This window comes from Burkholderia ambifaria AMMD, assembly GCF_000203915.1.
Taxonomy (GTDB): domain Bacteria; phylum Pseudomonadota; class Gammaproteobacteria; order Burkholderiales; family Burkholderiaceae; genus Burkholderia; species Burkholderia ambifaria.
Map to the genome: position 1 here is coordinate 2,286,320 of NC_008391.1, position 110,718 is coordinate 2,397,037.

Annotated in this window: 110 protein-coding genes and 2 pseudogenes (2 of these 112 only partly in view); 61 read left to right on the forward strand and 51 right to left on the reverse strand. The window is 67.6% G+C overall.

The window, feature by feature from the left end; all coding sequences use genetic code 11:
• From BAMB_RS26210 to BAMB_RS26235, 6 genes are all read left to right on the forward strand, one after another.
• Window positions 1–432, forward strand: partial view of a helix-turn-helix transcriptional regulator gene (locus tag BAMB_RS26210; protein WP_011660172.1) — the end only. Its footprint begins 1,113 nt before the window's first position; 432 of the gene's 1,545 nt are visible here — the last part of the coding sequence; the start codon falls outside the window, past its left edge; its stop codon occupies window positions 430–432.
• 165 nt (window positions 433–597) lie between these two features.
• Window positions 598–789 (forward strand): CsbD family protein, encoded by a 192-nt coding sequence (locus tag BAMB_RS26215; protein WP_011660173.1) that lies wholly within the window; start codon window positions 598–600, stop codon window positions 787–789.
• Between the two features lie 411 nt (window positions 790–1,200).
• Entirely contained in the window at window positions 1,201–2,352 is a 1,152-nt protein-coding gene (locus BAMB_RS26220; protein ID WP_011660174.1) for a branched-chain amino acid ABC transporter substrate-binding protein, read from the forward strand.
• A 194-nt stretch (window positions 2,353–2,546) separates the two neighbouring features.
• The gene (locus BAMB_RS26225; protein WP_011660175.1) at window positions 2,547–3,719 is read left to right on the forward strand and encodes an NAD(P)/FAD-dependent oxidoreductase; all 1,173 of its coding nucleotides are present in this window, start codon (window positions 2,547–2,549) and stop codon (window positions 3,717–3,719) included.
• A gap of 338 nt (window positions 3,720–4,057) precedes the next feature.
• The gene (locus BAMB_RS26230; protein ID WP_041491584.1) at window positions 4,058–4,660 is read left to right on the forward strand and encodes a J domain-containing protein; all 603 of its coding nucleotides are present in this window, start codon (window positions 4,058–4,060) and stop codon (window positions 4,658–4,660) included.
• A gap of 204 nt (window positions 4,661–4,864) precedes the next feature.
• Window positions 4,865–5,602, forward strand: a complete 738-nt coding sequence (locus BAMB_RS26235; protein ID WP_041491726.1) for a transporter substrate-binding domain-containing protein — start codon at window positions 4,865–4,867, stop codon at window positions 5,600–5,602.
• 104 nt (window positions 5,603–5,706) lie between these two features.
• Here the strand turns inward: BAMB_RS26235 and BAMB_RS26240 are convergent, their stop codons facing one another.
• The 3 genes from BAMB_RS26240 to BAMB_RS26250 form a co-directional block, all read right to left on the reverse strand.
• Window positions 5,707–6,258, reverse strand: coding sequence for a GNAT family N-acetyltransferase (locus BAMB_RS26240; protein ID WP_041491585.1), 552 nt, complete (start codon window positions 6,256–6,258; stop codon window positions 5,707–5,709).
• A gap of 341 nt (window positions 6,259–6,599) precedes the next feature.
• Window positions 6,600–7,292 (reverse strand): formylglycine-generating enzyme family protein, encoded by a 693-nt coding sequence (locus BAMB_RS34510; protein WP_041491727.1) that lies wholly within the window; start codon window positions 7,290–7,292, stop codon window positions 6,600–6,602.
• Window positions 7,293–7,742: 450 nt separating this feature from the next.
• Window positions 7,743–8,129 (reverse strand): MerR family transcriptional regulator, encoded by a 387-nt coding sequence (locus tag BAMB_RS26250; RefSeq protein WP_011660180.1) that lies wholly within the window; start codon window positions 8,127–8,129, stop codon window positions 7,743–7,745.
• Between the two features lie 86 nt (window positions 8,130–8,215).
• Here BAMB_RS26250 and BAMB_RS26255 point away from each other — a divergent pair, with 86 nt between their 5' ends.
• Window positions 8,216–9,124, forward strand: coding sequence for an alpha/beta fold hydrolase (locus BAMB_RS26255; RefSeq protein WP_011660181.1), 909 nt, complete (start codon window positions 8,216–8,218; stop codon window positions 9,122–9,124).
• A gap of 28 nt (window positions 9,125–9,152) precedes the next feature.
• On the opposite strand, the gene BAMB_RS26260 is transcribed toward BAMB_RS26255, so the two are convergent.
• The 4 genes and pseudogenes from BAMB_RS26260 to BAMB_RS26275 all read right to left on the reverse strand — a co-directional run bounded on the left by BAMB_RS26260 (window position 9,153) and on the right by BAMB_RS26275 (window position 12,714).
• Window positions 9,153–9,725, reverse strand: a complete 573-nt coding sequence (locus BAMB_RS26260) for a PAS and helix-turn-helix domain-containing protein (protein WP_041491586.1) — start codon at window positions 9,723–9,725, stop codon at window positions 9,153–9,155.
• A gap of 82 nt (window positions 9,726–9,807) precedes the next feature.
• Window positions 9,808–10,332 (reverse strand): DUF5943 domain-containing protein, encoded by a 525-nt coding sequence (locus BAMB_RS26265; RefSeq protein ID WP_011660183.1) that lies wholly within the window; start codon window positions 10,330–10,332, stop codon window positions 9,808–9,810.
• Between the two features lie 25 nt (window positions 10,333–10,357).
• Window positions 10,358–11,328: pseudogene (locus BAMB_RS26270) on the reverse strand (dipeptidase).
• 39 nt (window positions 11,329–11,367) lie between these two features.
• On the reverse strand, window positions 11,368–12,714 hold the full coding sequence (locus BAMB_RS26275; RefSeq protein ID WP_011660184.1) for an MFS transporter: 1,347 nt from the start codon (window positions 12,712–12,714) through the stop codon (window positions 11,368–11,370).
• Between the two features lie 370 nt (window positions 12,715–13,084).
• On the opposite strand from BAMB_RS26275, the gene BAMB_RS26280 reads away from it, so the two are divergent.
• The 10 genes from BAMB_RS26280 to BAMB_RS26325 all read left to right on the forward strand — a co-directional run bounded on the left by BAMB_RS26280 (window position 13,085) and on the right by BAMB_RS26325 (window position 22,639).
• Window positions 13,085–14,035: a hypothetical protein gene (locus BAMB_RS26280; RefSeq protein ID WP_011660185.1), complete on the forward strand. Its 951-nt coding sequence runs from the start codon at window positions 13,085–13,087 to the stop codon at window positions 14,033–14,035.
• 159 nt (window positions 14,036–14,194) lie between these two features.
• Window positions 14,195–15,394, forward strand: coding sequence for an aminotransferase-like domain-containing protein (locus BAMB_RS26285; protein WP_011660186.1), 1,200 nt, complete (start codon window positions 14,195–14,197; stop codon window positions 15,392–15,394).
• 10 nt (window positions 15,395–15,404) lie between these two features.
• Entirely contained in the window at window positions 15,405–15,593 is a 189-nt protein-coding gene (locus BAMB_RS26290) for a hypothetical protein (protein WP_041491728.1), read from the forward strand.
• Window positions 15,594–15,699: 106 nt separating this feature from the next.
• A complete protein-coding gene (locus BAMB_RS26295; RefSeq protein WP_011660187.1) occupies window positions 15,700–16,296 on the forward strand; it encodes a pyridoxamine 5'-phosphate oxidase family protein in 597 nt (198 codons plus the stop codon).
• Window positions 16,297–16,469: 173 nt separating this feature from the next.
• Window positions 16,470–17,747 carry an epoxide hydrolase family protein gene (locus tag BAMB_RS26300; RefSeq protein WP_006749613.1) on the forward strand — a complete coding sequence of 426 codons (1,278 nt, stop codon included), beginning with the start codon at window positions 16,470–16,472 and terminating at the stop codon, window positions 17,745–17,747.
• Window positions 17,748–18,059: 312 nt separating this feature from the next.
• Window positions 18,060–19,100 (forward strand): alpha/beta fold hydrolase, encoded by a 1,041-nt coding sequence (locus BAMB_RS26305; RefSeq protein WP_011660188.1) that lies wholly within the window; start codon window positions 18,060–18,062, stop codon window positions 19,098–19,100.
• Complete coding sequence (locus BAMB_RS26310) at window positions 19,100–19,636, forward strand: cytochrome P460 family protein (protein ID WP_011660189.1); 537 nt, start codon at window positions 19,100–19,102, stop codon at window positions 19,634–19,636. The genes BAMB_RS26305 and BAMB_RS26310 overlap by 1 nt, the downstream gene beginning before the upstream one ends.
• A gap of 277 nt (window positions 19,637–19,913) precedes the next feature.
• On the forward strand, window positions 19,914–20,255 hold the full coding sequence (locus BAMB_RS26315; RefSeq protein ID WP_011660190.1) for a DUF4148 domain-containing protein: 342 nt from the start codon (window positions 19,914–19,916) through the stop codon (window positions 20,253–20,255).
• Window positions 20,256–20,337: 82 nt separating this feature from the next.
• Window positions 20,338–21,129 (forward strand): alpha/beta fold hydrolase, encoded by a 792-nt coding sequence (locus BAMB_RS26320; protein ID WP_011660191.1) that lies wholly within the window; start codon window positions 20,338–20,340, stop codon window positions 21,127–21,129.
• A 106-nt stretch (window positions 21,130–21,235) separates the two neighbouring features.
• A complete protein-coding gene (locus tag BAMB_RS26325) occupies window positions 21,236–22,639 on the forward strand; it encodes an amidase family protein (RefSeq protein WP_011660192.1) in 1,404 nt (467 codons plus the stop codon).
• Between the two features lie 164 nt (window positions 22,640–22,803).
• Here the strand turns inward: BAMB_RS26325 and BAMB_RS26330 are convergent, their stop codons facing one another.
• The 3 genes from BAMB_RS26330 to BAMB_RS26340 form a co-directional block, all read right to left on the reverse strand.
• Window positions 22,804–23,418, reverse strand: coding sequence for a LysE family translocator (locus tag BAMB_RS26330; RefSeq protein ID WP_011660193.1), 615 nt, complete (start codon window positions 23,416–23,418; stop codon window positions 22,804–22,806).
• 162 nt (window positions 23,419–23,580) lie between these two features.
• Complete coding sequence (gene groL / locus BAMB_RS26335) at window positions 23,581–25,221, reverse strand: chaperonin GroEL (protein WP_011660194.1); 1,641 nt, start codon at window positions 25,219–25,221, stop codon at window positions 23,581–23,583.
• A gap of 12 nt (window positions 25,222–25,233) precedes the next feature.
• A complete protein-coding gene (locus BAMB_RS26340) occupies window positions 25,234–25,524 on the reverse strand; it encodes a co-chaperone GroES (protein ID WP_011660195.1) in 291 nt (96 codons plus the stop codon).
• Window positions 25,525–25,805: 281 nt separating this feature from the next.
• Here BAMB_RS26340 and BAMB_RS36130 point away from each other — a divergent pair, with 281 nt between their 5' ends.
• From BAMB_RS36130 to BAMB_RS26380, 9 genes and pseudogenes are all read left to right on the forward strand, one after another.
• Window positions 25,806–25,931, forward strand: a complete 126-nt coding sequence (locus BAMB_RS36130; protein ID WP_265332558.1) for a hypothetical protein — start codon at window positions 25,806–25,808, stop codon at window positions 25,929–25,931.
• Complete coding sequence (locus tag BAMB_RS26345) at window positions 25,932–26,213, forward strand: hypothetical protein (protein WP_011660196.1); 282 nt, start codon at window positions 25,932–25,934, stop codon at window positions 26,211–26,213. It begins immediately after the preceding gene.
• 20 nt (window positions 26,214–26,233) lie between these two features.
• Complete coding sequence (locus BAMB_RS26350) at window positions 26,234–26,545, forward strand: hypothetical protein (RefSeq protein ID WP_041491729.1); 312 nt, start codon at window positions 26,234–26,236, stop codon at window positions 26,543–26,545.
• Between the two features lie 280 nt (window positions 26,546–26,825).
• Window positions 26,826–27,545 carry an SDR family oxidoreductase gene (locus BAMB_RS26355; protein WP_011660198.1) on the forward strand — a complete coding sequence of 240 codons (720 nt, stop codon included), beginning with the start codon at window positions 26,826–26,828 and terminating at the stop codon, window positions 27,543–27,545.
• 141 nt (window positions 27,546–27,686) lie between these two features.
• Window positions 27,687–29,636, forward strand: coding sequence for an arylsulfatase (locus BAMB_RS26360; protein WP_011660199.1), 1,950 nt, complete (start codon window positions 27,687–27,689; stop codon window positions 29,634–29,636).
• Between the two features lie 10 nt (window positions 29,637–29,646).
• Window positions 29,647–30,696: a formylglycine-generating enzyme family protein gene (locus BAMB_RS26365; RefSeq protein ID WP_011660200.1), complete on the forward strand. Its 1,050-nt coding sequence runs from the start codon at window positions 29,647–29,649 to the stop codon at window positions 30,694–30,696.
• Window positions 30,693–31,502 carry a MetQ/NlpA family lipoprotein gene (locus tag BAMB_RS26370; RefSeq protein ID WP_011660201.1) on the forward strand — a complete coding sequence of 270 codons (810 nt, stop codon included), beginning with the start codon at window positions 30,693–30,695 and terminating at the stop codon, window positions 31,500–31,502. The genes BAMB_RS26365 and BAMB_RS26370 overlap by 4 nt, the downstream gene beginning before the upstream one ends.
• A pseudogene (locus tag BAMB_RS36005) lies at window positions 31,409–31,615 on the forward strand (flagellin N-methylase); the annotation flags it as partial. The gene BAMB_RS26370 and the pseudogene BAMB_RS36005, both read left to right, overlap by 94 nt.
• A 143-nt stretch (window positions 31,616–31,758) precedes the next feature.
• Complete coding sequence (locus tag BAMB_RS26380) at window positions 31,759–32,085, forward strand: antibiotic biosynthesis monooxygenase family protein (RefSeq protein ID WP_011660203.1); 327 nt, start codon at window positions 31,759–31,761, stop codon at window positions 32,083–32,085.
• Window positions 32,086–32,147: 62 nt separating this feature from the next.
• Here BAMB_RS26380 and BAMB_RS26385 read toward each other — a convergent pair whose 3' ends face one another.
• Complete coding sequence (locus BAMB_RS26385) at window positions 32,148–33,080, reverse strand: LysR family transcriptional regulator (RefSeq protein ID WP_006749637.1); 933 nt, start codon at window positions 33,078–33,080, stop codon at window positions 32,148–32,150.
• 205 nt (window positions 33,081–33,285) lie between these two features.
• Between BAMB_RS26385 and BAMB_RS26390 the strand changes: the two genes are divergently transcribed.
• The 4 genes from BAMB_RS26390 (at window position 33,286) to pdeR (ending at window position 41,985) form a co-directional block, all read left to right on the forward strand.
• Window positions 33,286–34,059, forward strand: a complete 774-nt coding sequence (locus tag BAMB_RS26390; protein WP_011660204.1) for a putative hydro-lyase — start codon at window positions 33,286–33,288, stop codon at window positions 34,057–34,059.
• 186 nt (window positions 34,060–34,245) lie between these two features.
• Window positions 34,246–35,550 (forward strand): MFS transporter, encoded by a 1,305-nt coding sequence (locus BAMB_RS26395; protein ID WP_011660205.1) that lies wholly within the window; start codon window positions 34,246–34,248, stop codon window positions 35,548–35,550.
• 118 nt (window positions 35,551–35,668) lie between these two features.
• Window positions 35,669–39,307, forward strand: a complete 3,639-nt coding sequence (locus BAMB_RS26400; RefSeq protein WP_011660206.1) for a hydantoinase B/oxoprolinase family protein — start codon at window positions 35,669–35,671, stop codon at window positions 39,305–39,307.
• 674 nt (window positions 39,308–39,981) lie between these two features.
• Window positions 39,982–41,985, forward strand: coding sequence for a cyclic di-GMP phosphodiesterase (gene pdeR, locus BAMB_RS26405; protein ID WP_011660207.1), 2,004 nt, complete (start codon window positions 39,982–39,984; stop codon window positions 41,983–41,985).
• 57 nt (window positions 41,986–42,042) lie between these two features.
• On the opposite strand, the gene BAMB_RS26410 is transcribed toward pdeR, so the two are convergent.
• Window positions 42,043–42,906: a crotonase/enoyl-CoA hydratase family protein gene (locus BAMB_RS26410; RefSeq protein WP_011660208.1), complete on the reverse strand. Its 864-nt coding sequence runs from the start codon at window positions 42,904–42,906 to the stop codon at window positions 42,043–42,045.
• A gap of 448 nt (window positions 42,907–43,354) precedes the next feature.
• On the opposite strand from BAMB_RS26410, the gene BAMB_RS26415 reads away from it, so the two are divergent.
• Together BAMB_RS26415 and BAMB_RS26420 are read left to right on the forward strand one after the other, a co-directional pair.
• Window positions 43,355–43,588: a hypothetical protein gene (locus BAMB_RS26415; protein ID WP_063823469.1), complete on the forward strand. Its 234-nt coding sequence runs from the start codon at window positions 43,355–43,357 to the stop codon at window positions 43,586–43,588.
• Between the two features lie 187 nt (window positions 43,589–43,775).
• A complete protein-coding gene (locus BAMB_RS26420; protein ID WP_011660210.1) occupies window positions 43,776–44,096 on the forward strand; it encodes a DUF1840 domain-containing protein in 321 nt (106 codons plus the stop codon).
• Window positions 44,097–44,209: 113 nt separating this feature from the next.
• Here the strand turns inward: BAMB_RS26420 and BAMB_RS35580 are convergent, their stop codons facing one another.
• From BAMB_RS35580 to BAMB_RS26430, 3 genes are all read right to left on the reverse strand, one after another.
• A complete protein-coding gene (locus BAMB_RS35580) occupies window positions 44,210–44,368 on the reverse strand; it encodes a hypothetical protein (RefSeq protein WP_006749645.1) in 159 nt (52 codons plus the stop codon).
• 64 nt (window positions 44,369–44,432) lie between these two features.
• Window positions 44,433–44,711, reverse strand: a complete 279-nt coding sequence (locus BAMB_RS26425; protein ID WP_227739345.1) for a hypothetical protein — start codon at window positions 44,709–44,711, stop codon at window positions 44,433–44,435.
• A 229-nt stretch (window positions 44,712–44,940) separates the two neighbouring features.
• The gene (locus tag BAMB_RS26430) at window positions 44,941–45,126 is read right to left on the reverse strand and encodes a hypothetical protein (protein WP_006749647.1); all 186 of its coding nucleotides are present in this window, start codon (window positions 45,124–45,126) and stop codon (window positions 44,941–44,943) included.
• Window positions 45,127–45,457: 331 nt separating this feature from the next.
• Here BAMB_RS26430 and BAMB_RS26435 point away from each other — a divergent pair, with 331 nt between their 5' ends.
• Window positions 45,458–47,362, forward strand: a complete 1,905-nt coding sequence (locus BAMB_RS26435; RefSeq protein ID WP_011660212.1) for a DUF3857 domain-containing transglutaminase family protein — start codon at window positions 45,458–45,460, stop codon at window positions 47,360–47,362.
• A 76-nt stretch (window positions 47,363–47,438) separates the two neighbouring features.
• Window positions 47,439–47,606, forward strand: a complete 168-nt coding sequence (locus BAMB_RS26440; RefSeq protein ID WP_006749649.1) for a hypothetical protein — start codon at window positions 47,439–47,441, stop codon at window positions 47,604–47,606.
• Between the two features lie 71 nt (window positions 47,607–47,677).
• Here the strand turns inward: BAMB_RS26440 and BAMB_RS26445 are convergent, their stop codons facing one another.
• Window positions 47,678–48,712 carry an AraC family transcriptional regulator gene (locus BAMB_RS26445; RefSeq protein WP_011660213.1) on the reverse strand — a complete coding sequence of 345 codons (1,035 nt, stop codon included), beginning with the start codon at window positions 48,710–48,712 and terminating at the stop codon, window positions 47,678–47,680.
• Between the two features lie 70 nt (window positions 48,713–48,782).
• Here BAMB_RS26445 and BAMB_RS26450 point away from each other — a divergent pair, with 70 nt between their 5' ends.
• Window positions 48,783–49,994: an MFS transporter gene (locus BAMB_RS26450; RefSeq protein WP_041491588.1), complete on the forward strand. Its 1,212-nt coding sequence runs from the start codon at window positions 48,783–48,785 to the stop codon at window positions 49,992–49,994.
• Window positions 49,995–50,147: 153 nt separating this feature from the next.
• On the opposite strand, the gene BAMB_RS26455 is transcribed toward BAMB_RS26450, so the two are convergent.
• Window positions 50,148–50,915 carry an isocitrate lyase/PEP mutase family protein gene (locus tag BAMB_RS26455; RefSeq protein ID WP_011660215.1) on the reverse strand — a complete coding sequence of 256 codons (768 nt, stop codon included), beginning with the start codon at window positions 50,913–50,915 and terminating at the stop codon, window positions 50,148–50,150.
• A complete protein-coding gene (locus BAMB_RS26460) occupies window positions 50,902–51,957 on the reverse strand; it encodes a saccharopine dehydrogenase family protein (RefSeq protein WP_011660216.1) in 1,056 nt (351 codons plus the stop codon). The genes BAMB_RS26455 and BAMB_RS26460 overlap by 14 nt, the downstream gene beginning before the upstream one ends.
• A gap of 119 nt (window positions 51,958–52,076) precedes the next feature.
• Here BAMB_RS26460 and BAMB_RS26465 point away from each other — a divergent pair, with 119 nt between their 5' ends.
• Window positions 52,077–52,670 carry a TetR/AcrR family transcriptional regulator gene (locus tag BAMB_RS26465; RefSeq protein WP_011660217.1) on the forward strand — a complete coding sequence of 198 codons (594 nt, stop codon included), beginning with the start codon at window positions 52,077–52,079 and terminating at the stop codon, window positions 52,668–52,670.
• Window positions 52,671–52,700: 30 nt separating this feature from the next.
• Here BAMB_RS26465 and BAMB_RS26470 read toward each other — a convergent pair whose 3' ends face one another.
• Complete coding sequence (locus tag BAMB_RS26470) at window positions 52,701–53,168, reverse strand: MarR family winged helix-turn-helix transcriptional regulator (RefSeq protein ID WP_011660218.1); 468 nt, start codon at window positions 53,166–53,168, stop codon at window positions 52,701–52,703.
• A gap of 82 nt (window positions 53,169–53,250) precedes the next feature.
• On the opposite strand from BAMB_RS26470, the gene BAMB_RS26475 reads away from it, so the two are divergent.
• On the forward strand, window positions 53,251–53,619 hold the full coding sequence (locus BAMB_RS26475) for a YciI family protein (protein ID WP_011660219.1): 369 nt from the start codon (window positions 53,251–53,253) through the stop codon (window positions 53,617–53,619).
• A gap of 74 nt (window positions 53,620–53,693) precedes the next feature.
• Window positions 53,694–54,311: a glutathione S-transferase family protein gene (locus BAMB_RS26480; RefSeq protein WP_011660220.1), complete on the forward strand. Its 618-nt coding sequence runs from the start codon at window positions 53,694–53,696 to the stop codon at window positions 54,309–54,311.
• Between the two features lie 48 nt (window positions 54,312–54,359).
• On the opposite strand, the gene BAMB_RS26485 is transcribed toward BAMB_RS26480, so the two are convergent.
• The 5 genes from BAMB_RS26485 to BAMB_RS26505 all read right to left on the reverse strand — a co-directional run bounded on the left by BAMB_RS26485 (window position 54,360) and on the right by BAMB_RS26505 (window position 59,402).
• The gene (locus tag BAMB_RS26485; protein WP_041491731.1) at window positions 54,360–55,082 is read right to left on the reverse strand and encodes an HAD family hydrolase; all 723 of its coding nucleotides are present in this window, start codon (window positions 55,080–55,082) and stop codon (window positions 54,360–54,362) included.
• 29 nt (window positions 55,083–55,111) lie between these two features.
• The gene (locus BAMB_RS26490; protein ID WP_011660222.1) at window positions 55,112–56,083 is read right to left on the reverse strand and encodes an ornithine cyclodeaminase family protein; all 972 of its coding nucleotides are present in this window, start codon (window positions 56,081–56,083) and stop codon (window positions 55,112–55,114) included.
• A gap of 134 nt (window positions 56,084–56,217) precedes the next feature.
• Window positions 56,218–57,348: a DSD1 family PLP-dependent enzyme gene (locus BAMB_RS26495; protein WP_011660223.1), complete on the reverse strand. Its 1,131-nt coding sequence runs from the start codon at window positions 57,346–57,348 to the stop codon at window positions 56,218–56,220.
• A 113-nt stretch (window positions 57,349–57,461) separates the two neighbouring features.
• Complete coding sequence (locus tag BAMB_RS26500; RefSeq protein WP_175764252.1) at window positions 57,462–58,388, reverse strand: LysR family transcriptional regulator; 927 nt, start codon at window positions 58,386–58,388, stop codon at window positions 57,462–57,464.
• 99 nt (window positions 58,389–58,487) lie between these two features.
• Window positions 58,488–59,402 carry an NAD(P)/FAD-dependent oxidoreductase gene (locus tag BAMB_RS26505; RefSeq protein ID WP_011660225.1) on the reverse strand — a complete coding sequence of 305 codons (915 nt, stop codon included), beginning with the start codon at window positions 59,400–59,402 and terminating at the stop codon, window positions 58,488–58,490.
• A 142-nt stretch (window positions 59,403–59,544) separates the two neighbouring features.
• Between BAMB_RS26505 and BAMB_RS26510 the strand changes: the two genes are divergently transcribed.
• The 4 genes from BAMB_RS26510 (at window position 59,545) to BAMB_RS26525 (ending at window position 65,435) form a co-directional block, all read left to right on the forward strand.
• A complete protein-coding gene (locus BAMB_RS26510) occupies window positions 59,545–59,985 on the forward strand; it encodes an Rrf2 family transcriptional regulator (protein ID WP_011660226.1) in 441 nt (146 codons plus the stop codon).
• A gap of 259 nt (window positions 59,986–60,244) precedes the next feature.
• Entirely contained in the window at window positions 60,245–60,835 is a 591-nt protein-coding gene (locus BAMB_RS26515) for a DUF2760 domain-containing protein (protein WP_011660227.1), read from the forward strand.
• Window positions 60,832–62,673: an Hsp70 family protein gene (locus BAMB_RS26520; protein WP_011660228.1), complete on the forward strand. Its 1,842-nt coding sequence runs from the start codon at window positions 60,832–60,834 to the stop codon at window positions 62,671–62,673. The genes BAMB_RS26515 and BAMB_RS26520 overlap by 4 nt, the downstream gene beginning before the upstream one ends.
• Before the next feature lie 5 nt (window positions 62,674–62,678).
• A complete protein-coding gene (locus BAMB_RS26525) occupies window positions 62,679–65,435 on the forward strand; it encodes an Hsp70 family protein (protein WP_011660229.1) in 2,757 nt (918 codons plus the stop codon).
• A gap of 93 nt (window positions 65,436–65,528) precedes the next feature.
• Here the strand turns inward: BAMB_RS26525 and ctlX are convergent, their stop codons facing one another.
• Together ctlX and BAMB_RS26535 are read right to left on the reverse strand one after the other, a co-directional pair.
• A complete protein-coding gene (gene ctlX, locus BAMB_RS26530) occupies window positions 65,529–66,530 on the reverse strand; it encodes a citrulline utilization hydrolase CtlX (protein ID WP_041491590.1) in 1,002 nt (333 codons plus the stop codon).
• 59 nt (window positions 66,531–66,589) lie between these two features.
• On the reverse strand, window positions 66,590–67,669 hold the full coding sequence (locus BAMB_RS26535; protein WP_011660231.1) for an ornithine cyclodeaminase: 1,080 nt from the start codon (window positions 67,667–67,669) through the stop codon (window positions 66,590–66,592).
• Between the two features lie 304 nt (window positions 67,670–67,973).
• On the opposite strand from BAMB_RS26535, the gene BAMB_RS26540 reads away from it, so the two are divergent.
• Entirely contained in the window at window positions 67,974–68,405 is a 432-nt protein-coding gene (locus tag BAMB_RS26540; protein WP_006753967.1) for an Lrp/AsnC family transcriptional regulator, read from the forward strand.
• Window positions 68,406–68,459: 54 nt separating this feature from the next.
• Here the strand turns inward: BAMB_RS26540 and BAMB_RS26545 are convergent, their stop codons facing one another.
• The 4 genes from BAMB_RS26545 to BAMB_RS26560 are packed head-to-tail and all read right to left on the reverse strand — an operon-like array spanning window position 68,460 to window position 72,060.
• Window positions 68,460–69,053 (reverse strand): peroxidase-related enzyme, encoded by a 594-nt coding sequence (locus BAMB_RS26545; RefSeq protein WP_011660232.1) that lies wholly within the window; start codon window positions 69,051–69,053, stop codon window positions 68,460–68,462.
• Window positions 69,050–69,580 carry a CMD domain-containing protein gene (locus tag BAMB_RS26550; RefSeq protein ID WP_011660233.1) on the reverse strand — a complete coding sequence of 177 codons (531 nt, stop codon included), beginning with the start codon at window positions 69,578–69,580 and terminating at the stop codon, window positions 69,050–69,052. The genes BAMB_RS26545 and BAMB_RS26550 overlap by 4 nt, the downstream gene beginning before the upstream one ends.
• 45 nt (window positions 69,581–69,625) lie before the next feature.
• Complete coding sequence (locus BAMB_RS26555; protein WP_011660234.1) at window positions 69,626–71,050, reverse strand: NAD(P)-binding domain-containing protein; 1,425 nt, start codon at window positions 71,048–71,050, stop codon at window positions 69,626–69,628.
• On the reverse strand, window positions 71,047–72,060 hold the full coding sequence (locus BAMB_RS26560) for a LysR family transcriptional regulator (protein WP_011660235.1): 1,014 nt from the start codon (window positions 72,058–72,060) through the stop codon (window positions 71,047–71,049). Before BAMB_RS26560 ends, BAMB_RS26555 begins: the two co-directional genes overlap by 4 nt.
• A 355-nt stretch (window positions 72,061–72,415) precedes the next feature.
• Here BAMB_RS26560 and BAMB_RS26565 point away from each other — a divergent pair, with 355 nt between their 5' ends.
• From BAMB_RS26565 to BAMB_RS26580, 4 genes are read left to right on the forward strand one after another with little or no spacing between them, the layout of a single operon-like run.
• A complete protein-coding gene (locus BAMB_RS26565; RefSeq protein ID WP_011660236.1) occupies window positions 72,416–73,609 on the forward strand; it encodes an ABC transporter substrate-binding protein in 1,194 nt (397 codons plus the stop codon).
• Between the two features lie 40 nt (window positions 73,610–73,649).
• Entirely contained in the window at window positions 73,650–75,461 is a 1,812-nt protein-coding gene (locus BAMB_RS26570; RefSeq protein WP_011660237.1) for an ABC transporter permease, read from the forward strand.
• Window positions 75,462–75,472: 11 nt separating this feature from the next.
• The gene (locus tag BAMB_RS26575) at window positions 75,473–76,330 is read left to right on the forward strand and encodes an ABC transporter ATP-binding protein (RefSeq protein ID WP_011660238.1); all 858 of its coding nucleotides are present in this window, start codon (window positions 75,473–75,475) and stop codon (window positions 76,328–76,330) included.
• Window positions 76,327–77,091, forward strand: coding sequence for an ABC transporter ATP-binding protein (locus BAMB_RS26580; RefSeq protein ID WP_011660239.1), 765 nt, complete (start codon window positions 76,327–76,329; stop codon window positions 77,089–77,091). The genes BAMB_RS26575 and BAMB_RS26580 overlap by 4 nt, the downstream gene beginning before the upstream one ends.
• 24 nt (window positions 77,092–77,115) lie before the next feature.
• Here the strand turns inward: BAMB_RS26580 and BAMB_RS26585 are convergent, their stop codons facing one another.
• Entirely contained in the window at window positions 77,116–77,835 is a 720-nt protein-coding gene (locus tag BAMB_RS26585) for a DinB family protein (RefSeq protein ID WP_227739347.1), read from the reverse strand.
• Between BAMB_RS26585 and BAMB_RS26590 the strand changes: the two genes are divergently transcribed.
• Window positions 77,747–78,391: a TetR/AcrR family transcriptional regulator gene (locus BAMB_RS26590; RefSeq protein WP_041491591.1), complete on the forward strand. Its 645-nt coding sequence runs from the start codon at window positions 77,747–77,749 to the stop codon at window positions 78,389–78,391. The two genes, BAMB_RS26585 and BAMB_RS26590, sit on opposite strands and share 89 nt — an antisense overlap.
• Before the next feature lie 85 nt (window positions 78,392–78,476).
• Entirely contained in the window at window positions 78,477–78,923 is a 447-nt protein-coding gene (locus BAMB_RS26595; protein ID WP_011660242.1) for a hypothetical protein, read from the forward strand.
• A gap of 37 nt (window positions 78,924–78,960) precedes the next feature.
• Here the strand turns inward: BAMB_RS26595 and BAMB_RS26600 are convergent, their stop codons facing one another.
• Both BAMB_RS26600 and BAMB_RS26605 read right to left on the reverse strand, forming a co-directional pair.
• Window positions 78,961–80,382, reverse strand: a complete 1,422-nt coding sequence (locus tag BAMB_RS26600) for a sensor histidine kinase (RefSeq protein ID WP_011660243.1) — start codon at window positions 80,380–80,382, stop codon at window positions 78,961–78,963.
• On the reverse strand, window positions 80,369–81,034 hold the full coding sequence (locus BAMB_RS26605) for a response regulator transcription factor (protein WP_011660244.1): 666 nt from the start codon (window positions 81,032–81,034) through the stop codon (window positions 80,369–80,371). Before BAMB_RS26605 ends, BAMB_RS26600 begins: the two co-directional genes overlap by 14 nt.
• A gap of 234 nt (window positions 81,035–81,268) precedes the next feature.
• Here BAMB_RS26605 and BAMB_RS26610 point away from each other — a divergent pair, with 234 nt between their 5' ends.
• From BAMB_RS26610 to BAMB_RS26620, 3 genes are all read left to right on the forward strand, one after another.
• Window positions 81,269–82,285, forward strand: a complete 1,017-nt coding sequence (locus BAMB_RS26610) for an ABC transporter substrate-binding protein (protein ID WP_011660245.1) — start codon at window positions 81,269–81,271, stop codon at window positions 82,283–82,285.
• 101 nt (window positions 82,286–82,386) lie between these two features.
• Window positions 82,387–83,697, forward strand: a complete 1,311-nt coding sequence (locus BAMB_RS26615) for an MFS transporter (RefSeq protein ID WP_011660246.1) — start codon at window positions 82,387–82,389, stop codon at window positions 83,695–83,697.
• Window positions 83,698–83,737: 40 nt separating this feature from the next.
• Window positions 83,738–84,013 (forward strand): YlcI/YnfO family protein, encoded by a 276-nt coding sequence (locus tag BAMB_RS26620; RefSeq protein ID WP_011660247.1) that lies wholly within the window; start codon window positions 83,738–83,740, stop codon window positions 84,011–84,013.
• A 58-nt stretch (window positions 84,014–84,071) separates the two neighbouring features.
• On the opposite strand, the gene BAMB_RS26625 is transcribed toward BAMB_RS26620, so the two are convergent.
• Window positions 84,072–85,859 (reverse strand): sensor histidine kinase, encoded by a 1,788-nt coding sequence (locus BAMB_RS26625; RefSeq protein ID WP_011660248.1) that lies wholly within the window; start codon window positions 85,857–85,859, stop codon window positions 84,072–84,074.
• A complete protein-coding gene (locus tag BAMB_RS26630; RefSeq protein WP_011660249.1) occupies window positions 85,856–86,503 on the reverse strand; it encodes a response regulator in 648 nt (215 codons plus the stop codon). The genes BAMB_RS26625 and BAMB_RS26630 overlap by 4 nt, the downstream gene beginning before the upstream one ends.
• Before the next feature lie 306 nt (window positions 86,504–86,809).
• Between BAMB_RS26630 and BAMB_RS26635 the strand changes: the two genes are divergently transcribed.
• Window positions 86,810–87,262, forward strand: coding sequence for a hypothetical protein (locus tag BAMB_RS26635; protein WP_041491592.1), 453 nt, complete (start codon window positions 86,810–86,812; stop codon window positions 87,260–87,262).
• A 102-nt stretch (window positions 87,263–87,364) separates the two neighbouring features.
• Window positions 87,365–89,383: a VTT domain-containing protein gene (locus BAMB_RS26640; RefSeq protein WP_011660251.1), complete on the forward strand. Its 2,019-nt coding sequence runs from the start codon at window positions 87,365–87,367 to the stop codon at window positions 89,381–89,383.
• A gap of 15 nt (window positions 89,384–89,398) precedes the next feature.
• On the opposite strand, the gene BAMB_RS26645 is transcribed toward BAMB_RS26640, so the two are convergent.
• Both BAMB_RS26645 and BAMB_RS26650 read right to left on the reverse strand, forming a co-directional pair.
• Window positions 89,399–89,728 (reverse strand): addiction module antidote protein, encoded by a 330-nt coding sequence (locus tag BAMB_RS26645; RefSeq protein WP_011660252.1) that lies wholly within the window; start codon window positions 89,726–89,728, stop codon window positions 89,399–89,401.
• The gene (locus BAMB_RS26650) at window positions 89,725–90,057 is read right to left on the reverse strand and encodes a type II toxin-antitoxin system RelE/ParE family toxin (protein WP_011660253.1); all 333 of its coding nucleotides are present in this window, start codon (window positions 90,055–90,057) and stop codon (window positions 89,725–89,727) included. Before BAMB_RS26650 ends, BAMB_RS26645 begins: the two co-directional genes overlap by 4 nt.
• Window positions 90,058–90,313: 256 nt before the next feature.
• On the opposite strand from BAMB_RS26650, the gene BAMB_RS35585 reads away from it, so the two are divergent.
• Complete coding sequence (locus BAMB_RS35585) at window positions 90,314–90,460, forward strand: hypothetical protein (RefSeq protein ID WP_158380550.1); 147 nt, start codon at window positions 90,314–90,316, stop codon at window positions 90,458–90,460.
• A gap of 158 nt (window positions 90,461–90,618) precedes the next feature.
• On the opposite strand, the gene BAMB_RS26655 is transcribed toward BAMB_RS35585, so the two are convergent.
• On the reverse strand, window positions 90,619–93,069 hold the full coding sequence (locus tag BAMB_RS26655; RefSeq protein WP_011660255.1) for an alpha/beta hydrolase fold domain-containing protein: 2,451 nt from the start codon (window positions 93,067–93,069) through the stop codon (window positions 90,619–90,621).
• Complete coding sequence (locus BAMB_RS26660) at window positions 93,056–94,783, reverse strand: GMC family oxidoreductase (RefSeq protein ID WP_041491593.1); 1,728 nt, start codon at window positions 94,781–94,783, stop codon at window positions 93,056–93,058. Before BAMB_RS26660 ends, BAMB_RS26655 begins: the two co-directional genes overlap by 14 nt.
• Before the next feature lie 92 nt (window positions 94,784–94,875).
• Between BAMB_RS26660 and BAMB_RS26665 the strand changes: the two genes are divergently transcribed.
• The gene (locus tag BAMB_RS26665; RefSeq protein ID WP_011660257.1) at window positions 94,876–95,928 is read left to right on the forward strand and encodes an RNA-guided endonuclease InsQ/TnpB family protein; all 1,053 of its coding nucleotides are present in this window, start codon (window positions 94,876–94,878) and stop codon (window positions 95,926–95,928) included.
• 43 nt (window positions 95,929–95,971) lie between these two features.
• On the opposite strand, the gene BAMB_RS35590 is transcribed toward BAMB_RS26665, so the two are convergent.
• Window positions 95,972–96,109, reverse strand: coding sequence for a hypothetical protein (locus BAMB_RS35590; protein ID WP_011660258.1), 138 nt, complete (start codon window positions 96,107–96,109; stop codon window positions 95,972–95,974).
• Between the two features lie 143 nt (window positions 96,110–96,252).
• On the opposite strand from BAMB_RS35590, the gene BAMB_RS26670 reads away from it, so the two are divergent.
• Window positions 96,253–97,311, forward strand: a complete 1,059-nt coding sequence (locus BAMB_RS26670) for an AraC family transcriptional regulator (RefSeq protein ID WP_041491594.1) — start codon at window positions 96,253–96,255, stop codon at window positions 97,309–97,311.
• Window positions 97,312–97,351: 40 nt separating this feature from the next.
• Window positions 97,352–97,861 carry a GNAT family N-acetyltransferase gene (locus BAMB_RS26675; protein WP_011660260.1) on the forward strand — a complete coding sequence of 170 codons (510 nt, stop codon included), beginning with the start codon at window positions 97,352–97,354 and terminating at the stop codon, window positions 97,859–97,861.
• Window positions 97,862–97,869: 8 nt separating this feature from the next.
• Here the strand turns inward: BAMB_RS26675 and BAMB_RS26680 are convergent, their stop codons facing one another.
• Complete coding sequence (locus BAMB_RS26680; protein WP_011660261.1) at window positions 97,870–98,823, reverse strand: CgnE/CgnB domain-containing protein; 954 nt, start codon at window positions 98,821–98,823, stop codon at window positions 97,870–97,872.
• 58 nt (window positions 98,824–98,881) lie between these two features.
• Window positions 98,882–99,004: a hypothetical protein gene (locus BAMB_RS36135; RefSeq protein ID WP_006752127.1), complete on the reverse strand. Its 123-nt coding sequence runs from the start codon at window positions 99,002–99,004 to the stop codon at window positions 98,882–98,884.
• A gap of 627 nt (window positions 99,005–99,631) precedes the next feature.
• Between BAMB_RS36135 and BAMB_RS26690 the strand changes: the two genes are divergently transcribed.
• A complete protein-coding gene (locus BAMB_RS26690) occupies window positions 99,632–100,879 on the forward strand; it encodes a YbfB/YjiJ family MFS transporter (protein ID WP_011660262.1) in 1,248 nt (415 codons plus the stop codon).
• 62 nt (window positions 100,880–100,941) lie between these two features.
• On the opposite strand, the gene hpaC is transcribed toward BAMB_RS26690, so the two are convergent.
• Window positions 100,942–101,487 carry a 4-hydroxyphenylacetate 3-monooxygenase, reductase component gene (gene hpaC, locus BAMB_RS26695; protein WP_011660263.1) on the reverse strand — a complete coding sequence of 182 codons (546 nt, stop codon included), beginning with the start codon at window positions 101,485–101,487 and terminating at the stop codon, window positions 100,942–100,944.
• Between the two features lie 333 nt (window positions 101,488–101,820).
• On the opposite strand from hpaC, the gene BAMB_RS26700 reads away from it, so the two are divergent.
• Window positions 101,821–102,453, forward strand: a complete 633-nt coding sequence (locus BAMB_RS26700; RefSeq protein WP_011660264.1) for a response regulator transcription factor — start codon at window positions 101,821–101,823, stop codon at window positions 102,451–102,453.
• Between the two features lie 52 nt (window positions 102,454–102,505).
• On the opposite strand, the gene BAMB_RS26705 is transcribed toward BAMB_RS26700, so the two are convergent.
• From BAMB_RS26705 to BAMB_RS26725, 5 genes are read right to left on the reverse strand one after another with little or no spacing between them, the layout of a single operon-like run.
• Window positions 102,506–103,249: an SDR family NAD(P)-dependent oxidoreductase gene (locus tag BAMB_RS26705; RefSeq protein WP_011660265.1), complete on the reverse strand. Its 744-nt coding sequence runs from the start codon at window positions 103,247–103,249 to the stop codon at window positions 102,506–102,508.
• A 56-nt stretch (window positions 103,250–103,305) separates the two neighbouring features.
• Window positions 103,306–104,430, reverse strand: a complete 1,125-nt coding sequence (locus BAMB_RS26710) for an amidase (protein WP_011660266.1) — start codon at window positions 104,428–104,430, stop codon at window positions 103,306–103,308.
• Window positions 104,431–104,462: 32 nt separating this feature from the next.
• Window positions 104,463–105,005 carry a nuclear transport factor 2 family protein gene (locus tag BAMB_RS26715; protein WP_011660267.1) on the reverse strand — a complete coding sequence of 181 codons (543 nt, stop codon included), beginning with the start codon at window positions 105,003–105,005 and terminating at the stop codon, window positions 104,463–104,465.
• 8 nt (window positions 105,006–105,013) lie between these two features.
• A complete protein-coding gene (locus BAMB_RS26720) occupies window positions 105,014–105,391 on the reverse strand; it encodes a hypothetical protein (RefSeq protein ID WP_011660268.1) in 378 nt (125 codons plus the stop codon).
• A 53-nt stretch (window positions 105,392–105,444) separates the two neighbouring features.
• Complete coding sequence (locus BAMB_RS26725) at window positions 105,445–106,638, reverse strand: acyl-CoA dehydrogenase family protein (protein WP_011660269.1); 1,194 nt, start codon at window positions 106,636–106,638, stop codon at window positions 105,445–105,447.
• A gap of 141 nt (window positions 106,639–106,779) precedes the next feature.
• Here BAMB_RS26725 and BAMB_RS26730 point away from each other — a divergent pair, with 141 nt between their 5' ends.
• Window positions 106,780–108,333: a sensor histidine kinase gene (locus tag BAMB_RS26730; protein ID WP_011660270.1), complete on the forward strand. Its 1,554-nt coding sequence runs from the start codon at window positions 106,780–106,782 to the stop codon at window positions 108,331–108,333.
• A 63-nt stretch (window positions 108,334–108,396) separates the two neighbouring features.
• On the opposite strand, the gene BAMB_RS26735 is transcribed toward BAMB_RS26730, so the two are convergent.
• The 3 genes from BAMB_RS26735 to BAMB_RS26745 form a co-directional block, all read right to left on the reverse strand.
• Window positions 108,397–108,783 carry a tautomerase family protein gene (locus tag BAMB_RS26735; protein WP_011660271.1) on the reverse strand — a complete coding sequence of 129 codons (387 nt, stop codon included), beginning with the start codon at window positions 108,781–108,783 and terminating at the stop codon, window positions 108,397–108,399.
• A gap of 179 nt (window positions 108,784–108,962) precedes the next feature.
• Window positions 108,963–109,466: an aromatic-ring-hydroxylating dioxygenase subunit beta gene (locus tag BAMB_RS26740; RefSeq protein WP_011660272.1), complete on the reverse strand. Its 504-nt coding sequence runs from the start codon at window positions 109,464–109,466 to the stop codon at window positions 108,963–108,965.
• Window positions 109,463–110,718 carry the 3' portion of an aromatic ring-hydroxylating oxygenase subunit alpha gene (locus tag BAMB_RS26745; protein ID WP_011660273.1) on the reverse strand. 28 nt of this gene lie beyond the right edge of the window, so only the last 1,256 of its 1,284 coding nucleotides appear in the window; the start codon falls outside the window, past its right edge; its stop codon occupies window positions 109,463–109,465. Before BAMB_RS26745 ends, BAMB_RS26740 begins: the two co-directional genes overlap by 4 nt.

Below are 110,718 nucleotides of genomic sequence, written 5' to 3' on the forward strand. Positions count from 1 at the left end.
GATTGCCTGCTGATCGCGTTGCTCGACATCAGCGATCGCAAGCGTACCGAGATGGAGCTCGTCTACGCGATCGAGACCGCGATGCAGGATGCATCGTGGTTCAGCCGCACGCTGATCGAGAAACTGGCGAACGTGCGGCGCGAGAATGCGCCGGACGCAGGCGCGCAGCTGTCGGATCTCACCGCGCGCGAGCGCGACGTGTTCGACCTGCTGTGTCACGGCCTCGCCGACAAGGAGATCGCCGGCCGCCTCGGGCTCGCGCCGAACACGGTCCGCAATCATGTCGCGACGATCTACGCGAAGCTCGACGTGCATAGCCGCGGCGAGGCGATCGTGTGGGCGCGCGAGCGCGGGATCGTCGGCGCGGCCGATGCGAACGGCGCGCGCGGCGACAAGGGCGCCGAGAAGGGCGGTGCGAACGTCAAGGGCTGACGACGCCGAGCGCCCGCCGTCTCCCCATCGGTGCGAATGCACCATGCAGGCTGGTGCATCCGCATCTGCCGCGCGCGGCGCGCGGCTGCCATCCTGTCCACTCGGCGGTGCGACGCGGGCTGCGGCACCGTCGGCTCTCTCCCCAATTCGTTGCAGGAGACGACCATGGACAGGAATCGCATCGAAGGCAAGCTCAAACAACTGAAAGGTTCGGTCAAGGAAGCACTCGGCAAGGTGACGGGCGACCGCGAAACGGAGGCGGAAGGCGTGGCGGAACAGCAGGCCGGCAAGATCCAGGAGAAGGCGGGCGAAGCGGCCGACGAAGTGCGCCGTCATACGGGCAGCGACCGGCACTGAGCGCCGTTGACTCATCGCGCGTTGTGTCCACGTCGTGTGACGTAGCGATGATTCTCCATCGGCATCACCCCGCGCAGTTTTGATTTGAAGGCACTTGCGCGCATTCCGCCCGATCTTTCTCGTTCCCGGCCCGCCAGCGCGCGGGCCGGCGCCGTCCGTGCACACGGAACTTGATGACAATTCCTCACAACGTAGTTCCGATATTTCGTTTGCTGCACGCGTATTGGCTACCCACAATCGGTTCACCTCTTTCGCGCTGACAGGTTCTTCGGAGACGGAACCGCGGTGATCGACCGGCAAGCCATGCGCCTTGGCGCAGCTCCGGCGACAGCAGAATTCACCGGCACGCGGGAGGTCGCCGCCGCGCGATGGTCGTGCGGCGCATCCGACCCATACAAGAAGGATTGGCCGATGACGTTCCGCATTCGTTCGCTTTCCGGCATTGCACTGACCGCCGCGATCCTCGCGTTCCAGACGGGCGCGGCCCACGCGCAGGAGACGGTCGTGAAGGTCGGCGTGGCCGTGCCACTGACCGGCGGTGGCGCTGCCTACGGCAAGGACATCGAGAACGGCGTGCGCATGGCCGTCGACGAGGCGAACGCCGCGCATACGACGATCGGCGGCAAGCCGGTGAAGTTCGTCGTCGCGTCGCAGGACGACCAGAGCGATCCGCGCATCGGCGTACAGGCCGCGCAGCAGCTGACCGACGCGCAAGTAGCCGTCGTGATCGGCCACTTCAATTCGGGCACGACGCTGCCCGCGTCGAAGATCTACGCGAAGGCCGGCATTCCGATGATCACGCCGTCGGCGACCAATCCCGACATCACGCGCGCCGGGCTCGGCACCGTGTACCGCGTGATCGCCACCGACGCGCAGAACGCCGGCAACGCCGGCGCCTATGCGGCGAGCGTGACCAAGGCGAAGCGCATCGCGATCATCGACGATCGCACCGCGTTCGGCCAGGGCGAAGCCGACGAGTTCGAGAAAGCCGCGAAGGCGAACGGCGGCACGATCGTCGCGCGCGAATTCACGAACGACAAGGCCGTCGACTTCAGCGCGCAGCTCACGAAGATCAAGAGCACGAATGCCGACCTGGTGTTCTTCGGCGGCCTCGACGCGCAGTCGGCGATGCTCGTCAAGCGCATGCGCCAGCTCGGCATCCGCGCGCAGTTCCTGGCGGGCGGCGGCGTGATGAACGCGAACTTCATCAAGCTCGCCGGCAACGCGGCCGAAGGCGCGTCCGTGTGGGAGTACGGTCAGCCGCTGTCGCGTCTCGCGAAGGGCAAGCAGTTCGAAACGAAATTCAAGCAGAAGTACGGCGTCGACATGCTCGCGTATGCGCCGTTCGCGTACGACGCGACGTGGATCGCGATCAACGCGATGCAGAAGGCGAACTCGACGAAGCCGACCGATTTCAACGGTGCGCTGAAGGGCACGCGCTACGACGGCATCACCGGCACGATCGCGTTCACGAACACGGGCGACCTGAAGAACCCGAGTTCGACGCTGTATGAAGTGAAGAACGCCGCGTGGCAGCCCGTCACCACGCAAACGGCGGACTGAATACCCGAACGCGCGCGGACTTTCGCGGCGACGCCGGACGTGCTGAAATACCCACGGCGATCAAATGCGATCGCAGCGCATGTCGGGGCGATTCGCCGGGCGGTCCGCACGCACGGCGCCGCGCGCGACGCGGCACGAACAACCTTCGGACGCGGCCCGCTGGCCGCGCCTTTCACGTGCAACTGGAGTCAGTCGTGAGTTCTCAAGTCGTCATCGTCGGCGGTGGTGTGATCGGCAGCTCGATCGCCTATTTCCTGCGCGCTACCGATCCGACGGTGTCCGTGACCGTCATCGAACGCGATCCGACCTATGCGAGGTCGTCGTCGGCGCTGTCGGCCGCATCGATTCGCCAGCAGTTCTCGACGCCGCTGTCGATCGAGATGTCACTGTTCGGGATCGACTTCCTGCGCACGATCGGCGAGCGGCTCGAGGTCGACGGCACGCGGCCGTCGATCGATCTGCATGAAGGCGGCTACCTCTTCCTCGCGACGCCGGCAGGCGATGCGACGCTGCGCGAGAACCATGCGCTGCAGACGAAGCTCGGCGCCGATATCCGCTTGATGGATCGCGATGCGCTGCGCGCGAAATTTCCGTGGCTGAACGTCGACGATCTCGTGTCAGGCGCTTATGGCGCAAGCGGCGAAGGATGGTTTGACGGCTACGGGCTCGTGCAGGCGCTGCGCAAGAAGGCGCAGGCACTGGGCGCGCGCTACGTGCCGGCCGACGTGACCGGCGTCGTTCGCGACGGTCGCAAGGTCACGCATGTGATGACGAGCGACGGCGAGCGCTACGCGTGCGATACGCTCGTCAACGCGGCGGGCGCGTGGACGCGCACACTGTCGTCGATGATGGGCATCGACATTCCCGTGTATGCGCGGCGTCGCAGCATCTTCAACGTTTCATCGCCGGCGCAGCTCGCCGGTTGTCCGCTGCTGATCGATCCGACCGGCGTGTATTTCCGGCCGGAAGGGCGCACGTATATCTGCGGGACGTCGCCGAGCCCGGATCGCGATCCCGATGATCTGCCGCTCGACGAGGTCGATCACGATTTGTTCGATGAGGTGATCTGGCCGACGCTCGCGAATCGCGTGCCGGCGTTCGAAGCGCTGCGCGTGGAGAACTGCTGGTCCGGGTATTACGAGTACAACGTGTTCGATCACAACGCGATCATCGGGTATCACCCCGAGCTCGATAACGTCGTGTTCGCGAACGGCTATAGCGGGCACGGGCTGCAGCAGGGGCCCGCGACCGGGCGTGGGGTGAGTGAACTGATTCTGGGCGGGCGATATGAATCGCTCGACCTGTCGTCGCTCGGCTGGGAGCGCGTGCTCGAAAACCGGCCGATCGTCGAAAAGAACGTCGTGTAGCGCGGCGTGACCGCCCGGTGTGGGGTGGGCGGGATTCTCCTTGTGTCTCAATCTGATTGGCCCGGCTTTGCCGGGCTTTTTTTGTTCTTTGGGGGTTATGGGTGGGGGGCGGCAATCGGCCATGAAGCGCCGTTCGCCTGCATGCACATTCGGACACTCGAGCGACCGCTCCAGTCGGCAAACGGCCGTTCCGATGAGAATGATTCAGATTCCGTCATCTGCCAAAGCGCTCCTGACCTGCACTTAGGGTGTCAGAACCCGGTGAATTCTCGACCCGACGGATGGCGCTGCGGCGACATGCTACGATCAACGCGATCCGACTTTCATCCCGACGCACGATGACGACAATGTATGAATTGCTCGGTGTGTGCGAGAACGCGACCGACGAGGAAATCAAGCGAGGCTACCGAAAGGCGGCGATGAAAGCGCATCCCGACCGCAACGTCGGGTGCGAAGCGGACGCGCATGCGCGATTTCAGGAGATCAAGGAGGCATACGCGATTCTCTCGGACCCGGAGCTGCGCCGCGTCTATGACACCACTTACGCAGAGGAAATGCTGCGTCACGCACGGCTTCGCGAAGAAGAGGAGCGCTTGAACGCGGAGCGCGAAGCGGAATATGCACGGTTCGTGGCATGGGCAATGCGCTTCGCCGAGCAAGGGCACAACCGCGACGTCGTGTTCGGTGTTCTGCTCGGCCGTGATTGCGATGTTCAACTCGCCGAGCGCATTGCCGGCAGCGTGGTCGAGTTGCATGCGTCGCGCCAGCCGGGCGCATCGCCGGACGGGGAGCGTGATGAACAGATGCCGCAATGCGACGAGAGGGCGACACAGGCGGCATCGGCGCAGGCGTCAAAGAGCGACGCGCGAAGGAGTGGCGAACACGCGCATACGGACTTTTTCAGCGCTCTCTGGCACGGCGTGTTCGGGCTGCGCCGGTGAGCCTTGGTGTGTGACCAGTTCTGCAAACGCAGAACTCGACCGCGATCGGTGCCAACTTCGGGGGAGTTTTTTTGATCGACTGCTTCATGAATTGACGGCTAATTGGGCAGTAATCGGCCAGGAAGCGACATTCGTGCATCTGAGTACAATCGTCAACAATCAGCCCCAGACTTGATGGCCGTTTTCGGTTTGCGAGACGAAGCGATGAAGGTAACGATTGCGTACATCGAAGAACCCCCATTCGGCTGGACCGAAGCGGATGGCACCGCTACCGGTGCTGATATCGAGCTTGCGGAGACGATTCTGCGCCAGATCGGCGTCGATAAGATCGAGTATTGCCTGACGACGTTCAGCGAATTGCTACCCGGCGTTCAGGCAGGTCGCTGGGACATGAATGTCCCTCTCTTTGTGACGCCGCAGCGAGCCAATGCGGTTGCGTTCAGCTTACCCGTGTGGGCAAACGAGGACGGTTTTCTGGTTCGACCTGGAAACCCGAGAGCGCTCGTTAGCTATTCGTCAATCGCCAAATGTCCTGATGCGCGCCTCGGCATAATTGCGGGACAGGTGCAGCATGATTCGGCGACGGCGTCAGGTGTAAGCGAAGAGCAAATCGTCATCTTTGAGCACCAAGCCGACGCGATCTCGGCCATTCTCTCTGGCGCGATTGACGCATACGCGAGTACAGCCTTGGGAAATCGAATTATCGCGAGCCGGATGGGAAGTTTGGTGATCGAGGCCGTCGCGCACGAGCGAGATAGAAGTGGCAGCCGGCGGACGCCTCAGCTTGGAGCGTTTTCATTCAACCAAGGGAACGCGGATCTTCTAAAAGCGGTCAATCAGCGACTTCGTTCATATCTCGGCTCGCCGGATCATCGCGCTCGTATGGCGAGATTCGGGCTGACGGACCGCGAGATCGATCCAAGTGTCCTGAATGCAGGATAGGTCGGTGCTCGGCCAACAGGAGACGTTCCGCGCAATGGCATGAATCGTTGACAAACTGCTGACCGTCGGCACAGCATCAAGTCTTGGCGGCAGCCAGTGGCCATCTAGGACCGGCGATTGCTCTTAAGCAGCCCGTACAGCGCGCTATCCGACACCTCATCGCCAACCACCCACCGATCACGCAACAATCCTTCCCGGACAAATCCGAGCCGTTCGAGAAGGCGCGCCGAGGCTACGTTGCGCGGGTCGATATCCGCCTCAATTCGGCGTAAGTTCAGCGTGCCGAATGCGTGCTCGATCAGCGCGGAGGTGGCCTCTGTCATATAGCCGCCTCCCCAATGATTACGTTGCAGACTAAAGCCTATCTCCGCACGTCGGCATTGCTCATCCGCATGAAAGAGAGCGCAGTCCCCGAGCACTTCGCCGGTTGTCCGCAATTCGAGTGCCCAAATGAACTCCTGACCGTTAGCGGAGGTCCTCAACTTACGCGCGACGCGATCCATCGCCTGATCTAAGCAAGTCATCGTCGGAAACGGCAAATAGCGCATCGCGTCCGCGTCCGACCAGATGGCGAAAAGCGCTTGCACGTCTTCATCACGAAGCGGCCGCAGAATGAGGCGAGAGGTAGTCAGCGTGACGGGTCCGAACAACGGCATGACGGCTGGCAGGCGAGAATATAGAGGCCCCATTAAAACATGTGAGCCGCGCACCAACAACCGCATGCGTCGAACCGCATGGCGGCGCAGTGTGAGTGAGTCCGCTTTCGGGATTTGAATCCGTCCCTTCAGGGTCGATCGGCGCCGGTCGCGCGTTGCAGGGCGGCGGCTGGCCGCGTTCGGCCACTTTCGGTCGTTCAACCGCGCGCTCAGGCGGACGTTCGGATGTCCGTTGCGCCTTGGATAACGGTTGTTCCCTCGGTCGCGTCGCTACTTGATGGGCTTCAACAGCCCGCTATCGGGCAAGCTCTGCTGGTCGACCAAGCCGGATGCGCTCGTGATTACCCATCACGAGCGCCAAGCGATCGGGCAACCCGAAAGCCAAGATCATCGATTGCAAACGTCGGATGGCTACGACGTCGATTCGTCGCAAGGCAGCCTCGTTCGGCATCCGCCCATCCGCCGCCACGAAACACGCGATACGAACCATAGACTTCCGGGTCGTATAGATCGGCGCACCACTCCCAAACGTTTCCTAGCGTGTCGAAAAGCCCCCAGTCATTTGCTTGCTTTTGACCCACCTCATGCGTGTGGCCCCCCGAGTTTTCTCTATACCAAGCTATATCGCCGAGTTTGCCGTATCTCGGACCATTTGTTCCGGCGCGGCAAGCGTACTCCCATTCAGCTTCGGTGGGCAGGCGATAGCCGTTACTTTCCGGGACAAGAGAAGCCCCCGTTCCATCGCCATGAAATTCATAACAGTCGAGAAGGCCGGCTGCCTTTGAAAGCATGTTGCAGAACCGGGTGGCATCAATCCAGGATACGTTGACTACTGGACATTGCGCGGCGACATGCGACGATGGCCATTGTCCGGTTACCGCAGCATATTGCGCCTGCGTGATGGGATAGCGGCCGATCAAAAAATGCGGCAGCTCGACAGACCATCTACGGCCAATTCTGTCGTCCCTCAATGCAATCGCTCCTGCGGGAACGCGTATCGTTTGTATATCGAGTGTTTCAGACAGATGTTCCATTTTCCTCATGACAATAGAAACTGCTTACAGCGGCAAAGGCCTCCAACGCAGTATCTAACACGGCTTACCTCGCATTCACGGAAGCAGCATGAGTGGGGAGCGAGGTGCGCCAAAACGAAGGATGCGTTGGATCAAATGCGCGCGCGTTCGATAGCCGGGCGAAGCTGACGTCGCGCGAGCGACTGTTGTATGTTGAAAGCCGTCATTGTCGTCGAGCTGGGGCGACGGGCCGAAGTGGGTCGGAAAGCGCCGTTCGTCTCCCCACAGCTAGCGGACCCTGAACGTCTGCAACTTAGCAGAAAGAAGCCGTTCCGGCGGCGCTCGTGGTCCCCAACTCGGCACGCGGAATACAACAGCCGACGCCTAGACCTTTCCTAGAAGAAGTCAGCGCAGAATGCGACGGTTTGACGATCGACTCGTGTGCCGCGGGTTCATCCATTCGAACGCCCCTCACTCGACCGGCGGAATCGCGCCTTCTGACAAGGTTTTGATGAGCCTCATGCGACGTCGTTCGAGATCCGCGATCTGACGATCGATAGCTTCGAGGCGTTGCCGCTGGATATCCGTGATCTGGTCGCACGAACGCGCGCCTTCGATCAGAAGCATGCAGTCCGGGAAGCCGAGAATGTCTTCGATGGTGAAACCGGTCGCGATCATGCGCCGGATCTGCTTGACCTGCGTGACCGCCCTGTCGGGGAACATCCGATATCCATTGTCCGCGCGCACCGACGCGAGCAAACCGTGTTTGTCGTAGTGACGGATCGATCGCACGCTTACGCCGGTGCGTTGCGAAACTTCTCCGATAGTCAGCAGTTCCTTTGGGAGCATCTTGTCCATGAAAAGCAGACTAGCACAAAGCGCTTGACTCTGACATTAGTGTCAGGGTTCAGACTGAGCGGACGATTCACCTTGAGGCCTTCTTCATGCTCACCCGAATGCTCAGATACCTGCTGGCCGCCGCAGTCTCCGCGGCAACGTTATTTGCGGCGATACCTGCTACGGTCGCTGCTCCGACAAGCTATATGGTTACATCGAAGGATGGTGTAAGGCTTTCGGTTCAGGAAAGCGGCAATCCCAACGGCCCACCGGTCATTTTCATTCACGGTTTGCTTGGCAGTCGCCTGAACTGGGAAGCGCAAGCGCAAAGCCCCGAATTGCGCAAATACCGGATCATCACCTACGATCTGCGCGGCCACGGCCTGTCGGATAAACCATCTGGCGCCACGCCGTATCACGATGGACGTCGTTGGGCCGACGACCTCAAAGCAGTCATCGCCGGCTCGCATGCGAGAAAACCCGTTGTGGTCGGTTGGTCGCTTGGCGGTGCGGTGATATCGAACTACCTGGCAACGTATGGCGACGGCAACATCGCCGGCGCCGTATACGTCGATGGTGTCGTCGAACTCGCCCCGGGTCAGATCATTGACCATCCCGAGGTCTATCGGGACATGAATTCGCCGGACCTGAAAACACATCTCGATGGCGAGCGTACCTTCATTGGGCTGTGCTTCAACCGCCGTCCGGACGCCGACACTTTCAGCCGATTGCTCGCCAACGCCGCGCTGGCGTCGTGGGACATGCAGAAGGAAATTCCGACGATGACGGTGTTTGCCGCCGAGGCGCTCAGCAAGACACGCGTGCCATTGCTGTTCATATACGGCAGCCGCGATGCGCTGGTCGACACGCCCACGACGCTGGCCCGCGCGAAGGCGTTGAATCCTCGCATCCAGAGCAAAGTGTACGTCGATGCGGGTCACGCACCGTTCATCGAGGAACCCGACCGCTTCAATCACGATTTGGCGGAGTTCGTCAGGTCGGTGTCCGGGAAATGAAGCACTGATGCTTTGACCCGCACGCACCTCACGCCAGCAAGCACGCGATCAGATCATGCGTCGTACGCACCTCGTACTTCCGCAGCAAGCTCGCGCGATGGATGTCGACCGTGCGCGGGCTGATGTTCAACTCCTTGCCGATCTCCTTGCTCGTCAGGCCGTGAACCAGGAATGCCGCGACGTCGCGCTCGCGATCGGTCAGCGTGCTCGTGACGTCGGGATGCTTCGCGCTCTCCGACAGGTCAGTGAAGGTCCAGACGGCCAGCTCGAAGGGCCGCTTCGGGTTGTAGCCGAAGCCGCACACGGTGACCCAGAAATGGCTGCCGTCGACACGGCGCATGATGCGATCGTCGCTGAACCCGGCATGTTTCGCGAGCAGCGGCGCGAGGCGCCGGCCGGTCGTCGCGAAGTCCTTCTGCTGCGGATACAGCTTCGCGAACGACTGGTCGATGATGTCGTCACGGGTCGCCCGGAACAGCTGCAGCGCCTTCTCGTTGCACTCGACCATGATGCGCTCCCTGGCCACGATCGCCGCGACGGGCAGATGTCGGAAGAGATCTTCGTAATCGAGACGGGGCGTCGTGTCGGTCATGTTCGGCATCGTGTCGACGGGCCCGAACCGCGTTCGGACCAAGGCTATCGGGCAGGTTCGCTCCTGCCGGATTGTAGCGCTTGCCGAACACTCACCCGACTTGAAAGACGCAGCAATCGTGTCCTTCGCCCGCGCACTGGACTTCGGCCGAGTGCGCGCGCGGGCCCTTGCCCGCCAGGTCGGCCGCGGTGTCGTTGACCCAGTCCATCGCACCGGCGAACCAGCCCGCGAACATGTAGCACAGCTTGCCGTGCCTGTCGGGCTGGGCCAGCACGAACGACGAATGGTGCAGATGGATGCGCGCATGCGACGTCGCCGGATCGGCTTCGGCGAGGGTGAACAAACCCCAGCCGCGCTGCGACAGCCGCTTCAGATAATGCTCGAACACGGCCATGCCGCTGATGCCGTGCTGCTTCGCTTCCTTGTCGCACCAGTGATAGGCGGACTTGTAGCCAGCTGTGTAGAGAATCGACGCATAGGCTTCGCGGCCGAGCGCCTCCTCGATAGCTGCATGATTGTTCGTGAAGAAATGGCGCGGCACGTACAGCATCGGCAGCGCGTCGGTCGTCCAGACACCGGTATCCGGATCGACGTCGATGGGCAATTGCGGGTGCATGGCGGGTGCGTTGATATTGGGCGATTCAACCGTTCCAGACTTCGCCGAATACCCGCAGCCAGTTTTCGCCCATCACCTTCTTGATGCGCGATTCGCTCCAGCCGGCACGCTGCATCGCGGCCGTGAGGTTCGGGAACTCGCCGATCGTTCGGATACCTTGTGGATTGACGACCTTGCCGAAGTCCGTCAGACGACGATAGCGGCCCTTGTCGTGCGTGATCCAGTCGAAGAACTCGGTGCTGTAGCCCTGCGTGAAGTCCGTGCCGATACCGACTTTGTCCTCGCCGATCACGTCGATCACGTATTCGATCGCCTCGAGATAATCGTCGATCGTCGCGTCGGCGCCGCGCCGCAGGAACGCATGAACATCGTGACGCCCACGAAGCCGTTGGCCTCCGCGATCTCGCGCAGTTGATCGTCCGTCTTGTTGCGCGGATGCTCTTTCAGGCCGGACGGACAGCAGTGCGAGTAGGTGACCGGCTTCTTCGAACAGGCGATCGCGTCGGACGACGTCTTCGCGCCGACGTGCGAGAGATCCACCATGATGCCGACCCGGTTCATCTCCTGAATCACTTCGCGGCCATAGCCGGACAACCCGCCGTCCGGTTCGTAGGAGCCCGTGCCGACAAGGTTCTGCGTGTTGTAGCAGAGCTGCACCACGTTCACGCCGAGTTCCTTGAACACTTCGATGTAGCCGAGGTTGTCCTCGAACGCATACGAGTTCTGAAAGCCGAAGATGATGCCCGTCTTGTTCTCTTTCTTCGCGCGCAGGATGTCGTCCGTCGTGCGCACCAGCGTGAGGATTTCACTGTATTCGCGGATGTGCTGCTTCATTTCCGCGATGTTGTCGATCGTCTTCTGGAAGTCGTCCCACACGGAGACCGTGCAGTTGACGGCCGTGACGCCGCCCTTGCGCATGTCTTCGAACACCGAGCGCTCGAACTTGGAAATGTTCAGGCCGTCGATGATGATGCTGGATTCATGAAGGCTGGTCATCGTATCGCTCCGTGCGTTGATGGTTTGCGGGACGACCGCTCAAACGGCGCGTTCGACGCCGCGCTTCGCGGACTGGGCGGCTCTCCCCGTTGCCGGGCCGGCTTCCTCGAGTGCCGTCTTCGACGTTTCCGGCAGCGACAGCCCGCCGATCATCGCGAAGATCGACACGGCGATCAGGTAGTACGCGGGCGACAAGTTGGTGCCGGTCGCGGAAATCAGCCACGTGGCGACGAGCGGGGCGGTGCCGCCGAAGATCGTGTACGCGAGGTTGTACGTGATCGCGGACGCCGTATAGCGGGTTTTCGTCGCGAACACTTCCGACATCAGCGGCGCCGTCACCACGCCCGAGAACACCGCGCCGATCGCGAGCAGCGCGACGCCGAGCAGCGAGTGCGACAACACGCCCGAGCCGCCCAGCGAGAAGGCTGGATACACCGACACGATGATGAAGGTGCCGGTCGTGGCGATCGTCGCGCGGCGGCCGACGAGGTCGGAGAAGAGGCCGGCGACCGGGCACAATGCCGCGGCGAACAGGAGAGCCAGCACCGTGACGAGGAGCGACGTGCCGCGCGACAGGTGCCCGGCCACTTGCAGGTAGGTCGCGAAATACGTCGTGAACGTGTAGAAGGACAGCGCCGTCACGGACACGAACGCACCGAGCTTGAGGATATTCCTTGATTGCGAATGCAACGTTTCCATCAGCGGGGCATGCGCAATGTCGTGCTTGCCTTCGAGCGCCTGGAAGGCGGGCGTTTCATTCAGGTTGACGCGCAGGTAGACGCCGATGAGGCCGACCGGTGCCGCGATCAGGAACGGCACGCGCCAGCCCCATTCGATCATCGCCTGCGACGACAGCGACGACTCGAGCAGATAGGCGACCACCGCCGCGCAAGCGAACGACGAGAAGGTCGATACCGGCACGAAGCTGCCGAAGAATGCGCGGCGGCGGCGCGGCGCATGTTCCATCACGTACGCGCATGCGCCGGCGTATTCGCCGCCGGCGGAAAAGCCCTGTACGCAGCGGATGATCGTGAGCAGCAACGGCGCCCAGTAGCCGATGCTCGCGTAGGTCGGCAGCAGGCCGATCAACGTCGTCGAGCCGGCCATCATCAGGATCGTCAGCGCAAGCGTGCGCTTGCGGCCGATCCGGTCGCCGATGACGCCGAAGATGAGGCCGCCGAGCGGGCGGAATGCGAAGGCCACCGCGAAGACGGCGAATGTCTTCAGGAGTCCGATCGTCGGGTCGCCGCTCGGGAAGAATTCGCGCGTCAGGATGGTGGCGAGAAAGCCGTATGCGGCGAAATCGAACCATTCGACGAAATTGCCAATCGACGCTGCAGCGATCACGCGTCGTAACGTTCTGGTGTCGACGTCCTGGGTGGTCATGGTCGTGTCCTCTTCGTGTGGGGCGCTTTGGGTCGCGTCGAAACCCATGGTAGGGAGGACAATTACCTAGGTCTATACGTGTCAATTACCTAGGTAATCGGGGGCGGGGTGGGGGGGCGTGCGCCATGCGGGGCGCGGTATGTGGCGGGCTCAGGACCGTGATCGACAATCGCAGCGTGCCTGGGCAACGGTGTGTATGGGTTCGGCGGTTTAACGATTGCGCGAGGCGTGAGTCGCCCATGGGCTACAAAAAAACCGGATTTGCCGATTTTTGATGCTTTGGAACGACAGATGACATCGAGGCTACCGGCCGCTACTGATCTGCGCGAGGGTGTCACAATTGAGCCACTTCTAATCCTCGCCACTCGCTATGTTCCGTCCCGTCCTGCGGTTCGCATCGTTGCTTCTGTCGTTGATGATTGCCACCACGGCGCTGGCCGACCCTGCGTACTTCCACAAGACCTTTTCTGGCCGTATCGGCGACCGCTATGCGTTCGTGATGGATCTGAAAAATGTCGACGGAGTGCTGACGGGAAGCTATCGCTATGCCGGCAAGCGCGACGCTATCTACCTGAGCGGCAAGATTGACCCCTCGGGCAGATTCACGATGGACGAGACTGGAAGCGCTGGGCAGCGCACCGGCACGTTTACCGGCAAGGTAGCCAACGACTCGCTCGACGGCACTTGGGCGTCGGCTGATCGCGCGCGGCGCTTGCCCGTCGACGCACATCAGACCTCGGAAATTATCGTTGGCTCGAAACGAGAAATTCTCACGCAGGCGATCGGCACTTATGTGCTGGACGGCATCTCGGGAGCAGCGGGCGCCAACGGCATGTCCGATACGTGGCGAGAAAAGGGCCGGTGGAAAGCACAGGTTTCGTCCATCAGCATGGGGCGTCGCGAGTTCTCCGATGTGGCGCTGACTCGCGAGGACTTGCGCCGACTCAACAGCATGACGATCACGGTAGACGCGTCGCTCGCCACGCGCTTGAATGTCGATGGCAAGGTACTGCTGTCGATTCCTTACCGTGACGCGGGCATGCGGTACGAGATCGGCCAATCCCATAGCACTGTGATCGAGGCGGAGCTGAAGACGATGTCGCCCACCACTACAGTGCATGACGAACATCTCTACCTGCTCGCCAGCGACGCGATCGATCTCAGGGAGCCGATGTCAGGTAGCTATTTACCGGAAGAGAACCTGAACATCGTAACGGTCAGCTATGCCGTCGTGGACAAGACCTTCGATGTCTACCTGAGGGATGGCGACTGCTGCAGCGGTACGATATTCACCTTTCGGCGCAAACCCGCCGCCAATTAATGACCAAACCGCAAGACCTAGTGCATAGATATCGTTTGCGGCAGCGTTAATGACTATCGACAATCGTGGCTCGAATTCCCGCCCGTGCGCCAGAAGCGCCCTGGGCGGGCGGCACCTGTCGGCTATCCCGGCCGTCCGTGCGATCCAGCTCACGACGACATGTACGCGTTTACGCCCTCATTCCAGAATCCCGCCGGTTCGCCGATCCGCGAGCTGTTCAAGTACCTCTCCGAGCCGGGGATGATTTCGTTCGCGGGCGGCTATCCGGCTAGTGACCTGTTCGACGTCGACGGCCTGAACACGGCCGCCGAACGCGCGTACGCGCAGCCGGTGCGCTGCCTGCAATACGGCCCGACCGACGGCCTTGCCGAACTGAAGCAGCAACTGATTGCGTTGATGGCGCGCCGCAACGTCGCGTGCACGCCGGCCGAACTGCTCGTCACGACCGGCTCGCAGCAGGGCCTCGACCTGCTGCTGCGCGTGATGGTCGCGCCGGGCGACGTCGTGCTGACCGAACAGCCGGCTTATCCGGCGACGCTGTCGGCGATGCGTCTGCAACAGGCGCGCATCGTGACGATCCCGGTCGACGGTGAGGGCCTCGACGTCGACCGCCTCGCGTCGCAACTCGCGTCCGGCGCGATCGCGCAGCCGAAACTGCTCTACACCGTCCCGACCTTCGCGAACCCGACCGGTGCGACGCTCACGCGCGAACGCCGGCTGAAGCTGCTGCGTCTCGCGGTGCGATACCGTTTCCTGATCGTCGAGGACGATCCGTACGGCGACCTGCGTTTCGCGGGCGAACCGGTGCCGTCGATGCTTGCGCTCGCGAACGAAGTCGAAGGCGCGCGCGACTGGATCGTGCATTTCGCGAGCCTGTCGAAAATCGTCGCGCCGGGGCTGCGCGTGGGCTGGACGATCGCGCCGGCCGAGATCGCGCGACGCTGCGTGATCGCGAAGCAGACGGTCGACCTGTGCAGCACGCCCTGGACGCAAGCCACCGCCGCCGAGTATCTCGCCGACGGCGCGCTCGAACGCCATCTGCCGCGCATCACGGCGGCCTACCAGCGCAAATGCGACGCGATGTGCGACGCACTGCGCGACGGTTTCGGCGATGCGATCACGTTCCATCGTCCCGAAGGCGGGATGTTCGTGTGGGCGCGGATCGGCGCGGTGTCGTCGGACGTGCTGCTGCAACAGGCGATCGCGAACAAGGTCGTGTTCGTGCCGGGCAAGGCGTTCTTCGCGGACAACGTCGACGCCGCATCGCTGCGGCTGTCGTTCGCCGCGCCCGACGTCGATGCGATCCGGGAAGGCGTGGCGCGCCTGGTGCGCGCATATGGTGCGGCGCTGGCCGCGTGAGGAGACACACATGAACATCGTCATCAACGACACCGCATGGCTGGATGAAGCGCCGGGCATGGCCGATATCCGTCCCGTCGCGCACAAGTCGTCGCAGATCGGCGCGGGGCCGCAATACGTCGCGGACGTGCTCGGCCGCTTCGGCGCGGATTCGACCGACACGAGCGACGCCGCACCGGTCGTGCTCGGCTATAACTGAACCGCGCGGCGGCGGGTTTGCGACGAAAGCCATGCGGGCACCGCGAGCTGCGCCGCCGAAACGGTTAAGCTAGCGCGACCGAATCCCGCAAGATCGCCGCGCCATCATGTCCGATCCCGCTTCCGAATCGCTCACGCAAACCTACGACCGTCTCTGGTCGTGCCTCGAGTCCGGCGTCGGCGCGCAGCGCTCGCCGTTCACGATGGTGCAGGCCGCGACGCTCGGCCTCGACGGCGCGCCGAAGGTGCGCACGATCGTGTTGCGGCAAGTGAGCCGCGCCGATCGTCTGCTGGCGTTCCATACGAATGCGTGGTCGGAGAAGGTGGCGGAGCTGCGCCGCGACCCTCGCATCGCCGTCGTCGCGAACGATCTCGACGCGCTCGTGCAGATTCGCGCGGAAGGCGTCGCGTCGATCTGCGACGACGAAGCGCAACGGCGCGCGATCTGGCAATCGAGCCGTCCGCATACGCTGCTGTTGTATCGCGCACCGTTGCGGCCGGGCACGCCGATCGAGTCGCCTGAAGAGGCGCACGTCACGCCAAGCCCGGGCGAGGCCCCCGCCGACGACGGCTATCGGAACTTCTGCCTCGTCCACGTCACGGTGACGCGCGTCGACTGGCTCGAACTTGCTCGCGCCGGCCATCGGCGCGCGATCTTCGATGTGAACGACGACGGCTACGAAGGCCGCTGGATCGCCCCCTGACGTCGACGTTCGCACGCCCGCTACAAACGGGTACAAATCAGACACATCCCGGATACATCAGACCTTTCAAATGGGTGACCGCCGCGTGACCGGTGCGTGCCCGAATGAAAGCGAAGGCGCGCCCGGGCGCGCGGCATGTTCACTTTCAACCTCACGAAAGGAGATGCCGAGCGATGTCTTCCACACCGTTTTCCCCGATGCGTCGGCACCTGCTGGCCACGTCCGTGGCCGCGGGTGTATCCGCGATGCTGCCCACCGCGCTGCATGCGGCAACCGGCGACACCGGCATACGCCCGTTCACCGCCCACATCCCCGACGACGCACTGGTCGACCTGCGCCGCCGCATCACCGCGACACGCTGGCCGGGCCGCGAGACCGTCGCGGACGAATCGCAGGGCGTGCGGCTCGCGCGCATGCAGGCGCTGCTGCGCTACTGGGGCACCGACTACGACTGGCGCAAGGGCGAGGCGCGCCTGAACGGCTTCCCGATGTTCATCACGGAAATCGACGGGCTCGACATTCACTTCATCCACGTGCGGTCGCGGCACGCGAATGCGATGCCGATGATCATGACGCACGGCTGGCCCGGTTCGGTCTTCGAACTCGTGAAGGCGATCGGCCCGCTGACCGACCCGACCGCGCACGGTGCGAGCGCGGACGATGCGTTCCACGTCGTCGTGCCGTCGCTGCCGGGCTTCGGTTTCTCGGGCCGCCCGACGAAGACGGGCTGGGGCTCGGACCACATCGCGCGTGCATGGGGCGAACTGATGGCGCGCCTCGGCTATACGCGCTTCGTGTCGCAGGGCGGCGACTGCGGCTCGGTGATCTCGCACCGGATGGCGATGCAGCGCGTGCAGGGCCTGGCCGGGATTCACGTGAACATGCCGGCGACGGTGCCGCCGGACATCGCGACGCTGCTCCAGGTCGACGCGCCGGCGCCGGCATCGCTGTCGCCGAAGGAGAAGGCCGCGTACGAGAAGCTCGCGACGTTCTATCGCGACAACTGCGGCTACTCGGCGATGATGGTCACGCGTCCGCAGACGGTCGGCTACGCGCTCGCCGATTCGCCGTCGGGGCAGGCCGCATGGATGTACGACAAGATCTCGCAGTGGACGTACAGCGGCGGCGTACCCGAACGTTCGATTCCGCGTGACGAGATTCTCGACGACATTTCGTTGTACTGGCTGACCAACACGGCGACGTCCTCCGCGCAGATCTACTGGGAGGATCACTCGAACAACTTCAACGCGGTGGACATCTCGCTGCCGGCCGCGATCACGGTGTTCCCCGGCGAGATCTATCAGGCGCCGCGCAGCTGGGCCGAGCGCAGCTATCACAACCTGATCTACTTCAACGAAGTCGACAAGGGCGGCCACTTCGCGGCATGGGAAGAGCCGGAGCTGTTCGCACGCGAAGTGCGTGCCGGGTTCCGGCCGTTGCGTCGCGCGTAAGCGCGGCTCGACGGGCGCGCGCGGGCCGGTTGCGATGCCGGCCCGCGTCCGTTGCCGCATCGGTGCATCGGGGCGCGTGTATTGCGCGGCCCCCGAAACGCACCGCGTCGCGGACGTTTTTTGAATCGCTCTGTGTCGTATCCGAACACAGATACGTTGGGATACAAAGCGTCCGAATGGTTCGGATATAAATCCGGTGAAGCGATTCACACGGCGGCGCCAAGCGATGCGCGGCCGGCGTGAACGGCGATACCGGAGCGCCCGCACCTGCCGCGGGCCCCTTACTTAGCGATCGACAATGGAGAACCAGTCATGCCTGATACCGTGAATAGCCGCCGCCGCCTGATCCTGGGTACGACAATCGCAAGCCTGAGCCTCGCCGATCTCGGCTTCGGCTCGCTGGCGCATGCGCAGTCGGCGCCCGATGTACCGACGAACCGCGCGGCCGGCGCGGCGTCGCTCGGCACCATCCACCAGATCGACGCGGGCGTGCTGAACGTCGGGTATGCGGATCTCGGGCCGAAGAACGGCCCCGTCGTGTTCCTGCTGCACGGCTGGCCGTACGACATCTACAGCTACGCGGACGTCGCGCCGCTGCTCACGGCGGCCGGCTATCGCGTGATCGTGCCGTACCTGCGCGGCTACGGATCGACGACGTTCCGCTCGGCCGACACGCTGCGCAACGGCCAGCAGGCGGTGACGGCCGTCGACATCGTCGCGCTGATGGATGCGCTGAAGATCGACCGTGCGATATTCGGCGGCTACGACTGGGGCGCACGCACGGCCGACGTCATCGCGGCGTTGTGGCCGCAGCGCGTGAAGGCGCTGGTGTCGGTGAGCGGCTACCTCATCGGCAGCCAGCAGGCGAACACCAAGCCGCTGCCGCCGCAGGCCGAACTCCAGTGGTGGTATCAGTTCTACTTCTCGACCGAACGCGGCGCGCTCGGCTACGCGGAGAACCTCGATGCGTTCAACAAGCTGATCTGGCGGCTCGCATCGCCGAAGTGGCAGTTCTCCGACGAAACCTTCGCGCGCAGCGCCGCATCGTTCCAGAATCCCGACCACGTAGCTGTCGTGATCCACAACTATCGCTGGCGCCTCGGTCTCGCGAAGGGCGAAGCGAAATACGACGACATCGAGCGGCGGCTCGCGGCCGGCCCGGTCATCACCGTGCCGACGATCACGATGGAAGGTGACGCAAACGGCGCGCCGCATCCGGCCCCGGCCGCGTATGCGAAGAAGTTCACCGGCAAGTACCAGCACCGCACGATTACAGGCGGCATCGGCCACAACCTGCCGCAGGAAGCGCCGCAGGCGTTCGCAGAGGCGATCCTGCAAGTGGAGCATCTGTGATGCGGGCGCCTATCGGAGTGGTGCGTCACGGCGCGCGCCGTGCGCTCGTCGCGGGCGTGTTGCTGGCCGGTGCGTTGTCGGCGAGCGGCCCGGCCGCGTTCGCGGAGCAGCCGAAGCCGGCCGCGTCGCCGATCTACGGCGTGACGATCCCGCCCGGCTACCGGAAGTGGGAAATGGTCGCGCCGGCCGAGGAAGCGGCGCCGCTCGACGAATTGCGCGTGGTGCTCGGCAATCCCGTTGCGATGCGTGCGCTCGAAAAGTCGACGCTGCCGTTTCCGGACGGCACGATCCTCGTGAAGCTCGCGTACAAGCGCAAGCAGTCGGACGAGTTCCCGTCGGCGACCGTGCCGGGCCAGGCGACCACCGTGCAGGTGATGGTGAAGGATTCGCGTCGCTATGCGTCGACGGGCGGCTGGGGCTTCGGGCGCTTCATCAACGGCGTGCCGGCCGATATCGGTCAGCACCAGACGTGCTTTGCGTGTCACCAGGCGCGCGTGAAGAATCACGACTATGTGTTCACGCGGTTGGCGCCGTGACGTGATTTGACGGGATCGGCTTGACGGAAGGGCGTGCCGCGCGAGGCACGCCTTTTTTGTCGTGCGCGGATGACGGGAGATGGATCGGCCTGCGGGTTTGTATCGCAGTGTGTCTGCGGCCCCTTCTGAAAAACTGGCATGCAGGAAGCACCGGTTTCGGAAACATGCCGGATACGTGAGCGGGTTCTACTGTCGACATGCAGGAAACATTCGATGCCAGCCATCTGGATCGGATGCCGAATGATCGATACACCCACTTCCTTCTAGGAGAATACTCATGAAAGTCGCTCGAATCCTCGCCGTCGCCGTCCTCGCTTCGATCCCCGCCTTGTCGTTCGCCGATACCGGCCACGGCCTCACGCGTGCCGATGTGCGCGCCGACCTCGTCCGGCTCGAGAAGGCCGGCTACAGCCCGGCCAGCGGCGAAGCCAACTACCCGGACGATATCGCTGCCGCGGAGAACGCCGTTGCCGCGGAGCAGGTCGCGCGCTCGGACCAGAACGGTCCGTCGAAGTCGCAGGGCGACAACGTCGCCGCCGCGTCGGTGCCGGCCGCCCGCTACGCCGCGGCCGGCGACGCACGCACGGATGCCGACAACGGCCTGTACGCGCATTCATGATCCGCTGCCGCGCCTGCCGAGCGCCGGCGCGGCCGCAACGTAAACATTTCAGATGTACAACACGACAGGAAGGAGCATGACGATGGTCGGTTTGACGAAACGGGTGCTGGTGTCCGCGGCGGTGCTGGGCGGCTTGTTCGGTGCGGTCGCGGCGCAGGCTGCGCCGAAGGAGGACCTGAAGGGCACGAACGTCGTGCTGGTGCACGGCGCGTTCGCCGACGGGTCGAGCTGGAACCGCGTGATTCCGCTGCTCGAGGCGCGCGGCCTGCATGTCGTAGCGGTGCAGAATCCGCTCAGCTCGCTCGCCGACGATACCGCCGCGACGAAGCGCGCGATCGACGAGCAGAAGGGGCCCGTCGTGCTGGTCGGCCATTCGTGGGCCGGCGTCGTGATCAGCGATGCGGGCAACGACGACAAGGTGAAGTCGCTCGTCTACGTCGCCGCGTTCGCGCCGGACAACGGCCAGTCGATCGCCGACGTCACGCAGGGGCTGCCGGCGCCGGCGTGGGCCGGCGAGCTGCGCAAGGACACGGGCGGTTTCGCGACGCTGTCGGACAAGGCGATCGCGCAGGATTTCGCGCCCGACCTGTCGCCCGCGCAGCAGCGCGTCGTCGCGGCGACGCAAGGGCCGTGGTACGGTGGCTGTATTTCGCAGAAGGTCACGCAGGCCGCGTGGCATGAGAAGCCGTCGACGTTCGTCGTCGCGACGCAGGACCGGATGATCGATCCGAAGCTGCAGGAAACGATGGCGAAGCGGATCGGCGCGACGGTCGCGCGCGTGAACGGCAGCCACGTATCGATGTTGAGCCAGCCGAAGGCCGTGGCCGACGCGATCATCGCGGCCGCGGAGCGTGCGAAGCACGATACGCAGTAAGCGATGCGGCGCCGCGATGCGAATGGCGCGCGGCGCCTCCTTCCGGCCATCCGCCTCGCAGGAAGTCCCGTTGGGGGCATGGCGGAGTTTCTCGGAGCACATTCTGATGACGCAGCAACTCTGGCAACTGTCGGCGACTGAAATCGCGAAGCGGGTGCGGCAACGCGAAGTGTCCGCGCGGGAAGTGGCGGATGCGACGCTGGCCCGTCTCGATGCGGTGAACCCGGCGATCAACGCGGTGGTCGAGCATCGCCCCGACGACGTGCGGCGCCAAGCCGACGAAGTCGATCGCGCGATCGCGCGCGGCGACGATCCGGGGCCGCTCGCCGGCGTGCCCGTGACCGTGAAGATCAACGTCGACGTCGCGGAATTCGCGACGACCAACGGCACGCGCCTGCAGGAAAACCTGATCGCGAGCGCCGACAGTCCGTCGGTCTCGAACCTGAGAAAGGCCGGCGCGGTGCTGCTCGGCCGCACCAATTCGCCGACGTTCGCGCTGCGCTGGTTCACGTCGAATCTCGTGCACGGCCATACGTACAATCCGCGCAACCGGTCGCTGACGCCGGGCGGATCGAGCGGCGGCGCGGCGGCTGCGGTGGCCGCCGGGATCGGCCCGCTCGCGATCGGCACCGACATCGGCGGCTCGGTGCGTTACCCGGCCTATGCATGCGGCGTGCACGGCATCCGGCCGTCGCTCGGACGCGTGCCGGCGTTCAATGCGTCGTCGCCCGAGCGTGCAATCGGCGCGCAGTTGATGTCGACGACGGGGCCGATCGCGCGCACGATCGACGATCTCGCGCTGGCGCTGCGCGCGTTCGCCTCGCAGGACCCGCGCGACCCGTGGTACGTGCCGGTGCCGTTCGAAGGCCGTGTGGTACCGAAGCGAGCGGCGTTGTGCGTGCGGCCGGGCGGCCTGCAGGTCGTGCCCGAAGTCGAGGCCGCGTTGCGCGATGCCGCGCGCCGGCTCGTCGATGCAGGGTGGACCGTCGATGAAATCGACGATACGCCGCCGATGCGCGAGGCCGCGTTGTTGCAGGAGCAGCTCTGGCTTGGCGACGGATTCGACGCGTTGACGAACGCGGTCGAGAGCGACGGTGATCCGGGCGCGGCCGCCGTGATCGCCGCCGTGCGCGGCAAGGTGCGCGATCTGCCGGCCGACGTGATCAGCCGCGCACTCGTGCGGCGTACGACGCTCACGCGGCAATGGCGGCTGTTTCTCGATGAATACGCGGTGCTGCTGCTGCCGGTGTCGTCGGAGCTGCCGTTCCCCGACGATCTCGACAGGCAAGGACCGGAAGGGTTCGAGCGCGTATGGGAGGCGCAGCTCACGCTGCGTGCGCTGCCGGCGATGGGGCTACCCGGGCTGGCGGTGACGACTGGGATCGTCAATGACGTGCCGGTTGGTGTGCAGGTGGTCGCCGCGCATCATCGCGAGGATTTGTGCCTGCTCGCCGGGCGCGCCATCGAGGCGCGCGGCGCGCCGGTTACGGTGGTCGATCCGATCGTTTGAGGCGATGACGGGCGCGGTGCATCGGGGATGCATCGCGTCCGTCGGTTGTCGATCGTCGGGATCGTTATTCAGGAAGCTATGCCTGTGTCCGTATCACGAGCGGGGAAGCGGCGAAAGCAGTTTCCATTCATCGTGTCCGCGGGCTCCCTCCACGACAACGCCGCTCAACGCCCCGTCAGCATCCGCCCGCCAAGCCCCATCAGCAGCAGCCCGGCCGTCGTGTCGAGCACGGCCTTGCGCTTGATCAGCAGCCGGCGCACGAACGGATGCGACGCGAGCAGCGCCATCGTGCAATACCACGCGCCCGAAATCCCGATCGACAGCGCGACGACCGTGAGATCGAACCATGCCGGTGTGTGGGCCGGCACCATCAGCGCGAAGACGCTGCCGTAGAACGCGACGGCTTTCGGGTTCGTCATGCTGACCACATAGCCTTTCTTCGCCGCGTGCCAGCCGGAGGATGAAGCCGGCGCGGCGACGGACAACGGCTTGCGCGCGGTTAGCACCATTTTCAGGCCGAGCCAGATCAGGTAGGTCGCGCCCGCCAGCCGCAGTGCGGTGTGCACCCATGCGACGTGGGTCACGAGCAGGCTCAGGCCGCCGATCGCGATCGCGGCCCAGGTGCCCGATGCGGCAGCGAGGCCCAGCCCGGTCATCACGCCGGCGCGGCGCTGCGCGACCGCGCTCGACGTGACGATCACGAAGTTCGGGCCGGGGCTGGCCACGCTCAGCAGCAGGACGCCGGCGAGCGGCAGCAGGGTGTTGATGGTGGTCGACATGGATTTGGGCCCGTGATGCGGAATGGGCCTTCATCTTACCCCGCTCGACCTGCCGTACCTGCGTGCGATCCAGAAAAAAACGCGTGACGACCGACGTCGCCACGCGTTGCATCACTTCGGAAACACCGCGCATGCCGGCGAACCGGCACACGCGGCACACCGTCAGAAATCGAACCCCGGCCCGCCCGCACCCGGGCCGCCCGGCGCCGTGGCCGGCGCTGCATCCTTCGGCGCCTCGAACACGGTCGCATCGGTCGTCAGCAGCAGCCCGGCCACCGACGCAGCATTCTGCAGCGCGGTGCGCGTGACCTTGGTCGGATCGAGCACGCCCGATTCGACGAGATCGCCGTATTCGCCGGTCTGCGCGTTGTAGCCGAAATTGCCCGAGCCTTCTGCCACCTTCGCGACGACCACGCTCGCTTCCTCGCCCGCGTTCGTGACGATCTGGCGCAGCGGTTCCTCGAGCGCGCGCAGCACGATCTTGATGCCCGCGTCCTGGTCGGCATTCGCACCCTTGAGTTCGCGGATTGCCTGCCGCACGCGGATCAGCGCGACGCCGCCGCCCGGCACGATGCCTTCCTCGACCGCCGCGCGCGTCGCGTGCAGCGCGTCGTCGACGCGGTCCTTCTTCTCCTTCACCTCGATTTCGGTCGCGCCGCCGACCTTGATCACCGCGACGCCGCCCGCCAGCTTGGCCACGCGCTCCTGCAGTTTTTCACGGTCGTAATCGGAGGTCGCCTCGTCGATCTGCACGCGGATCTGCTTCACGCGCGCCTCGATGTTCTTCGCGTCGCCCGCGCCGTCGATCACGGTCGTGTTTTCCTTGCCGACCTCGATGCGCTTCGCCTGGCCGAGTTCGGCGAGCGTCGCCTTCTCGAGCGCGAGTCCCGTTTCCTCCGCGACGACTTGCCCGCCGGTCAGGATCGCGATGTCCTCGAGCAGCGCCTTGCGGCGATCGCCGAAGCCCGGTGCCTTGACCGCGACCGTCTTCAGGATGCCGCGAATGTTGTTCACCACCAGCGTCGCGAGCGCTTCGCCCTCGACGTCTTCCGCGATGATCAGCAGCGGCCGGCCGGATTTCGCGACCTGTTCGAGCACCGGCAGCAGGTCGCGGATGTTCGAGATCTTCTTGTCGTGCAGCAGGATGTACGGGTTCTCGATCTCGGCGATCTGCTTGTCGGGATTGTTGATGAAATACGGCGACAGGTAGCCGCGATCGAACTGCAGCCCTTCGACCACGTCGAGCTCGTCGGCGAGCGACTTGCCGTCCTCGACGGTGATCACGCCTTCCTTGCCGACGCGGTCGATCGCTTCGGCGATGCGCTGGCCGATCGATTCCTCGCCGTTCGCGGAGATCGTCGCGACCTGCGCGATTTCCTTGCTCGTGGTGGTCGGCTTGCTGATCGTCTTCAGCGCGTCGACGGCCGCCGCGACGGCCTTGTCGATCCCGCGCTTCAGGTCGAGTGGATTGAGCCCCGCCGCGACGTACTTCTGGCCTTCGCGCACGATCGCCTGCGCGAGCACGGTGGCCGTCGTCGTGCCGTCGCCGGCGGCATCGCTGGTGCGCGACGCGACTTCCTTCACGAGTTGCGCGCCGATGTTCTGCAGCTTGTCCGCGAGTTCGATTTCCTTCGCGACCGACACGCCGTCCTTCGTGACGACGGGCGCGCCGAAGCTGCGCTCGAGCACGACGTTGCGGCCCTTCGGCCCGAGCGTGACTTTCACCGCGTTCGCGAGAATGTTGACGCCTTCGGTGAGCTTCGTACGCGCGACGTCGCTGAAAATGATTTCCTTTGCTGCCATGATTGCGCTCCGTTATTGATTGACGACCGCGACGATGTCTTCCTCGCGCAGCACCAGGAATTCGTTGCCGTCCACCTTGACGGCCTGGCCTGCGTACTTGCCGAACAGCACGCGCTCGCCGACACGCAGGTCGGGCACGAGGCGCTGGCCGTCGGCGTCCTTGCGGCCGGGGCCGACGGCGATCACTTCGCCCTGGTCGGGCTTTTCCGCGGCGCTGTCGGGGATCACGATGCCCGAGGCGGTGGTGGTTTCCTGGTCGAGTCGCTTCACGATGACCCGGTCGTGCAAGGGGCGTAGGCTCATCTATCCGTCCTGTTCTGTTGCGTCGAGATTGGTTGGCACTCTTTATCGGAGAGTGCTGACGAGTATATGAACGCGTGGTGGCGCGATCCAATAACGGATTCGGAAAAGCATTTGCTTGGAGGCGCTATGGATGCGTAGCGGCGGTGCCGGCACGGCACTCGGGCTGGTTGGTACGCCGCTCAGCGACGCCGCCTCGTTCTTGCCGCGGGACTCGCCTTTGCGTGACGATTCGTTGAATCTGGCCGCGCGTCGGCCGAACGAAGGGGTTGGAGGCTGGCTGCATGGAGAAATACGAAGCGGCTATCGAGTTGTGCAATCGGCTGGCAAAGGTCATGGGCGGCCTTGCTGGTCTCGCACTGTGCAAGCAGAATGCGTTTATGGATTACCAAGAGTGCAGGGGATTCTAAATGGCTAAGCATTCGCCTTATGCCGTCGTGGTGATTTACGACGAAGACCAGCAAAGACTTACGGTAAAAGCGGCCGATCCGGACAAGCTCGCGCCGCAATTACAAGGCGTTCTCGAAATGCCGATCCTGTTGGACGAGTTCGACTATCGGATAGATGACGAGTTTGCGCGTCGCCTGGGTGCCGCAATGCTGAATCTCATCGCTGCCGGTCAGCCCGGCATCGAGAAATACATGAGTGTGACGCTTGAACCTATTCCGAGGCAGGGCGACGGCAGCCGCTGATGCTTGTAGAGGAATGCGACATGAGCAAACCGAGACGCGCAACCATCGTGTTTTATGACGAGGATACCGAACAGGTTACGTTGTGCACTGTGTTTCGCAAGGACGTGCAGGCCGTGCTTGATCGCGAAATGAATGCAGGCGTCGCCATCACGATTCCGCCGCATGCCGAACCGAACGACGGGTGCCCGATTACCGATGAGGACGCGCGGCGATTGGGCGGCATGGCACTGCTGATGCAGGCGGGTGTGCATCCTGAATTGCGCGAGCGGCTTAAATTCGCGGAGGCCGGGTCCGTCGACTGGTCCCCGATTCGGCGTCCGGACGCAGACTGAAGGTTCGGTGCATGAGCCGCTGGATTGCCACGATGATCCTGCTAAAGATGCCGATCATCGACTGCCGTCGGTTCCTAGGGTTTGATAGCCAGTCCTATCGTTCGATTCCCTTCACTAGCTCCGGCGTTGAACGGCCGCGTACCGCACGGGTTGAGCAACGCCCGCGACCACGACCGTACGCTTTTTCCCCGCCTGAAGCACAATCGACCGCGTCATGCATGCGCTGCGCGCGACAGCGCGCACCGCACCGTCTTCGATTCTTTCGTCAGAGGCACGAATCATGTCATCCCGCACCTATCTCGTTACCGGCGCGTCGCGCGGCATCGGCTTCGCAACCAGCACGCTGCTCGCGCGGCGTGGCCATCGCGTCATCGGTCTTGCGCGGCGTACGCAAGGCATCGACTTTCCCGGCGAACTGATCGCGTGCGATCTCGCCGATATCGACCGGACGGCCGCGACGCTCGCCCGCATCGGCGCATCGGAAGAGATCGACGGCATCGTGAACAACGCGGGCATCGCGTTGCCACAGCCGCTCGGCAAGGTCGATTTCGCGTCGCTGCAGGCGGTGTTCGACCTCAACGTGCGCGCGGCGATCCAGGTCACGCAGCATTTCGCCGATGCGATGAAGGCACGCGGATATGGCCGCATCGTCAACGTATGCAGCCGCGCGATCTTCGGCAGCCTCGATCGCACCGCGTATTCAGCCGCGAAAAGCGCGCTCGTCGGTTGCACGCGTACGTGGTCGCTCGAACTCGCCGAGCACGGCGTGACGGTCAACGCGGTCGCGCCGGGCCCGATCGAGACGGAACTGTTTCGCCAGACGCGGCCAGTCGGCAGCGAAGCCGAACGCAAGGTGCTGGCAACGATTCCCGCACGTCGTCTCGGCACACCGCACGATGTGGCCGCGGCGATCGCGTTCCTGCTGTCCGACGATGCAGCCTTCGTCACGGGGCAGGTGCTCGCGGTGGATGGCGGCGGCAGCCTCGGCGGACGCAGCTGACACAACGCACGCGGCGTGCGTCGTAAAACACGTGCCGCGCCGCATATTCCCGCACTCCCTTAGCATGTGACGAATCCGACTTTGGGCGCCGCGCAGGCGACGCTAAGATCGCCGATCCCGTAGATCGTGCGCTCAACAACAATGAAAAAGCCCGCTTCGCCCTTGCTTGCCTTTCGTTTCCGTGTGGTCTGCGCCGCGATCGCGGGTGCGCTGTCGCTCGCGTCGTGCGGCGGCGTCGACAGCGATCCGCCGCCGCAGGCCAATGCGACGCCCGCGGCCAAGCGGCCGAACATCCTCTACATCATGGCCGACGATCTCGGCTACTCCGACATCCATGCATTCGGCGGCGAGATCAACACGCCGAACCTCGATGCGCTCGTCGCGTCGGGCCGCATCCTGTCGAACCATCACACCGGCACCGTGTGCGCGATCACGCGCGCGATGCTGATTTCCGGCACCGATCACCACCTCGTCGGCGAAGGCACGATGGGCGTGCCGACCGACGAGCGGCGCGGCCTGCCGGGCTACGAGGGCTACCTGAACGACCGCGCGCTGTCGTTCGCACAACTACTGAAGGACGCCGGCTATCACACGTACATCGCGGGCAAGTGGCACATCGGCTCGGGGATCGTCGGCAGCGCGACGGGCAGCGGGCAGACGCCGGACCAGTGGGGCTTCGAGCGCAGCTACGTGCTGCTCGCCGGCGCCGCGACGAACCACTTCGCGCACGAGCCGGCCGGCTCGTCGAACTACACGGAGGACGGCCGCTACGTGCAGCCCGGCCAGCCCGGACAGCCGGGCGGCGCGGGCGGCAATCCGGCCGTGTTCTACTCGACGGACTTCTATACGCAGAAGCTGATCGCGTACATCGATTCGAACAAGCGGGACGGCAAGCCGTTCTTCGCGTACGCGGCCTACACGTCGCCGCACTGGCCGCTGCAGGTGCCGGAGCCGTGGCTGCACAAGTACGCGGGCGTGTACGACGCCGGCTACGACGCGATCCGCAACGCGCGCATCGCACGGCAGAAGGCGCTCGGTCTGATTCCGGCCGACTTCAGGCCGTTCGACGGCCTGCCCGAAACGACGTCGGCGTCGCCGGCAACGGCGAACAACGGCACCGCGAACGCGAAGTACATCAGCGCCGTGCATTCGGCCGCCGACGGCTATACCGACTACGGCACCGGCAAGGTCGACAAGCTGTGGGCGAGCCTGAGCCCGGCCGAGCGCCGTGCCCAGGCGCGCTACATGGAGATCTACGCGGGGATGGTCGAGAACCTCGACTACAACATCGGCCTGCTGATCCAGCACCTGAAGGACATCGGCGAATACGACAACACGTTCATCATGTTCCAGTCGGACAACGGCGCGGAAGGCTGGCCGATCGACTCGGGCGCGGACCCGACGGCGACCGACACCGCGAACGGCCAGGAGCCGATCTACTCGACCCTCGGCACCGACAACGGCAAGCAGAACGCGCAGCGGCTGCAATACGGGCTGCGCTGGGCCGAAGTGAGCGCGGCGCCGTTCCGGCTCACGAAGGGCTATTCGGGCGAAGGCGGCGTGTCGACGCCGACGATCGTGCGCCTGCCCGGACAGACGCAGCAGTTGCCGACGCTGCGCGCGTTCACGCACGTGACCGACAACACGGCGACGTTCCTCGCGCTCGCGGGCGTCACGCCGCCGTCGCAGCCGGCGCCGCCGCTCGTGAACACGCTCACCGGCATCGACCAGAACAAGGGCAAGGTCGTCTACAACAACCGCTACGTGTATCCGGTGACGGGCCAGTCGCTGCTGCCGGTGCTGACCGGCTCGGCGACGGGTGACGTGCATACGGCGCCGTTCGGCGACGAAGCCTACGGCCGCGCGTACCTGCGCAGCGCCGACGGTCGCTGGAAGGCGTTGTGGACCGAGCCGCCGCTCGGCCCGCTCGATGGTCACTGGCAGCTGTACGACCTCGCTACGGATCGCGGCGAGACGACCGACGTATCCGCGCAGAACCCGTCGGTGATCGGCACGCTGGTCGACCAGTGGAAGACCTACATGAGCAACGTCGGCGGCGTCGAGCCGTTGCGTCCGCGCGGCTACTACTGAGGACGACACGATGCGGTTGCGCTTCTGGACGCTCGGCGCGGCGCTCGCGGCCACGCTGTTCGCGGCTGCGTTCGCAGCCGGCTATGCGAGCCCGTCGACGTCGCCCGCCGGCGCCTTCGACGACGCTAATCGCGGCCGCCCGCTCGCGCCGCTCGGCTCGGAGCGGCAGTGCGAGCGCTACTCGGGCCTGCCCGCGGCGTGGCGCGACGACCCGAAGGCCGGGATGGTGCACCTGAGCGGCGGCGCGTTCGTGTTCGGCAGCACGCGCGGTTATGCGGACGAGCGTCCGGTCGGCGACGGCAGGACGCGCGTCGGCGGCTTCTGGATCGACCAGACCGACGTGACGATCGCGCAGTTCGCCGCCTTCGTGAAGGCGACCGGTTACGTGACCGAAGCCGAGCAGCAGGGCGGCGCGGCGGTGTTTCACGTGCCGACGCGCGACGAGTTGAATGCACGTGACCTCGCGTGGTGGAGCTGGGTGAAGGGCGCGTCGTGGCGGCAGCCGCGCGGCCCGGGCAGCAGCGTCGATGGGCTCGGCAACCTGCCCGTCACGCTCGTCACGCAGCGCGACGCGCTCGCGTATGCGCACTGGCTCGGCCGCGATCTGCCGACCGAAGCCGAATGGGAATACGCGGGCAAGGCTGGCCGCGACGACGCGTCGCTCGATGCCGCGCCGCGCGACGCGCAGGGCAAGCCGGCCGCGAACTACTGGCAGGGTGCGTTCCCGGTGCTCGATACGGCCGAGGACGGCCATGCGGGCCTGGCGCCGGTCGGCTGCTACGCGGCGAACGGCTTTCACCTGTACGACATGATCGGCAACGCGTGGGAATGGACGAAGGACGCGTACACGGGCCCGCATCAGTCGCACACGAACGGCGACACGGCGGCCGTGGCGCCGCCGACACGACGGCACGACACGCCGATGGTGATCAAGGGCGGCTCGTTCCTGTGCTCGCGCGATTACTGCGTGCGCTATCGCGCGTCGTCGCGCGAGCAGCAGGAAGCCGATCTTGGCGCGTCGCATATCGGATTCCGCACGATTCTGAGGGATGCATCGTGAAACGCGTCGCGCATTGCATTGCCGTGTGGCTGGCCGTTGTATGCGGCGCCGCTCATCCAGGTTGGGCTGTTGCCGCGGAAACCATCACGCGCACGGTGCGCGTCGGCGTGACGCACGGCGTGCATGCGGAGATCCTCGACGCGGTGAAGCGCGTCGCCGCCACGCGCGGGCTCGATGTCGACGTCGTCGAATTCGACGACGCGTCGCGCATCGATGCCGCGCTTGCGGACGGCAAGATCGACGCGGCGAGCTTCGAGGATGCACAGCGCCTCGCCGCCACCTGCACGGCGAAAGGCTACGCGCTGAGCGCCGTCGCGCCGACCGTCACGCTGCCGATGGCGCTTTATTCTCGCAAGCTGAGGAGTCTGAACGAACTGCTGCCCGGCGCGACGGTCGCGATCCCGGCCGATCCGCGCGGGATGGCGCGCGCGCTCGTGCTGCTGCAGAACGACACCCTGGTGACGCTGCGCGCGAAGGCCGGCCTGCATGCGACGCTGCGCGACGTGACCGGCAACCGGCTCGCGCTGAAATTCGTTGCGCTGCGTCGCGACCGGCTCCATGCGGCGCTCGACTCGGCCGCGTTCGTCGCGATCGACAGCGACGACGCCACGCGCATGGGCCTGCAACCGGCGCGCGACAGCATCAACCTCGAGGACGCGCGCTCGCCGTATGCGAACGTGCTGACCGTGCGCGACGCCGATCGCACGAAGCCGTGGGTCGCGCAACTCGTCGCGGCGTATCACTCGGACGACGTCGCGCATTTCATCCTGACGCGCTACCAGGACTCGGTGCGGCGGCCGTGGTAGACGACTACCGTCTCGCGTGCAATGCGTGCGGCCGCTACTGCAACAGCGCGCCGACGCTGTCGTTGCGCGAACGGTTCCGACATCGGCATCGCTTCGTCGGCGCACTGACGGTGCCGACCGCCACGTCTGCCACCCGCACGAATGCGCCATGCACCAACGCGTGGCTCGACGCCGTCACGCTCACCGCGTGAGGAAAGCGGCACGCGATGCGTGCCTTACACTTGACGCTCTTTCAATCGTCTCCGACGGAGCGCGCATGTACGCATCGACCTTCATTTTCCGCGCCGGGCAATACGACGACGAATTCCATCGGCTCGACCGGCAGATCGCCGACATGGCGCGTGCGACACCCGGCTATCTCGGCGAGGAAACCTGGGAGAACGCGGAAGCCGGGCTGATCCAGAACGTCTACTACTGGGAATCCGAGGCGGCGCTGCAGCAGCTGATCCAGCACCCCGCGCATCGGGAAGCGAAGGCGAAGCAGGCGCGCTGGCTGGACGGTTATCGCGTGGTGATCTCGCAGGTGCTGCGCGAGTACGGCGACGGCAAGCTCGCGCAACCGCATGCGGGGCAGCCCGCGTGAGTTGAGCGCCGCATCGGCGCGTCGGGCGTTATGCGCGAACCGCAGCGCATCGGCGCACCGCGTCAAAGCGCCTCGACCAGCAACCGGTTGCTCTTTTCGCAGTACTCGTGACACGCGGCGCGCGCGGCGATCGATGCGCCGTGCACGAACTTCGGCGCGTCGGCGCGGCGCGACATCGACACGACGATCGACGGCGGCGACGGCTGCAGCGGCAGCTCGACGACCTCGCCGCTCGCGATCAGCGCATCGACGAACAGCACCGGAATCGCGGCGACGCCGAAGCCGTCGCGCACGAGCTGCACGATCACCGATATCGACGGCGAGCCGGTGATGCGCGTCTCCGACAGCGGCACGCCATGCGCGTGCGCGAGCGTGCGCACGATGTCCTCGAGCGCGCGGTGCGGCGCGGTACCGCGCCCGTAGGTGAGGATCGGCTGGCGCAGCACCTGGCGCGCGAGGCCCGTGCGCGTGGTCGGCAGCAGCCCCGCGCGCGCGATCCAGCGCACCGGATAATTCGCGAGCGCGTCGCAGACGACCGACGCCTCGTCGCTGCCCTCCACCCGAATGATCAGATCGAGCTCGCCGGCCATCAGCCGGCGCTGCAGCACGACGCTGACGTCGACGGTCAGGTCGACCTCCAGTTGCGGATAGTCGGCGGCGAGGCGGCGCAGATAGTGCGGCAGCCAGCTGTGCACGACCGTCTCGATCACGCCGAGCCGCAGCTTGCCGCGCAGCGCGCTTTCGCCGGCCGCGGCGGCCTGCAGCTCGTGCGTCGCCTCGACGACGGCCTTCGCATAGCCGAGCAGATACTCGCCGTTCGGCGTGAGCCGGAACTCGCGGCTGTCGCGATCGACGAGCACGGTCTGCAATTCATCCTCGAGCGCCTTCAGGCGCTGCGAGATCGCTGCCGGCGTCGCGTGCAGCGCGGTGGCCGTCGTGCGGAAGTTGCGCAGCTTCGCGAGCGTGACGAAGGTTTCGAGAAAACGCGTGTTCATGGCGGTCGGCGGGACGGTGGACGCGCAGCATGCCGGTGAAGAAAAATGAACGGGACCGGGGAAAACCCGGAGATGCGTTAAGAAATTCTATACACCGGGCGCAAAAAAACTCGTTGGCAGCCAATTTTTTTCTTTTCTATTCTTCGCCGTAACCGCTGACGCAACTGCGTGAGCCCGACAACATCCCCGATCGCCGACCACCATCATGACGCCTTCCGAATTCCGCCAGTCCGTACGCAGCGGCGCGTTCCGCCAGCCGACCGCCGGCCAGTGCGGCCCGTTCGCGCAAGCGAATCTCGCGATCCTGCCCAACGCGTATGCGCACGATTTCCTGCGCTTTTGTCAGGCGAACCCGAAGGCGTGCCCGCTGCTGGGCGTCGGCGAGCCGGGCGCGTTCCGGCTGGACGTGCTCGGCGAGGATCTCGACATCCGCACCGACGTGCCGAGCTACAACGTCTACCGCGACGGCCGCCTGACCGAGCGGGTCGAATCGCTCGAGGCGCTGTGGCGCGACGATTTCGTCGTATTCGCGATCGGCTGCTCGTTCTCGTTCGAGGACATGCTCGCGCGTGAAGGCATCGCGCTGCGCCATATCGAAGAGGGTCGCAACGTGCCGATGTACCGCACGTCGATCCCGAACCGCCGCGCGGGAATCTTCGGCGGCCAGCTGGTCGTGTCGATGCGGCCGCTGCGCGGCGCGGACGCGATCCGCGCGGTGCAGATCACGAGCCGGTTCCCGGGCGTGCACGGTGCGCCGGTCCATATCGGCCATCCGCTTGAGTTGGGCATCGCCGATCTCGGCACGCCCGATTTCGGCGACGCGGTGACGGTGCGCGACGGCGAGCTGCCGGTGTTCTGGGCGTGCGGCGTGACGCCGCAAACCGCGCTGATGGAAGCGAAGCTGCCGCTCGCGATCGCGCATACGCCCGGCTACATGCTGATGACCGACATCACGAACGCGTCGCTGGCCGTGTTCTGACCGGTCGGCACCCGCGGCCTGTACGGCCGCCGGTCCGGCCCCGCCGCGGCGGCAGACGATTCGCCCGCCCGGCCTCAGCGCGCAGCCGCGGCTGATGAATCGCGACGCACACACGACACGCGCACCACACGCACCACACGCACCACAAGCCCGGCATTGACCGCACATTTCGACAGGAGCTTCACCATGGAAAGCAAGATCCTCGCGGCGCCCGCCGCCGACCCCGCGGGCCCCGCGCGCAACGGCCTGTTCGGATGGTATGCGGACGCGCAGCCGCGCGAGCGCCGCGCGTTCTGGAGCTGCAAGGTCGGCTACATGCTCGACGGGATGGACACGCAGATGCTGTCGTTCGTGATCCCGACGCTCGTCGCGACGTGGGGCATCTCGCTCGCGGATGCCGGCTTCATCGGCACGATGACGCTGCTCGCGTCGGCGCTCGGCGGCTGGCTCGCCGGCATCCTGTCCGACCGGATCGGTCGCGTGCGCACGCTGCAGCTGACCGTGCTGTGGTTCGCGGTGTTCACCGCTTTGTGCGGGCTCGCGCAGAACTACCACCAGCTGCTCGCGGCGCGCGCGCTGATGGGCTTCGGCTTCGGCGGCGAATGGACGGCCGGCGCGGTGCTGATCGGCGAGGTGATCCGCGCGCGCGATCGCGGCAAGGCGGTCGGCCTCGTGCAGTCGGGCTGGGCGATCGGCTGGGGGCTGTCGGCGCTGCTGTATGCGCTGCTGTTCTCGGTGCTGCCGGCCGAACAGGCATGGCGCGCGCTGTTCCTCATCGGCCTCGCGCCGGCGCTGCTGGTGGTCGTGATCCGCCGCTACGTGAAGGAACCGGACGTCTACGAGAAGGAGAAGGCCGCGCAGGCGCAGGTGGCCGGCAGGCCGCGCCTCACGGAAATCTTCGCACCGAAGCTGCTGTCGACGACGCTGCGCGCGGCGCTGCTGACGACCGGCGCACAAGGCGGCTACTACGCGATCACGACCTGGCTGCCGACGTTCCTGAAGACGGAGCGGCACCTGACCGTGATGGGCACGGGCGGCTATCTCGCGACGATCATCGTCGGCTCGTGGGTCGGCTACCTGACGAGCGCCTACCTGACCGACCGCCTCGGCCGCAAGCCGAACTTCATCCTGTTCGCGCTCGGCTCGATGGTGATCGCGTTCGCCTATACGTCGCCGGTGCTGAACCTCACGAACGCGTCGATGCTGTGGCTCGGCTTCCCGCTCGGGTTCTTCGCGTCGGGCATCTTCTCCGGGATGGGCGCGTTCCTCACCGAGCTGTTCCCGACGCGGGTGCGCGGCTCGGGGCAGGGCTTCTGCTACAACGTGGGCCGCGCGGTCGGCGCACTGTTCCCGTTCCTGATCGGCGCGCTGTCGAAGCACTACGGGCTCGGCGCGAGCATCGGCATCTTCGCGGTCGCCGCGTACGGCGTGATGATCGTCGCCGCGCTGACGCTGCCCGAAACCCGCGGCCGCGAACTCGACGCCGCGTAAGCGGGCGCCGGCCCGCCGCCTTACCTCTTCCCTTTGATCGAAGCCCTCACGCGGCGCGCGACGCGCGCCGTGCGGCGGCGCTCGTCCTTCGCCTCAACGACGCATCGAGTTCATCGCCATGACTGACCGACACACTTTCCCCGTTTCCTCCGACGCCGCACGCTGGCAATTCTGGATCGACCGCGGCGGCACCTTCACCGACATCGTCGCGCGCCGGCCCGACGGCTCGCTCGTCACGCACAAGCTGCTGTCGGAGAATCCCGAGCAGTATCGCGATGCGGCCGTGGCCGGCATCCGCCACCTGCTCGGCCTGGCCGACGGCGAGCCGATCACGCCGGAACGCGTCGACATGGTGAAGATGGGCACGACGGTCGCGACCAACGCGCTGCTCGAACGCAAGGGCGAACGCACCGCGCTCGCGACGACGCGCGGCTTTCGCGACGTGCTGCGCATCGCGTACCAGAACCGGCCGCGCCTGTTCGATCTCGACATCGTGTTGCCCGATGCGCTGTACGAGACCGTCGTCGAGGTCGACGAGCGGGTCGGTGCGCACGGCGACGTCGTCGTGCCGCTCGACGTGCAACGCGCGGAAGCCGAGCTGCGCCGAGTGTTCGACTCGGGCGTGCAGGCGCTGGCCATCGTGCTGATCCACGGCTATCGCTACACCGCGCACGAGCGCGCGCTGGCCGAGCTTGCACGCCGGATCGGCTTCACGCAGGTGTCCGTGTCGCACGAGGTGTCGCCGCTGATGAAGATGGTGTCGCGCGGCGACACGACCGTGGTCGACGCGTACCTGTCGCCGATCCTGCGCCGCTACGTCGAGCAGGTCGCGCACGAGATGCCCGGCGTGAACCTGCAGTTCATGCAGAGCAGCGGCGGCCTGACGCGCGCCGATGCGTTCCAGGGCAAGGACGCGATCCTGTCCGGCCCGGCCGGCGGCATCGTCGGGATGGTGCGCGCCGCGCGCGCGGCCGGCTTCGACCGCGTGATCGGCTTCGACATGGGCGGCACGTCGACCGACGTGTCGCACTACAACGGCGAATTCGAGCGCGTGTTCGAGACGCAGGTGGCCGGCGTGCGGATGCGTGCGCCGATGATGAGCATCCACACGGTCGCGGCCGGCGGCGGCTCGGTGCTCGGCTTCGACGGCGCGCGGCTGCGCGTCGGGCCCGAATCGGCCGGCGCGAATCCGGGGCCGGCCGCGTACCGGCGCGGCGGCCCGCTGACCGTGACCGACTGCAACGTGATGCTCGGCAAGATCCAGCCCGATCATTTCCCGCGCGTGTTCGGCCCGCACGCGGACGAACCGCTCGAGCGCGACGGCGTCGCCGCGAAATTCGCGGCGCTCGCCGACGAGATCCACGCCGCGACCGGGCGGCGCGAGACGCCCGAGGCGCTGGCCGAAGGCTTCCTCGAGATCGCGATCGGCAGCATGGCGAACGCGATCAAGAAGATTTCGGTGCAGCGCGGCCACGACGTGTCGCGCTACGTGCTGACGACCTTCGGCGGCGCGGGCGGCCAGCACGCATGCGGCGTGGCCGACGCGCTCGGGATGACGCAGGTGTTCGCGCATCCGCTCGCCGGCGTGCTGTCCGCGTACGGGATGGGCCTCGCCGACCAGACCGCGATGCGCGAGCGCGCGGTGGAGGCGGTGCTGTCCGACGCGTCGCTGCCGGCGCTGAACGCGACGCTCGACCGGCTGACCGACGACGCGGTCGGCGCGCTGCTCGAACAGGGCGTGCCGCCGGAACGCATCGCGACCGAACGGCGCGTGCACCTGCGCTACCAGGGCACCGATTCCGCGCTCGACGTGCCGGCCGGCAGCGTCGCCGCGATGCAGCAGGCGTTCGAAGCCGCGTACCGGCAGCGTTACGCGTTCCTGATGCCCGGCACGCCGCTGGTCGCCGAACTGGCCTCGGTCGAGGCGATCGGCCGCTCCGATGCGCCCGTCGAGATCGCGCCGCTCGCGCCGCGCGACGAGGGCGCGGCGCCGCAGGCCCACAGCGCCGTGCGGTTCCATTCCGGCGGCCAATGGCACGACGCGGCGCTGTACGTGCGCGACACGCTGCTCGCCGGCGACACGATCGACGGCCCGGCGATCGTCGCGGAGCAGAACGGCACGACCGTCGTCGAACCCGGCTGGCGCGCGCGGATGACCGCGCAGGGCAACCTCGTGCTGACGCGCACGACGCCGCTGCCGACGCGCCGCTCGCTCGGCACCGACGCCGATCCGGTGCGGCTCGAGATCTTCAACAACCTGTTCATGTCGATCGCCGAGCAGATGGGGCTGCGGCTGCAGAACACCGCGTACTCGGTGAACATCAAGGAGCGGCTCGACTTCTCGTGCGCGGTCTTCGACGGCGACGGCAACCTGATCGCGAATGCGCCGCACATGCCGGTGCATCTGGGATCGATGGGCGAGAGCATTCGCACGGTGATCGAGCGCAACCGCGGCCGCATGCGCGACGGCGACGTGTTCATGCTGAACGACCCGTATCACGGCGGCACGCACCTGCCCGACGTCACCGTCATCACGCCGGTGTTCGCGGACGGCTCGGACACGCCGCTGTTCTACGTCGGTTCGCGCGGCCATCACGCGGACATCGGCGGCACGACGCCGGGCTCGATGCCGCCCGATTCAAAGCACATCGACGAAGAGGGTGTGCTGATCGACAACTGGCAGCTCGTGTCGGCCGGCGTGCTGCGCGATGCGGACACGCGCGCGCTGCTCGCGTCAGGCCGCTACCCGGCGCGCAACGTCGAGCAGAACATGGCCGACCTGCGCGCGCAGGTCGCCGCGAACCAGAAGGGCGTCGACGAGCTGCGGCGGATGGTCGCCCAGTTCGGCCGCGACGTCGTGCTCGCGTTCATGGGGCACGTGCAGGACAACGCGGAAGAAGCGGTGCGGCGGGTGATCGGCGCGCTGCAGGACGGCGCGTACCGCTATCCGCTCGACAACGGCGCGGAGATTCGCGTCGCGATCCGCGTCGACCGCGCGGCGCGGCGTGCCGAGATCGATTTCACCGGTACGTCCGCGCAGCTCGACAACAACTTCAACGCGCCGAAGGCCGTCTGCATGGCCGCGGTGCTGTACGTGTTCCGTACGCTGGTCGGCGACGACATCCCGTTGAACGCCGGCTGCCTGAAGCCGCTCACCGTGATCGTGCCGGCCCGCTCGATGCTGAACCCCGAGTATCCGGCGGCGGTCGTGTCGGGCAACGTCGAGACGTCGTCGGCGGTCACCAACGCGCTGTACGGCGCGCTCGGCTGCGTCGCGTCGAGCCAGGGGACGATGAATAACTTCACATTCGGTAACGCTCAGTACCAGTACTACGAGACGATCGCGGGCGGCAGCGGCGCGGGTGACGGCTTCGCGGGCGTCGGCGCGGTGCAGACGCACATGACGAACTCGCGGCTGACCGACCCGGAAGTGCTCGAATGGCGCTACCCGGTGCGGGTCGACTCGCACCGGCTGCGCGCGGGCTCCGGCGGCGGCGGGCGCTGGCGCGGCGGCGACGGCGCGGTGCGGCGGATCCGCTTCCTCGAGCCGATGACCGCGTCGATCCTGTCGAACAACCGGATCCATGCGCCGTTCGGTGCGGCGGGCGGCGAGGCCGGCGCGCTCGGCCGCAACACGATCGAGCGGGCCGACGGCACGGTCGAGACGCTCGCGCATATCGGCCGCGCGCAGATGGCGCAGGGCGACGTGTTCGTCGTCGAAACGCCGGGCGGCGGCGGTTACGGCGCGGCGGGCTGAGCGGGCGCCCCGCAACCCGTGCGGAAGCGGTGCGGCGGCGTGCACGCCGCACGGTTTTCGCGCGTGGCGGCGGGGCCGTCGTACCGGTTCCATTCAGGGCGGTGAAACGTCGGTGTGCGCGCCGGCGATATATTCACTTGCATTGATCCGCGCGCTATTGCCACGCGTATGGGAATAAAGACGGGCATTCCCGTCGTAAACGGAAATGGAAATTCCCCGCTTCCGCGCTCGACTCGAGGCGACGCGACCCCTGCGGAACGCCTTGGGGCCGAGCGGTACGGGGCGGCCGGGATTCCCCGCAAACGCCCGTCCGGCGGGGCACTCCGCCGATCCTGCCGCCCCGCTTCGGGACCCTGCGCGCGCCCGCGCCCACCCCGCCAATCACGAAAAAGCCGCCGTGCCAATCGAGTTCCGATTCCTTGACACGCTCTGCCGAATGTGAGTGCCATTCTTGATCGTCATTTGATAAGATGGCTTACACATTCGTTTGGAAAACCTTGCGCGCGAATGCGCAACCGCCGGGTCGCATTGGTTGGAAACAAATACGGAACGAGGGCCGCTGTCACGGCCATCACGACTGCCCCGCCGGATCCGCGCGCTGCGCGTCCGGGAATTGGGGTCAGCCAACTCGCCTCCGTCTACACTGTGCGTTTTTTCTGGATCGGGGCGTGTCCATGGATGACGAAAACGATAGCGCGGTGCTTGAAGCGCACGTCGGTACGCGCAGCCCCTGCTGGCGTCTCGGCAGCGACAGCAATGCGCTCGAGCTGGCGGCCGTCCGCGGCTTGACCAACGTCGCGGTGGCGCTGACCGGCGAGCAGGCCGCGCGAATTCGCGCGCTCACCGGTGTCACGTCGCACCTCGTGCTCGACCTTGCGCTGTTCGGCGACACGGTCACCCTCCATCTGGTCGGCCGCAAGGTCGACACGTCGAACTGGGCCGGCACGGCGTCCGCCTATTCCGATACCGCGTCGGTCGCGACCGACCTCTCGCACGGGCTCGCGTTCGCCGAGCAGGTCGTGTCCGAAGTGAATTCGCTCGTCGTGATCCTCGACCGCAACGGCATGGTGCAGCGCTTCAACCGCCTGTGCGAGGAAGTGACGGGCAAGCGCGAGGTCGACGTGATCGGCCGCAGCGCGTTCGAGCTGTTCATGAGCCCCGAGCAGGGCGCGCAGTCGCGCAGCAACATCACCGGCTTTTTCGCGAGCAACCGTTCGTTCGCGGTCGAGCGCTACATCAACACGGTCAACGGGCCGCGCCTGTTCCAGTTCCGCAACAAGTTCGTGCAGAGCGGCAGCGGCGCCGACGAGCAGTACCTGATCTGCTCGGGCATCGACGTCACCGAGGAGCGCAACGCGCAGCAGCGGCTCACCGAACTCGCGAACACCGACATGCTGACCGGCCTGCCGAACCGCCACGCGATCAGCGAGCGCATCGGCGCCGCGCTGGCCGCGGATCGCACCGACATGCGCGGCCAGGTCGGCATCCTGTTCCTCGATCTCGACAACTTCAAGCGCGTCAACGATCACTACGGGCACATCACCGGCGATCGCCTGCTGCAGGACGTGTCCACGATCATCAGCGGCTGCCTGCCGTCCGGTGCGACGCTCGCGCGGCTCGGCGGCGACGAATTCCTGGTGCTGTTCGAGCACGGCACGCGGCCGCTGCTCGAAGCGACCTCGCAGATCATCCTCGAACGGCTGCGCACGCCGATCCACCTCGGGCTGATGGAGATCTACACGAGCTGCTCGATCGGCATCGCGATGTATCCGCAGCACGGCGATTCGCTCGAAACGCTGATCCGCAGCGCCGACACCGCGATGTACGTCGCGAAGGAAGAGGGCAAGCATACGTACCGCGTGTTCTCGCTGGAGATGAACCAGAAGGTCGCGAAGTACATGTGGCTCGACACGAACCTGCGCAAGGCGCTCGAGGAAGAGCAGTTCGTGCTGCACTACCAGCCGGTCGTCGACCTCGCGAGCGGCGACGTGCGCAGCGTCGAGGCGCTGATCCGCTGGCAGTCGCCCGATCGCGGGCTCGTCGCGCCGATCGAGTTCATCCACTTCGCCGAGGAGTCGGGGCTGATCGCGCCGCTCGGACGCTGGGTGATGCGCACCGCGGCAGCGCAGGCCGCCGCATGGAAGGCGAAGGGGCTCGGCGTGCGGGTCGCGGTGAACGTGTCCGCGCGGCAACTGCAGGACATGAACATCGTCCATCAGTTCGCATCGATTCTCGCCAGCGCGGGGCTGAAGCCGAGCCTCGTCGACATCGAGCTGACGGAAAGCAGCTTCATCGAGGATGAGGAAACGGCGCACGAGCTGATGAAGGAATTCCGCCAGCTCGGCGCGAAGATTCACCTCGACGATTTCGGCACCGGCTATTCGTCGCTGTCGCAACTGTCGCGGCTGCCGCTCGATTCGATCAAGCTCGATCGCAGCTTCATCACGGGCATCGATCGCAATCCGCGCTCGCAGGCGCTGGTGCGCTCGGTCGTGTCGCTCGCGAAGGCGCTGAGTTTCGCGGTCGTCGCCGAAGGCGTCGAGACGCCGGGGGAGGCGGAATTCCTGAAGCAGGTCGACGTCGACCACGCGCAGGGTTTCTACTTCGCGCGGCCGATGCCGGCCCAGGCGTTCGAGGGCTGGCTCGCGGAAACGAGAAAGCTCAGGCTGATCGCCTGAGCCTGCCCCGCATCACGGAGCGCGCCGCCCGCGACGCGGCGGCGCGCTCCATTCACGTCACACCGTGCGCAGCTTCGACACGCGCCGGTTCTGCAGCATCACCAGACGTTCCATGTACGCGAGATCCTTCGGCTCGATCGTGAACGCCGCGTGAACCCATTCCTCGGTGATGTCCATCAGCTCGGAACGCGTGATCTGGAATACGCGGTCGCGTGCGCGCAGCATCGCGCGGATGCCGTTCAGCTTCGGCTTCGTCACGTCGATGAAGGTGCGCGTCGCGAGATACGCGTCGCCCGCGTCGAACGTCTGATCGACCAGCCCGCGATCCTCGTACCACTCGGCCGCATGCGCCTCGCCGGACGAGATCAGCGATTCCGCGAGCCCGCGGTCCGCCTTGCGCGCGACCAGCGAATAGCCGCCCATGCCCGGGAACAGGTTGAACGCGATCTCGGGAAAGCCGAGCTTCGCACCCTTCTGCGCAAGCATGTAGTGGTGCGCGAGGGCGGCCTCGAAGCCGCCGCCCAGCGCGCTGCCCTCGATCATCGCGATCGAGATCGCACCGGTGCCGAAGCCCGTGTAGATCTCGTACACGCCATCGATGCACGAGCGGGCATAGGCCATCAACTGATCGCGGCGGCCGCTGCGGATCGCGTCGACGAAGAAGCTCAGGTCGCCGCCGACGTTGAACAGCTCGGGCACGAGCGAACCCGTCACCCAGAAGTCGAACGGCAGGCCGGAGTCGCGTGCGACGCGCGCGAGATGGATGATGTCGGTGACGAGTTGCTGGTTGAAGCACGGTCGCGGCTCCGATCGCAGCATCATCCACATGATGTTGCGGCCTTCTTCGTAGAACGCGGTGAGTTGCGTGAGTTCACCTGCTTCGTAAAACGGACGGCACGCCGGATGAGATTGGAGTTGCATGGTATGTCCTCGTGAGATGTGGTTTTGCAAAGAGCGCCGCGACCGGCGTCGTGGACAACTGCCCCCGCACGGCGCCGGCCGCGAGGCACCGCCATTGTTGCGCGCACACAAAAGCCGAAATGCGGGGAAAAACGCACGACGGGGACGAGGAGGGGTATCGCGGTCGGTGTGAGGCGTGTGGACTGTGCGAATAGCGGGAGCGATGCGATCGATGCGATCGCTTGGCGGGAGGACGTGGGGGAGGTGAGGCACGGAAGTGTGACGATGCGGCGACAATGAGCGCGCGCATGCCGTTCCGGAGACGTGTGGCGTGTCGGTCGTTTACGCGATGAAAGCGATGCCGCGCCGTCGATCACATCTCATGGAATGTGCGGACTGGTGCCGCGACTGTGCGTCGGTTAGTGTTGGAGGATGACGCTGCCGCTACCGCATGGCGTTGACCCGATGCATGACCGACACGGACGCGAACAATCTGCGGAAGAGGATGGAGTTGCGGCTGCGACGCGACAACGTCGACTGCACGATCACGAACTACGTGGGTACAGCGCTGAAGTTCGCGCTGGCCTACGCGAACGAACAGGAGCGTGACAAGCGCGTCGGCGATCGCATGCTGATGCATCGATCTCGCGACACACACATACGCCCATTCCTGTGCCGGAAACTTGAATGCGTCACAACGTGACATAAAATAAAAGCAGGCATTCGTGCCATCCGGTTTCTACGCCGCAAACGAACCCGGCCGCGCGATACGCGCAGCGTGCCGGACGAATCTTCTATTGAGAAGAACGGAGGATGGCCACAGACCTCGCCGCGACCGACGGCGGGCTATCGCCGCACGATCTCGCGACAATGACGAGGGAAACACGACGATGATGGTTACGTTTCGATCCTCCGCCGCCCCGGACATCGTGATGTTGCGCGATCTTGCAGAGTACCTGCTGGGGCTCGTCGGCAAGGGGCTCGACGTTCGCGGGGTGATTTCCACTGACGAATTGCCGGGCGCGATCGCGCGGCTCGAGCAGGCGATCAAAGATGATGTGGCGCGGGAAAGCGCGCACGAGCGTTCAACGCAGGCGCTGCGCACCGAACTGTCGCCGCATGCACGTGGGCTCGCGCAACGCGCGTGGCCGCTGCTGGACATGATGCGTGCGGCCCACAAACAGGGCCGTCACGTGATGTGGAGTGTGTAGGCGCGCGACGCGCGCCGGCTGCCCGGGAACCAGACCTCCGCTGCAAGGCCGACGGCCTGGCGTCGCAAGACGCCATACCGTCGGCCGATTTTTTTGCGCGGAGCGCTTTCCGCTTACGAATGGTGGTGCGTATGCGAGCGTGCCGAGCGCCGCGATGGGCGGTGCAAGAGCCGGTCGCGTATGCGCTCGCGGCTGCGCTGTTCCGCGAAGAACAGCACCGCGAACATCAGGACCGCGAGCAGCAGGATGGTCGCGACGATACCGTTTTCCATGTCGCCTCCGGTGGGTGGGGAGCGAGAGATGCCACGGCCCGGTGTCAGCCGACCGGCATGGGCATCAAGAGGCCGGCGAGCAGAGGCGCGTCGCGCCGGCCGCGGCCGGCATCGCGCCAGCGTTGAAGCGCTGGGCCAGTGCAATCGCGACCCCGCACGCATCCGCGTCGTTGCGGAACACGTGGTGCGTGGGATCGAGCAGATGCGCGTCGCTCCGGCCGCCGCCGCCATCGCGCCAGCACATCATGACGCGCGGCGGGTACTTCACGCCGAGCGCGAAGCCTTCGCCGGCCACCGGATCGACCCGCACTTCCGCGCGGCTCTCATCTTGATGGTAGGTCACGGAAAGCGGCGACTCCATCCCGATTCCCTTCACGGCACCACCCGTTCCGACCCCGCGCCGCAAACCAGCACGTACGCGTGCCACGTCTCTCGATGAGGGCAGGGCCTCGCACGTACCGCGTGCCGGAGGTCGGGACCTGTAGCCGCCTAGGCTGCAGGTAGCGACCCGGAGCACCGAGTACTACGAGGGCTGGCAAGCACGCGGCGCACGAAGGAGTGCCGCGCCGCGTTCACGTCAGCATCGGCATCGCTTCGATCAGCGCGATCCCGAGCAGCGCGCCGATCGCGGCGCCGACCAGCTTCGGATGCCACCGCTCGAGATGCAACGCGGTGAGCAGCGCGCCAATCAGGATCACGCCCAGCAGCGCGAACGCGATCACGAGATAACCGATTTCGAAATCGTTGTTGATCAGCATGATGTCTCCTTCCCCATGTAGGCGTGTCGAACGTACCGGATCGTCATTCGTTTCGGCGACGTCGCACGCACGCTTTCATTGCCTGGATTATATATCACAACGTGACATAAAAAGCCGCCACACGCGGGGCAGACCGTGAAAGTGCCCCCACGCCCCTGCATCCCACTTGCGGCGCTTCCTCGCGCGCATGTTGCGCCGCGGCGTGGCCGGCCGCCCAGCGGCTTGACGCTCGCGGGCACGTCACCCACACTGAATTGAACGACCGGGCGCGGCGCGCGGATGCGTGCCCGTCGCGTCCCGACATGAACACGAACGCACGGAGAGCTTCGACGTGGTGCGTTTTCCGTTCCGATCGACCGGCCGCCTGCCGGGCCGCGCCGCCGCGCTCGCGGTGGCCGTCGCCGTTGCCGCGCTCGTGCGTCCCGCGTTGGCCGATTCGGGCGACGAAGCGCCCGTCACGCTCGTCAGCGATGTGCACCTATTCGTGATCCAGCACGACGGCTCGCTCGACGAGGAAGACGATTCGACGCTGCGCGCGAACGATGCGAACGGGATCGACGCGATCGCGCAGCGCTACGTCTGGTTCGACAAGAACCTGGAGAAGGTCGACCTGGTCGCGGCGGAAACGATCGATCGCGGCGGCGTCGCGCATCCGGTCGGGCCCGACGGCATCCGCGATGTCCAGGAGCCGCGTTCGGCCGGCGCGCCGACGTTCCAGGACGGCCTGCTGCGCACCGTCGTGTTTCCGGGCGTCGAAGCCGGTTCGAGCACGCGCATCGCGTTCCGCAAGGCGCGCACGAAGCCCGTCAACGCCGGTTACTTCGGCTACTACGTCGAACCGTCGCGCGAGCCGGTGGAGAACCAGCGGCTGATCTTCGACGTGCCGGCGGACATGCCGCTGCGTGCGGACGCGCGCGGCTACGTCGCGCTGCCGCCCGTCACGGCGAACGGCCGCACGCGCTACGAGTTCGCATACCGGCACGGCCCGTACGACCGGATCGAGAGCGGCTCGGTCGGCTATCCGACCTACGGCGACCGGCTCGTGGTGTCCACGCTGCCCGACTATGCGGCGTTCGCCGCGCGCTACCGCAACGCTGCCGTCGATCCGGGCTTGAACGATCCGGCCGTCGTGCAGCTGGCGCGCGCGCTCACCGCCGACGTCGCCGATCCGCACGACAAGGCGCGTCGCCTGTACGACTGGGTGCAGGCGAACGTGCGTTACGTCGCGATTTTTCTCGGCGAGACGGCCGCCGCGCCGCATCGCGTGACGGATATCCTGCGCAACCGCTACGGCGACTGCAAGGACCACGTCGCGCTGTTCGGCGCGTTGCTCGCGGCGGTCGGCATCCGCAGCGAACCGGTGCTGATCAACCTCGGCTCCGTGTACGCGCTGCCCTCCGTGCCCGGCTACGGCGCGGGCGCGATCAACCACGCAATCACGTGGCTGCCCGGTCTCGGCCTCTACGCGGACACCACGACGAGCGGCATCGCGTTCGGCTACCTGCCGCCGATCGTGATGGACCGGCCGGCGCTGCTCGTCGACACCGGCGTGCTGTCGCGTACGCCGGCCACGCAGCCGAAGCGCCGCACCGCGCGCGTCGAGATCGATGCGGCGCAACCGGGCGCCGCGCGGTTTCACGCGCTCGTCGTGGACGACGGCTGGACCGCGGAGCTCGAACGCACGCTGTTTCGCCGCGCGCCGCCCGAGCGCGTGCGGCAGCTCGCAAACGAACGGCTGAGGCAAAGCGGCTTGCGGGGCCGCGCACGGATCTCGACCGGCGATCGCCGCGCGACGGACGGGCCGTTCGACGTGACGTACGACGGCACGCTCGATCACGTCGTGTGGCCGGACGGCACGACCGCCGTGCCCGCGCTGTCGAGCATCACGGGCGGTATCGCGACGCAGGTCGAGGGGTGGCTGGCCGAACCGGTGCGCACGCAGCCGTGGGTATGTCTCGGCGGCACGTTCGACGAGACCGGCGAAATCGCGCTGCCGGCCGGCGTCGCGGTGACCGACCTGCCGACCGATACGGCCGTGCACGACCGCTTCGTCGACTTCACGTCGCATTACGTATTCGATGCGGCCGCGCACGTCATTCAAGTCACGCGCCGGCTGACGGCGACGTTCGGCCGGCAGGTCTGCACGCCTGAAGAGTTCACGGCGCTGCGCGCATCGCTTGAACGTATCGAGCGCGACACGCAGGCGCAGATCGTCGTGCGGGCAAGGCAACGTTGAACGCCGGGCGCGGCGCATGCGGCGCTCGGCACGATCGGACGCGCGGCCGAACTCGGCCGACGCGCGGGAGACGGACATGACGAAGCGGGAAGACGAGATCGCCGACCTGTCGAAGGAATTGCTGGGCCGGATCGTGCAGGGCGCGATGATGAGCGGCGCGCCGGTGGATGCGCAACAGTGCGCGGCGCTGGCCGTGCGCTGCGCGACAGCGCTGGTCGATCGGCTGGAAGCACGCAGCGGCTGAGCGGAGTCGTCGCAGGTGAAGCCGGGGCGACTCGACAGGCGTTCGCCCGGGCCCGCGTTGTGCGTGACGCGTTACACGTCGGCGTGCGTGTCGCCTTCCGCGCGCACCGCGCCCGGCGGCCGCCCGACCACGCGCTTGAACGCGCGGCTGAACGCGGCGAGCGACCCGTAGCCGAGCCGGTACGCCACGGCCTCGATCGTCTCGCGGTCGCGTGCGATCCATTGCGCGGCGAGCCGCATCCGCAGCTCGGTCAGGTAGCGCACGGGCGTCATCCCGGTGGCCGCGAGAAAGCGCTCCGCGAACACCGAGCGCGATACGCCCGCTTCGGCGGCCAGTTCCGACACGCTCCAGTTGCGCCCCGGATCGCGATGCAGCGCGACGATCGCGCGGCCGAGCTTCGGCTCGCGCAGCGCCTGCACCCAGCCCGTCGCATCGCCGCATCCGCACTCGACCCAGCCGCGCACGATGAACGCGGCGACCACGTCCGCGAGCCGCGCGAGGATGCCCGCGAAGCCCGCGCGTTCGGCGCACGATTCGCGCTCCATCGCGTCGAGCATCGGGCGGATTTCCGGATAGCGCGCGAGCAGCGTGCCGACGTGCATGAACTCCGGCATCGTCCCGACGAGCGGCTGCATGCCGCCGAGATCGAGCTCCATGCACGCGCTGAAGATCAGCGCGTCGCCGGCGGCCGGCTCCGCCGCGGCGCACGACGTCGCTGCCACCGACGCGACCGTGTCGCAGATCTTCGCGACTTCGAACCCGCCGATCTCGCGGCACGGCGCATCCGGATCGGACACCAGCGCATGCGTGCCGCCGTGCGGCAGCAGGATCGCGTCGCCGGCCTCGAGCCGCACCGTCGTGCCGCCCGCATCGCGCAGCAGCACGGGCCCGCGCCCGACGAAATGGAACTGCGCGCGGCCCGGCGCATGGCCGAAGCTCAGCCCGAACGGCCGCGGCACCTGGATCCGGCGGTACTGCACGCCGCTCAGGCGCATGCCCAGCAGCAACTCGCTGACGAGGTCGTGCACGTCGGGCACGTCGGGAAGCAGGGGCTCGGCCATTTTGAGATTCGGACGATCGATCAATAAGAACGGATTGTATGTCATAGACCGTCCTGCCGTGGTTCCCTACGATAGGCCGTCATCAGTATTTTCCCTATCCCACTCGGAACGACGCATGAATCCCGGAATCTCCTCTGCCGCCGCCTCGGCGGCTCCCCGCGCCCCGGCCTGGGGTGCCGTCTTCGCGATGACGCTCGGCGTGTTCGGCCTCGTCACCGCCGAATTCCTGCCCGCGAGTCTGCTCACGCCGATGGCCGACAGCCTCGGCGTGACCGAAGGCGTGGCCGGCCAGGCCGTCACGGCCACCGCGACCGTCGCGCTCGTCACGAGCCTGCTGATCTCCGCGCTGACGCGCACGATCGACCGCCGGCGTGTGCTGCTCGCGTTCTCCGTGCTGCTCGTCGCCTCGAATCTCGCGGTCGCGTTCGCGCCCGACCTGACGACGTTGCTGATCGGCCGCGTCGTGCTCGGCGTCGCGCTCGGCGGCTTCTGGACGATGGCGACGGCCACCGCGATGCGGCTCGTGCCGACCGCGATGGTGCCGCGCGCGCTGTCGATCATCTTCAGCGGCGTGGCGGTCGCGACGATCGCGTCGGCGCCGATGGGCAGCTACTTCGGGCACCTGATCGGCTGGCGCAACGTGTTCCTGATCGCGGCCGGGCTCGGCGGCGTCGCGTTCGTGTCGCAGGTGATGACGCTGCCGTCGATGCCGCCGAGCGGCACGACGCGGCTGCGCACGCTCGTCGACGTGCTGCGCCGGCCGACCGTCGGCCTCGGGATGTTCGCGACGATCCTCGTGTTCACCGGCCATTTCGCGTTCTTCACGTATCTGCGGCCGTTCCTCGAACAGGTCGCCGGCGTCGGCGTGAACGGGCTGTCGGCGATCCTGCTCGGCTACGGGATCGCGAACTTCGTCGGCACGTCGCTCGCGGGCCGCGTGCTCGAACACCGGCTGCGGCCGATGCTGATCGGGATGCCGGCGCTGATGGTCGTGCTCGGCATCGCGCTCGTCGCGCTCGGCCGCGCGCCGATGATCGACGCGGTGCTCGTCGCGTTGTGGGGGATGGCGTTCGGCGGCGTGCCGGTTGCCTGGTCGACGTGGGTCACGCGCACCGTGCCCGATGAAGCCGAGAGCGCGGGCGGGCTGATCGTCGCGGCGATCCAGCTCGCGATCGCGACGGGCGCGGCGGCCGGCGGCGTCGTGTTCGACGCGAACGGCGCGGGCGGTGTGTTCCTGAGCGCGGCCGCGGTGCTGGCCGTCGCGGTCGCGACAATCGTGACCGGCGTGCCGAAGCGGGTTGGCGTCGCACGGGCGCTGGCCGAGTGACGGATCGCAGCGGGCCGCCGCGCGCGATCGCGCGCCGGCCCGCTGCTAGTTGCAATGCGCGCCGCGGGAATGGCGGCGCGGCACCTGAAGCGTGGGGACGGCGATTGCGTCGGATGTAATCGTCCGCAGTCCGCTGTTCGCCCCATGCACCGGCTAGCCGCCTTGCTTCACCACTGCCGCAAGCGCCTTCATCGCCTGCAGGTAAGGGTAGGGCCCGTGACTGATGCGCGCGACGCCGTATTCCGCGAGTTCGGCGAGCGTCGGCGTTTCGGCCACGCGCATGATGTTCACGGGCAGCGGCGACGCGGCGGTCAGCGCGCGAATCAGCGCCGGCGAGCGCAGGCCCGGCACGAACAGGCCGTCGGCGCCCGCCGCCGCGTACGCGCGTGCGCGGGTCAGCACGTCGTCCAGAAGCCGTTCGTCGTGCGTGTCGGCCGCGGCCGTGAAGAACACGTCGGTGCGCGCGTTGAGGAAGTAGCCGATGTCCGCGCGATCGGCCGCCTGCCGGGCCGCCGCAAGACGCGCGGCCGCGTCGTCGACGGTGCGCAGTTCGCCCGTCGCCGGAAAGCTGTCCTCCAGATTGCAGCCGATCGCGCCGGCCTCGATGCTGCGTGCGATCGTGTCGGCCACGTCCTCCAGCCGCTCGCCGTACCCGCTTTCCAGATCGACGGTGACGGGCAGGTCGGTCGCTTGCGCGATCCGCGCGAGCACTTCCATCACGTGCGCTTTCGGCATCTGCTCGCCGTCGGCGAACCCGTTGGCGACCGCGACCGACCAGCTGCCCGTCGCCAGCGCGAGCCCACCCGCGTCGGCCACCGTGCGCGCGCTGCCGGCGTCCCACACGTTGAACAGCGCGAGCGGCTCGCCCGCGCGATGAAGCGAACGGAAATACGCGGCTTTTTCCTTGTTATTGCGACTCATGCTCGTCCCTCCGGTTGAAATGCCGATCGGTGATCGTATCGAACGATACGTCGATGGTGTCGAGCGCCGCGAGAAAATCGCGCGCGTCGAACAGTTCGCCCAGGCTGCGTACGCCGCCCGACGTCAGTGTACGGCCGCTCAGCAGGCGAACTGTCGCCTCGACGATGATCGGGGCGCTCACCGCATAGATGTCGCGTCCCGACGCGCTCGCGCGATGCGTGATGCCGTTCTGGACGACGATGGCGTCCATCACGAATTGCTGCGCCGAGCGGCCGAGCGCGTCGACCGGTTCAGGCGGCGGCGTGCCGGCATCGCGGATATCGCGCAGCGCGAGCGTCGCGAGCCAGGACTCGATCGTATCGATGCGCAGATGACGCGCGAGCGTCATCACTTCCGAGAACGGCAGCAGCGTCACGTCGACGTCGCCGAGCGGCGATGGAAACGGCCAGCGGCGCTCGCGTGCCGTCGTCGGCACCGCGGTCGGCTTGCCGTCCTTCTGCATCAGCCGGGTCGCGTGATTGCGCTCGCCGGTCACGCGCGTGCCGCGCGTCGGATGCCAGCTGTCGAGGCCCGTCGCGACGTCGACGCGCTCGATCGGCCGCTGCGGGTCGACCACGGCCGTCACGAGCAGGTCGGCGAGGCCGCCGTAGAACGCGGCGGCCGGCACCAGCGTCACGCCGACGGCGCGGGCACGGGCGTCGCGCTGCTCGGTCAGCGTCTGAACGGACGGCTGCTCGGCCGTCAGATCGAGATACGGGATACCGGCGCGCAACGCCGCGTCGGCGAGCGGCAGCGCGGTATCGAGGTAGGGGCCCGCGCAGTTGATCACCGCGTGCGCGCCGCGCAAGGCGGCGTCGAGCGCGGCCGGCTCGTCTGCCGACGCGACGCGCCACGGCGCCGCGTCGTTGCCGCCTTGCGCGAGCCGCGCGGCATCGCGCCCGATGCGCATTGCGCCGAGGCCGCGCCGTTCCAGTTCGGCGACGACAAACCGCCCGGTGTGACCCGTGGCGCCATACACTGCAACCGTCATTCGGCTATTCATGATCCACTCCGATACAGACCGGTTTGTTTTATAGTACAGACCTGTAGCGTCGTCAACCCCGCGGTGCTATCATCGGATGCACTTTTGCGGGACAGGCGGCCGTCGGCGGCCGGGCTTCGATGAAACAGGAAACACAGACGAAGGGGAGCGCGCCCGATACGCGCGAGCGCATTCTGCAAACCGCCAGCGCGCTGTTCTATCGGGAAGGGACGCGTGCGGTGGGCGTGGATCTGATCGTCGCGCAGGCGGGCGTCGCGAAGACGAGCCTGTATCGGCATTTCGCGACGAAGGACGACCTGATCGAGGCGTTTCTGCTGCGCGAGGATGCGGATTTCTGGGCGCACTGGGACGCGGTGGCCGCGCGCTACCGGCGCACGCCGCGCGAGGAACTGGATGCGCAATTGCAGTGGATCGGCGAGCGCATCGAGCGGCCCGGTTATCGCGGCTGTCCGCAGATCAACATCGCCGCGGAGTATGCGGACGGCAATCATCCGGCCCGCAAGGTCGCCGTCGCGCACAAGCAGGAATTGCGGCGCCGGCTGACGGAACTGGCGAGCGCGATCGGGATCGACGAACCGCAGACTTACGCGCTGCGGCTCGCGACCGTCATCGACGGTGCGCTCAGCAGCGGGCACGCACTGCACGCGCACGGCCCCGTGCGCTTCCTGCAGGAATTCGCGCAACTGCTGATGCCGACGAAGGGCACGAAGTGAAGCACGGGCCGTGCCGTGCCGCGCGCGGCTTCACCCACGCGTAGCCGGATCCTCCGACAGCGTGCGCAACTGATCGCGCAACACATCGACTTCTCCCGCCGCGAACGGCTGTTCGATCTCGGCGTGCGTCTGCTGCCACAGCGGGAACGCGTCGGCCAGCAGCCGATGGCCGGCCGGCGTGAGTTCGAGCAGACGACTGCGCTTGTCGTCCGGATCCTGCACGATCGTGACCAGCCCGCGCCGCTCGAGCGGTTTCAACGCGGCGGTCAGCGTGGTGCGATCCATCGCGAGCAGCGACGCGACCGATTTCATCGCGGCCGGTTTCGGCCGGTTCAGCGACATCAATAGCGAAAACTGGCCGTTGGTGAGATCCAGCGGACGCAGCACATCGTCGAAGATGCGCGCGAGATTGCGCGCCGCGCGCTGCATGTGCAGGCACAGGCAGCAATCGCGCACCATCAGCGTCGTTTCGAAAGGAAGCTTTTCATTGCGTGCCATGTTGCAATTGTGTTGATATCAACCTATCTTGTCAAGGGCGAGGAGCGGCAGCCCGCCGTTCCCGCGATCGGACGGAGGAAGCATGAGTGCTCAACAGCAGTTGTATCTCGCGGTTTTCCTCGGCAGCAAGGAGAGCCCGGCCATGAAGGCGTGGATGGCGCTACCGGAGGAGGAGCGGCGCACGCGGGAGAAGGAAGGGATCGCCGCGTGGCATGCGTGGGTCGACCGGCATCGCGACGCGATCGTCGAGCTCGGCGGGCCGCTCGGCAAGACCAAGTCCATCGGCAAGGGCGGCATCACCGACACCGCCAATGCGCTGAGCGGCTTTACCGTCGTGCGCGCCGCATCGCACGATGCTGCTGCCGCGCTGTTCGAAGGCCATCCGCATTTCACGCTGTTCCCCGGCGACACGATCGAGGTGATGCCGGTGCTCGCGGTGCCCGGTATGTAAACGATGAATTGATGAACCATGCGCCGCAGCCTGCATGGAGACCAATTCCCGACAATCTGGATGGAGACACTGCAATGAAGCTTTACGGATTTGCCGGCACCCGCACGCAACGCGCGCTGTGGGGGCTGAAGGAACTGGACGCGGATTTCGAATTCGTGTCGGTCAACCTGCTCGCGGGCGAGCACAAGCGGCCCGAATTCCTGCACCTCAATCCGGCCGGGAAGGTGCCCGTGCTGGTGGACGGCGACCTCGTGATTCCCGAGTCGGCCGCGATCGTGCTGTATCTCGCGGACAAGTATCCTGAGAAGGCGTTGCTGCCGGTCGATCTCGCGCGGCGTGCCGAGGCCTATCGGTGGATCATGTTCGCGGTGACGGAACTCGAGCAGCCGCTGTGGCGCATCGCGCGGCATACGTTCATCTATCCGCCCGAGAAGCGCTCGCCGGCCGACATCGAACTGGCGCGCGAGGATTTCAACGCGATGGCCGTGATCCTCGACAAGCATCTCGAAGGGCGTGAATTCATCGTCGGCGATACGCTGACGGTGGCCGATTGCGTGACGGCGTATCTGATCGACTGGGCGAGCGAATGCAACCTGATCGAACCGTTCCCGCAACTGCGCGCGTATCTGGACCGGTTGTATGCGCGGCCGAAGGCGCCGCAGCGGATTGCGGAGGCGCGGAAGGCGGCGTGAAGACGGCGCTCGGTGATGTCGACGGGCGCGTGATTCGCGGGCCTGCGGTCAGGCCAGCCCGACGGGGGCGCCGAGTGCGTGACACAGCATCGACAAGTCGCGAATGGTCAGATGAGGGGGCGGGGCACCATGCGCGGCGTGCGCTGTTTCCGCCCCTTCGTCGCGCACCACCCACGCCGCCTGAAGCCCCGCATTCAACGCGCCGACGACATCGAGGTGGTAATCATCCCCGACATGAAGCAGTTCCCCCGCAGGCACGCCAAGCGTCGCGGCGGCCGCATGAAAGATCTCCGGCTCGGGTTTCGCGAAGCCGAACGCACGCGCGCTGAGCGTTTCGCGGAAGAACTCGCCGCCGCCGGTCAGCCGAAGGTCCGCATTGCCGTTCGTCACCGCGACCAGCGGAAAGCGCGCGCTCAGCCACGCGAGCGCCGGCAATGCATCGTCGAAGAACTCGACCTGGTTCCGCGCGGCATAAAACACGTCGTATGCGCGGTCGGTCAGCGTGACGTCTTCGTTCGCGCGTTCCAGCGCAAGCCGGATCGAGCCGATGCGCAACGCACGATAGTCGCCGACCAGATCCGGCCGCAAGCGTTCGTATTCGTCGCGCAACTGGTTCAGCGCCTGCGACGTGGGCAGCACGCGCGCGGTTTCGGGCGCGTGCGCGAGCAGCCACGCATGCAGCGACGCTTCGGCCCGTTCGACGGACGGTCCGAACGGCCACAGCGTGTCGTCGAGATCGAACGAGATGGCGGAAACGTTGGTCAGGTGCATGGCGACGGAAGATACCACGCAGTCGCCGTTCACCACGGCCACGGGATGGCGCGTCCCGCGCCGCGCTCGACCGCGTGCCGATACAGGAAACGCGCAACGGTCAGGTCCTGCAGCGCGAGCCCCGTCATGTCGAACACGGTGATCTCGCTCGCCGCGCGATCGACCGACACAGCCCCGGAGAGCACGTCGCCGATTTCAGTGCGCGGCAAATCCGGCGCCCACTGACACTCGCCGATGCTGCGCGCCTGCTCGTGATCGTCCACGAAAATCCGCGCACGCTCCAATACGCGTTCGGGAAGTTCGCGCTTGCCGGCGGTATCCGCGCCCACGCACGTCAGATGCGTGCCTGGCTGAACCGCATCCGCATCGAACAGCGGGCCGCCGCCCGGTGTCGCCGTGATGACCACGTCGCTGTCGGCCACCGCATCGTTGCGGTCTCGTGCGACGCGGATGTCGCAGCGTTCGCGAAATGCCGATTCGAACTCCGGATCGACTTCGCCGCTGACTGTCACGTACTGCACCGAGCACCGTTGCGGCAGCAGCCTGATCGCATAGTCGAGCTGGACGCGCGCCTGCACGCCGGTGCCGAACACGCAGATGCGCGTGCTGTCGCGGCGGGCGAGCGCCTGCAGCCCGAGGCCGCCTGCCGCACCGGTCCGGGCCGTGGTGATCGCGTTGCCGTCCATGATGCAGAGCGGGCGGCCGGTGGCCGGATCGAACAGCGCGATCGTCGCCTGATGCGGTTCGCCACCGCGGCCCCGATTGCCGGGCCAGAACCCGGCCGCCTTGAAACCGAGCAGATCCTGGCTCGCGACGTCGCCCGACTTGATTCCGAATACCCCGCCGGTATGCAGCTTCTCGCGGACGACCGGGAACACGCGTCCGGCGCGTCGGCTATGCAGCACGAAGGCCTCGCGGACCGCCGCCGTCACTTGTTCGGCTTGAAGGGCCGGTTCGACCACGTCGCGGTCGAGAAGAAGGAGTTGAGCGTCTGTCGGCATGGTGGGCGAGCCTATGGGGCAATGCGAATCGCTATGTTTATAGTTTGTACAAATATAGACAAACTGTCAATTCGGTAGGGATGAGGTGTCGGCGGGGCATTGGATCGCCGCACCGACCGCCATGCTCGCAGCACTCACCACCCGTAGAAGCGCGGCCAGGTCTGTACCGCGCCGTCGCCGCTCAGCGCGTGGTATTCCGGATGTTGCGCAGCGGTCGCGCACGCGTGGTTCGGGAGGATCCGCAAACGGGTACCGATCGGAAACCGCTGCGCGATGCGCGTGTCGGGCGTATCGATGCGCGACACGATGCCGTGCTCCTGATTGGCCGAACTCATCACATACTCGCCGAGCACGTCGCCGTCTTCGGTACACACCTGCCCGTAGCCGAAATCCCGCGCCTGCCGCTGGGTGCCGCGATCGCGGCTCATCGCCATCCAGCCCGCGTCGACGATGGCCCAGCCTTTTTCTTCCTGGTGTCCGATGACGGTGGTCAGCACCGACAGCGCGATGTCGGCCTGCGCGCACACGCCGATGTTGTGCATCACGAGGTCGAACAGCACGTAGACGCCTGCGCGGACTTCCGTCACCCCGTCGAGGTTCGCGGCGGACAGCGCGGTCGGCGTCGAACCGATGCTCACCACCGGGCAGGGCAGGCCGGCCGCCCGGAGGCGCTCGGCGGCGCGCACGGTGCGGCTGCGCTCCTGTTCGGCGATCGCGACCAGTGCGCCGCGCGTGTCGTATTCGTAACTGGAGCCGGCGTGAGCGAGCACGCCGCCGAGCGCCATGCCGCCATCTACCAGCGCGCGGCCGACGTCGATCAGCAGGGCATCGTCGGGCCGAATCCCCGAGCGGTGGCCGTCGACGTCGACCTCGATCCACACGTCGAAGCGCTCGCCGTGCTCGCGCCCGAATTCGGCGATCGCGTTCGCGGTCTCCAGGCTGTCGGCGACGATCTTCAGGTCGCAGCCCTGGCGGCGCAGCGCCAGCGCCTGGCCCAGCTTGGCCGGAATCATCCCGACCGCGTAGACGATGTCGCGCACGCCGGCCGCGAAGAACTGTTCGGCTTCCTTCAGCGTCGACACTGTGATGCCCTGCGCGCCGGCCGCGATCTGCGCGTCGACGACCTGCTGGCACTTGGTGGTCTTCACGTGCGGCCGGAACTTGACGCCCAGCGCGTCGAGATGCGCCTGCATGCGCGCGATGTTGTTGCGCATGCGATCGACGTCGATCAATGCGGCGGGTGTATTGAGGGGTGGGATGCCCATGATGCGTTGCCTCGGTGGGTTGCCGACAGCGAACACTGTAGGGCGATTGCCAAGCCGCGTGTTTAACGCGTGCCAAATCGATCATTAAGCAGCATTTAATCGTGGAAAGCCGCTCAGGCCTTGCCGCGCCATGGCGGCGGATCGAGAAATTGCTTCGCGGCGTCGAGAAAAACCCGTTGCCGCGCGGAGCGGCCGGTGCGCGACGGCAGCAGCGCGGTTACTGGTGCGGGCGGCAGATGCCAGTCGGGGAGTAGCCGCACCAGCTTGCCGTTCGCCAGCAGCGGCGCGACGTCCCATTCCGAGCGCTCGACGATGCCGAGCCCGGCCAGTGCCCAGTCGGTGATGACGGTGCCGTCGTTCGATGAAAGCGCGCCCGAGACGCGGATTACCGCGGATCGCCTGGCTTCACCCTTGTTGTCGCCGGGTTGCGAGAAGTGCCAGCGCGGGACGTCCTCGTCGTTCTCGCGCAGGCACAGGCAGTCGTAGCGCGCGAGGTCGGACGGATGGTTCAGTTCGCCGATGCGACGCGCGTAACCGGGGCTCGCGCACAGGAAGCGCTCGTTGGGTGCGAGCGGATAGCCGATCCACGACGACGACTTCAGGGTGCCGACATGCACGACCACGTCGGCGCCCGACGCACTGCCCAGCGGGCTCTCCGACAGATGCAGCGAGATCTCGAGCTTCGGATGCGCGCGCTGCACGTCGCGCACGATCCGCGCGACGTACTTGCGTCCGAAGCCGAACGGCGCGACGACGCGCAGCGTGCCCTGCACGTCGCCGTGATCGCCCGAGATGTTGACCGGCAGCGCCTCGACGCGCTCGAGAATCTCGACGGCTTCCTGATACAGCCGCTGGCCTTCGTCGGTCAATGCGATGCCTTTCGGCTGTCGCACGGCCAGGCGTACGTCCAGCCGCGCCTCCATCCGCTGCAGGCGGATCGTGACTGCGGGCGGGGTGAGGTCGAGCAATCGAGCGGCGGATGCCAATGAGCGCGACGCGCCGATCGCGCGGACGAGTCGAAGGTCTTCGAGATCGAGCATTGCATGTCTCTTAATGCTGGCATTGCGAAGCATTAAACAACACATCGCGCGAAGACGGTAGCGTTACACCGCGTCAACCAACATGCGGTTTCATATCCGTCACGCGTCCAGCCCGAAAATCAACGAACGATGCGCGCCCACGCCGGCTGCGACGCCCGATGCCGACGCGAACGTCGCATTCGTCATCAGGCTCGACGCATCGCCGGCCGCGAACACGCCGGGAACGCTCGTCTGCTTCCACGTCTCGACGCGGACTGCCACGCCGAGCGGCCCTTCGTCGAACGCACAGCCGAGCTGTTGCGCGAGATCGCTCGCCATCTCCGTACGCGCGCCGATGAACAGCGCATCGATCGGCACGACCTGCCCGTCGGCGAGCCGTAACGCTTCGATACGCGGTGCGTCGCCGAGGATCTCGACGACCGGCGACCGCTCGATACGCACGCCACGTGCGTCCAGCAACGCGGCTTCCTCTTCATTCGGTTCGACCAGGCCTTGCGTGAACCACGTCGTTGGCCCCCAGTCCGGAATCAGGATCGCCTGATGCACGGACAGCGGATGCGTGGCCAGCACGCCGAGTTGCCGATCCGACACCTCGTACCCATGGCAATACGGACAATGCAGCACGCTGACACCCCAGCGCTCCGCAAGACCCGGCAGCGCGGGCAACGCGTCGCGGATGCCGGTCGCGAGGATCAGCCGGTCGGCGCTGGCGCGGCTGCCGTCTGCCAGCGTCACGTGAAAGCGGCCGCGCGCATCGCGTTCGGCGGTGCGCGCTTCGCCGGCGATCCGCTGCACGGTCGGATAGGCCGCGAGTTGCGCGGCGGCGTCGGCGACGATCCGCGCGGGCGGCTTGCCGTCCTGCCCGAAAAAGCCGTGCGCATGCTCCGCGAAACGATTACGCGGCCGCCCGGCATCGATCACGAGCACGCGGCGTCGCGCGCGCGCCAGTTGCATCGCGGCCGACAGCCCGGCAAAGCTGCCGCCGATCACGATCACTTCGTGATGGTTCTGCATGTGTTCACCCCTTTCCGGAATCCGTGCCAGCGAAGAAGGTGCTTCGATGGCGGTCAACTCATGAAACACGAGAAGTTGCATGATAGGTCGATGGTATCATTCATGCAACTTCAGGAGTTTCGAGAGTGGGAGCCGTCCGGCGATGAGAACCGATAGTCGTTTGTCGCGCATGCTGCATGCGCTGATCCACATGGACCAGGCCGACGGCCCGCTGACGTCGGAGGCGATCGCGGCGATGCTGGGCACGAATCCGGTCGTCGTGCGGCGCTTGCTCGGCGGCTTGCGCGATAGCGGCTACGTGCAGTCGGAAAAAGGCCACGGTGGCGGCTGGGCGCTCGCCGTCGCGCTCGACGACATCACGCTGCTCGATGTCTATCGCGCGGTGGGCGAGCCGCCGGTGTTTTCGGATCTGGTGTCCGAGGATGCCCCCGAATGCCTGGTCGAACAGGCGGTCAACGCGCATCTGTCGGCCACGCTGAAAGAGGCCGAGGCGGTGCTGCTCGCGCGCTTTGGCGAGGTCACGCTGGGCATGCTGTCACGCGATTTCGAAGCGAAGGCGCCGCGCCGCCGCAAGCCGCGCTGACGCGCTGCAACATCGCGGCCAGCTGCCGATAGCCGGCAGTCCGACGTAATCCGGCGCGGCACAAAACCGCGGTGCCGCCGTGTTCTGTCCCCCGACTTCTGCCCGATTCGCCCGCCACAGGGCAAAATACGGGTTTTCCGCACCCGAGAGGGCGCGTCCGAATCACGCGCCGGGCGGCGGCAGTGCGCAACCGCACGCCGTCGCCGGGCGCCCAGGCAAGATGCTCGCCGCGTCGCGAGCCCACAGGAGTCCAGACCCCATGCCCGAAACCAACCTGTCCTTCTTCGGCCGGCTGTCGCTGGCCGTCGGCACGTTCTTCTCCGTGCTCGGCAACCGCGAGTTCGCGGCCGGCGTGCTGCGCCTGCGCGACGGCGCGCCGGCACCGGTCGCCCCGGCGCCGGTCGCGCCGACCCCCGCCGCGGCTCCGGCACCCGCGCCCGTGAAGGCGCCGGCGCCCGAGCTGCGCGAAGCGAGCCCGCAAGCCGCACTGCAACTGCTCGGCCTGCTGCAGCGCGATGCGCGCTTCATCGACTTCGTCGAGGAAGACATCGCCGGCTACGCGGACGCCGACATCGGCGCCGCCGCACGCCTCGTGCACGACGGCTGCCGTGCCGCGCTGCGCGAACACTTCACGATCGTGCCGGTGCGCGATGAAGCCGAGGGCAGCCGCGTGACGCTGCCGGCCGGCTTCGACGCGACGGCCGTGCGCGTGACGGGGAAAGTGGTCGGCGCGGCACCCTTCACGGGCACGGTCAGCCATCGCGGCTGGCGCGTGGCCGACGTGCGCCTGCCGAAGCTGACGGGCAGCCACGACGCATCGGTGGTCGCACCGGCGGAGGTGGAACTGTGAGCGATCCACGCTATTCGATCGGTATCGACCTCGGTACGACCCATTGCGCGCTGTCGTACGTCGACAGCGCCGCGAGCGACGGCGAAAAAATCACGCAGCAGGTGCTGCCGATCGCGCAGCTGACCGCGCCCGGTGCGCTGGAGTCGCGCGACCTGCTGCCGTCGTTCCTCTATCTTCCGCATGAAAGCGAGCTGACGCAGGGCGACCTGACGCTGCCGTGGACGGACTCGCGCGGCTTCGCGGTGGGCGAGATGGCGCGCACCCGCGGCGCGGGCACGCCGATCCGCCTCGTGTCGAGCGCGAAGAGCTGGCTGTGTCACCCGGGCGTCGACCGCCGCGCGGCGATCCTGCCGAGCGATGCGCCGCCCGAAGTGGCGCGCGTGTCGCCGCTGGAAAGCTCGATCCGCTACCTGACGCACCTGCGCGAAGCGTGGGACCACGCGCATCCCGATGCCCCGTTCGCCGACCAGGACGTCACCGTCACGATCCCCGCGTCGTTCGACCCGGCCGCGCGCGAACTGACGGCGGAAGCCGCGCGTGCCGCCGGCTACACGCGGATGACGCTGCTCGAGGAGCCGCAAGCGGCGCTCTACAGCTGGATCCAGAAGAGCGAAGGCGGCTGGCGCAAGCAGGTGCAGGTCGGCGACCTGATCCTGTGCGTGGACGTCGGCGGCGGCACGACCGACCTGTCGCTGATCGCGGTGGTCGAGCGCGACGGCAACCTGGAGCTGCATCGCGTGGCAGTCGGCGAGCACATCCTGCTCGGCGGCGACAACATGGATCTCGCGCTCGCGCACGTGGTCGCGCGCAAGCTCGCGCAGCAGGGCACGCAGGCCGATCCGTGGCAACTGCGCGCGCTGACCTACGCGTGCCGCGCCGCGAAGGAAACGCTGCTGTCCGACCCGACGACCGACGCGGTGCCGCTCGTCGTGCCGAGCCGCGGCTCGAAGCTGATCGGCGGGTCGATCCGCACGGAACTGACGCGCGCGGAACTCACGCAGACGATCCTCGAAGGCTTCTTCCCGCAAGTCGATGCGGCAGCGCGGCCGGTGAGCCGCGCGCGCGTCGGCCTGACGCAGCTCGGCCTGCCGTATGCGCAGGACGCGGGCATCACGCGCCATCTCGCGGCGTTCCTCGGCCGCCAGGTCGCGGCGCTCGACGCGCTCGAAGGCGTGCAGCGCACGCTGCCGCAGGGCGCGACGTTCCTGCATCCGACCGCCGTGCTGTTCAACGGCGGCGTGTTCAAGTCGGCGCTGCTCACGCAGCGCGTGCTCGATACGCTCAACGGCTGGCTGGCCGCCGAAGGTGCGCCGGCCGCGCGCCTGCTCGAAGGCGCGGACCTCGATCTCGCGGTCGCGCGCGGCGCCGCGTACTACGGCTTCGTGAAGCGCGGCCGTGGCGTGCGCATTCGCGGCGGCACGGCGCGTGCGTACTACGTCGCGATCGAATCGGCGATGCCCGCGGTGCCGGGGCTCGAACCGCCGGTGCAGGCGCTGTGCGTCGCACCGTTCGGGATGGAGGAAGGCTCGGATGCGGCGCTGCCGCCGCAGGAGTTCGGGCTCGTCGTCGGCGAACCGGTGCAGTTCCGCTTCTTCGGGTCGTCGGTGCGCCGTCAGGACGAGGTCGGCACGCTGCTCGACTACTGGTCGGCGGAAGAGCTGCAGGAGCTCGAGGAAATCCAGGCCACGCTGCCCGCCGAAGGGCGCACGGTCGGCGAGATCGTGCCGGTGAAGCTGCATGCGCGCGTGACCGAAGCCGGCACGCTCGAGCTCGAGGCGATCCCGAGCGGGACGGACGAGCGCTGGAAGGTCGAGTTCGACGTGCGCGGCGCCGCCTGAGCGCGATGAAGCGCTATACCGTCGGCATCGACCTCGGCACGAGCAACACGGTCGTCGCATACGTCGAGGCCGGCTCCGACGCGATCCGCGTGTTCGACGTCGACCAGCTGGTCGGCCCCGGCGCGGTGGCCGCGCAGCCGCTGCTGCCGTCGGTGCGCTATCACCCGGCGGCGGGCGAGCTGCCGCCGGACGCGCTGCGCCTGCCGTGGGCGGCCGCTCCGAAGGCCGGCGCGGCCGCCGCCGACGCGCCGCCGGCCGTGATCGGCCGTTATGCGCGCACGCTCGGCGCCCAGGTGCCGGGCCGGCTCGTCACCAGCGCGAAGAGCTGGCTGTCGCACGCATCGGTCGACCGACTCGCGGCGATCCTGCCGTGGGGCGCGGCCGACGGTGTCGACAAGGTGTCGCCGGTCGACGCGAGCGCGAGCTATCTCGCGCACGTGCGTGCCGCGTGGGATGCCCGCTTTCCCGATGCGCCGCTCGCGAAGCAGGACATCATCCTGACGGTGCCGGCCTCGTTCGACGACGGCGCACGCGCGTTGACGGTCGAGGCCGCGAGGCGCGCGAAACTGCCGGCGCTGCGCTTGCTCGAAGAACCGCAGGCCGCGTTCTACGACTGGTTGTACGGCCAGCGCGCGACGTTGCGCGACACGTTCGCCGCGCCGCGCCGCGTGCTGATCTGCGATGTCGGCGGCGGCACGACCGATCTCACGCTCGTCGATGTCGCGCCCGGCGACGACGGCGAACCGACCTTCACGCGCGTCGGCGTCGGCAATCACCTGATGCTCGGCGGCGACAACATGGACCTCGCGCTCGCGCGGCTGGTCGAGACGCGGCTGACCGAGCCCGGCACGCGGCTGTCCGCCGCGAGCCTGTCGCAGCTCGTCGAACGCTGCCGCGCCGCGAAGGAGCGGCTGCTCGGCGACGACGCGCCGGCGTCCGTCACCGTGACGCTGCTCGGCGCGGGCAGCAAGCTCGTCGGCGGCGCGCGCTCGGCCGAGCTGACGCGGCAGGAAGTCGAGCAGGTCGTCGTCGACGGTTTCTTTCCGCAGGTCGAGGCGGGCGAGCTGCCGCGTCGTGCGCGGGCCGCGATCGTCGAATTCGGCTTGCCGTATGCGAGCGACCCGGGCGTCACGCGCCACGTCGCCGCGTTCCTGAACCGTCATGCGGAACGCCCGCTGCCCGACACGCTGCTGCTCAACGGTGGCGTGTTCCGCGCGGGTGCACTCGCCGGCCGCCTCGCGCAGACGCTCGGCGCATGGCGCGGCGCACCGCTCGACGTGCTGCACAACGCGCATCCGGATGTGGCCGTCGCGCGCGGCGCGGTGGCGTACGGCCTGGCGCGCGCCGGGCATGCGCCGCGCATCGGCGGCGGCTCCGCGCGCAGCTATTTCCTCGTGCTCGACGACGGTGAGGGTGAGAGCGACGCCGCGCCGCGCGGCGTCTGCCTGCTGCCGCGCGGTGCCGAGGAAGGCCGCGAGATCCGGCTCGAGGAGCGCACGTTCGCGCTGCAGCTCGGGCAGCCGGTACGTTTCCACCTCGTATCGACGGTGGCCGACACCGCGTACCGGCCCGGCGATCTCGTCGAGCTGGACGGCGGCGATTTCGTGCGGCTGCCGCCGATCGCGACGGTCGTCGACCGGCAGGCCGGCGGCGACGCCCGCGAAACGCCGGTGAAACTCACCGCGTCGCTGACCGAGGTCGGCACGCTCGAGATGCACTGCATCGCGACCGACGATGCATCGCGGCGCTGGCGGCTCGAATTCCAGTTGCGCGGCGATGCGCCCGCGCAGGGCGACGGCGCCGCGCCGGCGCGCCATCCGCGTGTCGACCACGCGATCGAGCTGATCGACCGCTCGTTCGGTAGCAAGGCCGCGGGCGTCACGCCGAAGGACACGCGACGGTTGCGCGCGCAACTTGAACAGGTGCTCGGCCCGCGCGACGAGTGGGACGTCGCGCTCGCGCGCGAACTGTTCGACGCGTTGCTCGCACGGGCGCGTCGTCGGCGGCGCTCGGCCGATCACGAGCGCGCATGGCTGAACCTGGCCGGCTATTGCCTGCGCCCCGGCTTCGGCCATCCGCTCGATGCATGGCGCATCGAGCAGCTGTGGCCGCTGTTCGACGACGGGATTCAGTACGTGAACGACGCGCAGGTGTGGTCGGAGTGGTGGACGCTGTGGCGGCGCGTGGCCGGCGGCCTCGACGACGATGCGCAGACCCAGGTGCGCGACGCGATCGCATTCCTCGAACCGTCCGACGACAAGCGCCGCAAGCTGCCATTCGACCCGGCCAAGGTCGGCCCGACCGACATGACGCGCTTGTCCGCGTCGCTCGAGCGATTGCCGGTCGAGCGCAAGGTGGAACTGGCCGAGCGACTGATCGTGCAATTGCAGAAGCCGGCCGAGCGCACGCTGTGCGCGTGGGCGCTCGGGCGGATCGGTGCGCGCCGGCCGTTCTACGGCAGCGCGCACAGTGTCGTGCCGGCCGGGATCGCGAACCGCTGGCTCGACGCGCTGTTCGCGCTGGACTGGAAGCAGGTGGAACCGGCGGCCTTCGCGGCCGCGCAAATCGCGCGGATGACGGGCGACCGCGAACGCGATCTGCCGGACGACACGCGCGAAGCGGTGATCAAGCGGCTGTCGGCCGCGAATGCGTCGGCGGCGTGGATCGACATGGTGCGCGAGGCGATCGCGTTCGACGAAGCCGACACGGCGCGCGTGTTCGGCGAAACGCTGCCGGCCGGGTTGAAGCTGCTGGCCAGTTGACGCAAGGGCGTGGTGCTTCGATCCGGTTCGCAGATCGAAGCATCATCCTGTCGAGTCGGGCCGTGCGTCGCGGCCCGTCCCTCTCTCGGTTTATTAGGTATGCGGCACGAGCTCGCGTTGCCGTTCCACCGATTCGATTGCTTTCACGTCACGAGTTGCCGCGCGCCGCGCGAGGTGAATGCCCGCGAGCATGCAGCGCACCGAGCCGCCGGCCAGCTCGATCGTCGGCACGTCGAGCGGCAGCAGCCGCGCGGAGCGTGCGATCGTCTCGCGTTGCGCGCCGGTGAGGCAGTCGAACGCACGCCGCGACAACGCGAGCACGCGCCCGTCCTTGCCCGACAGTTCCAGCGTATTGCCCGCGAAGTTCGCGATCTGCGCGTGATCGAGCGCGATCACCGTGCGGCCCGTCTCGGTCAGACGTTGCGCGATCTCGTCGCGGCGCCGCCGATCCGCGATCAGGTCGAGGCCGACCATCGCGAATTCGGTCGCGACGCTCATCATCACGTTCGTGTGATAGATCGGCTTTCCGTTCGCGTCGGCCGTGTCGAAGCAGATCGGCTCGAAGTTGAAATTCGTGCAGAAGCGCTCGAGCGCGACCGGATCGGCACGGCGCGAGCGCGCGGTGTACGCGATCCGCGCGACGTGATCGAGCACCATCGCGCCCGTGCCTTCCAGGAATACGTCGTCGTATTCGAGCCCCGAGTAGTCGATCACGTCCTGCACGCGGTACTCGGCCTTCAGCATCTCGATCACGCCCGCGCGCCGTTCGCGGCGGCGGTTCGCGCTGTACATCGGATACAGCGCGACGTGCCCGCCCGGATGCGTCGAGAACCAGTTGTTCGGAAACACGGAGTCGGGCGTGTCGCGCTCGCCGTGGTCGTCGAACACGTGCACGCGTACGCCCGCATCGGCGAGCATCCGCGCGGCGGCCGTGACCTCGTCGCGCGCGGCGGCCGACACCGACGGCGGGCTGCCCGCGCCGTTGCCGGCCGTGCGCTGAAAGGCGTTGTCGGCCGCGGTCTGCGGGTTCGGCACGAAGCGGTGCGGCCGGATCATCACGACGGCGGACGGCGCCTGGATCGATACGAGATTCATGAAAGGCGGGAGCGAAGGGCAGGAGAGCGGGCGGCGCACCGGCCGCCCGCGGAGGTCGATCAGCGCGCGAACGCGGCGACGGCTTCGGTCACTAACGCCGCGTGACCCTGTGCGATCGCGGCCGGATCGTCGATCAGCGCGAACAGATTCTTCGGATCGACGGCCGGCGGAATCAGCGCGATCTCGACGCCCGCGTTGTGCTGCTGCGCGAGCGCGTACAAGTAGCGCAGCGCCGAGTAGTCCTCCAGCGCGAAGCCGACCGAGTCGAACACCGTGACTTCGTCCGCGCGTTCGCGGCCGCTCGTCTCGCCCTGCAGCACGCGCCACAGTTCGGTCACCGGGAAGTCGGCCCGCATCTGCTGGATCTCGCCTTCGATGCGCGACTGCGGCTCGAATTCGACGAACACGCGGCCCGCTTGCAGCACGCCGGCTTCGAGCTCGGTCTTGCCCGGGCAATCGCCGCCCACCGCGTTCAGGTGCATGCCGGGCTCGATCATGTCGGCCGTGACGATCGTCGCATAGGCCTTGTCCGCGGTGACGGTCGTCACGATGTCGGCGCCGCGCACGGCATCGGCGGTCGACGCGGCGCGCACGATGCGCAGCGCCGGATACGCGGCGAGGTTCTGAACGAGCTTGTCGGTCGCGAGCGGATCGACGTCGAAGACGCGGATCTCGTCGATACCGAGCAGCGTGTGGAACGCGATCGCCTGGAATTCGCTCTGCGCGCCGTTGCCGATCAGCGCCATCGTGCGGGAGTCGGGACGGGCGACGGCCTGCGCGGCCAGCACTGACGTCGCGGCCGTGCGCAGCGCGGTGGTCAGCGTCAGTTCGGCGAGCAGCAGCGGGTAGCCGGTGTCGACTTCGGCGAGCGCGCCGAACGCCATCACCGTGTGCATGCCGCGCGCGGCGTTTACGGGATGGCCGTTCACGTACTTGAACGCAAACAGCGACGCGTTCGCGACGGGCATCAGCTCGATCACGCCGTCGCGCGAGTGGCATGCGACGCGCGGCGACTTGTCGAAGTCGGCCCAGTGCAGATAGTCGGCGCGCAGCGTGTCGACGAGCTCTCGCAGGAACGGCGTGACGCCGGTTTTGGCGATCAGTCGGGCGGTGGCGGGAACGTCGAGGAAGCGAGTCATCGGTCTGTCTCCATTGTGTTGCCGGTACGCGTGTCCGGCGTTCTGGTCGACCGGGGCGGGCGCGTCGGCCCGGGCCCCGGCTCCATCAAATGCGGCGTGGCAGCGTGGGCTGCCGGTCGATGAAGTCATTATTTCCGGGAGTCGAGCCAACAAAAAGACGGCAAAAGTGGCAGATTTATCGATAGACTTGGCAAATTGCTATGCCGATTCGGCAATTTGTTCGATTCGCGTGGGTCGGAATGCGCGCTTTGCGGCACGCTGGCGGCCGGCTCGCGTTCGTTACGTTCAACAGGAAGGTTCGTTCATGATTACGCTCGACGACGTCGACCGGCAGCTCATCGCGCTGCTGCGCGACAACGCGCGACTGCCCGTCGTCGCCCTCGCGAAGGAACTGCGCGTCGCGCGCGCGACCGTGCAGAACCGGCTGACGAGGCTGGAGAAGAACGGCGTGATCGTCGGCTATACGGTGCGGCTCAAGCCGGCGGCCGAGCGGCACCGGATCCGCGCGCTGATGTCGATCGCGGTGCAGGGCAATCGCGGCGCGGAAGTGGTGAAGGTGCTGCGCGGGCATCCGAACGTCGCGTCGATCCACAGTACCAACGGGCGCTGGGATCTGGTGGCCGAGCTGCATGCCGATTCGCTCGAGCATTTCGATCGCGTGCTTGGCGCGATCCGGTTGATCGACGGGATCGCGAGCACGGAGACGAGTATTTTGTTGTCGACGCACAAGGCGTGACGCGGGCGGGTGGCACCCGCGTCAGCCTGCGTACAGGTTCGGGTTGCCCAGGCTTCAGGCGTGGGCCGCCGGCTCCGGAAACACTGGCTCGCCCAGCGTCAACATCAACCGGTTCGCCCACGCGAAGATCGCGACCGCGTGCGACAGGTCGAGAATGTCCTCATGCGTCAGCCCTTCGGCTTCCAGCTCGGCGATATCGCTCGCGTCGACCGTATCGGGCCGTTCCGTCAGCGCGATCGCATAGCGGACGATCGCGCGTTCGCGCGCCGTCGTGCCGGCCGTCGCCGGATCGTCGAACACCTGCTCGATCGCGTCGGTGCGTTTCGCGAGCTGCGTGAAGCGCTGCGCATGCACGGATGCGCAATACACGCAGCCGTTCACGCGCGACACGGCCGTGCTGGCCAGTTCGCGCTCCGCGCGCGACAGTCCGCCGGGGCCGTACATGATCGCGTTGAATACACCCGAGCGTTGCCGCAGGATCTCGGGAAGATGGACGAGCAGCAGGTAATAGTCGGACGTCTTCGCGTGCGGGTGGCTGGCTTCGAGCACGGCAAGCTGATCGGGTGTTGCGGCGTCGAGCGCAACGGTGTCGAGCCAGGCACGCCAGCCGAGCGTGTCGGACGTGAAGCCGTGGGCGGTCGTCGTCATGCGGCCTCCTTGGCGGCACGTGCCTGAAGCGCTTGCGCGGCAACGGCGACGCGCAGCTGATACGCGACGAACGCAACGAGCTGCGACAGCGCGACGATTGCGGGTGTCGTGAGTCCGGCGGACTTCAGCGCATCGAGATCGGACGGGCGTGCATCGACAGGGGAAAGCGTCAGCAGGCGCGCATGCGCAAGGATCGCGCCGGTGCGTCGAGGCAGTGCGTCGAACGCATCGGCGTCTGCGTGTGCGATATCGTCGAGCGTGCCGCCTGCCTCGACCAGTCGTGCGCGATAAGTCTCGGCCAATGCCCGTGCATTCGATTTTTGTGCGACATACCGTGCCACGTGCAATCGTTCGGTCAGCGAAAGATCGGGCAGCGCGGGATCGAACAGCGCAGCCTCGCTTAGCCGAGTATGAAGCAGCACCTTTCCGCGCGCGCGGCGCAGCGCGGCGACCGCATCGCCGTCGCGCAGGCCGGCTACCGCATCGATCGTGTCCGGCGCGCCGGCCGGCGTGATGGATTCAGTCATCGTTTCAGGTTCCCTTCGTCGTCAATGTGATCGATGGACGCGCGCTCACGCATCGGCGTCGCGCCATTCATCGCCTTGCAGTTCCGCGTTCGCGTACGCGACGAGCGCGTCGTAGTGGCGATCGCGATCGGCGTCGAACAGCCGGCTCGCAATGCCGCGCGCGAGCCGCTCGGCGCCCGCGCTGATGGCCGGGATATCGCCGGACAGCTTGCCGTGGCTCAGGCTCGCCGCATGGTTGAAGCAGTGGATCCGCGTGATGGCCGCGCACGCGCCGGGCTCGCGCTCCTGGAACGCGAACGCGGGGCCGAGATCGGGCGACTCGGCGAGCTCGTCGAGCCACGCGCCCGCCTCCGGTCGATAGCGATCCTTCCAGCGCCGCACCTGCGCGCCGAACGACGCGAATTCCGCGCGGGTCGTCCAGTCCGAATGAAAGCCGGTCGCGAAGATCAGGAAGTCGACGGTGTAGCGCCCGCGCGGCGTCGTCACGTCGAGTCCGTCCGCTTGTTCGGCAAGCGTCTCGATCGGGCTGCCCGCATGGAAATGCGCATGCCCGTGACGCGACACGCGCAGCACGCTGTCGCGCGGCGGCGGCGTCTGCGACGTCAGCGCGTAATGCATGAAGCGCCATTTCGTCGCGTCGTCGAGATCGGCGTAGCCGTGCACGAGGCCCGGGCTGCCGATGCCCGTCAGCTTGTTGATGCGCGGAATGTCCGCGCGGCGGAAGAACAGGTCGACGCGTGCGGCGCCGGCTTCGAGCGCGGTGCCCGCATTGTCGAACGCGGACGCGCCCGCGCCGACCACGCCGATGCGCTTGCCCGCGAGCGCCGCGAAATCGATCGGCTCGGACGAATGGGCCCAGCGCGTGCGCGGCGCGCGCTGCGCGACGGGCGGCACGTACGGGCCGCCGAGCCCGTCGCGGCCGGTTGCGAGTACCACGTGCCGCGCGAGCAGCGTCTGCGCTTCGCCGTTGCCGCGCACATCGAGTGCGAGCAGGCCGTCGTCGCGCGGACGCAGCGCGACGAGCGTGGTGTCGTTGCGCACCTGCAGGTCGAGCACGCGCCGATACCAGCGCAGGTAGTCCATCCATTGCGTGCGCGGAATCTTGTAGAGCGCGTCCCACGCGTCGCGGCCGTATTGCGCTTCGAACCATGCGCGGAACGTCAGCGCAGGCAGCCCGAGCGCGGGGCCCGCGAGCTGTTTCGGCGAGCGCAGCGTGTCCATCCGCGCGAACGTGACCCACGGGCCTTCGTAGCCGGCCGGCGCGCGGTCGATCACGCACTGGTTGTCGATGCCGAGCAGGCGCAGTTCGGCGGAAGCCGCGAGCCCGGCCATGCCGCCGCCGACGATCGCGACGTCGAGCACGCGTGTGCCGTCTGCCTCTCGCGGCGGCACCCACGACGGCGCGGGCAGGTCGAGCCAGCGCAGGTCTTGCGCGAGCCGGGCTTCGAGTGCGTCGAGCGAAGTCGTCATGCGGCCTCCTTGCGCGAACGGCGGGGGCGGGTCGGGCGAGGCGCGGGCGGCGTGCGGCCGCCGCGCAGCCGATCGCCACGCAACAGCGCGTCGTGCGCGGCCGCTTCATGAAAGATCACGTCGTCGAGCAGCGCGCGCGTCGTGCGGCGCAGCGCGTCGAGCAGCGCATCGACGGCCGCCGTGCGCGTCTTGCCGGCCGGTGTCGCAACGCCGAACGCGAACGGGATGTCGACGTCGAGCGCTCGCGCGACGACGCCGTCCACCGGCAGCGCGATACCCGTGGCCGGATCGACGATGCCGATCCCGATGCCCGCGCGCGCGGCCATGACCGCATTCAGCGATGCATTGGTTTCGATGAACACGCGCGCGTCGACCCGCGCGGCCGCGAATGCCGCATCGATCCGCTGGCGCAGCCGGTGCCGGTTCGCGACCGTCACGATGCGGCGTTGCGCGAGATCGCGCAGCGCGATGCGTGGCTGCGCCGCGAGCGGGTCGCCGGCGGGCAGCACGGCGACGCACGGCGTCTGCGCGATCCAGTGCACGTCGAGCCCGGCGTGCGCCATCGGCAGCGTGACGACGCCGACATCGGCCGTGCCGGCCAGCACCTCGTGGACGACATGTTCGGCCGATTCGCTGCGCAACTGGTAGTGCGGCGCGTGCGCGTGGTCAGGCAGCGCGGCGAGCGCGGCCGGTACGAGCGTGGCCGCGAGCGAAGGTGTCGCCGCGATGCGGACGGGTTCGGCGGTTTCATCGCCGAGCGCCCGTGCGCGTGCCTCGATCGCACGCAGGCCGACTAGCGAGCGTTCGACTTCCTCGTAAAGCAGGAAGGCGCGCCGCGTCGGCGCGACGCGCGGGCCGTGCCGGTCGAACAGCGCGTAGCCGAGATCGGCTTCGAGTTCCTGGATCTGCCGCGTGACGGCCGGCTGCGAGCGGCCGAGCTGTTCGCCCGCGCCGGTTACGCTGCCGGCCGACATGACTGCGGAAAAGGCTTCGAGTTGATGCAGCTCCATGACGCGTTCCGATGATGCGATTTTCGCATTGTAGGAGCGCGAGCATGCGTGATTCATATAATGATTCTTGCTATCGACAGCGCAAAAACTTCGAAGCGCCCGATCGTCGCGATGGCCGGTGGTGCGCGCGTGAGCATCGGTAGCGACCGGTGACGTGAACGAAACGCCAATCGAATCAACGCGATGCGATGCATGCCGATGCATCGTGCGACACGCGGTGCGCGGATGGCCGTTCGCGAGCATCACGCGCTTCGCGCCGCGCACGATATCGATATGCGCAAAACTTCGTTGGATCGTCCTGAACCGGATGGTTACATGCCCTCACTCTTTTCGACTGACTGAAGCTGGGGGACGCATGAACGTTTCGGGGAACGACGCACGCGGCGCATGGCGGCGCGTGCTGGGCACGGTGGCGGCGCTCGCTGCCGCATGGGGCTTGTCGACGGGCGGTGCGCTCGCGGCCGGTGTGTCGGGCGAGCCGGTGGTGATCGGCGTGAGCGGGCCGCTCACGGGCCAGGACGCGCAGTACGGCGAGCAATGGAAGCGCGGCTTCGATCTCGCGCTCGACGAGATCAACGGCAGCGGCGGCATTCACGGCCGGCCGCTCGCAGTCGACTTCCAGGACAGCCGCAGCGACCCGCGTCAGGCCGTCGCGATCGCGCAGAAGTTCGTCGCCGATCCGCGCATCGCGATCGAGCTGGGCGATTTCTCCAGCGCGACGTCGATGGCCGCGTCGCCGATCTACCAGCGCGGGCAGCTGACCCAGTTCGGCTTCACGAACTCGCATCCGGACTTCACGAAGGGCGGAGACTATCTGTGGAGCACCGCGCTGAGCCAGGCCGAGGAGCAGCCGCTGCTCGCACGCTACGCGGTGAAGGAACTCGGCTTCAAGCGGATCGCGGTGCTGTACCTGAACACCGACTGGGGCCGCACCAGCAAGGACATCTTCGCGAAGGCGGTGGCCGGGCTCGGCGCGCAGGTCGTCGCGGCCGAAGGCTACCAGCCGACGGAGAAGGATTTCCGTTCGACGCTCGTGCGGATCGGTGAATCGAAGCCCGATTCGATCGTGCTGATCTCGTACTACGCGGACGGCGCGCAAATCGTGCGGCAGGCGCGCACGTCGGGCGTCACGCTGCCGATCGCGGCGGTTGGCTCCGTGTATTCGCCGAAATTCCTCGAGCTGGGCGGCGCGGCCGTCGATGGCGTCTATACGGAATCGAACTTCTTCCCGGCGGAACCGCGCCCCGAGGTGCAGGCGTTCGTGCAGCGCTATCGCGCGAAATTCCATGCCGATCCCGATTCGTTCGTCGCGCGTGCGTACGACGCGCTGATCCTGTCGGCCGAGGTGCTGCGCCGCTACGGCACGACACGCCAGGCCGCGCACGACGGCTTCGCGAAAATCAGCGACGTGCCGAGCGTGATCTTCGGCAAGGTGCGCTTCGATCCGCGGACGCGCCGTGTCGCGGGCGCACGCACCGTGTATCTGGTCGTGAAGCAGGGGCAGTGGGCGCTATGGGATGGCGCGAAGCCGCAGCTCGCCGCGCGTTGACCTCAGCCCTGAACAGCATGCACATAACGGACGCATCGTGATGGCTTCCTGGCTCGACTACACGCTCAACGGCCTCATCGTCGGCAACATCTACGCGCTGCTCGCGGTCGGGCTCGCGCTGATCTTCGGCGTGTCGCACCTGATCAACTTCGCGCACGGCTCGGTCTACATGGTCGGCGCGTTCATCGGCTGGCTGTGCCTGACGCGCTTCGGGCTGCCGCTGCCGGTCGCGCTTGCCGCGGTCGTCATCGGTTGCGGCGCGCTCGGCGTCGCGATCGAACGGATCGGGCTGCGGCCGCTGCGCCACGCGGCACGCATCGCACCGCTGCTCGCGACGATCGGCATCAGCTTCATCCTCGACCAGCTCGCGCAGCTCGCATTCGGCGCGGACCCGCGCGCGGTGCCGACGCCGCTGCCCGACTGGCATCTGCGAATTGCCGGCGCAACGCTCGGCTCGCTCGACCTGCTGATCGCGGGCATCGGCATCGCGGCGGCCGCGCTGCTGTACGGCTTCCTGCGATTCACGCGGCTCGGCTGGGCCGTGCGCGCGACCGCGCAGGATCGCGACGCGGCGCTGCAGATGGGTGTCGACGTCGATCGCGTGAACCAGACCGTGTTCGCGATCGCATGCGCGCTCGGCGGCGTGAGCGGGCTGCTGGTCGGCATGTACTACAACAGCATCGATCCGGCGATGGGCTTCCAGGCAACGCTGAAGGGCGTGGTCGCGCTGCTGATCGGCGGGCTCGGCAACGTGCCGGGCGCGATTGCCGGGAGCCTGCTGCTCGGCCTCGTCGAAAGCTATGGCGTCGCGCTGTTCGGCACCAGCTATCGCGACCTGTTCGCGTTCGGATTGCTGATCGTGTTCCTCGTGTGGCGGCCGAACGGCTTGTTCAGTGCGAACCGCGCATTGCCGCCCGAGCCGATGACGGGGACCTTCCTCGCGGCCGCGAAGGCCGTGCGCGCGCCGCGCCCCGTACTTGTCGTACTGATCGTGGCGGCCGCCGTACTGCCGTGGCTCGGTGCATCGTCGTACGTGCTGCAGACGCTGACCAACGCGTGGCTGTACGGGCTGCTCGCGCTGAGCCTCACGCTCGTCGCGGGCACGGTCGGGCAGATCTCGCTCGGCCACGCGGCGCTGCTCGTGATCGGTGCGTATGCGTCGGCGCTGCTGTCGTCGGATCTCGGCTGGTCGGCGGCCGTGACGATCCCGTGCGCGGGCGTCATCACCGCCGTGCTCGGCACGTTGCTCGTCTATCCGGCGTTCCGGCTGCGCGGGCATTACGTGTCGATCGCGACGCTCGGCATCGGCGAAGTGGTGAGCCTCGTGATCCTGAACTGGGACGGCCTCACGCGTGGCCCGCTCGGCATCACCGGCATCGCGCCGCTGCCGTGGGCGGCGACCGCGCGTGCCGCGTACTGGTTCACGTTCGCGGTGCTCATCGTGTTCGCGCTCGTGCAGGTGCGGCTGCTGCGTTCGCATCTCGGCCGCACGCTGCGCGCGGTGCGCGAGGATGATGTCGCCGCCCGTGCGCACGGCATTGCGCCGAACCGCTACAAGGCGATCGCGTTCGCGGTCGGCGGCGTCGCGGCCGGCGTGAGCGGCGGGATCGCCGCGCACCTGTACAGCTACATCAATCACCAGACCTTCGATTCGCAGGTGTCGATCCTCGCGCTGACGATGGTGATCCTGGGCGGCCTCGGCAACGTGCTCGGCGGCATCGTCGGCGCGATCGCGCTGATCGGCCTGCCCGAGCTGTTCCGCTGGGCGGCCGACTACCGGATGCTGATCTACGGCCTCGTGCTGCTGCTGCTCGTCCGGTTCCGGCCGCAGGGCCTGCTCGGCACGGTGTGAGGAGATACGCGATGACCACGACCCGACCCCTGCTCGACGTGCAGGGCCTGACGCGCCGCTTCGACGGCGTGACCGCGCTCGACGGCGCGAGCCTGACGCTCGCCGACGGCGAGCTGCTGAGCGTGATCGGCCCGAACGGTGCGGGCAAGTCGACGCTGTTCAACCTGATCGCGGGCGCCGACCGGCCCGACGCCGGCCGCGTGACGTTCGACGGCCGCGACATCACGGGCACCGCGCCCGAACGGCTCGCGGCGCTCGGCATCGCGCGCACGTTCCAGCACGGCCGCGTGTTCGGCAACCTGAGCGTGCTCGACAACGTGCTGATCGGCGCGCATGCGCGGCTGCGTGCGGCGCGGCCGGGCTGGCCCGCGCTCGGCGCGGCCGCCGAAGTGCTGCGCGCGCTGGTGCGGCCCGCGTCGGTGCGGCGCGAGGAAGCCGAACTGCGCGAAGAAGCCCGCGCGATCGTCGCCGGCTTCGGCGAACGGCTGACGCCGCGCATCGATCATCCGGCGCACAGCCTGTCGTATGCGAACCGGCGGCGCGTGGAGATCGGCCGTGCGCTCGCGCTCCATCCGCGCCTGCTGCTGCTCGACGAACCGACGGCCGGGATGAACGAGACGGAAACGGCCGAGATGCTGCAACTGATCCAGTCGCTGAAGGCGCGCGGCCTGACGATCCTGCTGATCGAGCACAAGCTCGAACTCGTGATGCGCGTGTCCGATCGCGTGATGGTGCTCGACAACGGCGTGAAGATCGCCGAAGGCGCGCCGCGCGACGTGCGGCACGACCCGCGCGTGATCGAGGCGTACCTCGGCCGCCGCCATGCGGGCGACGCGCCGGCCGACCGCACTACGCAGGCGGCCGCATGAGCGCACTTTCTTCGGAACCCGATACGACCATGACCGACGCGCTGCTGAAACTCGAACACCTCGACACGTTCTACGGGCCGGTGCAGGTGCACTTCGACGTGAACTTCGAGGTCGGCCGCGGGCAGATCGTCAGCCTGCTCGGCGGCAACGCAAGCGGCAAGTCGACGACGATGAAGCTGATCCTCGGGCTGATGCGCCCACGCCGCGGCGTCGTGCGTTTCGACGGCGACGACGTGACCGCGCTCGCGACGCCGCAGCGCGTGCGGCGCGGGATTGCGGCCGTGCCGGAGGCGCGGCGGCTGTTCGGCGACATGAGCGTGCGCGAGAACCTGCTGATGGGCGCGTACACGCGCGGCGATCGTGCTGCGGTGGCCGACGACTACGAGCGTGTGCTCGACCTGTTTCCGCGTGTGCGCGAACGGCTGACGCAGCGCGCGGGCACGCTGTCGGGCGGCGAGCAGCAGATGCTTGCGATGGCGCGTGCGCTGATGGCGCGGCCGAAGCTGATCTGCATGGACGAGCCGACGATGGGGCTGTCGCCGCTCTACGTCGACAAGGTGCTGGAACTGATCGACGCGATTAACAAGCAGGGCGTGACGGTGTTCATGGTCGAGCAGAACGCGAGCCTCGCGCTGGAGATCGCGCACTATGGGTACGTGCTGCAGACGGGGCGCGTCGTGCTCGAAGGGCCCGCGAAAACGCTGCTCGACGATGAGCGCGTGCGCGATGCGTATCTCGGTGGGGAGGCGGTGGCGGCGTAGACGGTGTAGGCGGCATAGCGCGTTTCATCGCCCGGCATTCGCCGAGTTCGCACCGCCGATCTTGCGTTGCAGCCTGCGCTCGGGCTCTGTCCGATGCAAGTGAACGGCGTAGGTATCCCAAGGGAGCTCGATATCCTGTGCCGAGAGCGCGGCCGCCTGAATCATCAGTCCGCCCGCTTCGCCGCGATGATAGCCGCCGTGCGTGACGACATGGGTCAGCATCTCTTCGCGCGTCATGTATCCGTTGTCGCCATCGGTAAACACAAAGGGAATCGATTCCGACAGCATGTCGGGTGTGGCGGCCTCCACATAGTCGAGATACCAGCGATCGAGCGTGGCGATTGCCGCGCGCAGCGCTTCCGGCTCCGGCGTGTCAGGCGTGTTGTCGGACACGAAGCCGTGACGCTCGCCGCTCAGGTGCGCGGCGAATATCCGGTTCACCACGAGGCAATGGTTCATCAGCCGCAGCGCGAGATGACGCGCCGGCGCATGCCGTACCGCGTCGAGCCCCGACATCGCTTTCAGCATTTCGTCATTGGCCCATGCCTGGTAGCGCAGCATGCGGGACAGGAGTGCGTTCGCGCTCATGATCGTTTCCTCGTCGGGTTCACCTAATATGTGAGTTTCGCCACCATTATTTTCAGTGGGAGCCCGCATGTCCACTCGCGTTTCCAGTGCAGCCGCCGTGATGCGCAAAGCCCCACGCCAGGCCCGTTCGCGTGCGACGGTGGACGTGATCGTCACGGCCGGGGCTCGCGTTCTGGACAAGCACGGGTGGGCCGGATTCACGACGAACGAGGTCGCGCAGGTCGCCGGTGTGAGCATCGGCTCCGTGTATCAGTATTTCCCGAACAAGCTCGCGTTGGTCGATGCGATCCGGCGTCGCCATTTCGACGACGTGCTTGCCGTGCTGCAGCGCGCGCATGATCGTCGGGCGAGCGCCGGGCGTCGGCTCGAAGGCCTGATCGGCGACCTGATCGCCGCGCATCGCGATTACCCTGCGCTGCACCGGGCGCTGCTCGATCTTCCCGATCCGGGCGGTGCGAAAGAAGCGTATGACGCGTTTCAGAAGGAATATCTGTGCAGGTATGCGCTGATCGTTGCCGCGTGTCGCGGGCGTGCGCCGGTCAAGGCCGATACGTTGACCGCACAGGTGCTGTCGTCCGCGCTCGAAGGCGTCGTGCACAACGCGGCCCGGCGCGGGTTGCTGGGGGATCCGAAACTGAAGCGCGAGCTCGTCAGGCTGGCCGGTGCTTACCTCGAAGATCACCGCGCGGCGACGGCGAATGCGCGTTCATGAGCCGCCCGGAAAAATCGTTACGGATACCGGAATTCACGGTAGATTGACGCTCTCCTGATTTCGAACACCACGGGGTTGCCGCGCCATGTTGACCTATTCCATCCAGAAAGTCGGCTACGACTTCAATCAGCTCGATCAGCAGGGCGCGACCGACTATGCGTCGTTCGTTCATGCGTTCGACGCGTTCCCTTGGGTGGCGCAGCACGTCGAATGGAACGAGACGCAGGACGGCCCGCTACCGGCGCTCGTGCTGCAGCATGCCGACGATCAGCGCGAGCTGTGGGTGACTGCGTTGACGGATGCGCATTCGGACGGCTTCCAGCTGAATGCCGTTGCCATGCGGATGAAGAAGGGGCTGTTCGGGATCGGCAAGGGGAAGCTGGAGCAGCAGGTCGACACGATCGACGTCGACTCGCGCGCGGACGTCGACACGTTGTGTCGTCTTTTCTGCGATCGTCAGTATGACGAGCTGGACCGGCTGGTCGCGCGGCACGCCGAGCGCAATCGCTTCGACGACGACCGCGACGATTGATCGCCTGCCGCGCATGAACCGGCGCAGGTTCGCCTGTTCATGCCTTTTCTGCTTCAGCCCCCGCCGCCCGCGGAAACGTCAACACCACCGCAAACCCGCCCGCCTCGGGAAACGCGAACCCCACGCGCCCGCCGTGCGCCTTCATCACTTCCTGCACGATCGCGAGCCCGAGCCCCGACCCGGTGCGGCGTTCGGTGCCGTCCGGCGCGATCCGCACGAACGGCTGCAGCGCTGCGTCCCAATGCTCGCGCGGGATCCCGCGCCCGTTGTCGGTGACGGTCAGCGTCACCGCATCGTCGCTGTTGCCCGCGGTAGCGACCGACACGACGATATCGTCCGCATGCCCATGCAGCAGCGCGTTGTGCAGCACGTTCGACAATGCCTCCTGCAGACTGATTGCATCGCCGTCGATCCACGCATGCGGCGCATCGCTCGCGAACGCGACGGCCACGTCGCGCTCGTCCGCGAGCGGAATCGTGCGGCCGAGCACGTCCTTCGCGAGCGCGACGAGTTCGACGGGTTGCAGCGGCACGACCTCGGTACGATGAATCACCATCGCATGATTGAGCAACTGCCCGGTGAGCCGCCCGACATCCGCGCTGGTCGCACGCAACGCATCGAGCCGCGCCGCATGACGCGCGGGATCGGCCTCGCCATCGAGCAGTTCGATCTGCGCGTCGAGCCGCGCGAGCGGCGTGCGCATCTGGTGCGCGGCGTCGGCGATGAAGCGCTGCATCGCGTTGATCCGCTCGGCGAGGCGGTGCATCAATCCGTTGATCGATCCGATGATCGCGTCGATCTCGCTCGGCGTATCGACGGCCACCGGCCGCAAGTCGGCCGGGTCGCGCGCGGCGATGATCGTGCCGATCTGCGCGAGCGGGCGCAGCCCGCGCCGGATCGCGAGGCCGCTCGCACCGATCGCGAGCACGCTCATCAGCAGGATCAGCGTCCACACCTTGATGCTCATGTCGTTGGTCAACTGCTGCCGCGCGTTGGTGGTTTGCGCAACCGTCACGAGCGCCCAGCCCGGCGTGCTTTCCTCGGGCATGTAGCGCGCGATGGTCGCGGTGCGAATCTGGTGCCCCTGATAGACGGCGTTGGCGAACGCGGGGCCCTGCTTCGCGGCGGCGAGCGTCGCGGAGCTCGCGAGATCGTTGTAGCCGGCCACCACGACGCCGCGCGAATCGACGACCTTGTAGTAGACGAGGTCGTAGCGGGACAGTGTCGACAGCGCGGCAACCGGCGGATTCAGCGCGAGCACACCGCCTTGCACGTACAGGTTCTCCGCGACCTGGATCGATGCGCCCGCAAGCAATTGGTCGTATGCGCGTTCGGCCGCGACGCCCGCGTAGTAGCGCGCGATCACCGCGAGGGCGAGCGCGCCGGTCGCGACGACGAGCGCGATGAACAGCAGCGTGCGCCCGAACAGCGTCTTGGGGAACCAGTCAATGCGCGGCAATCTGATACCCCATCCCGCGCGCGGTGCGGATCTCGACCGAGCTGCCTTGCAGCTTCCTGCGCACGCGCGTCACGTATTGCTCGACCGCGTTCGCGCTCGGCTCGTTGCCGAAGCTGAACAGCTGGTTCAGCAGTTCGTCCTTCGAGAAGATCCGCTGCGGACGGCTCGCGAGAATCTCGAGCAACGCGAACTCCTGGCGCGACAGCGACAGCGGCTGACCGTCGAGTTCCGCGAGGCGGCTGCTGCGGTCGATCACGAGGCCGCCGAGCGTCAGCACGTCGTTCGCGTGACCGCTGTTGCGGCGCAGCAGCGCCTGCACGCGCGCTTCGAGCTCGCGGTAGTCGAACGGCTTCACGAGATAGTCGTCGGCGCCGAAGCCGAGGCCGCTCACGCGATCGTCGATCGCCGAGCGCGCGGTGACGAGCAGCACCGGCGTCGTGCTGCCCGACGCGCGCAGGTTGCGCAGCACCGTGAAGCCGTCGAGTCCGGGCAGGTTCGCATCGAGCACGACGAGGTCGAAGCGCTCGACGCGCAGCAGGCTGTTCGCGGTCGAGCCGTCGGTTTCGAGATCGACGGCATGGCCGAGCCGCGTGAGGCGGCTGCGGATCGCCGCGCCGATTTCGGCATCGTCCTCCACGACGAGAATGCGCATGGTGCCGTTTGCAGGTAGAGGTTAGGGGTTTTCCCGGGGCCGGGATGTCAGCATTTTCTCAGACTCGCTCGATAACCTGTGTACAGCCGGAACAAGCGATGACGGCATTAATACCAGAGGAGACGGCAACATGCAGCATGTCACGGGCACGACGAAGGCGCGGCGCAATGCTCGGCGAGGTGTGACGCCGGCTGCCGCGTGGCCGCTTGTCGTGCGCCGCACGCAGGCGTGCGCATGACGACGTCGCCACGCCGCCGCGCGTTGCTCGCCGCTGGCCTCGGCGCGTTCGCCGCGCCGTCGCTGGTGCGCTCGAAGCCGCGCACGGTGCGGATCTCGAAAGGCTATGGCGTGCTGTACCTGCCGCTGCTCGTGATGGAGAAGCAGCGCCTGTTCGAGCGGCACGCGGCGCGCCGTGGCCTGCGCGACCTCGCGCTCGACTGGGTGCTGCTCGACGGCGGCAATTCCGTCAACGACGCGATGATGGCCGGCACGCTCGACTTCGCGGGCGCCGGCGCGCCGGGCTTCATCGAGCTGTGGGCGCGGGCGCGCGGGATTCCGAATGTCGAGGTGATCGGCATCAGCGGCTTGTCGACGACGTCGCTGTCGCTCAATGCGAACCGTCCGGGCCTCGCGTCGCTGCGCGACTTCACGCCGTCCGACCGGATCGCGGTGCCGGGCATTCGCACATCGCTGTCGGCGGTCGTGCTGCAGATGGTCGCGAGCCGGCAGCTCGGTGCGAAGCATTTCGCGCAACTCGATTCGATCACCGTGAACCTGCCGCATCCGCAGGCGATGCAGGCGCTGATCCGCCGCGAGAACGGCGTGACGGCGCACTTCACGTCGCCGCCGTTCTCGACGCTCGAATTGCGGCAGCCGGGCATTCATCGCGTCGTGAATTCGGTCGACGTGCTCGGCCCGATGACGCTCGACGTCGTGTTCGCGCCGAAGCGGCTCGTCGATGCGGAGCCTGCGCTGGCCGCGGCGTTTCTCGGCGCGCTCGACGAAGCGAACCGCCTGATCGTGCAGGATCCGCGCGCGGCGGCCGCGCTGTATGCGGCGTCGTCGGGTGTCGGCGTGTCGCACGACGACGTGATACGGATGCTCGCCGCGCCGGACACGCGGTTCTCGGTGTGGCCGAACCAGCTGATGGACTACGTCGAGTTCCTGTACCTCGCCGGCACGATCAAGGCAAAACCGCGCGCGTGGCACGAGATGTTCGCGCCGATGCTCGACGACTACCAGCCACGCTGAGCGCCGCCGGCCCACGATTTCATCGACCTGCACCGCGCCCGCGCGTTCGTCGCGCGGCGCCGATTCAACCGACAAGCAACCGATTCATGGAGGAGCCCTTAATGAATGCCACCGAAACCCTGGACCCCGCGTCCGCCGACGAGCAGCGCGTCATGTCGAAGATCGCGCGGCGCCTGCTGCCCATCCTCGTCGTGATGTTCCTGATCGCGTTCATCGACCGGCAGAACGTCGGCTTCGCGAAGCTGCAGATGGTGCACAGCCTCGGGATGACGGAAGCCGCGTTCGGGCTCGCGTCGTCGCTGTTCTTCATCGGCTACCTGCTGTTCGAGGTGCCGAGCACGCTCGCGCTGCATCGCTACGGCGCCCGCGTGTGGCTCGCGCGGATCATGCTGACGTGGGGCCTCATCACCGTGCTGATGGGCTTCACGACGTCGATGCCGGCGTTCTGCTCGCTGCGCTTCCTGCTCGGCATCGCCGAGGCCGGCTTCTATCCGGGCGTGATCTACTACCTGACGCTGTGGTTTCCGCAGAGCTACCGCGCGAAGGTGCTCGGCATCTTCACGCTCGGCAGCGCGCTCGCGAACATGCTTGGGTCGCTCGTCGGCGGCGTGCTGCTGAGCCTGAACGGCGTGTGGGGCCTCGCGGGCTGGCAGTGGGTGTTCGTGGCGACGGGCATCCCGGCCGTGATCGTCGCAATCGTGGTGTTCCGCGTGTTGCCGGCCTCGTTCCGCGAGGCGTCGTTCCTCGACGAACGCGAGAAGCAGATCGTCGCGGCCGCGCTCGAGCGCGAGAAGCCGGCGCAGGCCGAGCACGGCCAGCCGTGGAAGGCGCTGCTCGATCCGCGCGTGATGCTGTTCGCGGCGACTTACATGCTGATGTCGACGTCGCTGTACGGCGTCACGTACTGGTTGCCGACGCTCGTGAAATCGTTCGGCGTGTCGAGCAGCATGAACGGCTTCCTGAGCATGCTGCCGTGGGCGCTCGCGGTGGTGCTGCTGGTGTGGCTGCCGTCGAAGCTGCGCCGCGCGAAGAGCATCCTGCGCACGATCGCGATCGTCGCGGCGCTCGGCGCGCTCGGCTTTCTGCTGAGCCTCGTGCTGCCGTCGACGCCGCTGCGCTTCGTCGCGCTCGTGCTCGGCGGCGCGTGCATTCCGCTGCTGTATCCGTGTTTCTGGTCGATGCCGCCGCGCTACTTCACCGGCGCGCGCGCGGCGGCGAGTGTCGCGGCGATCAACTCGATCGGCAACCTCGGCGGCTTCTTCAGCCAGAACCTGATGCCGTTCGCGGGCAAGGTGACGGGCACCGCATTCGGGCCGATGATCGTGCCGATTGTGTGTCTCGCGCTGCTCGGAATCGGCGCGCTGGTCGCGTGGACGCGCTCGGAGCGGGGGATGGTGGCGGTGCGGGCGTGATGTGCTACCGTGCATGCGGTTTGAATGCACGGAGATAGCAATGAAGACTGCGGCGATGTGCGCGCTTCGAGTCGATCAGACATTACTCGAGGAAGCGCAAACCGTGTTGGCGGAAAACGAGACGCTGTCTGCGTTCGTCGAATCGACGCTGCGCGCCGCGATTGCACGCCGGCGCTCGCAGCGCGAGTTTGTCGCGCGCGGCGTATTGTCGGCGGAGGAGGCGCGGCGCACCGGTGAATACGTCGACGCCGCAGAAGTCCAGGTCGAACTTGGGACGATGCTGAAAGCCGCGCGTGCAGCGAAGATAACGGGTTAGACGATTGGCGGCGATCGACGCACACGGTCGAACCCGTCACGATCATTGCCGGTCGGCATCAGCGCGACGCCCCCCGTCCATCATGCGCGATCGCCACATGCGCGGACGCCACCGGAATATCCACTTCCACCGTCGTCCCAACGCCCAGCGTCGTATCGATCCGCAGCGTGCCGCCGACCAGATACGCGCGCTCGCGCAGGCCGACCAGCCCGAACGATCCCGATTTGCGCCGCGCACCGGGATCGAAGCCTGCACCGTCGTCGCGAATCGTCAGCGCGATCGTTTCGTCCCGGTACACGAGTTCCACGGTCGCGCTCGACGCGGCCGCGTGCCGCGCGACGTTCGCGAGCGCTTCCTGCGCGATGCGGAACACGGCCGTCGCATACGGTTCGTCGAGCTGCAGCTCGCCCGGCTCGACGCGCAGTGTGCACGCCATGCCGTGACGGTGCCGGAAATCCTCTACGAGCCATTGCATCGCGGCCGCGAACCCGAGGTCGTCGAGCATCAGCGGGCGCAGGTCCGACGCAATGCGCCGCGTGGCCGTCACCGCGCCGCGCGCGAGCGCATGCATCGCCGCGATCTTGCGCGCCAGCGGCGCATCGTCCTGCGGCACGTGGTCGAGCAGCCATTCGAGATCGTTCTTCAGCGTCGCGAGCGTCTGCGCGAGTTCGTCGTGCAGTTCGCGCGCGATGCGGCGCTGCTCGGCCTCGCGTGCGCTCGCGCTGATCGCCGCGATCTCGCGCAGCTCCTCGCGTGACGCCTGCAGCGCCCGCTCCGCACGCACGCGTTCCTCGACTTCGCGCCGCAAGTCGCGGTTCGATGCGCTCAACTGCGCGGTGCGGGCCGCGACGCGCTGCTCGAGCCGTTCGTTCGCGTCGTTGAGCTGCGCGCTCTTCTGCACGACGAGCAGGTGCTGATAGCGCGCGCCGGCGAGCGCACGCACCGTCTGCGCATGCAGCCGGCCGTTCTCGAACAGCAGCGCGAACAGCACGACGCCCGACGCGACGAGGCCGTAGGTGCGGCCCGCATAGAAGCCCAGATCGAAGCGCCCGTGGTTCAGCATCGACGACAACGCAATGTCGAACAGCCACGCGACGAGCACGATCATCACCCACAGGTCGAGCACGGAATGGCGCCGACGCTGCCGCCACATCAGCACGAGCGCGGCCAGGTTCAACGCCCAGACGATCGTGATCGCGGTCGTCATCGTCGCGGCCATCCGGTTGCCCTGCATGATGCGCGGCAGCAGGTCATGGCCGGCGGTAGCGAGCAGCGCGAGCGCGCCGGTCGCGGCGGCCGTCAGGACGATGCAGAGCAGCACCGGAAGCGTCGCGCGGCGCCGCTCGAGCGACGGCGGGCGGGCGCGCGGCGTCGCGCGCAGCAGCACGTACGCGGCGACCGCCAGCGGAAAGCCGCCGTGCCAGAACAGATAAAGCCACGCGGTGGTCTGCTCGCGCGCGCCGAGCAGGCCGGTCGGCGTGAACAGCCCCGGAAAGGTCAGCATGTGCGTGCCGGCCATGAAGCCCGTGAACAGGTAGCCGGCCGCGAGCGCGAGCAGCGATTTCTCGCGCAGGATCGCGAACTGGCCGAGCAGCAGGCCGGCCGTCACCATGTCGTTGATGACGCTCGCCGACTGGTACACGGGAATGAAGCCCCACACGCGAGCCAGCGGCACGCCCGCGAACGGCGCGAGCGCGACGAAGATCACGGCCGACACGATCACCATCGCGATCGCGAGACGCCGCTCCTGCCGGCCCGGCGGCAGCGACGACATGAACAGATGCGACGGATCCGGCGCGTCGTCGTCGTCGGTGGCCGCGGCGCGTAAGCGGAATGCGGGCATCATGCGTCGTCGACGCCGAGGTCGAGATCGTGGCGCACCGCGTAGCGCACCAGCGCGGCTTCGTGCGGCAGCTCCATCTTCTCGAGGATGCGCGTCTTGTAGGTGCTGACCGTCTTCGTGCTCAGCGTGAGTTCCGACGCGATCCGCGTGACCGTCTGGCCCGCGACGATGCGGCGCATCACGTCGAGTTCGCGCGCGGACAACCGTTCGTGCGGCAGCATTTCGACGGGCGCGCGCAGCGTGCGCGCGAGGCTTTCGGCCGCCTGCGGGCTCACGTAGACGCCGCCCGCCGCGACCTTCGTGACGGCCTGGACGAGCTCGGCGGTCGCGCTGTCCTTCGTGAGGTAGCCGGTCGCGCCGGCCTTGAACGCGCGCGCGGCGTACTGCGCCTCCGCATGCATCGTCAGCACCAGCATGCGCAGCGCCGGCGCGCGCGTCTTGACGAGCCGGATCAGCTCGATGCCGGTCGGCCCGGGCATCGACAGGTCGAGCAGCAGCACGTCGGCGTCGCCACGCTCGGCCAGCGCGAGTGCGGCCGTGCCGTCGCTCGCCTCGCCGACGATCTCGAAACCGCCGGCCGTTTCCAGGATGTGACGCAGTCCGTCCCGCATGACTGCGTGATCGTCAGCCAGAATTATCCTGATCACTAGCGTTCCTCTTCGGGATGCCGCCGCGGGCCGTTCCGCCGGTTGCCGCCGCGGCCGTTCTTCTGACCAATATATTCCGCCGAAGCCGGAAAAGGTGCACCTTCGGGAAATTTTTGAGACATTGAAGTGTGGAGTGTGTCTCGAAACGAAATAATCAGCGAGAAATGGTACAGGCGATAGGGCCAGATGGGGCGGGTATTCCCGAGGCGTCGCCGCCGCGCGGCGAGCCGTGTGTGTCGCGGACCGCCCTGATTCAGAGATAAACTGGTGCCTGATTGCCCTGTCGCGACCCGAGGAGCCTCCACGATGATCGATCTCGCCGACATCCTGCCGTCCGCGCTGCCCGACGCCGTCGCGTGGGCCGACGCGCAGGCGGCGCACGGGCTCGCGCTGGGCGTGCCGCTCACGCCCGCGCAGGCCGACGACGCGCGTACCGTAGGCGTCGCGCAACCGGAGCGGATCCGCATCGTGGTCGGCGACGAGCTGCCGTTTCCCGACACGCCGGCGCTGGCCGCGATCGCGCGCGACACCGGGCTGCTGCGGCCGGGGGCGATCGGCCTCACGCTCGGCCATGCGGTGTTCGTGCTGCGCGGCCACGACACGCGGCGTCTGCTCACGCATGAGTTCCGCCATGTGCATCAGTACGAGGAAGCCGGGTCGATCGGCGCGTTTCTCGCGCGCTACCTGAACGAGATCGCGACCGTCGGCTACCACGATGCGCCGCTCGAGGCCGATGCGCGGCAGCACGAGTTCGACTGATGCCGCCGGCCCGCACGAACATACACACCCGCCGATGAACCTTCCCCACGCCATGGCCGGCCCGGTGCGGACACGCCGCGCCGCCACGCCGCGCAACCCGCGATGAGCGACACGATCCACGCATGGCTGGGCGCGATCAGCGCGCATCCGCTACTCGTGCTGGCGATCGTGTTCGTCACCGCCTGCGCAGAGGCGATCGCGCTGATCGGCACGGTCGTGCCGGCCGGCGCCGTGATGTTCGCGGCCGGCACGCTGATCGGTGCGGGCGCGCTCGACGGCTGGACGACGATCGGCGTCGCGGCCGCCGGCGCAGTCGTCGGCGACGGCATCAGCTATGAGATCGGCCGCCGCTATGGCGGCGCGATTCGCAACGGCTGGGTGCGGCTCGGCTACGCGGACGCCTATGCGCGCGGCGAGCAGTTCGTGCTGCGCCACGGAATGAAGAGCATCGTGCTCGCGCGCTTCCTGGCACCGCTGCGCGCGGTCGTGCCGGTCGTGGTCGGTTGCGCGATGCTGCCGCGCCGGTCGTTCTATCCGGTCAACGCCGTGTCGGCGCTGATCTGGGCACCCGTGCACATCGCGCCGGGCATCGTGTTCGGCGCGTCGGCGGCGCTGGCCGCGGCAATCAGCGTGCGGGTCGCCGCGATCCTGCTGGTGGTCGCCGCGCTGGTCGCGCTCGTGTGGTTCGGCGTGCGCCTGGCGCTGCGGCGCGGCTGGCCGTTGCTGTGCCAGGCGACCGGCGCGGCCGTGCATGCATCCGCGCGCCGCTGGCCGCGCTTCGGCGCGTGGCTGCACGACGCGATCGGCAAGGTGCGCCGCCTGCCGGGCGCGGTGCCCGTGTTCGCGCTGCTGTTCCTCGGTTGCGTGTGGCTGTTCGCCGGCATCGTGCAGGACGTCGTCGCGAACGATCCGCTGACGCACGCGGACATCGCGCTGTATGCGTTCCTGCAGAACCTGCGCACGCCGCCCGTGGACGCCACGATGCGCGCGCTCGCGGTGCTGCACGGACACGATACGGGGCTGATCGTCGCGGCCGCGTTTCTCGTCTGGCTGATGATCCATCGCTGCTGGGTGACGTCCGCGTGGTGGCTCGCGACGCTCGGCATCGCGGTCGTGCTCGTGCCGGCGTTCGGCGCCGGCGTGCCCGGCATGTCGCCCGCGAGCCTGCCGCCCGGCGCGCTGCACGTGGCGCTGCCCGACGCCGACGCGGCGTTCGCGATGCTCGCGAGCAGCGGCATCGGCTGGGTGCTGACGCGCGAGCGGCCCGCGTCGTGGCGGATCCCGGTCGTGACGGCGGTCGTGCTGTGGATCGTGCTCGGCGGCTTCGCGCGGCTCTATGTCGGCGATACGTGGCTGTCGGGCCTGCTCGGCGGCTGGTGCCTCGGGCTCGCGTGGTTCGCGGTGCTGGCGGGCGCCCATGCGTACTGGCGGGTGCACGAACACGTGCAGCCGCGCGGCGCGCTCGTCGCGGTGCTCGTCGTGCTCGCCACCGCCGGCGTGTGGACCGTGCCCGCGCAGTGGCAGCTCGATCGCGCGGCGCGTCCGCATGTCGGCGACGTCGTCGCGATGACCGTCGACCAGTGGATGCGCGGCGGGTGGCAGCGCGTGCCGACGCGGCGCACCGAGATCGGCGGCGATCGCGAGGAATATCTGCCGCTGCAATGGTGCGCGACGTCGGACACGCTCGACCGCCATCTGTCGCTGGCCGGCTGGCAGCGCGCGACGCCGTGGTCGCCCGCCACCGCGCTGCACTGGCTGTCGCCGCAGGCGCCGGCCGAGACGCTGCCCGTGCTGCCGCGCTACACGCACGGCGAGAGCACGCGCCGCGTGTTCGTGCGCGTCGACGCGGCCCATCCGGACAGCCGCCTCGTGCTGCGGCTATGGCGTTATCCGTACGTGCTGCAGGATGCGCTCGGCATGCGGCCGCTGTGGTACGGCGCGCTGTATCGCGAGACGCTGCATCGGCCCGCGCGGGTGATGACGGTCGTGCGCACGACGCCGCTCGACGACGCGGCGACGATCGCGCAGGCGCTGAAGGTCGAGCCGACGATCGAGCGGCCGCCGGCGGGGATGAGCGCGGCGCCGCCCGCGATGACGCTCGTGTGGATGGTGCAGCCTTGAAGCGCGCGCAACGCGTCAGGCGTGCGCCGGTTGCGCGGGGACGACGGACAGGCGCAGGCCGACCGTCTTGAGCACCGCGAGCAGGGTTTTCAGCGTCGGGTTGCCGTTGGGCGACAGCGTGCGATACAGCGATTCGCGGCTGATCCCGGCTTCGGCCGCGACCGCGCCGAGCCCGCCGTACGCCTCCGCGACCGTGCGCAGCGCGAGCAGCGCGGCCGCGCGGTTGTCGGGATCGTCGAGCGATTCCATCGCGACGCGCAGATAGGCCACCGCGAGCTCGCGGTCGGCAGCGAGTTCGGCGACTTCCGCGTCGTGGTGCGAGACCGCGCCTTTGAGCTTGTTCACATTTGCCTCCGTTTCCAGTTCAACCAGTGTTCGTGCGCACGCCTGATGTCGTCGGACTGGCTGCGCTTGTCGCCGCCGGACAACAGCAGGATCAGCGCGCTGCCGTACCGGCCGAAGTACACGCGATAGCCGGCACCGACGTGGATGCGCAGTTCGATCACGCCTTCGCCGACAGGCTCGCAATCGCCGAAATTGCCGGTCTCAACGCGGCGCAGGCGCTCGCGAATCCGTGCCTGGATGACTTTGTCGCGGACGGTGTTCAGCCATTCGGTGAAAGGCTCGCGACCGTCGTCGCGCTGATAGCGAAGCAGTTCGAACTTGGAGAGCATTGTAACTTATAAGCTACATGAAGGAAAGGGGTATTGCCGGGATGGCGTGAAGTGACGCATACGCGGGCCGACTGCCGAATCGAGACGAAGCACGACGCAAGGGCGCTGCGCAGGAATGCCTGCAGAGCGCTTTCGCGACGTAGGGTTTCGGGCGATGAGGCTGGCTTCCCGAACGACGATCATTCTTTCATTCGGGGCCCGCGATGACGATTCGGCCGAATGGCCGATCTCGTCGGGGCGTGAGGACACACACCGTATGGAGGAGGGATTGCGCGTCGCGTCGAGCTATGCGGTCACCGATTCGTGGAAGTCGGCCGGCTTGCTTCACGCGTCGGGCACGTCCTTGTGCTCGCCGGTCGCGTATCCGGCGAGCGTGAACAATTTGCCGTCGGCCGACGGATAGCGCGCGGCCAGAGCGCGAGCACCTTCTCCGTGTGCTTGTCGCTCGTCGTCACGATCACATCGGCATGCTTGATATCGTTCGCGTTCCGTCGCATCGAACGACGCGCGGAGACGGCATGGCGCCAAAGCCGCGCCCCACCGCCTCGATCACCGGCCTCACTACGCTGTCGCCGTCACCCGCTGCGCGGCAAACCCCGCCAGCGTCCGCAACGCGTCCCGCGCCGAGCGCAGATAGAACGCCTGCAGATGAAACACATGCCAGCGCGCGGCATGAATCTCCAGCCGGCACGGCACGCCGCACGCGAGCGCATGCGCCGCCAGTCGCTGCGCATCCGACAGCAGCACTTCCTGGTCGCCGGCCTGCACCAGTATCGGCGGCAGCCCGCGCAAGTCGGTGTCGAGCGGGCCGCGCGCGGCCACCGAGCTGCTACCGTGATACCAGCGCAACCCCTGCTCGAGCCAGCCGCGACGGATCATCGGATCGTCGTGGCGGCGCGACGCGAGCGTGTCGCCGCCCAGCGCCGGGTCGGTCACGGGCGAAATCAGCAGCAGCGCGGCGGCAGCGGGTTCGCCACGCTCGCGCAGTGCGGTGGCGAGCGCCAGCGCGAGCGCGCCGCCGGCCGAATCGCCGGCAATCGCGATCCGGTGCGGCGCGTGGCCCAGCGCGCGCAACGCATCGTATGCGGCCAGCGCGTCGTCGAGGGCCGCCGGGCTCGGATGCTCGGGCGCGAGCCGGTAGTCGGGCACCCACACCGGCAGGCCGGCTTCGGTCGCGAGCCGCGTCGTCACGCCGCGATGCGTGTGCGGGCCGCCGAGACAGAACGCGCCGCCGTGCAGGTAGAGGATCGCACCGCCCGCGTCGCCGCGCTTCGGCGCGATCACTTCGACCGGCACGCCGGCGGCCGACGTCCGGTAACGCAGCGTGCCGCCCGCGCCCGGCATCAGCGGCGCCAGCCACGCGACGACGCGGCGCTGCAGGCGCGCGCCGAACGGCGGCCCGATCAGCGGCCGGAACGCGACGCGCAGAAAGCCGCGCAGCGAGGCGGCGGCGAGCGCTTCCACGCGACCGGCGGGCGGCGCGACGACGGTGCCGTGCGTCGGCGTGGCCGTGCCCGGCAGCGGCTGCGTGAAGCGATACGCGGACAGCCCCGTGAAGCGCGTGATCCATCGATAGGTCAGCGTGAAGCCGGGCCAGTTCGTGCTGTTGTGGCCCGATGCGTCGACGTACCAGCTCTTGCAGCCGCTCCACACCGAACCCTCGAGCCGCTGCTGCACGTGCGCGTTGAAGCGCCGGTAGCGGCGCGGGTCGACGTCGATCGCCGTCGCGCCGTTGCGCCGCATCGCGCGTACGCAGCGCATCACGTGCGCGATCTGGCTCTCGAGCATGTAGACGATCGAGTTGTGGCCGAGGTTGGTGTTCGGGCCGTACAGCATGAAGAAGTTCGGGAAGCCCGGCACGGTGAGCCCGAGATACGCCTGCGCGCCGCGCCGCCATGCATCGTTCAGGTCGAGCCCGTCGCGGCCGGTGATGCGCATCGGCGACAGGAACGCGGTCGCCGCGAAACCGGTGCCGTAGACGATCGCGTCGACCGGATGGTGCACGCCGTCGTCGGTTTCGATGCCGGTCTCGGTCACGCGCCGGATGCGCTGCGTGACGAGCTCGACGTTGTCGCGGTCGAGCGCGGCGAGGTAGTCGCTCGACAGCAGGACCCGCTTGCAGCCGATCGGATAGTCGGGCGTGAGCCGTGCGCGCAGCGCCGGGTCGCGCACGTCGCGCGCGAGCAGCTTGCGGAACGGCCGGCCGATCGCGACATCCATCAGCCCGTGCAGCCGCGTGAAGGCGATCGCACGCGACTCGTAGCGCACGTAGATCGACGCGCGATGCAGCTTCATCGCCCACGGCAGCCGGCGAAACAGCGCCTGCTCCCACGGGCGATACGCGCGATCCGGACGCGGCATCACGTAGGCCGGCGAGCGCTGGAACACGACGAGGCGCTCGACGTCGGCGGCGATCGCGGGCACGAACTGGATCGCCGATGCGCCGGTGCCGACCACCGCCACGCGCTTGCCGGCGAGCGGATAGTCGCGATCCCAGTGCGCGGAGTGGAATGCGCGGCCGCGGAACGTGTCGATGCCGGGCAGGTCGGGCATCGCGGGGCGGCTCAATTGGCCGGTGCCGCTGACGAGCACGGCGGCGCTGAGCGTCGTGCCGTCGGCGAGCGTGACGTGCCACAGCGCACGGGCCTCGTCGTACTGCGCGCGCTCGACCTCGGCGCCGAAACGCAGATGGCGTGCAAGACCGTACTTGCGCGCGCAGTGCCGCAGGTATGCATGGATTTCCGGTTGCGGCGCGAATACGCGCGACCAGTTCGGGTTGGGTTCGAACGAGAACGAGTACAGATGCGAGGGCACGTCGCACGCGGCGCCCGGGTAGCGGTTGTCGCGCCACACGCCGCCGACGTCGTGCGAGCGTTCGACGATCACGAAGTCGTGAATGCCGGCGCGTTGCAGCGCGATGGCCATGCCGATGCCGGCGAAGCCGGCGCCGATGATGATCGCCGACAGCGGTGCGGCCGATTCGGCGGGACGTGACGTTTCAGGCGACGACATGGCGAATCTCCTCGGGCTGGATCGCCTCGTGCGACGCGCACGATGCATAAGCGGGATTGCGGTGCACCGGCGCGGCGGCCGGTTCGCGCGCCGTGTCGGCCGATGAGCATGCCGGCACGCGCCGCGCGCCGCGGATCAGGTCGACGGCCTTCTCGGCGATCATGATCGTCGGCGCGTTGGTGTTGCCGCCGATCAGCGTCGGCATGATCGACGCATCGACGATGCGCAGCCCCTGCAGGCCGTGCACGCGCAATTGCGGATCGACGACCGCGAGCGCGTCGCGCCCCATCCGGCAGGTGCCGACCGGGTGATACACGGTGTCGGTGCGCCGGCGCAGCACGTCGCGGATTTCGTCGTCGGTCGTGACGTTCGCGGTAAACAGGTCGTGCGTGATCCATTCGGCAAGCGCCGGTGCCGCCATCAGCCGGCGCGTGAGCCGGAAGCCGGCGACCATGTCGTCGAGGTCGCGCGGGTCGTCGAAGAACGCGGGGTCGATGCGCGGCGCGGCGAGCGGATCGGTGCCATGCAGCGTGACCGAGCCGCGGCTGCGCGGTCGCAGGAGGCACACGTGGCACGACAGCCCGTGGCCGACGTGCAGCCGGCGTGCGTGATCGTCGACGAGCGCGACGACGAAGTGCAGCTGGATGTCGGGCGCATCGAGACCGGCCCGCGTTTTCAGGAAGCCGCCGCCTTCCGCGAAATTCGACGTCAGCATCCCGCGCCGTTCGCGGCGAAAGCGCGCGAACTCGCGCAGCATGCGCAGGCCGCCGCGCACGGACACGCCCATCGCGTCGACGCTGCGTGTGCGGTAGCCGAGGATGAAGTCCGGATGATCCTGCAGGTTGCGGCCGACGCCGGGCAGGTCGGCGCGCACCGGAATGCCGAGCCGCTGCAGTTCGCCGGCCGGACCGACACCCGACAGCATCAGCAACTGGGGCGTCTGCAGCGCGCCGGCCGCGAGCACGACTTCGCGCCGGGCGCGCAGCGTGCGCACTTCGCCGTGTTGCCGCACCTCGACACCCGTCGCACGCATGCCGTCGAACAGGATGCGCAACACCTGCGCGTGCGTTTCGACCGTCAGGTTGTCGCGCCGGCCGACGTGCGGCAGCAAATACGCGCGCGCCGCGCTCCACCGCTCGCCGTGCTTCTGCGTGACCTGATAGAGGCCGACACCTTCCTGCTGCGCGCCGTTGAAGTCGTCGGTGAGCGGCAGGCCGGCCTGGCGCGCCGCTTCCAGGTAGCGCGCATGGAACGGGTTGCCGGTGCGCAGGTCGCTGACCCACAGCGGGCCGTCGCGGCCGTGAAAGGCGTCGTCGAAGCGCTCGTTGTGCTCGCTCAGGCGGAAGTACGGCAGCACGTCGTCGTAGGACCAGCCTTCGTTGCCGAGTGCGGCCCAGCCGTCGTAATCGACGCGATGGCCGCGAATGTAGACCATCGCGTTGATCGCGGACGAACCGCCGAGCGCCTTGCCGCGCGGCTGATAGCCGATGCGCCCGCCGAGTCCGGGCTGCGGCACGGTGTCGAACGCCCAGTTGTTCACGCGGGTCGGCAGCATGGCGACCGAGCCGGTCGGTACGTTGACGACCGCGGTGTCGCCGCGGCCGCCGGCCTCGAGCACGCAGACGGTCACGGCCGGGTCCTCGGTCAGTCGCCCTGCGACGACGCATCCGCCCGAACCGCCGCCGACGACGATGTAGTCGAAAGTCTTGCTCATCAGAATTTGCTCCGAGAAACCCCGCCGTTGATGGCGGGAAGGAAAGGCGTGCTGTTGACAGGCAGCTTCTTCCACGGGTTAGGATCACCGGCATGATTCTTGTCTACCGCTACCGGGTGAAGTCGCTCAACGGACTGCTCAACAAGCAGAGCCGTGCGGTGAACTACGTCTGGAACTTCTGCAATGACACGCAGAAGCACGCGCTCAAGTGGAGCAAGAAATGGCCGACGGGTTTTGAACTGAACGTGTTGACCACCGGCAGTAGCAAGGAACTCGGTATCCACTCCGGCACGATCAACGCGACGTGCGAGCAATACGCGAAGTCGCGCAGTCAGCACCGTCGGCCCTACCTGCGCTATCGCGGCAGGAAATCGCTGGGCTGGGTGCCGCTGAAGGGCCGTGACCTGAAGCGCGAGGGTGACGCGTTCCGTTTCGCCGGCAACACGTTTCGCGTGTTCAACAGCCGCCCGCTTCCCGAAGGCAAGATCAAGGACGGGACCAACTTTGCGCAGGATGCACGCGGCAACTGGTTTCTCAACATCGTGATCGAGGTGGCTGATATTCAGGCTCGCCCGATCCGTTCCGGTGTCGGCATTGATCTCGGCCTGAAAGACTTCGCCACACTTTCGACGGGCGAGAAGCTGCCCAATGACCGATTCGGCCGACGCGCGGCGGAGAAACTGGCGAAAGCTCAACGGGCGCGAAAGCACAAGCGGCATATCGCGAAGTTGCACGCCAAGGTCGCGAATGCCCGTGCCGATTTTCAGCACAAGCTCGCGCTCGATCTGGTGCGGCGCTTCGATTACATCGCGGTTGGCAATGTATCTGCCGTCAAACTTGCCAGAACCAGGATGGCGAAAAGCGTCTACGACGCATCCTGGTCGTCCTTCCGAAACAAGCTCCGTTACAAGGCGATCGCGCACGGGGCCACGTTCGAGGAAGTCGACGAAAGCGGTTCTACCCAGTCCTGTTCGGCGTGCGGATCGAAAGACAGCACGACGCGGCCGAAAGGTATCGCGGGACTGCGAATAAGAGAGTGGGCCTGCAGTGACTGTGGTGTCGTGCATGATCGTGATATCAACGCTGCGCTGAACATTCTCCGATGCGGACGTGCATCGCCAGGTGTGGGAATCACCTGCCTTTAGGCGGGTGAGGACGTCAAGGAGTCGTCTCCCGATGGTCGATGGATCATGCGATGCGCGTCAGCGCGCGCAGGCGATCGAGCCGCGACAGGCGGATCGCGAGCGGCGGGGCGGGGTCGCGGGCGAACGCTTCGCGCTGGCGTTCGAAGCGGGCCGCGAGATCGGGCGGGCGACTCGGTCGCATGGTGTCTCCTCCGGGGGCGTGGGTGTCGTTCAGGCGACGACTGATGACGCCGATGGTGCGGGCCGCATGGGAAAACACCAATGCTGCTTCGGGACAATTGTTTTAGTATTTGGGCCAAATCGGCGCTTCGAGGGTTTCTCCGCATGAGCTTCTGGGACTTCACCCGGAGTCCGGCCAGTGCCCGGCTGCTGGCCGATTTCGGCGACGAGCGCGGCGTGTCGCGCACGAAGCTGCTGTCCGGCACGGGCCTCGCGGACGCGCAGCTCGACGATCCGAACGTCGAGGTGACGGCCGCGCAGGAACTGCGGCTGACCGGCAATCTGCTGCGCGCGCTCGGGCGTGCGCCGGGCCTCGGGTTCGAGGTCGGGCAGCGCTATCACTTCTCCGCATACGGCGTGTGGGGCTACGGACTGATCGCGAGCGCGACCGCGCGCGACGCGCTGGCGCTCGCGATGCGCTTCCTGCCGCTCACGTATGCGTTCACGGTGATCACGTACCGCGAGGAAGCGCACACGTGCGTGCTCAATTTCGGCGCGCCGGAGCTCGATGCCGACCTGAGCCGGTTCCTCGTCGAACGCGACATGACGGCCGCCGTCGTGCTGCTGCAGGAAATCGGCGGCGACGATTTCGCGTTGTCGCGCTTCACGATGCAGGCCGCGAGCGCGGCGAGCGTAGCCACGTCCACACGCGCGCCCGCACCGCGCATCGCCGGTGTCGAACCCGCGTTCGGCGCGCGTGCGAACAGCGTCGCGTTCGACCGCGGCTTTCTCGACCGGCCGCTGCCGCATGCGAACCCGCTGACGGTTTCGATGTGCGAGCAGATGTGCGTGCAGCTGGTCGAAGCGCGACGCGCGCGGGTCGGCACGTCGGAGATGGTGCGGCAATACCTGACGGCGACGCCCGGCAACGTGCCGTTCTCGCTCGACGACATCGCGCGGCTGATGAACACGAGCCCGCGCACGCTGAAGCGCCGGCTGCAGGAGGAAGGCACGACATTCCGCACGCTGCTCGCGCAGGCGCGCGGTGCGATGGCCGAGACGCTGCTCGGCGATGCGCACCTGTCGCTGACGGAAGTCGCCGAGCGGCTCGGCTTCAGCGACCTGTCGAGTTTCTCGCAGGCGTTCAAGCGCTGGTATGGTGTGCCGCCGGGCACCTACCGCAGCGGCCTGCTGCGCGACGGCGCCCGCACCGACGCGGCGTAGCGCCACGCGCCTCCCCCAACCCTTTCGCGAGAGAACCCGCATGATCACGCTTCGCCCGATGACCGAAGACGACTTCGCCCGCTTCTGGCCCACCTACCACGCGATCGTCGCCGCGCAGGAGACCTACGCATTCGATCCGGCGCCGACGCGCGAAGCCGCCCGCGCGCAGTGGCTCGACGCGCCGCTGTGCACGTGGGTTGCCGAGGAGGACGGCGTGCTGCTCGGCTCGTACTACCTGAAGGCGAATGCGGCTGGGCCCGGCAATCACGTGTGCAACTGCGGCTATATGGTCGCCGACGCGGCGCGCGGCAAGGGCGTCGCGCGCCTGATGTGCGAGCACTCGCAGCAGGTGGCGCGCGAACGCGGCTTCCTCGCGATGCAGTTCAACTCGGTGGTCGCGACGAACGAAGTGGCGGTCGCGTTGTGGCAGAAGCTCGGCTTCGAGATCGTCGGCCGCTTGCCGCGCGCGTATCGTCATGCGCGGCTCGGCTTCGTCGATTGCCTCGTGATGTTCAAGTGGCTCGGCGACGCGGCGGCCGCCGAAGCCTGATTCCACGTTTAGACGGCGAACGCGCCGTCGAACACGACCTGCCCGTCGAACGCGAGCGTGCCGCGCGCGAAGATCAGGTCGAGGTGATGACTGCCGTTCGCGCCGCCGCCGAGGCCGAGATGCAGGCCCGGATGGCGTTCCTCGAACCCGGCGTTGCGACCGTACAGCCCACGGATGCCCAGGTTCGTGCCGATGCCGAATTCCTCGATGCGCCGGTGATTGTCGTGCCGGTCGAGATACGACGCGAAGTCGCGCCGGAAACCCGCGTCGTCGCTGTCGAAATCGACGATCAGGCTGTCTTCGACATGCAGCGTCGCGAGCCGCTCCGCCACACGGTACTTGATCGCGAACGGCACGGTGCCGAGGAACGTGCCGCTGAACACGATCGAGCCGTGCAGGTCGGTGACGTGCGTCGCGATTTCGCCGGGCACGACGTCGAGATTGCCCATCCCGTCCACGCTCGTCCATTTCTGGTCCGGCGCGAGCGAGCCGGTCAGCGTGTTGCCGGCTTCGTCGATGAAGCGGATCTCTGACGCGCGCGCGGCCGCGTCGATCAGCCGGCCGTTGCGTGCGGCGATGTCGTCGAGCGATTCGGCGAACGCCTCGTCGAGATGCGGGCCGTAATCCTTGAACAGTACCGACTTGCTCCAGTGCTCGACGATCGCGGGACGGATCGCGGCGAGGAACGGCGGGCCGCTCGGTGACGGCGTCGGCAGACACGACGAGTCGTACAGCAGCACGAACAGGTCGGCGTGCGAGAGCGCGGCGGTGATCTCGGCGGGCGGGGTGCTTTCGAGGCAGAGGGTGGTCGCGTCGAGCGAGCCGGGCAGGGCGGAAAACGCGCGCAATGCGGTGTCGCGGTTGCGGGTGTCGTAGCCGACCAGCAGTTGTCCCGTCTCGCCGCGTGCGAGTTTGTCGCGCAGCGCGGGGTGAAAGCCCAGCGCGCGATGCAGGTTCAGCATGCGTGTCTCCGGAAGCGGCGGAAGGGCCGCAGCCCTTCCGCGAGAACGGGCTGGCCGCTCAGACCGGCCAGAGCGCGGTGCCGAACGGCACCACGGCATCCTCCACCATCATGTCGACGGCTTCGGGGTGCGTGTCTTCCTGCATCCAGTCAAGCAATTCGATTTGCCGGGTTTCCTGCATGTCAATTCTCCTGTGGTGAACATGAGTGATTCAACATGAAAGCGCGGTAAAGGGATTACCGCCCTCATCCGGAATTTTTTGAATACCGGGCGAGTGGCGTCGATATTAGTCTGACGATTTACCGAATGCAATGCGTTGCAAGGTTTTTAGCCAAAGCGTGCTAAACAAGCGAGTTCGCTGAACTTCGTGCGATCGACGCGAATGAATCGAATTTCGACGGCCGCGATTTTTTATTGAATATCGGGGCATGATCGATAAATCAATTCGCGTGATTTTTTAAATCCGGAGTCCAATTGCGCAGATCGTTTCGTTTTTTGTCGTTCGCTAACGATGCATGCGTCGCCGGGCCGTTACCGGTTTCAACCCAGCAGCGCCTTGCCGAGCGGCTTGACGGGCTAGTTTGCGGGCGACGTGCGGTATCGCTGCTGACGGTGCAGGCAGCGCTCGCGGCCGGTCAAGTATCATCGGTCGAGCGGCGCACCGGGTCCGGCAGTCGGAACCGGCGCCCGCCACAACACGGAATCCGCAGCGACGACGCCACGGCGGGCGGCCCACGGCAGTCAAAGCCGCGTCGACGTTGCGGGACCCAGGCCCCGACCGGCCTCGAACTACGATGGAGACACCGCGATGCGCGCAGCACCGCAACCGGAGCACGCCGGCCGAGCACGGCCGGATGCGAGCGCCACCGAACCCGACCGCATGGCCGCATGGCGGCTCGCGATCTGCCTGTCGCTCGGCAGCGCGATCGCGCTCGGCCTCGCACGCTTCTCGTATGCACTGCTGTTGCCGCCGATGAAGGCCGATCTCGGCTGGACTTTCGCGCAGGCCGGCGCGCTGAACACGGCGAACGCGGCCGGCTACCTGATCGGCGCGCTCATTTTCCCGTTCCTGTCGCGGCGCTGGCGCACGGGCACGCTGCTCGCGGCCGGCTGCGCGCTGACCGTGGTGCTGATGGCCGCATGCGGGCTCACGTCCGACATGAACGCGCTGCTCGTCGAGCGGCTCGCGACGGGCGTCGGCAGCGCGCTGATCTTCATCAGCGGCGGCGTGCTGGCCGCGCGGCTCGCGTCCGCGGCGCCGCGCGATGCGGGGCTCCTGCTCGGGCTCTATTACGGCGGCACGGGGTGGGGCGTCGTTGCGTCGTCGCTGCTCGTGCCGGCGACGCTCGTGCAACGCGCGCATGGCTGGCAACCCGCGTGGTTCGCGCTCGCGTTCGCGTGCGTGCTGTTCTCCGCTGTAGCCGTATCGGCGGCACGCCGCATCGAGCGCGCGCACGCGGCACCGGCCGTGCCGCGCGACGGCACCGCGCCGGCCGCCACCGCGCACCCGGCGCGCTTCGCACTCGCGCTCGCGGGCTACGCACTGTTCGGCGTCGGCTATATCGGGTACATGACGTTCATCGTCGCGCTGCTGCGCGGCGCGGGGATGAGCGGGACGGTCGTGTCCGCGTTCTACGTGACGCTCGGCGCGGCGACCGTCGTGTCGGCGCGGCTGTGGTCGGGGCTGCTCGACCGGATGCGCGGCGGCCAGGCGCTGGCCGTGCTCAACGCGCTGCTCGGCGTCGCGACGCTGATGCCGGCGCTGTTCGTGCATCCGGCTGCCGCGTTCGCGTCGGGCGTGCTGTTCGGCGCGACGTTCCTGTCGGCGGTTGCGGCGACCACCGCGTTCGTGCGCCACAACCTGCCGCCGGAAGGCTGGGCGAAAGGCATCAGCGCGTTCACGACGGTCTTCGCGTTCGGGCAGATCGCCGGCCCCGTCGCGATCGGCTGGGTGTCGGACAGCGCGGGGCTCGCGCGCGGGCTCGTGTATTCGGCGCTGATGCTGTTCGCGGGTGCGGCGCTCGCGGCCGGACAGCGCGCGCTGCGGGCGTCCTAGGGTTTGTTCACGCCAATCAATGACGGGCTTGCGAACGTGCGTTACCGCTCGTCACGCGCCGATCACCGCACGCACGCCGTGCGCGCCACGCGATGAAACGCGCGGCTGAAGTAGATGAGGCTGTCGCCGTCGTGGCGCACGCGGATCGACGTCGCCTCGATGAACATCACCGAATGCGAGCCGACTTCCTTCATCTCGGCGATCGTCCCCTGCAGGCTCGCGAGCGCGTCGCGCAGCACGGGCACGTCCTGCTCGCCGCGATCCCACACCGGCAACTCGAAGCGGCGCTCCATCGGCAGCTCGGTGAGGCCCGCGAAATGCCGCGCGAGCAGTTCGTGCTCGGCCGGCAGCACGTTGATGCACACGTGCCGATTGCGCTCGAAGATCGCGTGCATCGCGCTCGACCGGTTCAGGCACACGAGCAGCGTCGGCGGCGCATCGGTGACGGAACAGACGGCGCTCGCAGTGATCCCGCAACGGCCGTGCGGCCCCGCGGTGGTGATCACGTTGACGGCCGCGCCGAGGTGGGCCATCGCTTGCCGGAAGGCCTTTTGCGCGTCGGTCGGTTCGGCGCGCGCCGGTTGCGGGGTGTCGGTCGTGGCGGACATGGGCGCTCCTGATTGGATGAGTGCGGCGATCGTGCATGGTATCGATGCGGCATCGGATCGTCGACGATGATCCAAGCGTACGTCACGAAAAAGCCGGCGAACATTCGCACGATTGATGCCGAAGCTGGCGTTCCCGCCAACGCGTCTAAAGGTTCTACCTAGATGCGCGGCGCGGCGCGCGAAAAAAACTGCGATCGGGCGTTCGCGCGGCACGTGAAGGGGTATTCAGCGCATTTTCGGCTCGTTATGATGTGCCGCATACCCCCGACGAACGACGCTTGCGTGACATGCGGCGCGTGCGATACCGATACCGATATTTTGCGAGACACCCCGATGACGTCACCCGCTCCGATCGTATACATCGTCGACGACGACAGCGGCATGCGGACGTCGCTTGCGTGGTTGCTCGAATCGGTCGGCATCGCGTCCGAAGGATTCGCGAATGCCGCCGACTTTCTCGCGCGCTTCGACGTGAACCTGCCTGCGTGCCTGGTGCTCGACGTGAGGATGCCGGAGAAAAGCGGGTTCGACGTGCAGGCGGAGCTGAATGCGCGCGGCGCGACGCTGCCGGTGATCTTCGTCAGCGGGCACGGCGACATTCCGATGTCGGTGCGCGCGCTGCAGAACGGCGCGATCGACTTCGTCGAGAAGCCGTACAACTCGCAGCAGATGCTCGAGCGCGTGCAACGCGCGCTGCGGCTCGCGCAGCAGCGGCACGCGGTCGACCGGCATCACCGCGAGCTGCGCCAGCGGCTCGATGCGCTGACCGCGCGCGAGAAGGAAGTCCTGCGCGGCGTCGTCGACGGCAAGGGCAGCAAGCAGATCGCGTCGGACCTGTCGATCAGCGTGAAGACCGTCGACGTGCATCGCGCGAGCATCAAGGAGAAGCTCGGCGCGACGTCGATCGCCGCGCTCGTGCGCGACGTGATGGTCGTGTGGGGCGGCGACAACGAAACGCCGCGCTAGCTGCTGGCAGCTAGCTGCGAGAATGCGCGCCGAAGCGCGCCACGCTCAGCGCTCACCGCATGTACAACCCGCCGTTGATGTCCCAGCATGCGCCGTTCGCGAAATGCGCGTCGCCCGACGCGAGCAGCACCGCCGCATCCGCGACGAAACCGGCCGAGCCGAGCTTGCCGCCCGGCAGGCTCGCGAGCACCTGCCGCAGCTTCTCCGGCGCGACGCTCTCGTACACGATCGGCAAGTCGAGCGGGCCCGGCGAGATCGCGTTGACGGTCACGCCGTGCGCGGCGAGATCGCGCGCGAATACCTTGGTCAGCGTCAGCGTGCCGCCCTTCGCGGCCGCGTAGTGTGCGCCCGTCGCCGAGCCGCCGTTCTGCCCGGCGAGCGACGCGATGTTGACGATGCGGCCCGCGCCGCGCGTCGCGAAGTACTGGCCGAATACCTGGCAACCGAACAGCACGCTGCGCAGGTTCACGTCGATCACCTGATCGAACTGCTCGGCCGTGATCTCCATCGCGGGCACGACCTTCGACGCGCCGGCATTGTTGACGAGCACGTCGATCGTGCCCCAGCGTGCGACGAGCGCATCGCGCGCGGCTTCGAAGTCGTGCTTCGACGTGACGTCGAGCGGCAGCGCGATCGCGCGTTCACCGCTCGGGTCGAGTTCGCGCGCATGCGCTTGAATGGCGTCGGCGGCGATGTCGGCCAGCGCGACGCGATAGCCGGCCGCGTGAAAGCGTTCGGCGATGACGGCGCCGAGCCCGCGCGCGGCGCCGGTGACGAGGACGACTCGATCTGACATGGTGCGTGATTCCCTGGTTCGCGGGCGCGTGGCCGAAGCGGCGCCCGCATCGTGGTTCATGCGGCGAGCGCCGCCTCGAAGTGCGCGGCGACGGCGCACACGTGTTCGTCCGCGCCCTTGCGTCCGACGATCTGCAAGCCGGCCTTCAGCGGCGTTCCCGCGAGCGGCAGCGGCAGGCTGAGCGCCGGGTGACCGCTCAGGTTGAACGGCCGGATCAGCGACGACATCGCAATCACCGACACGCCGTCGCGTGCCTGCTGAAGCGTGATCGGCAATGCGGGCAGCGTCGGCAGCACCAGCACGTCCGCATGTTCGAGCGCGGCATCGACCTGCGCGGTGAAACGTGCGCGCACGGCTTCGGCTTCCTCGAGTGCGGCCGGTGTCGTCGTCGCGGCCGTGCGCAGCCGCGCATCGAGATCGGCGCCGAGCTTGCCGGTCGCGACGAGATGACCGAATGCGCGCGACGTTTCCGCGTTGATGACGGCGAGCCCGGCCGCGAACGCGGCAGGCAGCTCGTCGAGCACGGCTTCGCGCACGCGCAGGCCGGACGCGCGCAGCGCCGTGTCGAGCGCGGCGACGATGGCCGCGTCGGCATCGACGATCACGCGCGCGATCGTGCAGCCGGCAACGGGCGCTGCCGCACGCGCACGGTCGAAGCCCGGTGCGATGGCGGCCGTCACGGCCGCGAGCGTATCGACGTCGCGCGCGAACGGTCCGACGCAATCGAGCGTGGTGTCGGCGGGCGCGACGCCGCGCCGCGACACGCGGCCGAACGTCGGCTTGAGCCCGGCCACGCCGCAGCAGGCGGCCGGCCCGCGAATCGAGCCGCCGGTGTCGGTGCCGAGCGCGGCGTCGACCAAGCCGAGCCCGACGAGCGACGCCGAGCCGCTCGACGAGCCGCCCGGAATGCGCATCGGGTCTTGCGGATTGACCGGCGTGCCGGTGAAGTCGTTGATGCCGGTCATGCCGAACGCGAGCTCGTGCATGTTCGCCTTGCCGGCGATCTGCCAGCCGGCGTCGAGCAGCAGGCCGACTACGTCAGCGTGCCGCGCGGCGGGCGGCGCGTCGGCGAGCGCGCGGCTGGCCGCGCGGGTCGGATGGCCGGCGATGTCGATCGTGTCCTTGATCGCGATCGTCGGGCCCGGGCCGCCCAGCGTGAAGGTGTCGATGAAGCCTGTCATGGTGCGATGGCGTGCGAGCGGAGTGAAAGGGTTCAGGACCGCGGCGCGGCGGCGAGCGGCCACGGGCCGTCGAGCACGCGCTCGGTGCGGAAATGGCGGATCAGCCACGCGGCGGCGCCCTCGGCCGGCGCGAAATCGACGGTCAGCCGTGCGGCGATCAGCTCGGCCGTGCCGTCCACGTGGCGCGACGCCTGCAGCATGATCCAGCGGCCGCGCGCGGTCGCGAGATCGGCGCCGACGTCGATCGACTCCGACGTCAGGAAGTGCAGGTTCGCCACGAAATGCGGCTCGGGCGGCAGATAGCGGCGCAGCATCGCGACGATCGCGTCCGTGCCTTCGAGGCGGCCGAACTTGCGCGCGTACTGCGGGCCGATGCCTTCCCACACCGCATCGGCCGTGAACAGCGCGGCGAGCGCCGGGCCGTCGCCGACATCCTCGGGCACGTCGCACAGCGCCATGTAGCGCGTGATCGTCGCACGCACCGCGCGTTCGGCGTCGAGCGTCGCCACGCGCCGCTCAAGCGCTCCGAGCACTTCAAGCACGTCGATCGAGCGGGCCGAATCGGAGCCGGTCATCGCGCGCCTCACGACGCGGGGCGCGCGGCCGGCGGCACGGTCAGCGCGCGGCCGACCCGCGCCTCGATCTTGCCGTAGCGCCACAGGTTGTATTCGCCGACGGGCGTCGTGCGATACAGGTTGCAGACCGCGACCGTCGTGTCGAAGTCGGCGACGTCGGCCATGATGTAGAAGGTCCATGGCGCGCCGTCGGCCTGACCGACGACGAGGCGGTCGTCATCCATCACGCCGAGCACGCGCACGCCGGGCATTGCCTCGACGGCGGCGAGCATCGCGCCGTACGCTTGCCACACTTCGCCGATCTTCTCGCGCGGCAGGTCGAAGAAGTTTTGCGACACGCCGCAGCAGAACAGCACGCGCAGCGGCAGCGGATTCGAATCGGACATGACAGGTTCTCCTGAAGAATGCGTTGAGCGGCGTCGCGGCGAAGCGACGCGAATTACAGATAGCCGGGAAACGGCGTGACGCCGGTGAACACCGCGCCCGCGCCGTCGAAGTTGCCTTCGCCGAGAAACGCGTGCTGCGTGACGACCATCGCGTCGCGCAGCAGGCGCTGCAGCGGATGCGTGCGATAGATCGCGGCCGTGCCGCCGAGGCGATACGCGCGCTCGACGACGCTCGCGCCTTCGCGGGCGATGTGCGTGGCGGCGAGCCTCAGCAGGCTGACCTGCTCGGGTGTGACGGGGTTCCCCGCGAGGATCGATTGCCAGACCGAGTCGGTCGCGTCGTAGAAGAACGCGCGCGCCGAGCGCAACTGCGCTTCGGCCTTCGCGAGTTCGATGCGGAAATACGCGCGATCGGCGAGGCGCGGCGCGCCGGTGGTCGTCTGGCGGCCGCCCGACATCCGGTTCGCGACGTCGAGCGCCGCGCGGGCCAGCCCGAGGTTGACCACGGCGAGCACCTGCGCCGCATACGCGACGGTCGGATAGCGGTACAGCGGCTCGTCGACGGTTGCCTCGCCGCCGCGCACGAAGGTCCACGCTTCCGGCACGAAGCGATCGTCGACGCGCAGGTCGTGGCTGCCGGTGCCCTGCATGCCGACCACGCTCCAGTTCTCGACGATCTCGACGTCGGCGGCACGGAACACGGCCGTGCGCGGCTTGTTCGGCGCGGCATCCTGCGCGCCGGGCACCGCGATGCCGACGCCGAGCCAGTCGGCGCCCTTGCAGCCGCTCGCGAATTTCCACGTGCCGTTCACGCGCCAGCCGCCGGGGGCCGCCTGCGCCGGCTGCACCGGGAACAGCCCGCCCGCGAACACCTGGTCGGGGCCGCTCGCGTACAGCTCGGCCTGCGTGGCGAGCGGCAGCGCGGCGAGATAGACGTTGGCCGAGCCGAAGCTCGCGACCCACGCGGCCGACCCGTCGGCGGTCGCGATCCGCTCGATCATGTCGAGGAACGCGCCCGGCGCGAGCGCGTCGCCGCCGAAGCGGCGCGGCGTGCCCGCGCGATAGATGCCGGCTTTCTTGAACAGCGCGATCACGTCGCGCGGCACGTGCGACAGGCGGTCGAATTCGTCGCGGCGCGCGGCGACGGTCTCGATCACGGCGTCGAGCGGCGACACCCGCGCGGCCGCTTCACGGACCGCGTGCGGCGAGGGGGACGCGGCGTCGATGGCGAGGGCGGCGTTGGGCATGGCGGTCTCCTGGGGATGGGGTTCGGTTGCGGGGGCAAGACGATGCATGGGCCTAGTCTAGAAACGTCGAAAACCCGCAGCAATTGGTGCGTAGGGCCGCGTGACTGGTGTCGCTCCGTGCCGGACTAAAGAAATCTTCAGATGCGGGCCGCGCACGCCGGTGCTATGTTGGACATCCGGCCGCGCGACGCCGCGCGCCTTCATCCGAATCCGATCATGAGTTTTCCCGACGAAGACGATTTCCACCGGCTGCTCGACGCATTGACCACCTGCGTGCTGCTGCACGACGCGCAGACCCGCGCGATCGTGTGGGCGAACCGCGCCGCGTGCATCGCGCTCGGTTTTTCCGTCGAGGAGCTGCTGCCGCTGAAGGCGCAGGACATGACGCGTCCCGAACCGAAATACCGCCGCGAGATCGCCGTGAGCGCGTGGGATCGCGCGCTCGTCGACGGCCCGCAGGTGTACGAGTGGTGCTACCGGTCCCGCACCGGCGTCGACATGCTGTCGGAGGCGACCGCCACCTACGTGCCGCTGCGCGGGCGCGACGTCGTGATGGTGCAGTTCCGCGACATCAGTGCGGAAGAGGCGGTGCGCCAGCAACTGCGCCGCTATGAGGCGCGGCTGCGCGAGTTCATGCAGGATCTCGACGAAGGGATCGCGGTCGTCACGCCACAGGGCCGCGTGCAGTTCATCAGCGAGTCGGGCCGGCGCGTGCTCGGGCTCGCGCCGGACGAAGCGCTCGGCGAGGTGCTCGACTACTGCAGCGCGGCCGACCGCGACCGGCTCGTCGCGCAACTGCGCGATGCGCCGTCGGCGTGCCCGTCCGAGCCGCAGCGCTACCGGATAGTGCGGCGCGACGGTTCGACGTGCTGGCTGCGCATCCTGTGCCGGCAGGTCGAGATCGAAGGCGATCTCGACGGGCTGCTCGTGCAGTTTCGCGACGTGAGCGACGAAGTCGCGATCGAGGACGCACGGCGCGCGGAAGCGCGCATGCTCGAATACGCGGGCCGCTACAACGCGATGGGCGAGATGGCGAGCGTGATCGCGCACGAGCTGAGCCAGCCGCTCGCGGCCGTGCGCAATTTCATCGAGGGCGCGGTGCGGCGGCTGAATGCGCGCGGCGCCGTCGACGATGCGATCTGGGGGCTGCGCAGCGCGGACCGGCAGGCCGAGCATGCGGCGCTGATCATCAAGAGCGTGCGCGAGTTCATCGTGAAGCGCGAGCCGGCTGTCGCGCTCGCCGATCTGCGCGAGATCCTCGCCGACGTCGCGTATTTCATCGAGTTGCGGGCGAAGGAAGCGGGCGTGACGGTCGCGATCGTGCAGGCCGATGCGCCGCTGCCGATCCGCTGCGAGCGTGTGCTGATCGGGCAGGTGGTGCTCAACCTCGCGTTCAACGCGATCGAGGCGTTCGCCGGCTGCGAGCGCATGCCGCGCATGCTGATGCTCGGCACCGCGAACGTCGGCGGGCACGCGGAGCTGCGCGCGATCGACAACGGCCCCGGTGTCGCCGAAGGGGCGCACGACCGGCTGTTCGACGGTTTCTCGTCGTCGAAGGCTGGCGGCAACGGGATCGGGCTGTCGCTGTGCAAGAGCATCGTCACGCGCCACGGCGGCCGCATCGTCGCGAGTCCGGCCGAAGGCGGCGGGCTCGACTGCCGCGTGACGCTGCCGTTTGCCGACGCGCAGGCGTAGCCGCCGCGATGCTTCACGTGCTTTACGTGCGCCACGGCGGGGCTGCGACGCGCGGCACACGATTCAGCGCCCCAATGCCCGCGCGGTCTGGCCGCCGATCCCGAAGTCGGTGTTCGGGATATCCTTGATGATCACGCGCGTCGCCTGCAACGGCGCATCGAGCACGTTCGCGCCGGCGTCCGACAGCGCGGCGATCAGCGCGCGTTTCTGCGCATCGGTGCGCCCGGCGATCAGGATCGCGACGATCACCGGCAGCGACGGCGGCGCGCCGTCGGCGGCCGTGCGCCCGCCGAGGCCGATATGGATCGCGGGCAATTCGGTGAGCAGCACGCGCACCGATTCGACCGGTGCGCCGATCGCGTCGACGGTCGCACCGGTCAGTCGCGCGATCAGCTCGGCCTTGCGCGCGTCGTCGTGGCCGGCCGGCAGGAATACTTCGAGTGTGGGCATGGTCGTCGGGAAAGGTGAAGGTGACCGGCTCACCGTTGCACTTGCAGCGGCGAACCGGTGGCCGTTTGCAGGTGAAGGTGACCGGCTCACCGTTGCGCTGGCGATGGCGAACCGGTGGCCGCTTGCAGGTGAAGGCGACTGGCTCACCATCGCGCAGGCGGCGGCGAACCGGCCGCGCGTTACAGCAGGAAGCCGATCGCGCTGAGCGCTTCGGTCGAGTCGATCAGGCGCACGACCTTCTCGGCGATGCGCATCTCGTCTTCGGCATCGACGTGCAGCTTATGCGTGACGTCGGCCGCGAACAGCGTCGCGACGCCGCGCTTGTACGCGACGACGACCTGCGCGGATTTCAGCTCGACGATGCCGGCGCTGCTGCTTTCCAGCGTGAAGCGCGACACGGTGCGTACCGTGCGCGCCGCGTCGGTCGCCGACGCCGAGTAACCGGACAGCATCCGCTGCACGCGCTTCTCGCGCATGTCCTGGTCGTCGAACACGTAGTTCAGCGTCGCCGCGAAATCGGTGGCGTCGGGATCGATCGGCACCACGTAGTGGCCGGCCGGATCCCACAGGTCGAGCCATGCGCGATAGTCGCGGCGGTCGAGCATCTCGGCTTCGCGCCACACGAATTCGACCGCGCGGGCGAAGGTCTGCTGCGAAAAAAGGGCGTTGCGGTCGTCCATCATGCTTGCTCCATCAACTTGCGCCATTGCTGGTAGGCCTCGCGCATCCCGGTCTCGTCGGTCGCATGCGCGGTCTTTTCGCCGTTCGCGGCGGTCGTCTCGCGGTTCAGCCCGCGGTTCACGAGGATCGGCACGTCGGGGCCCGCATGCGCGCCGCGCTGCACGCGCTCCCACGCTTCCGCGTCGTCGGGGCTGCCGAAGCCGAACGGGCCCTGAAAGTGCTCGTGGATGCGCAGCCGCTCGCGGTTCGCTTCGTCGGGGCCGCCGTCCATCGCGAGCGCGACGTGGCGGATCTCGGTTTCGTTCGCGGAGATCGGCCGCAGCACGCGGAAGAACGCCATCGACAGCGCGAGGTTCGGAAACAGGTTCAGGTTGAAGCCGACGCCCAGCAGCGAGCGCACGATGCGGCGCACTTCATCGGGCGCGTGGCGCTCGGCGAGCGTCGCCGCGAGCGGCGCGAAGCGCTCGGGCAGCGGCGCGCCGTCGTCTTCGTCGAGATCGATCAGCTCGGGCATCAGCACCGCGAGGCTGTGGCCGTTGCCGAGCGCGCGACAGAACGCGTGCTCGCTCGTCATGAAGCTCGTGATCGCGGCGGCCGTCTCGTCGTCGATCGACTTCATCCACGACTTGTGCACGACCGGGAAGTGATAGAGATCCGTCGTGTTCTCCAGCTGGATCTTCCAGTTGCCCTTGAATTTGAACTTGTGCTCGCCGTTCGCCTTGATCGGGTAGCCGGCGCCCTGCTTCATGAACAGGTCGATCCACGGCTTCGCGCCGCCGAGGAAATCCTCGAGCGGTTCGATGTCGTCGTTGAAGCTCGCGAAGATCAGCCCTTGATACACGCCGACGCGCAGCTTCACGAGCGGCAGGTCGCCTTTCTCGCATACGCCTTCGTAGCCGTCGCCGTACGGCAGCGCGCGCAGCGTGCCGTCGAGCGCGTACGACCAGCTGTGATACGGGCACGTGAAGCCCTTCGCGTTGCCCTTGTGCGATTCGCACACGGTCGCGCCGCGATGGCGGCAGCGGTTCTGCAGCACGTTGATTTCGCCGGTCTTGTCGCGCACGACGATCACCGGCTGGCGCCCGATCGTCGTCGTGATGAAGTCGCCCGGGTTCGGCAATTCGCTGTCGTGCGCGACCCAGATCCAGGTGCGGTAGAAGATGCGGTCGAGCTCGGCCTCGAACAGCGCGGGGTCGTGATACATCGCGGGCGCGATGCGGTCGGGTTGCGCGAAGCGGTGCAACGCGCGGGTGT

What these genes read in the sequence shown, in the direction of transcription:
- BAMB_RS26215 (WP_011660173.1), top strand. Translation starts at nt 598, where the DNA reads ATGGACAGGAATCGCATCGAAGGCAAGCTCAAACAACTGAAAGGTTCG.
- BAMB_RS26220 (WP_011660174.1), top strand. Translation starts at nt 1,201, where the DNA reads ATGACGTTCCGCATTCGTTCGCTTTCCGGCATTGCACTGACCGCCGCG.
- BAMB_RS26230 (WP_041491584.1), top strand. Translation starts at nt 4,058, where the DNA reads ATGACGACAATGTATGAATTGCTCGGTGTGTGCGAGAACGCGACCGAC.
- BAMB_RS26235 (WP_041491726.1), top strand. Translation starts at nt 4,865, where the DNA reads ATGAAGGTAACGATTGCGTACATCGAAGAACCCCCATTCGGCTGGACC.
- BAMB_RS26240 (WP_041491585.1), bottom strand. Translation starts at nt 6,258, where the DNA reads ATGCCGTTGTTCGGACCCGTCACGCTGACTACCTCTCGCCTCATTCTG.
- BAMB_RS34510 (WP_041491727.1), bottom strand. Translation starts at nt 7,292, where the DNA reads ATGGAACATCTGTCTGAAACACTCGATATACAAACGATACGCGTTCCC.
- BAMB_RS26250 (WP_011660180.1), bottom strand. Translation starts at nt 8,129, where the DNA reads ATGGACAAGATGCTCCCAAAGGAACTGCTGACTATCGGAGAAGTTTCG.
- BAMB_RS26255 (WP_011660181.1), top strand. Translation starts at nt 8,216, where the DNA reads ATGCTCACCCGAATGCTCAGATACCTGCTGGCCGCCGCAGTCTCCGCG.
- BAMB_RS26260 (WP_041491586.1), bottom strand. Translation starts at nt 9,725, where the DNA reads ATGCCGAACATGACCGACACGACGCCCCGTCTCGATTACGAAGATCTC.
- BAMB_RS26265 (WP_011660183.1), bottom strand. Translation starts at nt 10,332, where the DNA reads ATGCACCCGCAATTGCCCATCGACGTCGATCCGGATACCGGTGTCTGG.
- BAMB_RS26275 (WP_011660184.1), bottom strand. Translation starts at nt 12,714, where the DNA reads ATGACCACCCAGGACGTCGACACCAGAACGTTACGACGCGTGATCGCT.
- BAMB_RS26280 (WP_011660185.1), top strand. Translation starts at nt 13,085, where the DNA reads ATGTTCCGTCCCGTCCTGCGGTTCGCATCGTTGCTTCTGTCGTTGATG.
- BAMB_RS26285 (WP_011660186.1), top strand. Translation starts at nt 14,195, where the DNA reads ATGTACGCGTTTACGCCCTCATTCCAGAATCCCGCCGGTTCGCCGATC.
- BAMB_RS26290 (WP_041491728.1), top strand. Translation starts at nt 15,405, where the DNA reads ATGAACATCGTCATCAACGACACCGCATGGCTGGATGAAGCGCCGGGC.
- BAMB_RS26295 (WP_011660187.1), top strand. Translation starts at nt 15,700, where the DNA reads ATGTCCGATCCCGCTTCCGAATCGCTCACGCAAACCTACGACCGTCTC.
- BAMB_RS26300 (WP_006749613.1), top strand. Translation starts at nt 16,470, where the DNA reads ATGTCTTCCACACCGTTTTCCCCGATGCGTCGGCACCTGCTGGCCACG.
- BAMB_RS26305 (WP_011660188.1), top strand. Translation starts at nt 18,060, where the DNA reads ATGCCTGATACCGTGAATAGCCGCCGCCGCCTGATCCTGGGTACGACA.
- BAMB_RS26310 (WP_011660189.1), top strand. Translation starts at nt 19,100, where the DNA reads ATGCGGGCGCCTATCGGAGTGGTGCGTCACGGCGCGCGCCGTGCGCTC.
- BAMB_RS26315 (WP_011660190.1), top strand. Translation starts at nt 19,914, where the DNA reads ATGAAAGTCGCTCGAATCCTCGCCGTCGCCGTCCTCGCTTCGATCCCC.
- BAMB_RS26320 (WP_011660191.1), top strand. Translation starts at nt 20,338, where the DNA reads ATGGTCGGTTTGACGAAACGGGTGCTGGTGTCCGCGGCGGTGCTGGGC.
- BAMB_RS26325 (WP_011660192.1), top strand. Translation starts at nt 21,236, where the DNA reads ATGACGCAGCAACTCTGGCAACTGTCGGCGACTGAAATCGCGAAGCGG.
- BAMB_RS26330 (WP_011660193.1), bottom strand. Translation starts at nt 23,418, where the DNA reads ATGTCGACCACCATCAACACCCTGCTGCCGCTCGCCGGCGTCCTGCTG.
- groL (WP_011660194.1), bottom strand. Translation starts at nt 25,221, where the DNA reads ATGGCAGCAAAGGAAATCATTTTCAGCGACGTCGCGCGTACGAAGCTC.
- BAMB_RS26340 (WP_011660195.1), bottom strand. Translation starts at nt 25,524, where the DNA reads ATGAGCCTACGCCCCTTGCACGACCGGGTCATCGTGAAGCGACTCGAC.
- BAMB_RS36130 (WP_265332558.1), top strand. Translation starts at nt 25,806, where the DNA reads ATGGAGAAATACGAAGCGGCTATCGAGTTGTGCAATCGGCTGGCAAAG.
- BAMB_RS26345 (WP_011660196.1), top strand. Translation starts at nt 25,932, where the DNA reads ATGGCTAAGCATTCGCCTTATGCCGTCGTGGTGATTTACGACGAAGAC.
- BAMB_RS26350 (WP_041491729.1), top strand. Translation starts at nt 26,234, where the DNA reads ATGAGCAAACCGAGACGCGCAACCATCGTGTTTTATGACGAGGATACC.
- BAMB_RS26355 (WP_011660198.1), top strand. Translation starts at nt 26,826, where the DNA reads ATGTCATCCCGCACCTATCTCGTTACCGGCGCGTCGCGCGGCATCGGC.
- BAMB_RS26360 (WP_011660199.1), top strand. Translation starts at nt 27,687, where the DNA reads ATGAAAAAGCCCGCTTCGCCCTTGCTTGCCTTTCGTTTCCGTGTGGTC.
- BAMB_RS26365 (WP_011660200.1), top strand. Translation starts at nt 29,647, where the DNA reads ATGCGGTTGCGCTTCTGGACGCTCGGCGCGGCGCTCGCGGCCACGCTG.
- BAMB_RS26380 (WP_011660203.1), top strand. Translation starts at nt 31,759, where the DNA reads ATGTACGCATCGACCTTCATTTTCCGCGCCGGGCAATACGACGACGAA.
- BAMB_RS26385 (WP_006749637.1), bottom strand. Translation starts at nt 33,080, where the DNA reads ATGAACACGCGTTTTCTCGAAACCTTCGTCACGCTCGCGAAGCTGCGC.
- BAMB_RS26390 (WP_011660204.1), top strand. Translation starts at nt 33,286, where the DNA reads ATGACGCCTTCCGAATTCCGCCAGTCCGTACGCAGCGGCGCGTTCCGC.
- BAMB_RS26395 (WP_011660205.1), top strand. Translation starts at nt 34,246, where the DNA reads ATGGAAAGCAAGATCCTCGCGGCGCCCGCCGCCGACCCCGCGGGCCCC.
- BAMB_RS26400 (WP_011660206.1), top strand. Translation starts at nt 35,669, where the DNA reads ATGACTGACCGACACACTTTCCCCGTTTCCTCCGACGCCGCACGCTGG.
- pdeR (WP_011660207.1), top strand. Translation starts at nt 39,982, where the DNA reads ATGGATGACGAAAACGATAGCGCGGTGCTTGAAGCGCACGTCGGTACG.
- BAMB_RS26410 (WP_011660208.1), bottom strand. Translation starts at nt 42,906, where the DNA reads ATGCAACTCCAATCTCATCCGGCGTGCCGTCCGTTTTACGAAGCAGGT.
- BAMB_RS26415 (WP_063823469.1), top strand. Translation starts at nt 43,355, where the DNA reads ATGACCGACACGGACGCGAACAATCTGCGGAAGAGGATGGAGTTGCGG.
- BAMB_RS26420 (WP_011660210.1), top strand. Translation starts at nt 43,776, where the DNA reads ATGATGGTTACGTTTCGATCCTCCGCCGCCCCGGACATCGTGATGTTG.
- BAMB_RS35580 (WP_006749645.1), bottom strand. Translation starts at nt 44,368, where the DNA reads ATGGAAAACGGTATCGTCGCGACCATCCTGCTGCTCGCGGTCCTGATG.
- BAMB_RS26430 (WP_006749647.1), bottom strand. Translation starts at nt 45,126, where the DNA reads ATGCTGATCAACAACGATTTCGAAATCGGTTATCTCGTGATCGCGTTC.
- BAMB_RS26440 (WP_006749649.1), top strand. Translation starts at nt 47,439, where the DNA reads ATGACGAAGCGGGAAGACGAGATCGCCGACCTGTCGAAGGAATTGCTG.
- BAMB_RS26445 (WP_011660213.1), bottom strand. Translation starts at nt 48,712, where the DNA reads ATGACATACAATCCGTTCTTATTGATCGATCGTCCGAATCTCAAAATG.
- BAMB_RS26450 (WP_041491588.1), top strand. Translation starts at nt 48,783, where the DNA reads ATGAATCCCGGAATCTCCTCTGCCGCCGCCTCGGCGGCTCCCCGCGCC.
- BAMB_RS26455 (WP_011660215.1), bottom strand. Translation starts at nt 50,915, where the DNA reads ATGAGTCGCAATAACAAGGAAAAAGCCGCGTATTTCCGTTCGCTTCAT.
- BAMB_RS26460 (WP_011660216.1), bottom strand. Translation starts at nt 51,957, where the DNA reads ATGAATAGCCGAATGACGGTTGCAGTGTATGGCGCCACGGGTCACACC.
- BAMB_RS26465 (WP_011660217.1), top strand. Translation starts at nt 52,077, where the DNA reads ATGAAACAGGAAACACAGACGAAGGGGAGCGCGCCCGATACGCGCGAG.
- BAMB_RS26470 (WP_011660218.1), bottom strand. Translation starts at nt 53,168, where the DNA reads ATGGCACGCAATGAAAAGCTTCCTTTCGAAACGACGCTGATGGTGCGC.
- BAMB_RS26475 (WP_011660219.1), top strand. Translation starts at nt 53,251, where the DNA reads ATGAGTGCTCAACAGCAGTTGTATCTCGCGGTTTTCCTCGGCAGCAAG.
- BAMB_RS26480 (WP_011660220.1), top strand. Translation starts at nt 53,694, where the DNA reads ATGAAGCTTTACGGATTTGCCGGCACCCGCACGCAACGCGCGCTGTGG.
- BAMB_RS26485 (WP_041491731.1), bottom strand. Translation starts at nt 55,082, where the DNA reads ATGCACCTGACCAACGTTTCCGCCATCTCGTTCGATCTCGACGACACG.
- BAMB_RS26490 (WP_011660222.1), bottom strand. Translation starts at nt 56,083, where the DNA reads ATGCCGACAGACGCTCAACTCCTTCTTCTCGACCGCGACGTGGTCGAA.
- BAMB_RS26495 (WP_011660223.1), bottom strand. Translation starts at nt 57,348, where the DNA reads ATGGGCATCCCACCCCTCAATACACCCGCCGCATTGATCGACGTCGAT.
- BAMB_RS26500 (WP_175764252.1), bottom strand. Translation starts at nt 58,388, where the DNA reads ATGCTCGATCTCGAAGACCTTCGACTCGTCCGCGCGATCGGCGCGTCG.
- BAMB_RS26505 (WP_011660225.1), bottom strand. Translation starts at nt 59,402, where the DNA reads ATGCAGAACCATCACGAAGTGATCGTGATCGGCGGCAGCTTTGCCGGG.
- BAMB_RS26510 (WP_011660226.1), top strand. Translation starts at nt 59,545, where the DNA reads ATGAGAACCGATAGTCGTTTGTCGCGCATGCTGCATGCGCTGATCCAC.
- BAMB_RS26515 (WP_011660227.1), top strand. Translation starts at nt 60,245, where the DNA reads ATGCCCGAAACCAACCTGTCCTTCTTCGGCCGGCTGTCGCTGGCCGTC.
- BAMB_RS26525 (WP_011660229.1), top strand. Translation starts at nt 62,679, where the DNA reads ATGAAGCGCTATACCGTCGGCATCGACCTCGGCACGAGCAACACGGTC.
- ctlX (WP_041491590.1), bottom strand. Translation starts at nt 66,530, where the DNA reads ATGAATCTCGTATCGATCCAGGCGCCGTCCGCCGTCGTGATGATCCGG.
- BAMB_RS26535 (WP_011660231.1), bottom strand. Translation starts at nt 67,669, where the DNA reads ATGACTCGCTTCCTCGACGTTCCCGCCACCGCCCGACTGATCGCCAAA.
- BAMB_RS26540 (WP_006753967.1), top strand. Translation starts at nt 67,974, where the DNA reads ATGATTACGCTCGACGACGTCGACCGGCAGCTCATCGCGCTGCTGCGC.
- BAMB_RS26545 (WP_011660232.1), bottom strand. Translation starts at nt 69,053, where the DNA reads ATGACGACGACCGCCCACGGCTTCACGTCCGACACGCTCGGCTGGCGT.
- BAMB_RS26550 (WP_011660233.1), bottom strand. Translation starts at nt 69,580, where the DNA reads ATGACTGAATCCATCACGCCGGCCGGCGCGCCGGACACGATCGATGCG.
- BAMB_RS26555 (WP_011660234.1), bottom strand. Translation starts at nt 71,050, where the DNA reads ATGACGACTTCGCTCGACGCACTCGAAGCCCGGCTCGCGCAAGACCTG.
- BAMB_RS26560 (WP_011660235.1), bottom strand. Translation starts at nt 72,060, where the DNA reads ATGGAGCTGCATCAACTCGAAGCCTTTTCCGCAGTCATGTCGGCCGGC.
- BAMB_RS26565 (WP_011660236.1), top strand. Translation starts at nt 72,416, where the DNA reads ATGAACGTTTCGGGGAACGACGCACGCGGCGCATGGCGGCGCGTGCTG.
- BAMB_RS26570 (WP_011660237.1), top strand. Translation starts at nt 73,650, where the DNA reads ATGGCTTCCTGGCTCGACTACACGCTCAACGGCCTCATCGTCGGCAAC.
- BAMB_RS26575 (WP_011660238.1), top strand. Translation starts at nt 75,473, where the DNA reads ATGACCACGACCCGACCCCTGCTCGACGTGCAGGGCCTGACGCGCCGC.
- BAMB_RS26580 (WP_011660239.1), top strand. Translation starts at nt 76,327, where the DNA reads ATGAGCGCACTTTCTTCGGAACCCGATACGACCATGACCGACGCGCTG.
- BAMB_RS26590 (WP_041491591.1), top strand. Translation starts at nt 77,747, where the DNA reads ATGTCCACTCGCGTTTCCAGTGCAGCCGCCGTGATGCGCAAAGCCCCA.
- BAMB_RS26595 (WP_011660242.1), top strand. Translation starts at nt 78,477, where the DNA reads ATGTTGACCTATTCCATCCAGAAAGTCGGCTACGACTTCAATCAGCTC.
- BAMB_RS26605 (WP_011660244.1), bottom strand. Translation starts at nt 81,034, where the DNA reads ATGCGCATTCTCGTCGTGGAGGACGATGCCGAAATCGGCGCGGCGATC.
- BAMB_RS26610 (WP_011660245.1), top strand. Translation starts at nt 81,269, where the DNA reads ATGACGACGTCGCCACGCCGCCGCGCGTTGCTCGCCGCTGGCCTCGGC.
- BAMB_RS26615 (WP_011660246.1), top strand. Translation starts at nt 82,387, where the DNA reads ATGAATGCCACCGAAACCCTGGACCCCGCGTCCGCCGACGAGCAGCGC.
- BAMB_RS26620 (WP_011660247.1), top strand. Translation starts at nt 83,738, where the DNA reads ATGAAGACTGCGGCGATGTGCGCGCTTCGAGTCGATCAGACATTACTC.
- BAMB_RS26625 (WP_011660248.1), bottom strand. Translation starts at nt 85,859, where the DNA reads ATGATGCCCGCATTCCGCTTACGCGCCGCGGCCACCGACGACGACGAC.
- BAMB_RS26635 (WP_041491592.1), top strand. Translation starts at nt 86,810, where the DNA reads ATGATCGATCTCGCCGACATCCTGCCGTCCGCGCTGCCCGACGCCGTC.
- BAMB_RS26640 (WP_011660251.1), top strand. Translation starts at nt 87,365, where the DNA reads ATGAGCGACACGATCCACGCATGGCTGGGCGCGATCAGCGCGCATCCG.
- BAMB_RS26650 (WP_011660253.1), bottom strand. Translation starts at nt 90,057, where the DNA reads ATGCTCTCCAAGTTCGAACTGCTTCGCTATCAGCGCGACGACGGTCGC.
- BAMB_RS35585 (WP_158380550.1), top strand. Translation starts at nt 90,314, where the DNA reads ATGGAGGAGGGATTGCGCGTCGCGTCGAGCTATGCGGTCACCGATTCG.
- BAMB_RS26655 (WP_011660255.1), bottom strand. Translation starts at nt 93,069, where the DNA reads ATGTCGTCGCCTGAAACGTCACGTCCCGCCGAATCGGCCGCACCGCTG.
- BAMB_RS26660 (WP_041491593.1), bottom strand. Translation starts at nt 94,783, where the DNA reads ATGAGCAAGACTTTCGACTACATCGTCGTCGGCGGCGGTTCGGGCGGA.
- BAMB_RS26665 (WP_011660257.1), top strand. Translation starts at nt 94,876, where the DNA reads ATGATTCTTGTCTACCGCTACCGGGTGAAGTCGCTCAACGGACTGCTC.
- BAMB_RS35590 (WP_011660258.1), bottom strand. Translation starts at nt 96,109, where the DNA reads ATGCGACCGAGTCGCCCGCCCGATCTCGCGGCCCGCTTCGAACGCCAG.
- BAMB_RS26670 (WP_041491594.1), top strand. Translation starts at nt 96,253, where the DNA reads ATGAGCTTCTGGGACTTCACCCGGAGTCCGGCCAGTGCCCGGCTGCTG.
- BAMB_RS26675 (WP_011660260.1), top strand. Translation starts at nt 97,352, where the DNA reads ATGATCACGCTTCGCCCGATGACCGAAGACGACTTCGCCCGCTTCTGG.
- BAMB_RS26680 (WP_011660261.1), bottom strand. Translation starts at nt 98,823, where the DNA reads ATGCTGAACCTGCATCGCGCGCTGGGCTTTCACCCCGCGCTGCGCGAC.
- BAMB_RS36135 (WP_006752127.1), bottom strand. Translation starts at nt 99,004, where the DNA reads ATGCAGGAAACCCGGCAAATCGAATTGCTTGACTGGATGCAGGAAGAC.
- BAMB_RS26690 (WP_011660262.1), top strand. Translation starts at nt 99,632, where the DNA reads ATGCGCGCAGCACCGCAACCGGAGCACGCCGGCCGAGCACGGCCGGAT.
- hpaC (WP_011660263.1), bottom strand. Translation starts at nt 101,487, where the DNA reads ATGTCCGCCACGACCGACACCCCGCAACCGGCGCGCGCCGAACCGACC.
- BAMB_RS26700 (WP_011660264.1), top strand. Translation starts at nt 101,821, where the DNA reads ATGACGTCACCCGCTCCGATCGTATACATCGTCGACGACGACAGCGGC.
- BAMB_RS26705 (WP_011660265.1), bottom strand. Translation starts at nt 103,249, where the DNA reads ATGTCAGATCGAGTCGTCCTCGTCACCGGCGCCGCGCGCGGGCTCGGC.
- BAMB_RS26710 (WP_011660266.1), bottom strand. Translation starts at nt 104,430, where the DNA reads ATGACAGGCTTCATCGACACCTTCACGCTGGGCGGCCCGGGCCCGACG.
- BAMB_RS26715 (WP_011660267.1), bottom strand. Translation starts at nt 105,005, where the DNA reads ATGACCGGCTCCGATTCGGCCCGCTCGATCGACGTGCTTGAAGTGCTC.
- BAMB_RS26720 (WP_011660268.1), bottom strand. Translation starts at nt 105,391, where the DNA reads ATGTCCGATTCGAATCCGCTGCCGCTGCGCGTGCTGTTCTGCTGCGGC.
- BAMB_RS26725 (WP_011660269.1), bottom strand. Translation starts at nt 106,638, where the DNA reads ATGCCCAACGCCGCCCTCGCCATCGACGCCGCGTCCCCCTCGCCGCAC.
- BAMB_RS26730 (WP_011660270.1), top strand. Translation starts at nt 106,780, where the DNA reads ATGCGGGCCGCGCACGCCGGTGCTATGTTGGACATCCGGCCGCGCGAC.
- BAMB_RS26735 (WP_011660271.1), bottom strand. Translation starts at nt 108,783, where the DNA reads ATGCCCACACTCGAAGTATTCCTGCCGGCCGGCCACGACGACGCGCGC.
- BAMB_RS26740 (WP_011660272.1), bottom strand. Translation starts at nt 109,466, where the DNA reads ATGATGGACGACCGCAACGCCCTTTTTTCGCAGCAGACCTTCGCCCGC.